Origin of the sequence: Bradyrhizobium amphicarpaeae, from assembly GCF_002266435.3 — a bacterium.
GTDB classification, from domain to species: Bacteria; Pseudomonadota; Alphaproteobacteria; order Rhizobiales; family Xanthobacteraceae; genus Bradyrhizobium; species Bradyrhizobium amphicarpaeae.
Genome location: NZ_CP029426.2, coordinates 1 through 115,343 on the forward strand (window position 1 = coordinate 1; position 115,343 = coordinate 115,343).

General features: G+C 65.1%; 99 protein-coding genes, 1 tRNA gene and 1 pseudogene (1 of these 101 running past the window's edge). 69 read left to right on the forward strand and 32 right to left on the reverse strand.

The window, feature by feature from the left end; all coding sequences use genetic code 11:
• From dnaA to CIT40_RS00065, 13 genes are all read left to right on the forward strand, one after another.
• The gene (dnaA, locus tag CIT40_RS00005; protein WP_094894413.1) at positions 1-1,410 is read left to right on the forward strand and encodes a chromosomal replication initiator protein DnaA; all 1,410 of its coding nucleotides are present in this window, start codon (positions 1-3) and stop codon (positions 1,408-1,410) included.
• Positions 1,411-1,516: 106 nt separating this feature from the next.
• Positions 1,517-1,663, forward strand: a complete 147-nt coding sequence (locus CIT40_RS00010) for a hypothetical protein (protein WP_155526005.1) — start codon at positions 1,517-1,519, stop codon at positions 1,661-1,663.
• Between the two features lie 4 nt (positions 1,664-1,667).
• Positions 1,668-2,786 carry a DNA polymerase III subunit beta gene (gene dnaN, locus CIT40_RS00015; RefSeq protein ID WP_094894411.1) on the forward strand — a complete coding sequence of 373 codons (1,119 nt, stop codon included), beginning with the start codon at positions 1,668-1,670 and terminating at the stop codon, positions 2,784-2,786.
• A gap of 120 nt (positions 2,787-2,906) precedes the next feature.
• Positions 2,907-3,272 (forward strand): endonuclease domain-containing protein, encoded by a 366-nt coding sequence (locus CIT40_RS00020; protein WP_094894668.1) that lies wholly within the window; start codon positions 2,907-2,909, stop codon positions 3,270-3,272.
• Positions 3,273-3,357: 85 nt separating this feature from the next.
• On the forward strand, positions 3,358-4,494 hold the full coding sequence (gene recF / locus CIT40_RS00025) for a DNA replication/repair protein RecF (protein ID WP_094894409.1): 1,137 nt from the start codon (positions 3,358-3,360) through the stop codon (positions 4,492-4,494).
• A gap of 117 nt (positions 4,495-4,611) precedes the next feature.
• Positions 4,612-5,355, forward strand: a complete 744-nt coding sequence (locus CIT40_RS00030; RefSeq protein WP_094894407.1) for a hypothetical protein — start codon at positions 4,612-4,614, stop codon at positions 5,353-5,355.
• A gap of 152 nt (positions 5,356-5,507) precedes the next feature.
• Positions 5,508-7,664, forward strand: a complete 2,157-nt coding sequence (locus CIT40_RS00035; protein WP_094894404.1) for a hypothetical protein — start codon at positions 5,508-5,510, stop codon at positions 7,662-7,664.
• A gap of 322 nt (positions 7,665-7,986) precedes the next feature.
• Complete coding sequence (gyrB, locus tag CIT40_RS00040) at positions 7,987-10,422, forward strand: DNA topoisomerase (ATP-hydrolyzing) subunit B (protein ID WP_094894401.1); 2,436 nt, start codon at positions 7,987-7,989, stop codon at positions 10,420-10,422.
• Positions 10,423-10,565: 143 nt separating this feature from the next.
• Entirely contained in the window at positions 10,566-11,033 is a 468-nt protein-coding gene (locus tag CIT40_RS00045; RefSeq protein WP_094894399.1) for a hypothetical protein, read from the forward strand.
• A gap of 133 nt (positions 11,034-11,166) precedes the next feature.
• A complete protein-coding gene (gene murA, locus CIT40_RS00050; protein WP_094894396.1) occupies positions 11,167-12,462 on the forward strand; it encodes a UDP-N-acetylglucosamine 1-carboxyvinyltransferase in 1,296 nt (431 codons plus the stop codon).
• 247 nt (positions 12,463-12,709) lie between these two features.
• Positions 12,710-14,104: an MATE family efflux transporter gene (locus tag CIT40_RS00055; RefSeq protein WP_094894393.1), complete on the forward strand. Its 1,395-nt coding sequence runs from the start codon at positions 12,710-12,712 to the stop codon at positions 14,102-14,104.
• Entirely contained in the window at positions 14,101-14,589 is a 489-nt protein-coding gene (locus CIT40_RS00060) for a DUF2867 domain-containing protein (RefSeq protein ID WP_094894390.1), read from the forward strand. The genes CIT40_RS00055 and CIT40_RS00060 overlap by 4 nt, the downstream gene beginning before the upstream one ends.
• Entirely contained in the window at positions 14,586-15,236 is a 651-nt protein-coding gene (locus tag CIT40_RS00065; RefSeq protein WP_094894387.1) for a 2-hydroxychromene-2-carboxylate isomerase, read from the forward strand. The genes CIT40_RS00060 and CIT40_RS00065 overlap by 4 nt, the downstream gene beginning before the upstream one ends.
• 1 nt (position 15,237) lies before the next feature.
• Here CIT40_RS00065 and CIT40_RS00070 read toward each other — a convergent pair whose 3' ends face one another.
• The gene (locus CIT40_RS00070) at positions 15,238-16,356 is read right to left on the reverse strand and encodes an FUSC family protein (protein WP_094894385.1); all 1,119 of its coding nucleotides are present in this window, start codon (positions 16,354-16,356) and stop codon (positions 15,238-15,240) included.
• A 117-nt stretch (positions 16,357-16,473) separates the two neighbouring features.
• Between CIT40_RS00070 and CIT40_RS00075 the strand changes: the two genes are divergently transcribed.
• Positions 16,474-17,841, forward strand: a complete 1,368-nt coding sequence (locus tag CIT40_RS00075; protein WP_094894383.1) for an MmgE/PrpD family protein — start codon at positions 16,474-16,476, stop codon at positions 17,839-17,841.
• A gap of 197 nt (positions 17,842-18,038) precedes the next feature.
• On the opposite strand, the gene CIT40_RS00080 is transcribed toward CIT40_RS00075, so the two are convergent.
• On the reverse strand, positions 18,039-19,469 hold the full coding sequence (locus CIT40_RS00080; RefSeq protein WP_094894380.1) for a serine hydrolase domain-containing protein: 1,431 nt from the start codon (positions 19,467-19,469) through the stop codon (positions 18,039-18,041).
• A 142-nt stretch (positions 19,470-19,611) separates the two neighbouring features.
• Entirely contained in the window at positions 19,612-20,673 is a 1,062-nt protein-coding gene (locus tag CIT40_RS00085) for a helix-turn-helix domain-containing protein (protein WP_094894379.1), read from the reverse strand.
• Positions 20,674-20,898: 225 nt separating this feature from the next.
• Here CIT40_RS00085 and CIT40_RS00090 point away from each other — a divergent pair, with 225 nt between their 5' ends.
• Together CIT40_RS00090 and CIT40_RS00095 are read left to right on the forward strand one after the other, a co-directional pair.
• Positions 20,899-21,816: a pirin family protein gene (locus CIT40_RS00090; protein WP_094894376.1), complete on the forward strand. Its 918-nt coding sequence runs from the start codon at positions 20,899-20,901 to the stop codon at positions 21,814-21,816.
• Between the two features lie 74 nt (positions 21,817-21,890).
• On the forward strand, positions 21,891-22,805 hold the full coding sequence (locus CIT40_RS00095) for a phosphoribosylaminoimidazolesuccinocarboxamide synthase (protein WP_094894374.1): 915 nt from the start codon (positions 21,891-21,893) through the stop codon (positions 22,803-22,805).
• Between the two features lie 32 nt (positions 22,806-22,837).
• Here CIT40_RS00095 and CIT40_RS00100 read toward each other — a convergent pair whose 3' ends face one another.
• From CIT40_RS00100 to CIT40_RS00110, 3 genes are all read right to left on the reverse strand, one after another.
• Positions 22,838-23,923, reverse strand: a complete 1,086-nt coding sequence (locus tag CIT40_RS00100) for an SbmA/BacA-like family transporter (RefSeq protein WP_094894371.1) — start codon at positions 23,921-23,923, stop codon at positions 22,838-22,840.
• 107 nt (positions 23,924-24,030) lie between these two features.
• A complete protein-coding gene (locus tag CIT40_RS00105) occupies positions 24,031-25,524 on the reverse strand; it encodes an NAD-dependent succinate-semialdehyde dehydrogenase (RefSeq protein WP_094894368.1) in 1,494 nt (497 codons plus the stop codon).
• Between the two features lie 119 nt (positions 25,525-25,643).
• The gene (locus tag CIT40_RS00110; RefSeq protein WP_094894365.1) at positions 25,644-25,964 is read right to left on the reverse strand and encodes a hypothetical protein; all 321 of its coding nucleotides are present in this window, start codon (positions 25,962-25,964) and stop codon (positions 25,644-25,646) included.
• A 342-nt stretch (positions 25,965-26,306) separates the two neighbouring features.
• On the opposite strand from CIT40_RS00110, the gene CIT40_RS00115 reads away from it, so the two are divergent.
• Both CIT40_RS00115 and CIT40_RS00120 read left to right on the forward strand, forming a co-directional pair.
• Positions 26,307-27,500, forward strand: coding sequence for a serine hydrolase domain-containing protein (locus tag CIT40_RS00115; protein WP_094894363.1), 1,194 nt, complete (start codon positions 26,307-26,309; stop codon positions 27,498-27,500).
• Positions 27,501-27,612: 112 nt separating this feature from the next.
• Positions 27,613-29,307 (forward strand): AMP-binding protein, encoded by a 1,695-nt coding sequence (locus CIT40_RS00120; protein ID WP_094894361.1) that lies wholly within the window; start codon positions 27,613-27,615, stop codon positions 29,305-29,307.
• 154 nt (positions 29,308-29,461) lie between these two features.
• Here CIT40_RS00120 and CIT40_RS00125 read toward each other — a convergent pair whose 3' ends face one another.
• Complete coding sequence (locus CIT40_RS00125) at positions 29,462-30,463, reverse strand: adenosine kinase (RefSeq protein ID WP_094894358.1); 1,002 nt, start codon at positions 30,461-30,463, stop codon at positions 29,462-29,464.
• Positions 30,464-30,588: 125 nt separating this feature from the next.
• Between CIT40_RS00125 and murJ the strand changes: the two genes are divergently transcribed.
• The 4 genes from murJ (at position 30,589) to CIT40_RS00145 (ending at position 34,587) form a co-directional block, all read left to right on the forward strand.
• Positions 30,589-32,121, forward strand: a complete 1,533-nt coding sequence (gene murJ, locus CIT40_RS00130; RefSeq protein ID WP_094894356.1) for a murein biosynthesis integral membrane protein MurJ — start codon at positions 30,589-30,591, stop codon at positions 32,119-32,121.
• 92 nt (positions 32,122-32,213) lie between these two features.
• Positions 32,214-33,266 carry a tryptophan--tRNA ligase gene (trpS, locus tag CIT40_RS00135; RefSeq protein ID WP_094894354.1) on the forward strand — a complete coding sequence of 351 codons (1,053 nt, stop codon included), beginning with the start codon at positions 32,214-32,216 and terminating at the stop codon, positions 33,264-33,266.
• Between the two features lie 92 nt (positions 33,267-33,358).
• Positions 33,359-33,853 (forward strand): universal stress protein, encoded by a 495-nt coding sequence (locus tag CIT40_RS00140; RefSeq protein WP_162307791.1) that lies wholly within the window; start codon positions 33,359-33,361, stop codon positions 33,851-33,853.
• Between the two features lie 164 nt (positions 33,854-34,017).
• Positions 34,018-34,587: a NifU family protein gene (locus CIT40_RS00145; RefSeq protein WP_094894348.1), complete on the forward strand. Its 570-nt coding sequence runs from the start codon at positions 34,018-34,020 to the stop codon at positions 34,585-34,587.
• A 108-nt stretch (positions 34,588-34,695) separates the two neighbouring features.
• Here CIT40_RS00145 and CIT40_RS00150 read toward each other — a convergent pair whose 3' ends face one another.
• Positions 34,696-36,381: a methyl-accepting chemotaxis protein gene (locus CIT40_RS00150; RefSeq protein WP_167443385.1), complete on the reverse strand. Its 1,686-nt coding sequence runs from the start codon at positions 36,379-36,381 to the stop codon at positions 34,696-34,698.
• Positions 36,382-36,688: 307 nt separating this feature from the next.
• On the opposite strand from CIT40_RS00150, the gene tsaB reads away from it, so the two are divergent.
• The 12 genes from tsaB (at position 36,689) to CIT40_RS00210 (ending at position 47,526) form a co-directional block, all read left to right on the forward strand.
• Complete coding sequence (tsaB, locus tag CIT40_RS00155) at positions 36,689-37,384, forward strand: tRNA (adenosine(37)-N6)-threonylcarbamoyltransferase complex dimerization subunit type 1 TsaB (protein ID WP_094894344.1); 696 nt, start codon at positions 36,689-36,691, stop codon at positions 37,382-37,384.
• Positions 37,381-37,866: a ribosomal protein S18-alanine N-acetyltransferase gene (rimI, locus tag CIT40_RS00160; protein ID WP_094894341.1), complete on the forward strand. Its 486-nt coding sequence runs from the start codon at positions 37,381-37,383 to the stop codon at positions 37,864-37,866. Before tsaB ends, rimI begins: the two co-directional genes overlap by 4 nt.
• A gap of 38 nt (positions 37,867-37,904) precedes the next feature.
• Positions 37,905-38,360: a Fur family transcriptional regulator gene (locus CIT40_RS00165; protein ID WP_094894339.1), complete on the forward strand. Its 456-nt coding sequence runs from the start codon at positions 37,905-37,907 to the stop codon at positions 38,358-38,360.
• 4 nt (positions 38,361-38,364) lie between these two features.
• On the forward strand, positions 38,365-39,045 hold the full coding sequence (locus CIT40_RS00170) for an HAD family hydrolase (protein ID WP_094894336.1): 681 nt from the start codon (positions 38,365-38,367) through the stop codon (positions 39,043-39,045).
• Between the two features lie 135 nt (positions 39,046-39,180).
• The gene (gene miaB, locus CIT40_RS00175) at positions 39,181-40,575 is read left to right on the forward strand and encodes a tRNA (N6-isopentenyl adenosine(37)-C2)-methylthiotransferase MiaB (protein WP_094894333.1); all 1,395 of its coding nucleotides are present in this window, start codon (positions 39,181-39,183) and stop codon (positions 40,573-40,575) included.
• 64 nt (positions 40,576-40,639) lie between these two features.
• Entirely contained in the window at positions 40,640-41,638 is a 999-nt protein-coding gene (locus CIT40_RS00180; protein WP_094894665.1) for a PhoH family protein, read from the forward strand.
• A 61-nt stretch (positions 41,639-41,699) separates the two neighbouring features.
• Positions 41,700-42,209: an rRNA maturation RNase YbeY gene (ybeY, locus tag CIT40_RS00185; RefSeq protein ID WP_094894330.1), complete on the forward strand. Its 510-nt coding sequence runs from the start codon at positions 41,700-41,702 to the stop codon at positions 42,207-42,209.
• 1 nt (position 42,210) lies between these two features.
• A complete protein-coding gene (locus CIT40_RS00190; RefSeq protein WP_162307793.1) occupies positions 42,211-43,329 on the forward strand; it encodes a hemolysin family protein in 1,119 nt (372 codons plus the stop codon).
• Complete coding sequence (lnt, locus tag CIT40_RS00195; protein WP_094894326.1) at positions 43,326-44,939, forward strand: apolipoprotein N-acyltransferase; 1,614 nt, start codon at positions 43,326-43,328, stop codon at positions 44,937-44,939. Before CIT40_RS00190 ends, lnt begins: the two co-directional genes overlap by 4 nt.
• Before the next feature lie 222 nt (positions 44,940-45,161).
• Positions 45,162-45,575, forward strand: a complete 414-nt coding sequence (locus CIT40_RS00200; RefSeq protein WP_094894323.1) for a helix-turn-helix domain-containing protein — start codon at positions 45,162-45,164, stop codon at positions 45,573-45,575.
• A gap of 86 nt (positions 45,576-45,661) precedes the next feature.
• Positions 45,662-46,819: a M20 family metallopeptidase gene (locus CIT40_RS00205; protein WP_094894321.1), complete on the forward strand. Its 1,158-nt coding sequence runs from the start codon at positions 45,662-45,664 to the stop codon at positions 46,817-46,819.
• The gene (locus tag CIT40_RS00210; protein ID WP_094894319.1) at positions 46,816-47,526 is read left to right on the forward strand and encodes a tRNA (guanine(46)-N(7))-methyltransferase TrmB; all 711 of its coding nucleotides are present in this window, start codon (positions 46,816-46,818) and stop codon (positions 47,524-47,526) included. The genes CIT40_RS00205 and CIT40_RS00210 overlap by 4 nt, the downstream gene beginning before the upstream one ends.
• On the opposite strand, the gene CIT40_RS00215 is transcribed toward CIT40_RS00210, so the two are convergent.
• The gene (locus CIT40_RS00215; RefSeq protein WP_094894317.1) at positions 47,523-48,605 is read right to left on the reverse strand and encodes a DUF2336 domain-containing protein; all 1,083 of its coding nucleotides are present in this window, start codon (positions 48,603-48,605) and stop codon (positions 47,523-47,525) included. The genes CIT40_RS00210 and CIT40_RS00215 overlap by 4 nt on opposite strands.
• Before the next feature lie 373 nt (positions 48,606-48,978).
• Between CIT40_RS00215 and rimP the strand changes: the two genes are divergently transcribed.
• The 9 genes from rimP to CIT40_RS00260 all read left to right on the forward strand — a co-directional run bounded on the left by rimP (position 48,979) and on the right by CIT40_RS00260 (position 60,302).
• Complete coding sequence (gene rimP, locus CIT40_RS00220; RefSeq protein WP_094894315.1) at positions 48,979-49,734, forward strand: ribosome maturation factor RimP; 756 nt, start codon at positions 48,979-48,981, stop codon at positions 49,732-49,734.
• A gap of 2 nt (positions 49,735-49,736) precedes the next feature.
• Positions 49,737-51,347 carry a transcription termination factor NusA gene (gene nusA / locus CIT40_RS00225; RefSeq protein WP_094894313.1) on the forward strand — a complete coding sequence of 537 codons (1,611 nt, stop codon included), beginning with the start codon at positions 49,737-49,739 and terminating at the stop codon, positions 51,345-51,347.
• A gap of 23 nt (positions 51,348-51,370) precedes the next feature.
• Positions 51,371-52,054, forward strand: coding sequence for an RNA-binding protein (locus tag CIT40_RS00230; protein ID WP_094894311.1), 684 nt, complete (start codon positions 51,371-51,373; stop codon positions 52,052-52,054).
• Between the two features lie 69 nt (positions 52,055-52,123).
• A complete protein-coding gene (gene infB / locus CIT40_RS00235) occupies positions 52,124-54,832 on the forward strand; it encodes a translation initiation factor IF-2 (protein ID WP_094894309.1) in 2,709 nt (902 codons plus the stop codon).
• A 155-nt stretch (positions 54,833-54,987) separates the two neighbouring features.
• Positions 54,988-55,422, forward strand: a complete 435-nt coding sequence (gene rbfA, locus CIT40_RS00240) for a 30S ribosome-binding factor RbfA (protein ID WP_094894307.1) — start codon at positions 54,988-54,990, stop codon at positions 55,420-55,422.
• Entirely contained in the window at positions 55,419-56,555 is a 1,137-nt protein-coding gene (gene truB, locus CIT40_RS00245) for a tRNA pseudouridine(55) synthase TruB (protein ID WP_162307794.1), read from the forward strand. Before rbfA ends, truB begins: the two co-directional genes overlap by 4 nt.
• A gap of 2 nt (positions 56,556-56,557) precedes the next feature.
• Complete coding sequence (gene rpsO, locus CIT40_RS00250) at positions 56,558-56,827, forward strand: 30S ribosomal protein S15 (RefSeq protein WP_094894305.1); 270 nt, start codon at positions 56,558-56,560, stop codon at positions 56,825-56,827.
• Between the two features lie 379 nt (positions 56,828-57,206).
• Positions 57,207-59,363 (forward strand): polyribonucleotide nucleotidyltransferase, encoded by a 2,157-nt coding sequence (pnp, locus tag CIT40_RS00255; protein ID WP_094894303.1) that lies wholly within the window; start codon positions 57,207-57,209, stop codon positions 59,361-59,363.
• 207 nt (positions 59,364-59,570) lie between these two features.
• Complete coding sequence (locus tag CIT40_RS00260) at positions 59,571-60,302, forward strand: superoxide dismutase (RefSeq protein WP_094894301.1); 732 nt, start codon at positions 59,571-59,573, stop codon at positions 60,300-60,302.
• A gap of 71 nt (positions 60,303-60,373) precedes the next feature.
• Here CIT40_RS00260 and katG read toward each other — a convergent pair whose 3' ends face one another.
• Entirely contained in the window at positions 60,374-62,542 is a 2,169-nt protein-coding gene (katG, locus tag CIT40_RS00265) for a catalase/peroxidase HPI (protein WP_094894299.1), read from the reverse strand.
• Positions 62,543-62,655: 113 nt separating this feature from the next.
• Between katG and CIT40_RS00270 the strand changes: the two genes are divergently transcribed.
• The 3 genes from CIT40_RS00270 to CIT40_RS00280 all read left to right on the forward strand — a co-directional run bounded on the left by CIT40_RS00270 (position 62,656) and on the right by CIT40_RS00280 (position 65,100).
• Positions 62,656-63,582 (forward strand): hydrogen peroxide-inducible genes activator, encoded by a 927-nt coding sequence (locus CIT40_RS00270; protein WP_094894297.1) that lies wholly within the window; start codon positions 62,656-62,658, stop codon positions 63,580-63,582.
• Positions 63,583-63,589: 7 nt separating this feature from the next.
• Positions 63,590-64,054, forward strand: coding sequence for a GNAT family N-acetyltransferase (locus CIT40_RS00275; RefSeq protein ID WP_094894295.1), 465 nt, complete (start codon positions 63,590-63,592; stop codon positions 64,052-64,054).
• Positions 64,055-64,308: 254 nt separating this feature from the next.
• A complete protein-coding gene (locus CIT40_RS00280; protein ID WP_094894292.1) occupies positions 64,309-65,100 on the forward strand; it encodes a hypothetical protein in 792 nt (263 codons plus the stop codon).
• A gap of 99 nt (positions 65,101-65,199) precedes the next feature.
• On the opposite strand, the gene fabI is transcribed toward CIT40_RS00280, so the two are convergent.
• From fabI to fabA, 3 genes are all read right to left on the reverse strand, one after another.
• Positions 65,200-66,000: an enoyl-ACP reductase FabI gene (gene fabI / locus CIT40_RS00285; protein ID WP_094894286.1), complete on the reverse strand. Its 801-nt coding sequence runs from the start codon at positions 65,998-66,000 to the stop codon at positions 65,200-65,202.
• A 138-nt stretch (positions 66,001-66,138) separates the two neighbouring features.
• Positions 66,139-67,362, reverse strand: a complete 1,224-nt coding sequence (fabB, locus tag CIT40_RS00290) for a beta-ketoacyl-ACP synthase I (protein WP_094894284.1) — start codon at positions 67,360-67,362, stop codon at positions 66,139-66,141.
• Positions 67,363-67,415: 53 nt separating this feature from the next.
• Positions 67,416-67,937, reverse strand: coding sequence for a bifunctional 3-hydroxydecanoyl-ACP dehydratase/trans-2-decenoyl-ACP isomerase (gene fabA, locus CIT40_RS00295; RefSeq protein ID WP_094894282.1), 522 nt, complete (start codon positions 67,935-67,937; stop codon positions 67,416-67,418).
• A gap of 353 nt (positions 67,938-68,290) precedes the next feature.
• On the opposite strand from fabA, the gene irrA reads away from it, so the two are divergent.
• Positions 68,291-68,782 carry an iron response transcriptional regulator IrrA gene (irrA, locus tag CIT40_RS00300; protein WP_094894280.1) on the forward strand — a complete coding sequence of 164 codons (492 nt, stop codon included), beginning with the start codon at positions 68,291-68,293 and terminating at the stop codon, positions 68,780-68,782.
• A 144-nt stretch (positions 68,783-68,926) separates the two neighbouring features.
• Here irrA and CIT40_RS00305 read toward each other — a convergent pair whose 3' ends face one another.
• The gene (locus CIT40_RS00305; RefSeq protein WP_094894274.1) at positions 68,927-69,457 is read right to left on the reverse strand and encodes an SH3 domain-containing protein; all 531 of its coding nucleotides are present in this window, start codon (positions 69,455-69,457) and stop codon (positions 68,927-68,929) included.
• A gap of 337 nt (positions 69,458-69,794) precedes the next feature.
• Between CIT40_RS00305 and CIT40_RS00310 the strand changes: the two genes are divergently transcribed.
• Positions 69,795-70,796: a 2-hydroxyacid dehydrogenase gene (locus CIT40_RS00310; protein WP_094894271.1), complete on the forward strand. Its 1,002-nt coding sequence runs from the start codon at positions 69,795-69,797 to the stop codon at positions 70,794-70,796.
• Between the two features lie 3 nt (positions 70,797-70,799).
• Here CIT40_RS00310 and CIT40_RS00315 read toward each other — a convergent pair whose 3' ends face one another.
• Positions 70,800-71,711, reverse strand: a complete 912-nt coding sequence (locus CIT40_RS00315; protein WP_094894268.1) for a LysR family transcriptional regulator — start codon at positions 71,709-71,711, stop codon at positions 70,800-70,802.
• Between the two features lie 120 nt (positions 71,712-71,831).
• Here CIT40_RS00315 and CIT40_RS00320 point away from each other — a divergent pair, with 120 nt between their 5' ends.
• Complete coding sequence (locus CIT40_RS00320; protein ID WP_094894265.1) at positions 71,832-72,851, forward strand: aldo/keto reductase; 1,020 nt, start codon at positions 71,832-71,834, stop codon at positions 72,849-72,851.
• A gap of 9 nt (positions 72,852-72,860) precedes the next feature.
• On the opposite strand, the gene CIT40_RS00325 is transcribed toward CIT40_RS00320, so the two are convergent.
• A complete protein-coding gene (locus CIT40_RS00325) occupies positions 72,861-73,664 on the reverse strand; it encodes a HesA/MoeB/ThiF family protein (protein WP_094894262.1) in 804 nt (267 codons plus the stop codon).
• Between the two features lie 229 nt (positions 73,665-73,893).
• On the opposite strand from CIT40_RS00325, the gene CIT40_RS00330 reads away from it, so the two are divergent.
• Positions 73,894-75,252, forward strand: coding sequence for a peptidoglycan-binding protein (locus CIT40_RS00330; RefSeq protein ID WP_094894260.1), 1,359 nt, complete (start codon positions 73,894-73,896; stop codon positions 75,250-75,252).
• Between the two features lie 145 nt (positions 75,253-75,397).
• Here CIT40_RS00330 and ggt read toward each other — a convergent pair.
• Positions 75,398-77,078 (reverse strand): annotated as a pseudogene (ggt, locus tag CIT40_RS00335) (gamma-glutamyltransferase).
• Between the two features lie 241 nt (positions 77,079-77,319).
• Here ggt and CIT40_RS00340 point away from each other — a divergent pair.
• Together CIT40_RS00340 and CIT40_RS00345 are read left to right on the forward strand one after the other, a co-directional pair.
• Complete coding sequence (locus tag CIT40_RS00340; RefSeq protein WP_094894257.1) at positions 77,320-78,063, forward strand: ParA family protein; 744 nt, start codon at positions 77,320-77,322, stop codon at positions 78,061-78,063.
• Positions 78,064-78,475: 412 nt separating this feature from the next.
• A complete protein-coding gene (locus tag CIT40_RS00345; protein WP_094894254.1) occupies positions 78,476-80,392 on the forward strand; it encodes a DUF7380 domain-containing protein in 1,917 nt (638 codons plus the stop codon).
• A 67-nt stretch (positions 80,393-80,459) separates the two neighbouring features.
• Here the strand turns inward: CIT40_RS00345 and CIT40_RS00350 are convergent, their stop codons facing one another.
• On the reverse strand, positions 80,460-81,062 hold the full coding sequence (locus CIT40_RS00350) for a GNAT family N-acetyltransferase (protein ID WP_094894251.1): 603 nt from the start codon (positions 81,060-81,062) through the stop codon (positions 80,460-80,462).
• Between the two features lie 6 nt (positions 81,063-81,068).
• Positions 81,069-81,968 carry a bifunctional DNA-formamidopyrimidine glycosylase/DNA-(apurinic or apyrimidinic site) lyase gene (gene mutM / locus CIT40_RS00355; protein ID WP_094894248.1) on the reverse strand — a complete coding sequence of 300 codons (900 nt, stop codon included), beginning with the start codon at positions 81,966-81,968 and terminating at the stop codon, positions 81,069-81,071.
• 81 nt (positions 81,969-82,049) lie between these two features.
• On the opposite strand from mutM, the gene ubiE reads away from it, so the two are divergent.
• The 12 genes from ubiE (at position 82,050) to CIT40_RS00415 (ending at position 100,239) form a co-directional block, all read left to right on the forward strand.
• Positions 82,050-82,811 carry a bifunctional demethylmenaquinone methyltransferase/2-methoxy-6-polyprenyl-1,4-benzoquinol methylase UbiE gene (ubiE, locus tag CIT40_RS00360; protein ID WP_094894245.1) on the forward strand — a complete coding sequence of 254 codons (762 nt, stop codon included), beginning with the start codon at positions 82,050-82,052 and terminating at the stop codon, positions 82,809-82,811.
• On the forward strand, positions 82,808-84,382 hold the full coding sequence (gene ubiB, locus CIT40_RS00365; RefSeq protein WP_094894243.1) for a 2-polyprenylphenol 6-hydroxylase: 1,575 nt from the start codon (positions 82,808-82,810) through the stop codon (positions 84,380-84,382). The genes ubiE and ubiB overlap by 4 nt, the downstream gene beginning before the upstream one ends.
• 57 nt (positions 84,383-84,439) lie before the next feature.
• Positions 84,440-85,879 carry a bifunctional phosphopantothenoylcysteine decarboxylase/phosphopantothenate--cysteine ligase CoaBC gene (gene coaBC / locus CIT40_RS00370; protein WP_094894240.1) on the forward strand — a complete coding sequence of 480 codons (1,440 nt, stop codon included), beginning with the start codon at positions 84,440-84,442 and terminating at the stop codon, positions 85,877-85,879.
• Complete coding sequence (gene dut / locus CIT40_RS00375) at positions 85,876-86,334, forward strand: dUTP diphosphatase (RefSeq protein ID WP_094894237.1); 459 nt, start codon at positions 85,876-85,878, stop codon at positions 86,332-86,334. Before coaBC ends, dut begins: the two co-directional genes overlap by 4 nt.
• A 190-nt stretch (positions 86,335-86,524) precedes the next feature.
• Entirely contained in the window at positions 86,525-89,029 is a 2,505-nt protein-coding gene (locus tag CIT40_RS00380; protein WP_094894234.1) for a PAS domain-containing sensor histidine kinase, read from the forward strand.
• Positions 89,026-90,546, forward strand: coding sequence for a tRNA (adenosine(37)-N6)-threonylcarbamoyltransferase complex ATPase subunit type 1 TsaE (gene tsaE / locus CIT40_RS00385; protein WP_094894232.1), 1,521 nt, complete (start codon positions 89,026-89,028; stop codon positions 90,544-90,546). The genes CIT40_RS00380 and tsaE overlap by 4 nt, the downstream gene beginning before the upstream one ends.
• Before the next feature lie 99 nt (positions 90,547-90,645).
• Positions 90,646-90,963, forward strand: coding sequence for a PilZ domain-containing protein (locus CIT40_RS00390; RefSeq protein ID WP_091962288.1), 318 nt, complete (start codon positions 90,646-90,648; stop codon positions 90,961-90,963).
• Positions 90,964-91,080: 117 nt separating this feature from the next.
• Entirely contained in the window at positions 91,081-91,803 is a 723-nt protein-coding gene (locus CIT40_RS00395; protein WP_094894229.1) for a nucleotidyltransferase family protein, read from the forward strand.
• Positions 91,804-92,049: 246 nt separating this feature from the next.
• On the forward strand, positions 92,050-95,196 hold the full coding sequence (gene addB, locus CIT40_RS00400; protein WP_094894227.1) for a double-strand break repair protein AddB: 3,147 nt from the start codon (positions 92,050-92,052) through the stop codon (positions 95,194-95,196).
• Complete coding sequence (addA, locus tag CIT40_RS00405) at positions 95,190-98,699, forward strand: double-strand break repair helicase AddA (protein ID WP_162307795.1); 3,510 nt, start codon at positions 95,190-95,192, stop codon at positions 98,697-98,699. Before addB ends, addA begins: the two co-directional genes overlap by 7 nt.
• Positions 98,700-98,766: 67 nt before the next feature.
• Positions 98,767-99,087, forward strand: a complete 321-nt coding sequence (trxA, locus tag CIT40_RS00410; protein WP_007598398.1) for a thioredoxin — start codon at positions 98,767-98,769, stop codon at positions 99,085-99,087.
• Between the two features lie 144 nt (positions 99,088-99,231).
• Positions 99,232-100,239, forward strand: a complete 1,008-nt coding sequence (locus CIT40_RS00415; protein WP_094894221.1) for an ATP-dependent DNA ligase — start codon at positions 99,232-99,234, stop codon at positions 100,237-100,239.
• A gap of 57 nt (positions 100,240-100,296) precedes the next feature.
• On the opposite strand, the gene CIT40_RS00420 is transcribed toward CIT40_RS00415, so the two are convergent.
• The 12 genes from CIT40_RS00420 to aroA all read right to left on the reverse strand — a co-directional run bounded on the left by CIT40_RS00420 (position 100,297) and on the right by aroA (position 112,453).
• Positions 100,297-101,037, reverse strand: coding sequence for a metallophosphoesterase family protein (locus CIT40_RS00420; RefSeq protein ID WP_094894219.1), 741 nt, complete (start codon positions 101,035-101,037; stop codon positions 100,297-100,299).
• Positions 101,038-101,141: 104 nt separating this feature from the next.
• Positions 101,142-102,485 (reverse strand): bifunctional folylpolyglutamate synthase/dihydrofolate synthase, encoded by a 1,344-nt coding sequence (locus CIT40_RS00425; RefSeq protein ID WP_094894216.1) that lies wholly within the window; start codon positions 102,483-102,485, stop codon positions 101,142-101,144.
• A complete protein-coding gene (gene accD / locus CIT40_RS00430; protein WP_094894214.1) occupies positions 102,482-103,423 on the reverse strand; it encodes an acetyl-CoA carboxylase, carboxyltransferase subunit beta in 942 nt (313 codons plus the stop codon). Before accD ends, CIT40_RS00425 begins: the two co-directional genes overlap by 4 nt.
• A gap of 113 nt (positions 103,424-103,536) precedes the next feature.
• Positions 103,537-104,370 (reverse strand): tryptophan synthase subunit alpha, encoded by an 834-nt coding sequence (gene trpA / locus CIT40_RS00435; RefSeq protein WP_094894212.1) that lies wholly within the window; start codon positions 104,368-104,370, stop codon positions 103,537-103,539.
• On the reverse strand, positions 104,367-105,584 hold the full coding sequence (trpB, locus tag CIT40_RS00440; protein ID WP_094894210.1) for a tryptophan synthase subunit beta: 1,218 nt from the start codon (positions 105,582-105,584) through the stop codon (positions 104,367-104,369). The genes trpA and trpB overlap by 4 nt, the downstream gene beginning before the upstream one ends.
• Positions 105,581-106,240: a phosphoribosylanthranilate isomerase gene (locus CIT40_RS00445; protein ID WP_094894208.1), complete on the reverse strand. Its 660-nt coding sequence runs from the start codon at positions 106,238-106,240 to the stop codon at positions 105,581-105,583. The genes trpB and CIT40_RS00445 overlap by 4 nt, the downstream gene beginning before the upstream one ends.
• 64 nt (positions 106,241-106,304) lie before the next feature.
• Positions 106,305-106,697 carry a lipopolysaccharide assembly protein LapA domain-containing protein gene (locus tag CIT40_RS00450; RefSeq protein WP_094894205.1) on the reverse strand — a complete coding sequence of 131 codons (393 nt, stop codon included), beginning with the start codon at positions 106,695-106,697 and terminating at the stop codon, positions 106,305-106,307.
• Between the two features lie 75 nt (positions 106,698-106,772).
• Complete coding sequence (locus tag CIT40_RS00455) at positions 106,773-107,078, reverse strand: integration host factor subunit beta (protein WP_007598410.1); 306 nt, start codon at positions 107,076-107,078, stop codon at positions 106,773-106,775.
• A gap of 171 nt (positions 107,079-107,249) precedes the next feature.
• Positions 107,250-108,230, reverse strand: a complete 981-nt coding sequence (gene sppA / locus CIT40_RS00460) for a signal peptide peptidase SppA (protein ID WP_094894202.1) — start codon at positions 108,228-108,230, stop codon at positions 107,250-107,252.
• Between the two features lie 275 nt (positions 108,231-108,505).
• Positions 108,506-110,212, reverse strand: a complete 1,707-nt coding sequence (gene rpsA, locus CIT40_RS00465; protein WP_162307796.1) for a 30S ribosomal protein S1 — start codon at positions 110,210-110,212, stop codon at positions 108,506-108,508.
• Between the two features lie 268 nt (positions 110,213-110,480).
• A complete protein-coding gene (cmk, locus tag CIT40_RS00470) occupies positions 110,481-111,119 on the reverse strand; it encodes a (d)CMP kinase (RefSeq protein ID WP_028139472.1) in 639 nt (212 codons plus the stop codon).
• A complete protein-coding gene (gene aroA / locus CIT40_RS00475) occupies positions 111,116-112,453 on the reverse strand; it encodes a 3-phosphoshikimate 1-carboxyvinyltransferase (RefSeq protein ID WP_094894659.1) in 1,338 nt (445 codons plus the stop codon). Before aroA ends, cmk begins: the two co-directional genes overlap by 4 nt.
• Positions 112,454-112,613: 160 nt before the next feature.
• On the opposite strand from aroA, the gene CIT40_RS00480 reads away from it, so the two are divergent.
• From CIT40_RS00480 to CIT40_RS00490, 3 genes are all read left to right on the forward strand, one after another.
• A complete protein-coding gene (locus tag CIT40_RS00480) occupies positions 112,614-113,021 on the forward strand; it encodes a TIGR02300 family protein (RefSeq protein ID WP_094894197.1) in 408 nt (135 codons plus the stop codon).
• A gap of 91 nt (positions 113,022-113,112) precedes the next feature.
• Positions 113,113-113,188 (forward strand) — tRNA-Ala (locus CIT40_RS00485).
• A gap of 160 nt (positions 113,189-113,348) precedes the next feature.
• Positions 113,349-113,585, forward strand: coding sequence for a GIY-YIG nuclease family protein (locus CIT40_RS00490; RefSeq protein ID WP_094894195.1), 237 nt, complete (start codon positions 113,349-113,351; stop codon positions 113,583-113,585).
• 8 nt (positions 113,586-113,593) lie between these two features.
• On the opposite strand, the gene CIT40_RS00495 is transcribed toward CIT40_RS00490, so the two are convergent.
• Entirely contained in the window at positions 113,594-114,052 is a 459-nt protein-coding gene (locus CIT40_RS00495) for a MarR family winged helix-turn-helix transcriptional regulator (RefSeq protein WP_094894192.1), read from the reverse strand.
• Between the two features lie 155 nt (positions 114,053-114,207).
• Between CIT40_RS00495 and CIT40_RS00500 the strand changes: the two genes are divergently transcribed.
• Positions 114,208-114,633, forward strand: a complete 426-nt coding sequence (locus CIT40_RS00500) for an organic hydroperoxide resistance protein (protein ID WP_018323436.1) — start codon at positions 114,208-114,210, stop codon at positions 114,631-114,633.
• Between the two features lie 170 nt (positions 114,634-114,803).
• Positions 114,804-115,343, forward strand: the beginning of a protein-coding gene (locus tag CIT40_RS00505) for a CaiB/BaiF CoA transferase family protein (RefSeq protein ID WP_094894190.1). 681 nt of this gene lie beyond the right edge of the window; the window shows 540 of its 1,221 coding nt (coding positions 1-540); the start codon lies at positions 114,804-114,806; its stop codon lies beyond the right edge, outside the window.

Consider the following 115,343-nt stretch of genomic DNA (forward strand, 5'->3'; position numbering starts at 1 on the left):
ATGACAATGGAACAGGATCGCTGGTCACGCGTGAAGAGCCGGCTGCGCTCGAACGTTGGCGAAGACGTCTACACGAGCTGGTTTGCGCGCATGGATCTGGAAGGCGTGCAGGAGGAGAGCGTGCGGCTCTCGGTACCGACCCGGTTCCTGAAGAGCTGGATTCAGGCGCATTATGCCGAACGCGTGCTGTCGTGCTGGCAGGCCGAAATGCCCGAAGTGCATCGCATCGACCTCACGGTGCGTTCGGCCGTGCGCCCGGTGGTGCAGCCGAAGGAAGCCCCCGCGCCGGTCGAGACGCGACGCGCGCCCGCGCCGGAGCTGCGTTCGACCGCGACCGCGCCGGTCTCGGCCAATCACGATGCGCTCGGCGGCTCGCCGCTCGATCCGCGCCTGACTTTCGCAAGCTTCGTCGTCGGCCGCTCCAACACGCTGGCGCATGCGGCTGCACGTCAGGTCGCGGAAGGTCGCCGCGGCGATCCCGTGATGTTCAATCCGCTCTACATCCATGCCGGCGTCGGGCTCGGCAAGACACATCTGCTGCAGGCGGTGACCTGGGCCGGCAATTCCGGCAACGAGCGCAAGGTGCTGTACCTGACGGCCGAAAAATTCATGTACGGCTTCGTCGCCGCGCTGAAGACGCAGACGGCGCTGGCCTTCAAGGAAGCGCTGCGCGGCATCGACGTGCTGGTGATCGACGATCTGCAGTTCCTGCAGGGCAAGTCGACCCAGGCCGAGTTCTGTCACACGCTGAACGCGCTGATCGATGCCGGCCGCCAGGTCGTGATCGCGGCCGACCGGCCGCCGTCCGATCTCGAAAGCCTCGACGACCGCGTCCGCTCGCGGCTCGCCGGCGGCCTCGTGGTCGAGATGGGCTCGCTCGGCGAAGAGCTGCGCCACGGCATCCTCAAATCGCGTGTCGCCGCGGCCCGCGCTCATCATGCGACCTTCGAGGTGCCGGAGGAAGTGCTGCTTTATCTGGCGCGCACCATCACCCATAACGGCCGCGACCTCGAAGGCGCGATCAACCGCCTGCTGGCGCACTCGAAGCTCAACAACCGGCCGGTGACGCTGGAGATGGCGGAGCACGAGGTGCGCGACCTGGTCCGGCCGCAGGAGCCGAAGCGGATCAAGATCGAGGACATCCAGCGCGTGGTGGCGCGGCAGTATAATGTCAGCCGCTCCGACCTGCTCTCCTCCCGCCGCACCGCCAATGTGGTGCGCCCGCGCCAAGTGGCGATGTATCTCGCCAAGACGCTGACCCTGCGCTCGCTCCCCGAGATCGGCCGCCGCTTCGGCGGGCGCGACCACACCACGGTGCTGCACGCCGTGCGCAAGATCGAGGCCCTGGTCTCCAAGGACACTGCGCTGTCCGAGGAAGTGGAGTCGCTGAAGCGCCAGCTTCAGGAATAAACGCCTAAGCTCCCGCCATTCTCCCGCCACCCAGGCCACGCCCGGGTGGCGGCCTGCGTTTTGGGCGGTAAATCGTGGGGAACTGCCCCGCAATCCCTTGAAACGGATGGCTTTCCGCGCCACCTTGCGCGACCCTGACGGCTTTGGTCATATCGGCTGGATGATCGGGCTTTCCGGGGTCTTCGGTGCCGTGGCGCGCGTCCCGCCGCCCGGCTTTTCCAACGCTGTGTTTTCTTTGGGATCGGGCGAGTAGTGCAATGAAGGTTACGGTCGAACGCGCGCAACTCCTGAAGTCGCTGGGCCATGTCCATCGCGTGGTCGAGCGCCGCAATACGATTCCGATCCTCGGCAACGTGCTGGTCCGGGCCGAGAACGCCAAATTGTCGCTGAAGGCGACCGACCTCGACCTCGAGGTGACGGAGACGCTGCCGGCGGAAACCGCGACCGCGGGTTCCACCACCGTGCCGGCGCACATGTTCTACGACATCGTGCGCAAGCTGCCTGACGGCTCGCAGATCGTGCTCGAGGCCGACGGCGACCGCGCCGTGCTGGCGATCCGCGCCGGCCGCTCGCGCTTCACGCTGCAGACCCTGCCGGAGAATGATTTCCCAGACCTGGCCGCCGGCGACATGTCGCATTCGTTCTCGCTCGCCGCCAAGGACGTCAAGCGGCTGATCGACCGCACCCAGTTCGCGATCTCCACCGAGGAGACCCGCTATTACCTCAACGGCATCTATCTGCACGCCGCCGGCACGCCCCAGGCCGCGACCTTGCGCGGCGTCGCCACCGACGGCCACCGCCTCGCCCAGCTCGATCTGGTGCAGCCCAAGGGCGCCGAAGGCATGCCCGGCGTGATCGTGCCGCGCAAGACCGTCGGCGAGGTGCAGCGCCTGATCGAGGATGCCGACGCCGAGATGACGATCGAGTTGTCGCAGGCAAAAATCCGTTTCACCATCGGCAACGTCGTGCTGACCTCGAAACTGATCGACGGCACCTTCCCCGACTACGGCCGCGTCATCCCGCAGGGCAACGACAAGGAGCTCGTCGTCGACAAGAAGGACTTCGAGAACGCGGTCGACCGCGTTTCCACCATTTCCAGCGAACGCGGCCGCGCCGTAAAACTGTCGCTGTCGCCGGGCAAGCTGGTGCTGTCGGTCACCAATCCGGATTCCGGCAGCGCGACCGAAGAGCTGGAGGTCGAGTACGCCTCCGACGCCCTCGATATCGGCTTCAACTCGCGCTATCTGCTCGACATCGCCTCCCAGATCGAAGGCGACGTCGCCACACTCCGGCTCGCCGATCCCGGCTCCCCGACCCTGGTGCAAGACCGCGACGACAAGAGCGCACTGTATGTGCTGATGCCGATGCGGGTGTGAGTGTGAGGCAGCGGCTTCTTCTTCTCTCGACGAAATCGCGATGCACGTTGTTGCGTCCTCTCCCCTTGTGGGAGAGGACAGCTCCGCCGGCGGAAACAAACTCAATCAGGTGAGGGGTTGGTGCCGCAGGATCCGTCCCATCGGCCCGTCCCCAGACCTCTCCGCCAATTTGCGAAGAATATGCGCCGCGAACCGACGGACGCCGAAGCCGCAATGTGGCGCCTGCTGAGAGACCGCCGTCTGTCCACATTCAAATTTCGGCGGCAGGTTCCGTTCAGGAATTACATTCTCGACTTTGTCTGCTTCGAGAAGCGCCTTGTGATCGAGATCGATGGGAGCCAGCACGCAGAATCACAACGCGATGTCGCTCGTGACGCCGCCCTCTCCGCTGAAGGCTTTTCCATCGCGCGCTATTGGAACAATGAGGTGCTACAGCAGCCCACTTCTGTGTTGGAAGACGTCCTTGCAAAGCTTGCCGGGCGGTAAGATACCCCTCACCCGTCGCCTCACTTCGTGAGGCGCCACCCTCCCCCACAAGGGGGGAGGGCTCAGAGCGTGCCGCAGCCCAAACATGACCCCCTCCCGCATTCATCGCCTGACGCTGACGCATTTTCGCAATTATCGGGCGGCGGGGCTCGAGACGGCGGCCGACATGGTGGCGCTGGTCGGGCCGAACGGGGCGGGCAAGACCAATTGCATCGAGGCGATCTCGTTCCTGTCGCCGGGACGCGGCCTGCGGCGCGCCACGCTGGAAGACATCGCCGACAACCAGGGCGACGGCTCCTGGGCGGTGTCGGCGCAGGTCGAGGGCGCGCTGGGGTTGGCGACGCTCGGCACCGGCATCGATGCGCCACGGCCCGATGCCGCCGTGAGCCGGCGCTGCCGCATCGACCGCGAGCCGGTGGGTTCGGCGGCCGCCTTCGGCGACCATATCCGCATGGTATGGCTGACGCCGGCGATGGACGGGCTATTCATGGGCGCAGGCTCGGAGCGGCGGCGCTTCTTCGATCGCCTGGTGCTGGCGATCGACAGCGAGCATTCCAGCCGCATCAACGCGCTGGAACGCTCACTGCGCTCACGCAACCGCCTGCTCGAAACCCGCAATTACGACGACCATTGGTGCGACGCGATCGAGCGCGAGACCGCCGAGCTTGCGGTCGCGGTCGCGGCAACGCGCGGCCAGACCGCAGCGCGCCTCACCGGCATGCTGAATGCGCGCGCGCAGGCCTCCGCCTTTCCCTCGGCGCAGATCGCGCTCGACGGCTGGATGGAGAACGCGCTGCTGACGGAGACGGCGACGTCGGTCGAGGACCGCTACCGCCAGATATTGCGCGACAACCGTCCGCGCGATGCCATCGCCGGCCGCACCACCGACGGCCCGCACCTCACCGATCTCCAGGTGATCTATGCGCCGAAAAGCATGCCCGCGCGTGATGCGTCCACGGGCGAGCAGAAGGCGCTGCTGATCGGGCTGGTGCTGGCGCATGCGAGCCTGGTCGCCGAGATGACCGGCATCGTGCCACTGTTGCTGCTCGACGAGGTCGTCGCCCATCTCGATCCCAGCAGGCGCGCCGCGTTGTTCGACGAGTTGCGCAAGCTTGGCGCGCAAGTGTGGCTGACCGGCGCGGATCCGGCCGCCTTCACCGAGATCGGCGCTGGAGGCGAAGTCTTCGACGTCGAGAGCGGACAGGTCTCGTCCCGACGCTAGGCCTTCGGGTTGAACCCGCCCTGTTCCATCAGCGACTAGCTGTCTGAAGCGGCGCCGACGGTGCCGCCGTTGTGCAATCGCGCAGGATTTCCCACGCGCGATGCTTGGAGCGTAGGCATGACGACGGTAAGGCATGGAACGAGAGCGCCTGCGCGATGGCAACTTCTTGCGTGCGGCCTCGCCCTGTTTGCGAGCTGCCTGCTCGCGGCAAGCGCCGGGGCCTGGGTATCGAATTTGTCGCCGCTGTTTTCGACCGCGCTCGCGCCGGATCCCGATGCGCAGCTGCCCGCGCCGGCCCGCTACCTCTATCGAGGAATCCACACCACCGTGATGCCCGGCGTCGAAGCCCCGCTCCGCACCCGGCTCGAAACCACCGTGCCCGCAGAGCTCGGCGACGTCCTCCGCTTCTATCGCAAGGAGCTTGGAAAGCTCGGCTGGCAGGAACAGCCCGATGGCGCGGTGATCGCAACCGATCACGTCCAGCTCGCCTTCACCTCGCCGCTGAGGCCGGCCGCACTGCAGCTCACCCGCAACGACAGCAGCACCTCGGTCCATCTCGTGCAGAAGAACGCCGATGCGGCGACCCGGGCCAATATCACACCCGAACCCGGCCAGGCGAAACTGGTGTTCAGCAATATCAGCGGGAGGGAAGCGGCGCTCACGATCAACGCACGAACGGTCGAGCGCGCCGCCGGCACCAATGCGGTATCGCTGGATCTGGCGCCCGGCAAGTATTCCTACGAACTGACCGTATCCAACCATTCAGCGGCCACGAACGTCCTCAACCTTGCCGCCGGCGATACCTGGGAGCTCACGATCGGGCGCGACGGCGACGCCTGGCCACCGCTCCAGCTGTATTGAGCAGCTACATGGCGCAGCCATATCGAGGCTTGCGCGATCTTTGAACCTCACGGGTTCCAGCCGCGACTTCTCGTCAGAGGCCGCGCCGATGGTGCCGCAGCCTGCAATCGCGCGCGAGCCGATGCGCACGCCATGCCCCTGGAGAAGTGACGATGTCGAGGATGACGCGCGGGACTCAGGTCCCGGCACGCTGGCGGCTGCTTGCATGCGGCCTGTTCCTGATGGCGAGCTGCGGGGTCGCGGCGGCCGCCGACCCGGGTATCGTCGACGTCCACGCGTTGCCGCAGCTCGAAGGCGCGGTGGAGGACACCTCGCGCCCCGATCCCTATCGCGTCGAATATCGCGTGCCGACGCCGCAAGCCGTGACGTCGCAGGCGGCGCGAAAGCTCCTGAACACCGAGGGCTGGGTGTCCTATGTGCTGCCGCTGGAAGAGAAGAGCGCCACGTTGAAATTCAAGAAGGGACGGCAGGGCCTGTCCGTTCACTTCACGCAAGCGCTCGGCCGGCCCGATCAATCCATGGTGTATTACAAGACCGACCGAATCTATTCGAACGTGCCATTTCCCGACGGCGCGAGCGACCTCGTGTTCGACGGCACGAGGCCCTATCTCGGCTGCATTGCACCCGGCGCGCTCGATGCGACCTCCGAGTTCTACACCAGCCGGATGGAAGCGATCGGCTGGCGCAAGCTCACGGCGGAAACGGCCGCGCGCTGGACCAATGCCGGCCTCGACGAGACCGTTCAGAATGGCGTGCGCGCGTTCTACGACCATCCCGAAGGCGACACGACGCAGTTCTACAAGCAGAAACCGGTCATGCTGACGTTGACGCGACGCGACGACGGCCGCACCAATGTCGAGATCCGGATCGCACCCTTCGCGCTGCCCGCCGATCTCAATGCGGACAGCGACGTCGCCGGCCTGCCGCGGCCGAACCCGACCAAGTGGACCAGAGGCCTCGGCAGCGCAAGCTCCAACAAACGCGAAATGAGCGTCGCCGCAATGGCCGAGCTGCCCGCGGTGCTCGCCTTCTATCATCGCGAACTCGCCGCGCGCGGCTGGCAGGACGATGGCAGCGCGCCGCTCGCCCCTGGCGACGACGTCGCCATCAAGATCTCCAACGCCGAGGAAACCGGCGTGCTGCGGCTCGGCCGCAAATATGATTTCACCATGGTCAGCCTGACCGCGCAGGTGAAGGAATCCGCGCTCGCCGCCCGCGCCAAGGCGAAGAAGGAAGCCGACGAGAAATTCCTGGGAGATGCGTTAGGTGCGGCCAGGCAGCTCATCGCCGCCGACGAAGCGAGACGCAAGGTGCAGGCGGCCACGCTGTCCGATGCACCGCTCAATGCGCTCGCCGGCAGCAGCACGCCGGTGCCGCTGCCCGAGACCGCCGAGGGCGTGAAATTCGAGGGCGACGACGGCCATCTCGAATTCTCCTCCACCTCGAGCGTCAAGGCGCTCACCGCGTTCTATCGCGCGTCACTCAAGCCCGCCGGCTGGAAGGAGCAGCCCTCCGTCATCAACCAGCCCAACATGGCGGTGATGGAATTCGCCAAGGGCGGCAAGTCGATCTCGATGACCGTGATGCAGATGGGACCGAAGGTGAATGTCCGCGCCGACGGATCGGGGCTGGTGATGGCCGCAGCGAAGCCGACGGCCGCCGCGGAGGTGCAGGCCAAATCCTCCGAGCCGCTCAAGCCCGATCCTGAATCCCAGCTCCCCGTGCCGACGCAGCGGTCGTCGACCTCGCTCGCCACCACCAAGATGCCGGGGAGCGAGACGCCGTTCCGCCGCGAGCTGGCAGCCAGCATCCCGGCCCCGCTCGGCGATGTCCTGGCCTTCTACCGGACTGAGCTTTCCAGGCTCGGCTGGCAGGAAAAAACCGGCGGCGCGACCGTGTCGGCCGAACGCGCACAGATCGACTTCACCTCGCCGCAAGGCCCGGCCGTGCTCAAGCTCGGCCGCGCCAAGGGCGAGACCACGGTCAGTCTGGCGCAGAAAAATCCGGATGCCGCTGCCAAGGCCGACATCATGCCGAAGCCCGGCCAGGCCAGGCTGATGCTCGGCAATATCGGGGCGAAGGAGGCCTCGCTGACGATCAACAAGCAGACGGTGAAGATCGCGGCCGGCGCCGGCGGTCCGCAATCGCCGAAAGGCCCGATGCTCGACCTTCCGCCGGGTACATATCAGTACGCCCTGCGCATGCCCGGGCGCCCGGCCCACACCGAGACCCTCACCGTCGCCGCAGGTGACGCCTGGGGCCTCATGGTGGGGCCGAGCGGCGACGTGCTGCCGCTGCAGATGTATTGAGGCTGCCGCGCTCATGGTCTCTCTGCTTCGTCAATGGCCATGACGAAGCCATGCGCATGCCTCGAAAGGCGCCTCGGAACACCTTTCCCTGAGCCCGCAAAAACCACGCCGTTCAACGCCGAAACACGCCCTCGAATCGGGCTTTTTGCAGCCCCCTAAATTGGTCGTCAGACGCCTTGAAAACCGGCCAAAAAACCCCATCTAGTCAAAGGGTTGCCGGAAGATACTTTGCGCTAGGCGCAAGCCCTCTTTCGTGGCACAAATAGCTCGCAAATCAGCGCCTTTTGCGCCGCTGATTCGGGCGACATCTCGAAGGCCTCTCATGACAGAACCTGCTCGGCAGCCCGCTGCCGAAAACGAGCTCTCCAATCCGAGCGATTACGGTGCGGAATCGATCCGCGTGCTCAAGGGTCTCGATGCCGTCCGCAAGCGCCCGGGCATGTATATCGGCGACACCGACGACGGCTCGGGCCTGCACCACATGGTCTACGAAGTCGTCGACAACGCGATCGACGAGGCGCTGGCGGGCCACGCCACGCGTGTCGATGTCGTGCTCAACGCCGACAATTCCGTCACCGTGCGTGACGACGGCCGCGGCATTCCCGTCGACATCCACAAGGGCGAAGGCATCTCCGCGGCCGAGGTCATCATGACCCAGCTCCACGCCGGCGGAAAGTTCGACCAGAACTCCTACAAGGTCTCCGGCGGCCTGCATGGCGTCGGCGTCTCCGTCGTCAACGCGCTGTCGAGCAAGCTCGGCTTGCGGATCTGGCGCGACAACAAGGAGCACTACATCGAATTCGCCCATGGCGATGCGGTCGCACCGCTCAAGGTCGTCGGAGATGCGCCGGGCCGACGCGGCACCGAGGTGACGTTCCAGGCTTCGACCGAGACTTTCAAGAACATCGAATATGATTTCGCCACGCTCGAGCACCGGCTGCGCGAGCTCGCCTTCCTCAACTCCGGCGTCAACATCGCGCTCTCCGACATGCGACACGCAGTCGAGAAGCGCGAGGAGATGCACTATTCCGGCGGCGTCGAGGAGTTCGTCAAATATCTCGACCGCAACAAGAAGGCGATCGTGCCGGCGCCGATCATGGTGCGGGCGGAAGCCAACGGCATTGGCGTCGAGGCCGCGCTGTGGTGGAACGACAGCTACCACGAGAACGTGCTGTGCTTCACCAACAACATCCCGCAGCGCGACGGCGGCACCCATCTGGCCGGTTTCCGCGGTGCGCTGACGCGCCAGGTCAACGGCTATGCCGATGCCCATGCCAAGAGGGAAAAGATCGCGCTGACCGGCGACGACTGCCGCGAAGGCCTCACCGCCGTGCTGTCGGTAAAGGTGCCCGATCCAAAATTCTCGTCGCAGACAAAGGACAAGCTGGTGTCCTCGGAAGTGCGTCCCGTGGTCGAGAACGTCCTCAACGAGGCGCTCCAGGCCTGGTTCGAGGAGCATCCCGGCGAAGCCAAGATGATCGTCGGCAAGGTGATCCAGGCCGCCGCCGCGCGTGAAGCCGCGCGCAAGGCGCGCGAGTTGACGCGCAAGAGCCCGCTCTCGGTCTCCTCGCTGCCCGGCAAGCTCGCCGACTGCCAGGAAAAGGATCCGGAAAAGTCCGAGCTGTTCATCGTCGAGGGCGACTCGGCAGGCGGCAGCGCCAAGCAGGGCCGCAACCGCGAATTCCAGGCCGTCTTGCCGCTCCGCGGCAAGATCCTGAACGTCGAGCGCGTCCGTCCCGACAAGATGCTGGGAAGCGAGCAGATCGGCACGCTGATCACCGCGCTCGGCACCGGCATCAGCGACGAGTTCTCGATCGAGAAGCTGCGCTATCACAAGATCATCGTGATGACGGACGCCGACGTCGACGGCGCCCATATCCGCACGCTGCTGCTGACTTTCTTCTACCGGCAGATGCCCGCCATCATCGACGGCGGCTATCTCTATATCGCCCAGCCGCCGCTCTATAAGGTCAACCGCGGCAAATCCGAACAGTACCTCAAGGACGAGAGGGCGCTGGAGGATTATCTGATCGATACCGGGCTGGACGATTGCGTCTACATTCCGGGTTCCGGCGGCGATCGCACCGGCCGCGACCTGCGTTCGCTGATCGACGATGCCCGCGCCGTCCGCGGCATCCTCCGCAGCTTGCACACCCGCTACAATCGCAAGGTGATCGAGCAGGCCGCCATCACGGGCGTGCTGAACAAGGCGATCTACGGCGACCCGGAGAAAGCCGCCGCGGCCGCGCAATACATCGCCGCCCGCCTCGACACGCTCGCCGACGAGGTCGAACGCGGCTGGGTCGGCCAATACGTCGAAGGCCAGGGTTTCCAGTTCGAGCGCACCGTGCGCGGCGTCAAGGAAGCCGCTGTGATCGACGATGCCTTCCTGGGCTCGGCCGAGGCACGCAAGCTCGACGAATACACCGTGAAGCTCCAGGACGTTTATGCTCGCCCCGGCAAGCTGCGGCGCAAGGACGTCGAGCACATGGTCTACGGCCCGGTCGACCTGTTCGAAGCGGTCACCGACGCCGGCCGCAAGGGCGTCACGCTGCAGCGCTACAAAGGTCTGGGTGAGATGAACCCGGAGCAGCTCTGGGAAACGACACTGGACGTCAATGCGCGCTCGCTGCTGCAGGTGAAGGTCAAGGAGGTCGACGAGGCCGACGACATCTTCACCAAGCTGATGGGCGACGTGGTCGAGCCGCGCCGCGACTTCATCCAGGAACACTCGCTCAGCGCGACGATCGATATTTGAGGGCGTTGGCATCGGATGGTCGTCATGCCCGGGACAAGCCCGGCCATGACGACGTGGGTGTACGTCGGCTGAACCTCACCACCCGTCATCGCGACGAAACGGCATGACCCCCGAGGCCAATTCCGGCCGGGAAGCCTCGTGCCATGACCGCCTCTGCAGCAACCAGTTCCGCTCTCCCCTCCCGCCGGCTCGGCATCATCGGCAGCATCGTCGGCGTGCTGGCGCTGATCGCGGCCGTGTTGCCGCATTGGGTCGTGCCGGTGCTGTATCCGCCACCGCCGGCGGACAAAGTGATTGTCGACACCGGCCATCGCTTGAAGGATCGCCTGATCGCGCGCGTCAAGGGCGTCGAGTACCAGGCCCCGCCGCGGGAGAAGTCGACGGGAAGCCAATTGAGCGAGGCGTCCTCGATCGCGGCGATCGCGCTTGGCCTGCTTGCCATCCTGCTCTCGGTCCTCGCCCTCGTGTTTCGCGAAGAGAGGCTCCTGGCGGGTGTCGCGGCCGCGCTCGGGGCCGGCGCCATTGCCGTCGAAATCTCCTTCCTGGCCATGGGCGTGCTGATGCTGATCGTGATCCTTTATGTGGTGGCGAATATCATCGGTCTGTTCTAAACGCCGGTCCGAAAAGGGGCTTTTTCGGCCGCTGAGTGGCCTTCCGCCGCAACAAGTGCGGAATTGCTCCCCTGCGCGATTCTCTGTAGTTTCCGCCCGAAACAGCCCACCCATCAGGACAGCGAGACTCCATTTGGCGCCCATCCAGTACATCGTCGAGGGCGGTCACCGGCTCTCGGGCTCGATCGAGCCGTCCGGCAACAAGAACTCCGCGCTGCCGATCATCGCCGCGGCGCTGCTCACCGAGCATCCGGTGACGCTGGAGAACGTGCCGCGCATTCGCGACACCGAGACGCTTGTCGAGCTGATCCGCTCGGTCGGCGCGTCCGCGGAATGGACCGCGCGCAATACGCTGCACATCCATGCCAAGAGCATCCGCGCCGCCGATCTCGACCCCGAGCTGTGCGTGCGCATCCGCGCCTCGATCCTGCTCGCGGGCCCCCTGCTCGCGCGCTGCGGCGAAGTGATGCTGCCGCCGCCCGGCGGCGACGTCATCGGCCGGCGCAGGCTCGACACACATGTGCTGGCACTGGAGCAGCTCGGCGCCAAGGTCACCGCGACCGACCGGCTGGAGTTTCGCGCGGCCCGGCTTGCCGGCGCCGACGTGTTCCTGGACGAGCCGAGCGTCACCGCGACGGAGAACGCGCTGGTGGCGGCGGTCGCCGCCGACGGCGTCACCTATCTGCGCAACGCGGCCTCCGAGCCGCATGTGCAGGATCTCGCCAATTTCCTGGTCGCGCTCGGTGCGAAGATCGAGGGCATCGGCACCAACACCATGATCATCCATGGTCCTGCGACGCTGGGCGGAACGACCTACCGGATCCAGCCTGACCATATCGAGGTCGGCTCGCTGATCGGGCTTGCCGCCGTGACGCGCTCGCCCTTGCGCATCACCCGCGCCGGCGTCGAGCATCTGCGCTCGATCCGCATGGGATTCGAGCGGCTCGGCATCGTCTGCCGCGTCGAGGGCGACGACCTGATCGTGCCGTCGAACCAGACGCTGAAGATCCAGGACGATTTCGGCGGCCACGTGCCGAAGCTGGAAGACCAGCCCTGGCCGGCCTTCCCGGCCGATTTGATGTCGATCGCGATCGTCACCGCCACGCAATGCGAGGGCGTGATCCTGATGTTCGAGAAGATGTTCGAATCCAGGATGTTCTTCGTCGACAAGCTGATCGCGATGGGCGCGCGCATCGTGCTGTGCGACCCGCACCGCGCGATCATCGCAGGTCCGAGCCGCCTGCATGGCGCGACCATGACCTCGCCCGACATCCGCGCCGGCATGGCCATGCTGCTGGCCGCCGTGTGCGCGCAGGGCACTTCCACCATCAACAATGCCGACCAGATCGAGCGCGGCTACGAGCGAATCGAGGAACGGCTGAACGCGCTGGGCGCGAAGATCAAGCGCGTGCCGGAGCGCAAGGGCTGAGGCGGTTTCTGCCCTGTGGCAGAAGGTGATGCGAAGCGCCCAGTCTCGTAGGGTGGGCAAAGCGAAGCGTGCCCACGCTTCTGTAGCAATATTGGAGAGATGGTGGGCACGGCGCAAATGCGCCTTTGCCCACTCTACCAGACCTTTCCTTCTTCCCCTGTAGGAGAAGGTGGCGCGAAGCGCCGGATGAGGGGCGAGGGAAACACGGGCCATGTTTTTGGCACCTCCCCGTGCTAAGCACCCCGCCATGCTCGACACCTCGCAACATCAATCGCAGCCGCAAGCCGGCGTGCCGCAGAACCATCTCGCCGAAGAATTCGTCGAGACGCTGCGGCTGGCTGTGCCGATGATGCTGACCCAGCTCGGGCAGATCGCGATGATCACGACCGATCTCGCGCTGATCGGACGGCTCGGCGAGGATTCGGTGGCCGCGGCGGCGCTGGCGCATACGGTCTATTTCGTCAGTTTCACATTCGGGCTCGGGCTGATGTCGGCGGTGTCGCCGCTAGCCGCGCAGGCGTTCGGCGCCGGCGACGTCAGGCGTGTCCGAGGCTCCTTGCGCGTGGGATTATGGGCCGCGTTGCTGATTTCACTGCCGATGATGGCCTCGCCGCTCTATGGCAAGCAGATCCTGATCGCGCTCGGTCAGGCGCCGCAGATGGCGGAGCTGGCGCAGCATTATCTGAACGGTCTCGCCTGGGGCATTGCACCGGCGCTCGGCTTCATCGCACTGCGCAGCATGATGAGCGCCGTGAACCGTCCGCAGCCGCCGCTGTGGATCACAGTGGCTGCGATCCCGGTCAATGCCGTTCTCGTCTACGTCCTGATCCACGGCCTGTTCGGCCTGCCCGAGTTCGGTCTGTTCGGCGCCGGACTTGCGACCACGATCGTCAATCTCGGGACCTTCGTCGCAACGATGGCCATCGCAGCGTGGCGGAAGCCGTTTGTGGACTACCGCCCGCTCGCCCATCTCTGGCGGATCGACTGGGCCCTGATGAGGCAATTGATCGCGGTCGGCGCGCCGATCTCGTTCTCGCTGCTGCTGGAATATGGCCTGTTCTCGTCCGCGGCGCTGTTGATGGGACTGATCTCGACCACGGCGATCGCCGCGCACCAGATTGCGCTGCAAATGACCGCCGTGTTGTTCATGGTGCCGCTCGGGATCGGCATGGCGGCGACGGTGCGGGTCGGTCACGCCTACGGACGTGGCGATTCCGCCGCAGTGAAGCGCGCAGGGCTGGCCGCTGTCGGGCTAGGCGTCACGCTGGTCACGGCCCTGACCATTGGCATCGTGCTCGGCCGCTATGAGCTGGGACGATTGTTTTTCGGCCGTGGTGAAGCCAGCGCACCGACGGTGGCGCTGACCGCAACGCTGCTGCTGGTCGGCAGCACCTTCTTCATCGCCGATGGCCTGCAGACCATCATGGGCGGCGCGCTGCGCGGCATCAACGACACCAGGATGACGCTGCTGTTCGCCGCGATCGGCTATTGGGGAATCGCCTTTCCCACCGGCTGGCTGCTGGCATTCCACACCGGGCTCGGCGCGGTCGGCATCTGGGTCGGATTCTCGGTGGGGACCTTCGTCTATGCCGGATTGTTGATCTTGCGCTTCCAAATGCTGACGCGCAGATTGGCTGGATGAGTACGAAAGTCCGCGAAGTCACTCCCGAGGTTCGAGCCGACATGCTGCTGTCCGGCGCGCAGTTCATCGACGCGTTTCGCGTGGATGTCGGCGCGAGCGCGATCAACGCCCGTGAGGCCTGCTCCAGAATGGTGCTGGACGGGCCCCGGTGGATCGATGCGCTGCTGCGCTTGCGCAACATCCTGGTGACGCCCTTCGGGTTGAAGACGTCAGGCGAAGGCGCTCCGGCGCCGCATGGTGTGATCGGACTGTTTCCTGTCATCGACGAAACGCCGGAGCGGCTGGTGGCGGGGTTCGACGACTCTCATCTCGATTTCCGTATCGTGGTCGACGTTGCCGGCGCTGCCGCAAACCGGCAGGTGACCTCGACCACGCTGGTGCGGACGCATAATCTCCTCGGCCGAACCTACCTCAGGCTCATCATGCCCTTTCACAAGCTGGTCGTTCGCAGCATGATGGGGCGCATCACGGAGCCGGCCCGATGACGATGAAAGTCGATCTCTTCTACTCTTTCCGCAGTCCCTACAGCTACCTCGCGCTGCCCAAGACGCGCGAGCTGGTCACGGATTACGATCTCGACGTCAATTTGCGGCCGGTCTATCCGCTGGCGGTGCGCGTGCCTGGCTTTTTCAAGAAGGCCAATCCGCAATTCGCGCGCTATGTCGTGCGCGATTCTACCCGCGTGGCGGAATACCAGAACATTCCGTTCCGCTTTCCGCGGCCCGATCCGATCGTGCAGGACATGACCACGCTCGAGGTCGCGGCCGAACAGCCCTACATCCATCGCCTGACGCGGCTCGCGGCCATGGCACAGCTCGAGGGCCGCTCGCTCCAGTTCACGTCTGCGATTGCGCCCGTGCTGTGGGACGGCTCGGTGGCGGGCTGGAACGAAGGCGATCACCTCGCGCGCGCCGCCGAGAGCGCGGGGTTCGATCTCGCCGCGATGGATGCAGCGATCAGCACGGATCCGGATCGCTACGAGCAGGTGATCGCGGAGAACGAGAAGGACCACGCCGCCTCAGGCCATTGGGGCGTGCCGACCTTCGTGTTCGAGAGCGAGCCGTTCTTCGGCCAGGACCGCATCGACCTCCTGCTCTGGCGCATGCAGGGCAAGGGGCTGGCGAAGCGGTAGCTTACTCCGCCACACGCACAGATTTGCCCGCCGCTGCCTCCGACCATTCGCCGACGACGCGGTCGAGGTCGCAGAGATTCTGGTGCATCTGCTCCAGCGAGAAGCCGAGCGCGAAGAAACGTTCGGCGGTGTCGCCGGCATGGCCCCGGATCAGGCCGTCCTGGCGCACGGCGGCGACCGCCTCTGCATAGTGCTGAAGCGCGACGTGGACAGGATGGATCGGCGGCGCGCCGGCGCCCTCGCGCAACGCCGCCGCGGCCGACCGCAGGAAGCGCGCGATCACGGTCGAGACTTCCGTCAGCGGCGCTGCAAGCCGGGTCTGCACCTCGATCGGCAGCGGCACCACGGTGGCGCGGCCGATCATCACGACGTCATGACGCAGCCGCAGAACCGTTCGCAGCAGCGGACCGGTGTCGGGCCCGCTCGACAGCCGCGCGGCGCGCTCGCGCTCGGCTTCCGCGCCGATCGCATTGAGCCCGACCATCGCCGTGCCGATGCCGTCCTGGATCCAGTGCAGCGCGTCGTTGTCGCGGCCGCGAGTGAGGCCCGCGAGCAGCTCGGTGAAGGCGTCCGCAATCAGCTCGAGCAGGATCGCCGCACTGGCACGGATCTGCCGTACCGCGCGTGACGGCAGCACCAGGAACGAGACCAGCAATCCCGTGACGGCGCCGACCCCGACCTCGCTGACGCGGTCGATCGCCGAAGTCATGGGATCGGCATGATGCATGGTCGGAAGCACCAGCACGATCACGGCGGTCACCGTTGCAGAGCTCAGATTCGGATAGATCGCTGCGACAAAGGCAAGCGGGGCGACGGCCAGCACCAGCAAGCCCAGAAGGCCCAGCTCGCCGGAATAGGGGATCAAGATCGCGATGGCGCCGCCATAGATCGCGCCGCCGATGGTGCCGAGCATGTAGTCGCGGCTCGCCTTCAGCGAGCGTCCGACGCTCATCTGGGTCACGATGATGGAGGTGAGGACCGCCCAGAGCGGCAACAGCAGGTGCAGCGCGGTAGCAACCGCGTAGGCAGCGGTGGCCGCCACCGTGACCCGGACCGCCAGCCCCATCTGCGTCCGACGCGACCAGACCCGGTCGAACAGCTGCGTTGCGAGTGCCTTCATCGAATGTCCCGGTCCCCTGTCGAGCCAGGCAAAAGCATGGCTGATGCCCGCGGTCGCAAGGCCGCTTGAAAGGCCAAATCAGCCCGCCTAACTTGCGCGCCAAAACGAGGAAACACGATGGCCCACGAAACCGCAACGCTCGCTGCCTACGTCTTCAACCTGAAATACCAGGATATTCCCGCGGAGGTGCTCGATCGCGCAAAAGTGCTGACGCTGGATTTCCTCGGCAGCGCGATCCGGGCCCGCAGCGAGGCGGAATCGACCCCATCGATCCTGAAGATGCTGGAGGCGCTCGCGCTCGACACCAAGGGCTATTCCACCGTGTTCGGCGACACCAACACCTGGACCCCGGCGGTCGCGGCGCTGCTCAACGGCGCGCTCGGCCATTCCCTCGACTTCGACGACACCCACGCCGATTCCTCGCTGCATCCGAGCGCACCGGTGGTTCCTGCCGCCTTCGCCGTCGGCGAGATGGTCGGCGCGTCGGGCCGCGACGTGCTGACCGCGATCGTGGCGGGCTATGAGGTCTGCTGCCGGCTCGGCAATGCGCTCGATCCGACCTCGCATTATGCGCGCGGCTTCCACCCGACCGCGACCGCGGGCACCTATGGCGCGGCGGCTGCGGCCGGAAAACTGTTCGGCCTCTCCGAGCAGCAGATCATCGCGGCCTTCGGCGTCTCCGGCAGCCAGGCCGCAGGCTCGCTGCAATTCCTGGTCAACGGCGCCTGGAACAAGCGCTACCAGGTCGGCGCAGCCGCGATGAACGGCGTGATCGCCGCGACGCTCGCGCGCAACGATTTCGTCGGCTCGGCCGAATCGGTCGAAGGCAAGCACGGCCTGCTCGCCGGCTATACCGACGATCCGCATCCCGACAAGGCGGTCGCCGGACTCGGCAACATTTATGAGACCATGAAGATCGGCGTGAAGCCGTATCCGAGCTGCCGCTACACCCATGCCGCAATCGACGCGCTGATCGCGATGCGACGCGAGCACAATCTGACGCCAGACCAGGTCAAGCGCGTCGAGATCGGACTGCATCGCAACGGCATCACGCTGACCGGCGATGCCGCGACCAAGCGGCACCCGAGCTCGATCGTCGGCGGCCAGTTCTCGATGTTCTTCACCGGCGCGCTCGCGCTCGACCAGGGATCGTTCGGCTGGGACGACTATAGCCGCCTTGGCGATGCCGCGATCGACGCGCTCGCCGACAAGTTCGACGTGGTGCAGGACGACCGCTTGGAGGTCGGCCGCACGCACCCCTTTGGCGCGCGGGTCAGCATCACCACCGAGGACGGCGTGCATGAGCGGCTCTATGCCGATCCCTCCGGCGAGCCGAATTCGTTCCCGGACGCGCAAGCGATGCAGCAGAAGTTCCTGACGCTGGCCCGGCCGGTGCTGAATGCGCGGGCGGAAAAGTTTGCGGATGCGATCATGACGCTCGAGCGGTTCGATCGCGTGGCGCAGGCGACGGAGCTGGGACGGTAGCAGCGAGACAGCTGCGCTCTCTTCCCCTCGCCCCTTGTGGGAGAGGGTGGCTCGCCGCGGTAGCGGCGAGACGGGTGAGGGGTATATCTCCGCGAGCACTTTCACGCAGTTGAATTCCACAGAAGCAACCCCTCATCCGGCGCTTCGCGCCACCTTCTCCCACAAGGGGAGAAGGGAAGAAGAGCGCTCCACTCCTCTCAATCCGCCCCCGCCATCTTTCCCTTCTCGCGCGTTGCCGCCACCACGTCGCGCACGAGATCGAACACGCCGTCGACTTGCGGCGGCCAGTTCGGCGAGCGTCCCATCCGCACGATCACCAGCTTCTCCGAGGGGATGACGATGGTGTATTGCCCGATCGTGCCCTTGGCGAAGAAGGCATCGCGCGGCCAGCCGTGCTCGATGCGAAAATTTGCGCCAAAGCTGTCGCCCTGATTGGTCCAGAAGCCGGCACCGATACCGACCCACGCATTCGGCGTGGCCGTCGCGGAATAGTTCACCCAGCCCTCCGGCAGGATGCGTTTGCCGCCGGCGACGCCGTCATTGAGATACAGCTGGCCGAAACGCGCCCAGTCGCGCGCGGACGCGAGCATCTCGCTCGACCCTTCGATCGTGCCCGAGCCATCGAGCTCGAGCGTGACATGGCGCATGCCGAGCGGGACAAACAGTTCGCGGCGCGCGAAGCGCAGCGCGTCTGCGGGACTGCCGCCCGCAGCAACGCGGATCAGACGCGAGAGGATGAGGGTGTTGCCGTCATGATAGTTCCACGCCGTGCCGGGCGCGGTCTTGAGCGGGATGCTCGCGGCATAGGCGGCCATGTCAGCCTCCACGAACTTCATGCGGTTGACCGGCTCGAAGGCCGAGCCAAGCGAGGCCTCTAACGAACTGCCAAGCGCAAGGCCCGCAGTGTGCCGCAACAACTGATCGACGGTGATGGCATGACGCGGATCATCCGGATTTGCCCAAGCCGCGACGGGCGCGGGCCCGTCGAGCTTCAATTTCCCCTCGCGCACCAGCACGCCTGTCAACGCCGAAATCACCGACTTCGTCATGGAGAAGCCGAGCAGCTGTGTCTCCGGTCCGATGCCGTCGGCGTAGCGCTCGGCGATGACGCGGCCGGCCTTCATCACGACGATGGCGCGGGTGCGGCGGTGAGGCGGCTGTGCGGGTTCGGTGAAGGCGCGGTCGAGCGCGGCGGCCAGTTCCTCGGTTTGCGGCGACACGATCGCAGGACCGGCGATCTCGGGCAGCAATGCCGGCGGCCTGTCGTCGGCGGGCGGCACCGCCACGTCGGCGAGTGCAGCGCCATGGTCGAGCGTGCAGCCGAGACCTTCGCGATAGACGGCATGGCTGCGGCCAATGCCGAACAGCGTTACCGTGACGTCCTTGCGTACGCGGTCGACCCGGTAGTCCATCGCCCAGGTGATCAGACCGGTCCCGGGCATGGCGTCGGTGGTCTCGGCAAAGTTGGGTTGTGGATCCAAGCCCGAGACGAATGTCTCGGAGCACAGGATGCCGGCCACGAAGCCGGTCGCGACCCTGGGCACGTCGCGGGCCCGGGCGGCACCGAGCGCAAGGCCGGCGCAGACGATGGTGGTGGTGAGGAGGACGATCTTGCGGCGGCGGGTCACGGGCTTTCTCCGGCTGGGAACGTGGCAGGAGGAAGCGGCACGCGGACGGTGGATGCTCGCCGGATTTGGAAATTGGCCTGCCTGAAACCGCAGCGCGCTCGCCGATTCCGAAATATTGCTGTGATTACAGTGATTTAAAAATCTAGACCGCGTTCACTTTCAGCCGCCGGTACTCCGTCGGCGTCACGCCGGTCACTGCCTTGAAGGCGCGGTTGAACGGCCCCAGTGACTGGAAGCCCGCGTCCATTGCGATGGTGATGACGGGGACCTCGGCCTGGGCGGGATCGGCCAGCGCGGCCTTGGCCTCCTCGATGCGGTGGTTGTTCAGGAACACATTGAAGTTGCGGTAGCCGAGCCGCTGGTTGATCAACCGGCGCAGTCGATATTCCGGGATTTTCAGCCGGCCAGCGAGCACCCCGATGGTGATGTTCTCGTGGCGATAGATCCGCTCGTCCGCCATCAGGCGCATCAGGGCGTCGATAAGCTTTTGGTCGGCGGCATCCTCGGTCGCAGGCTGACTGAAAACAACCGATGGTTCGGGCTCCACCGTGGCCGGAAACAGGTCCGCTCCGTCCACGCGCATCATGGCATAGACGATCGCTGCAACAGTACAGGTGAGCGCGCCGGCATTGACGGTTTCGGCGACAGCGCCGACGTGGTAGCCGGCGGCGGCGATCTGGAGCACAGCGTTCAGCCCGCCATAGAGCGCGACGGCGCAGACGACGAAGACACGAGCGCTGCGGCGGCGCTCGACCAGGTCGGCCGGCCAGGAGGCGATCATCTGCCCGACCGCGAGCGCGATGAAACCGAGCACGATCAGATTGACCACCGTCACCGAGAACCGCACATGGCCGCTGGGCGCAATCCAGACGCAGCCTGCGAAGCTGAAGGCCACCACCAGCGCCCAGATGCATCCGTGCCACCAGCGGAGGCGAAATTCGTCGTCGAACAGGGAGCGTGTGAACAGCCAGAACACCACGATGTCGCCAGTCGACAGCGCGATCAGCGGCGCGTGCAGGAGCGGGATCGGCGACGTCACGTCCACCGAATAGCTCGCCGCATGCGCGGCCGAACCGAGGGCAAAGGCGGTGGCGAGACGGGCCGCCAGCACGTTGCGGAAATCGGAGACCAGCGACGCAGCCAGCATCAGCAGCAGCGCCACGCTGGCGGCGCGGAAGGCGAGCTCTGTTGCCGCAAGGGTCATCGGGTGATGCGATCGGTCGCGGTTGACATCAACCGAACATCCTTCGTCAGGCGGCGCATTTCAAGATGGATCATATCAGAGAAACCATCACCCGCTCCTGTTTCCGGATTTGGTCTCGCCGATATCGCGCGATGACGGCAAATAGACCGTCGCGGCGTTGCGGCGGCGGCGCGACGGAGGCCGTCAAATCGTGTTAGGATCGCCGCAAGAGAGAAGGAATTCACCATGAGCTGGCAACCCTCCAACGATCCCGTGCTCGGCGATCCCATGTCCTGCGATGCGCTCGATCTCGTCATCGTGCCGCGCACGCGCGATCTCGGCGACGGGTTCGCGGTGCGGCGCGCGCTGCCGCACGGCAAGCGGCAGATGGTCGGGCCTTTCATTTTCTTCGACCATTTCGGACCGGTCCAATTCGTCTCCGGCAAGGGCATGGACGTGCGGCCGCATCCGCATATCGGGCTTGCCACCGTCACCTATCTGTTCGACGGCGCGATCATGCATCGTGACAGCGAGGGCAACGTCCAGGAAATCCAGCCCGGCGCGATGAATTTGATGACGGCCGGGCGCGGCATCGCGCATTCCGAGCGCACGCCCGATGTGCAGCGCGCCTCGGGCCAGAAGATGCTTGGCCTGCAAAGCTGGATCGCACTGCCGGCCGGATCGGAGGAGATCGCGCCGTCATTCCAACATTACGGCTCGGGCGATCTGCCTGTTATCTCCGAGCGCGACTTCACCGCGAAGGTGATCGCAGGCTCGTCGTTCGGCGTCACCTCGCCGGTGAAAATGGTCTCGCCCTGGTTCTATACCGAAGTGACCGCCGCCGCCGGCGCGAGCGTGCCTCTCGACCCCGATCATGAGGAGCGCGCGATCTATATCGTCGATGGCGAGGTCGAGATCGCAAACGAGCGTTACGAGGCGCCGCGGCTGCTGATCTTCCGTCCGGGCGACCGCATCACCGTGAAGGCCTTGAAGCCCACCCGGATGATGTTTCTCGGCGGCGATGCGCTGGAAGGTCCGCGCCACGTCTGGTGGAATTTCGTCTCCTCCAGCAAGGAGCGGATCGAGCAGGCCAAGCAGGACTGGAAAACCGGCCGTTTCGCCGCAGTTCCGCAGGAACATGAGTTCATTCCGCTGCCGGAATAGGCTAATCCGGCGTCCGGCCATGCTCTCAGGCGCGGCCGGATGTCCCGATCGCCTTGTCTTTGAAAGCCTTGCCAATGACCGCCATGCTCTCCAGCGACCTGCCCCTGACCAAGCTCGGGCGCGGCAAGGTGCGCGATATCTACGCCGTCGACGACGACCGCCTGCTGCTCGTCACCACCGACCGCATCAGCGCCTTCGACGTCGTGATGGGTGAGACCATCCCGATGAAGGGCGCGGTGCTGACGCAGATCAGCGCGTTCTGGTTCAACGAGCTCGAGGGTGTGGTGCCGCACCACATGATCAGCGCCGACACCGATGAGATCATCGCGGCCGTGCCGGCGTTGCAGCCGCACCGCGCCGAGCTTCTCGGCCGCTCCATGCTCTGCAAGCGCACCACCGTATTCCCGATCGAATGCGTGATCCGCGGCTATCTCTCCGGCTCGGCCTGGAAGGAATATGCCGCCAGCGGCACGCTGGCGGGCGAGAAGCTGAAGGCGGGCCTCGTCGAGAGCGAAAAGCTCGAGCCCTCGATCTTCAGCCCGGCGACCAAGGCCGAGACCGGTCATGACGAGAACATCACCATCGCGAAGATGCGTGAGGTCGTAGGCGACGAGGTCGCCTATACGCTCGAGAGCATGACGCGCGCGATCTACACGCTCGGCGAGGAGCTCGCCCGCGAGCAGGGCATCATCATCGCCGACACCAAGTTCGAGTTCGGCCGCGACAAGGACGGCCGCATCATCCTGATCGACGAGGTGATGACGCCGGATTCCTCGCGCTTCTGGGCAGTCGATGCCTACAAGCCCGGCCAACCGCAGGCGAGCTTCGACAAGCAGCCGTTGCGCGACTATCTCGACGTCGAGCGCCGCGCCGGCCGCTGGAACGGCGACGCCCCACCGCCTCCGCTGCCGGCGAGCGTGGTCGATGCGACCAGCAAGAGATATCTCGAAGCGTATCGGCGGGTGACAGGGGCGGAGCTGAAGATCTAGCAGACAGCGTTTCGAACCGGCGATGGCCGGCGTCAGGCGCTGGGCGCGCGGTCGGCATCCAGGGCCAGCAGAAGCTCGGCAACCCGGTTGGCGGAGGCCGTCCATTCCGCAAGCTTGGCATAATTGTCCGTGAACCAGTTGAATGCGGTCTGGACAACGACGAACGCTGCCGACGCCTGAACCACCTCGCCGAGCGTTATGGTGTCGTCGAGATATTTGGGCAGGCAGAGCAGCAGGCCGACCACCGGCGTCACCAGAAGTCCTGTGTAAGTCACCAGCGTCATCCGCATCAACTGCCAGCAATAGATCCGCCAGATGGCAATCACGGCCTTCAAGGCGGCGCCGACGGCGTGACGGTCGCTGATGCCGGGCCCCTGCTCCAACTTGCCTTCGCGGGTCTCGCGCACATGGGTTCCGATCGCCCGCAGCTCGGCTTCCATGCGCTTGTTTTCCTCGATGACCCGGGTCAGCCGGCCGGCTGTCAGCCAGATGCCGATCGCCAGCAGCGCGGAATATGCGATCACCGCGAGGACGAGATAGCCGGGAATCGCAAAGCTGATGCCGTCGAACTCGACCGCCAAGCTGCCGCCGACCGACCACAGCACGCCGACGAAGGTTCCGATCGTGAGCACCGATTGAAGCAGACCGGTGACCAGATCGATCGGGAAGTCCGTTGCCACCTTGGCATCTTCAGCAATGCGATATTCCGGCGCCTCGTGATGTCCCTCGATGGAGCTGCGTCCGGGAGGCGGATCATCCGTCAGCCAGTCAGCATAGAGGTGGTTGCTCAGCCACTCGCGCCAGGACCGCTGCAGGGTCATGCGCGCCCACACGGAAAACACGGTCAAGGCGATGCTTGCCGCCGCCAGCGGCAGAAATCGAAGCGCCTGGAACAACAGCTCCGCCTGATCCTTCCGGCCGACGGCGTTGAAGAAATCCCGATTCCAGAAGTTCAGACCATATTGCGTCAGGAGCTGGAGGACGACGTTGACGATCAACGCGATCACCAGGAGCCAGGCCGTCCAGGCGGAGGGTCCGCGCCAGTATCCCGAGGCGCTCTGCCAGAAGCGGCCGAGAAGCTGCTTCTCACCCGGAAAGAAAGAACTCCTCGTCAGCATCAGCTGAGCCGCAAATCCTGGGCGCGCACCATCCCTATGATGCCGCGCGCCCCAAATTAGGCGGTCTCGCCTGAGGCCTCTTGACCTGCGTCAAGCGACGCTGGCGGCTACACTCCCGCCATCATCACGTATTTGATCTCGACATATTCTTCCATGCCGTGATGCGAGCCTTCGCGCCCCAGGCCACTCTCCTTGACGCCGCCAAAGGGCGCGACTTCGGTGGTGATCAGGCCGGTGTTGACGCCGACCATGCCTGATTCCAGCGCCTCGGCGACGCGCCAGACCCGGCCGAGATCGCGGGAGTAGAAGTAGGACGCAAGGCCAAACGGCGAGGCGTTGCACATTGCGACCACGTCGGCTTCGTCCTTGAAGCGGATCACCGGCGCCAGCGGACCGAAGGTTTCTTCCTGCGCCACCAGCGAGTCCGACTTGACGTCGGCCAGCACGGTCGGTTCGAAGAACGAGCGCCCGAGCTCGCTGCGTTTGCCGCCGGTCACCACCTTGGCACCGCGCTTGACGGCATCGGCGATGTGGCGCTCGACCTTGTCGACCGCCTTCATGTTGATCAGCGGGCCCTGCGTGACGCCGGATTCCGTGCCGTCGCCGATCTTCATCGCGGCAACCTTCTTCGACAGCTTCTGCACGAACTCGTCGTAGATCTTGTCCTGGGCGTAGAGGCGGTTGGCACAGACGCAAGTCTGGCCCATGTTGCGATATTTCGAGACGATGGCGCCCTCGACCGCGGCGTCGATATCGGCGTCGTCGAACACCACGAAGGGCGCGTTGCCGCCGAGCTCGAGACCGAGCCGCTTCACGCCGACGGAGGCTTGCTGGTAGAGGATCTTGCCGACTGCGGTCGAGCCGGTGAAGCCGACGAAACGCACCGCCGGATGCTCGCACAGCACCTTGCCGATCGGCGGCGCGTCACCGGTGACGATGTTGAGCACGCCCTTGGGAATGCCGGCCTTCTCGGCGAGTACGGCCAGCGCCAGCGCGGAGAGCGGCGTCTCGTTGGCGGGCTTGAGCACCACGGTGCAGCCGGCGGCGAGCGCCGGCGAGACCTTGCGCGTGATCATCGAGTTGGGGAAATTCCACGGCGTGATCGCGCCGCAGACGCCGATCGGCTGCTTGATCGCGAGCAGCCGGGCGTCGGGCCGCTGCGTCGGAATGGTCTCTCCGTAGACGCGGCGGGCTTCCTCGGCGAAGAACTCGATATAGGCCGCGCCGATGTCGACCTCGCCGAGCGCCTCGGAGAGCGGCTTGCCCTGCTCGGAGGTGAGGATCAGCGCGAGATCCTCGCGGTTGGCGATGATCAGTTCGAACCATTTGCGCAGGATGTTGGAACGCTGCTTGGCGGTGTGCTTGGCCCAGCCAGGAAAGGCGCGCTGCGCAGCCTCGACCGCCTTGGTCGTGTCGTCCGCACCAAGCTGCGGCACTTTTGCGAGCTCGACGCCGGTCGCGGGATTGTTTACCGCGAACACCGGCGTACCGACCCAGGCGCCGTCGATATAGCAGGCCTCCTTCAGCAGCGCCGGGTCTTTCAACCGGTCGCGCAGGGTGGCGGTGGCTTGCGTGGCGCGTGCGGCAGCGGGCGGGGTCATGGCGTTACTCCTCGAACGATCATTTTGGGGCGATCGGATCGGCCGGAATATAGGGACAAGCGGCACGCAATGCACCGTCCCACAACGCACATCTGATGGGAGTTAAACCGGCAGCCGCCTTAGGCCGCGCCGCTCATATAGGTCTCGCGGCGGCCGATCATGCGCTCTGCCGCGGCCTTGGCGTCGGCCTTCGACGAGGTTGCGCAGGTCCGGTATTCGAGATCGGGAACGTCGGACGGGTTGCGGCGGCCGAACCAGTTTTTCGAGCCGACCGGCAGCAGCGCCAGGGATTGCGCCAGATTGTCGACGGCACCGAACGAATAGAGCGCGCCGGTCCCGGCGATGCGCACCTCGTAGATCCCGGGCGAAATCGGCGCCTCCAGGTTCTCGCCCCGTCCGGGACGGGGATAGCGCTTCCATTCGCTCCAGGTCGAAATCATCTGAGGTCCCCTCACGGCCGCTTCGGACCGCCAAATTTGCATCAAGTCTTAACGTCGGCCGATTGGGCCGAATGCTGAACGCCGCAACGCACAAAATGTTTCAAGTGCTTCAAACACGGGAAACATATCGCCAGCGCCCATCCAAGGTCACGGCGGGTAGCGGCCATCCACCGCAGATTGTGACGGAGTGTTGCCGTTCGGCCCGCCTGTCGTCCTGCGCGGGGCATGGACCGTCAAGTCACGACATCGCGACCGAAGCGGGCATCTGGACGCGCTTGCCCCCAGGTACGGGCCGGAGGACAATCCATCACTGCCAACAATAATCAACCTTGAGGAAACGCCATGCAAAGCAAAGCTCAGATCGACGAGATTCTGCGCCAGAAAAGCGACGCCAAGGAGATTCCGGGTGTCGTCGCGATCGCCGCCAGCGGCAACGACGTGCTTTATCAGGGCGCGTTCGGCAAGCGCGACCTGTCCAAGCCCGACGCGATGACGGCCGACAGCGTGTTCTGGATCGCCTCGATGACGAAGGCGGTGACATCGGCGGGCGCGATGCAGCTGGTCGAGCAGGGCAAGCTGTCGCTGGATGCGCCGATCGGCGAGGTGCTGCCCGATCTCGCCAATCCGCAAGTGCTCGAGGGCTTCGATGCCAAAGGCGAGGCGAAGCTGCGGCCGGCCAAGCGGCCGATCACGCTGCGCCAGCTCATGACCCACACCGCCGGCTTCTGCTACAATATGTGGAACGGCGATCTCGCGGTCTATCTCGACAAGAACGGCATTCCCCCGATCACCACCTGCCAGAACGCGGCGCTGAAGACGCCTGTGATGACCGACCCCGGCACGCGCTGGGAATACGGCACCAATATCGACTTCGTCGGCAAGGCCGTGGAAGCCGTCAGCGGCAAGCGGCTCGACGCCTATTTGCGCGACAATCTGTTCAACCCGCTCGGCATGAGCGACACGGCGTTCAAGATCACCGACAGCATGCGCAAACGCCTCGTCGGCATGCATGCGCGCGGCGAGGACGGCCAGCTCGCATCGATTCCGTTCGAGCTCGAGCAAGAGCCGGAATTCCACATGGGCGGCGGCGGCCTCTATTCGACCGCGGCCGACTACATCAAGTTCACCCAGATGATCCTGAACAAGGGCCGCGGCAACGGCAACCAGGTGCTGAAGGCCGAGACCGTCGCGACGATGGGACAGAACCACATCGGCGATCTCGCCATGGGCAAGATGACGACGGCCGCGCCGATGTACACCAACGACGTCGATCTCTATCCGGAGCAGGTCAAGAAATGGGGCCTCAGCTTCATGATCAACACAGCCAAGACAGCCGAAGGTCGCAGCGCCGGCAGCCTCGCCTGGGCGGGCCTTGCCAACACCTACTACTGGATCGACCCGGCCCGCGACGTCACCGGCGTCATCCTGATGCAGCTGCTGCCCTTCGCCGACGGCAAATGCCTGGAAGCATTCGCGGGCTTCGAGCGCGGGGTCTATGCCGGGCTCGATGCAGGGAGCGGGCAGAAGGCGGCGTGAGGTAGAGCCGATCTCTCCACGCGTCATGGCCGGGCTAGTCCCGCCTGCGCGGCCAAAGCCGCTTCGGCGCGGCGAAAGGCCCGGCCATCATACTTGACGAAAGGATTTCAAATTGACGGATAAAGCGGACAGCTACGTTTGCGGCATCTCGGACACACCGCTGCTCGGCGACACCATCGGTCGCAGCCTCGACCAGGCGGTGCGGCGCTGGGGGAGCCGCGAGGCGCTGGTCTCGCCCAGCCACGGCGTCAGATGGACCTGGAAAGAATTCGCCGGGCAGGTCGACGCGCTCGCCGCCGGCTTTCTCGCGCTCGGCCTCGAACGCGGGGAGCGGATCGGCATCTGGTCGCTGAACCGGCCGGAATGGACGCTGACGCAGTTCGCCGCCGCCAAGGCCGGCCTGATCCTGGTGACGATCAATCCGGCCTACCGGCTCAGCGAGCTGGAATTCGCGCTGAAAAAGGTCGGCTGCGCCGCGATCGTCACCGCCACCGCGTTCAAGACCAGCAACTACATGGAGATGCTCAACACGCTGCTGCCGGAGCTGGCGCGTGCCAAACCCGGACAGTTGCAGGCGGCGCGACTGCCGGCCTTGCGGATGGTGATCCAGATCGGCGGCCCGGCGGCCTCAGGCACGATCCCCTTCGAGGAGGTCGCGCGCATGGGCAGAGCGGAGCATCGCGAGCAACTTGCCGCGCTCGGTGCTGCGCTTCAGTTCGACGACCCCGTCAACATCCAGTTCACCAGCGGCACCACGGGATCGCCGAAGGGCGTGACGCTGACCCACCACAACATCCTCAACAACGGCTATTTCACGGGACGCGCGATGCGGCTGACCGAGCAGGATCGCATCTGCATTCCGGTGCCGCTCTATCATTGCTTCGGGATGGTGATGGGCAACCTCGCTTCCGTTACGCTCGGCACCACCATGGTCTACCCCGGCGAGGGCTTCGATCCGCTGGCGACGCTGCGCGCGGTCGAGCAGGAGAAATGCACCGCGCTGTATGGCGTGCCGACCATGTTCATCGCGGAGCTCGATCACCCCGAATTCAAGAACTTCAATTTGAAATCACTCCGCACCGGCATCATGGCGGGCGCGCCCTGCCCGATCGAGGTGATGAAGCGCGTCAACACCGAGATGAACATGCACGAGGTCACCATCGCCTATGGCATGACCGAGACCAGCCCGGTGAGCTTCCAGAGCGCGACCGACGATCCGCTCGAGCGGCGCGTCTCCACGGTCGGCCGCATCCACCCGCATGTCGAGGTGAAGGTGGTCGATCTCGAAGGCAAAATCGTGAAGCGCGGCGAGCGCGGGGAGCTCTGCACCCGCGGCTACAGCGTCATGCTGGGCTATTGGGAGGAGAAGGAAAAGACCTCAGACGTGCTCGACGCCAATGGCTGGATGCACACCGGCGACCTCGCCACCATCGATGCATCAGGCTATTGCAACATCGTCGGCCGCATCAAGGACCTGGTGATCCGCGGCGGCGAGAACCTTTATCCGCGCGAGATCGAGGAATTCCTGTACCGTCACCCCAAGGTCCAGGACGTGCAGATTTTTGGCGTCGCCGACAGCCGCTACGGCGAGGAGCTCTGTGCCTGGATCCGCGTCAGGCCGGGCGAAACGCTGACGGCCGAGGAGGTCCGCGCCTTCTGCGACGGCCAGATCGCGCACAACAAGATTCCGCGCTACGTCGAATTCGTCGACGAGTTTCCGATGACGGTGACGGGCAAGATCCAGAAATTCGTGATGCGCGATGCCGTGGAGCAACGGCTGGGGCTGACGGCGGCGAAGACGGCGTGAGGAGCTGAAGCTCTCACCAAACGACGGTCGTCATCCCCCGCGAAGGCGGGGGATCCAGTACGCCGCAGCTTCTCCGTATCCCACGACAGTCTCTGGAATACTGGATCGCCCGATCGAGTCGGGCGATGACAGCGGAGAATGAGGCTGTCGCGCCTTAAACCGTCAGCCCGCGCTGGCCGGCCAGCTCCTTCAGCGACACCAGCGGCCTCGCGCCGATGTGCTGGATGACTTCGGCAGCCGCGAGCGCACCGAGCTCACCGCACTGCTTGTAGGCGAGATTGCGCGACAGGCCGTACAAAAAGCCTGCTGCGAACAGATCGCCGGCCCCGGTGGTGTCGACCACCTTGTCGACCGGGAACGCAGGCGCTGCGACGGCGTCTTCAGACGAGACCACCATGCAGCCCTTCTCACTGCGGGTGACCACGCCGAGATTGACGTCGTTGCGCAGCTGCTTCAGCGCGGTGTCGAAGTCCGAGGTCATGTAGAGCGAATGCAGCTCGGACTCGTTGGCGAACACGATGTCGACGGTGCCGTTGCGCATCAAGGAGAGAAACTCGTCGCGATAGCGGTCGACGCAGAAGGAATCCGACAGCGTCAGCGCCACCTTGCGCCTGGCGTCATGGGCGATCTTGGCCGCCTTGACGAAGGCATCCTTGGCGTTCTTGGGGTCCCAGAGATAACCCTCGAGATAGACGATGCCGGCCGCGGCGATCTCGGCCGGGTCGATGTCGGCGGGCGACAGGTCCTGCGCCGCGCCGAGATAGGTGTTCATGGTGCGCTCGCCGTCATCCGTGACCAGGATGTAGGAGCAGCCGGTGGCGGGGCCATCCGTCGCGGCGGGCGTGTTGAAGGCGACGCCGGCGGCGCGGATATCGTGGACGTAGAGCTTGCCGATCTGGTCGTCCTTGACCTTGCCGACATAGGCGGCGCGGGCCCCCAGGCTGCCGATGCCGACGATGGTGTTGGCAGCCGAGCCGCCCGAGACTTCAGTGGCCGGCCCCATGTCCTTGTAGATGGCGGCCGCCCGCGCCTCGTCGATCAGGGACATGCTGCCCTTGGCCATGCCGTGCTTGGCCAGAAAGGCCTCGTCGGTCCTGACCAGCACGTCGAACAGCGCGTTGCCGATGCCGAGAACGTCATATTTCACGTCAGCCATTCACCTTGATCCTGTTTGGCGGATTGCGAACCCTGCGAAAATCCGCTTCCTGTCGGCCTGAAATCTGGCTCGCGGCCTATCACGACCGGGCCTGCGCGGGCAAGCAACGGTATGATAAAGAGCCGATGATCCGCTCCTTCCTGACCGTCTCGACGGGAACGCTGGCCTCGCGGCTGCTGGGTTTTGCCCGCGATTCCCTGATTGCCGCCCTGCTCGGCACGGGCGCCGTGGCGGACGCGTTTCTGGCGGCGTTTCAGCTCGTCAACGTGGTGCGCCGGCTGCTCAGCGAGGGGGCACTGAACGCGGCGCTGGTCCCGGCCTGGCTGCGCGTCCGGGACCGCGACGGCGCGGCGGCTGCGGCGGCATTCGCGGGACGCGTGCTCGGCACCGTCAGCGCGGCGCTGATCGCGATCTCGCTCGGCATTGCCCTGTTGATGCCGCTGATCATGACGGTGATCGCGCCCGGCTTTGTTGGCAGCACAACGCTCGATCTCGCCGTCGCGAACGCGCGGCTGATGCTGCCTTATCTCGCCTTCGCCGGCCCCGTCACGGTGCTGATGGGCCTGCTGAATGCGCAGGGACGCTTTGCGCTCACGGCATTCTCGCCGCTGCTGTTCAACATCGCGCTGATCGCCGCGATCGCCTTGCTGCTGGTCTGGCACGCTGACGCCGGCTTCGCCGCCTGGCTGCTGGCCGCCACGGTCGGCGTCGCCGGCCTGCTGCAACTCCTGATGCTGCTGTCGCAGCGCAGCGCGCGCCTTGCGACGCCGCTGCGCATCAGTTTCGACAAGGAGATGCGCGGCTTCTTCGCCAAGGCGATCCCCGGCATGATCGCAAGCTCGGGCCCGCAATGGCTGATGGTGGCCGGCGCGATCATCGCATCGGCGACGCCGTCCGCGGTGTCCTGGCTGTATTTCGCCAACCGCCTGATCGAGCTGCCGCTAGGCATCGTCGGCGTCGCCATGGGCACCGTGCTGGTGCCGGAGCTGACACGCGCCGTCGCCAGTTCCGACAGGGAGGCGGTGGCGCATGCGCAATCGCGCGCGCTTGAGCTTGCGACCGGGCTGGCGCTCCCTGCCACGCTCGGCCTGATCGTGCTGGCCGAACCGATCGTGCGGCTGTTGTTCGAGCATGGCGCGTTTGGTGCCGGGGACAGCGCGGCGACCGCGCATGCGCTGATGTGGCTGGCGCTGGGCCTGCCCGCGCACGTGCTGATCAAGGCGCTGTCGCCGGCCTTCTATGCCCGCGGCGACACGATGACGCCGCTGCTGGCGACGGCCAAGGGCTTTGTGGTCGCGGTCGGCCTTGCCGTGCTGCTCGGCCATTTCTTCGGCGCCAGCGGGATTGCGGCGAGCATCGCGGCCGGCGCCTGGAGCAGCGCGCTCTCGCTGCTCCGCAAGGGCACGTCCGCGTTCGGCTTCTCCGTCGACGCCGCCGCCCGCAAGCGGCTGCCGCGGATCGTGCTCGCCGCCGCGGTCATGGGCGCCCTGCTCTGGCTGACCACAGGCCTCGTGCCCGCCGAGGCGCACGGCTTCATCAAATTCATCGCGCTCGGCCTGCAGATCGCGGCCGGGATCGCCGTTTACGGCCTGCTGCTGCAAATCCTCGGCGCCGCTTCCTGGCGCGAGGCGGCAGCCGCCTTGAAGCGGGCCGCCTAGCCGGTCTGCGGCGCGCAGATCCATCGAATTGCCCTTGACGGGGCAGCGCCGCTGTTGGAAACGACGGCCGAATACCTATGGGAAGGCTTACCATGCCATTCGTTGAACGGGTCTTTTCGGGCGTCCAGCCGACGGGCAATCTGCATCTCGGCAATTACCTCGGCGCGATCGTCAACTTCGTGAAGATGCAGGAAACCCACAGCTGCATCTATTGCGTCGTCGACATGCACGCGATCACGCAGGGCATCGACGTCTGGGGCGGCCCGGCCGAGCTCACGCGCAACACCCGCGAGGTCACCGCGGCGTTCATCGCGGCCGGCATCGATCCCAACAAGCACATCGTGTTCAACCAGAGCCAGGTCTCGGGCCATGCCGAGCTCGCCTGGATCTTCAACTGCGTCGCGCGCATGGGCTGGCTCGGCCGCATGACCCAGTTCAAGGAGAAGGCCGGCAAGGACCGTGAGAACGCCTCCGTCGGCCTGTTCGACTATCCCGTGCTGATGGCCGCCGACATCCTGCTCTACCGCGCCACTCACGTGCCGGTCGGCGAGGACCAGAAGCAGCATCTCGAGCTCTCGCGCGACATCGCGCAGAAGTTCAACAACGATTTCGGCGACTCCATTCGCACCCAGGGCGCCAATGACGGCCTGTTCTTCCCGCTGCCGGAACCCCTGATCACGGGCCCGGCGACGCGCGTGATGAGCCTGCGCGACGGCACCAAGAAGATGTCGAAGTCCGATGCGTCGGACAATTCGCGCATCAATCTGACCGACGATGCCGACACCATCGCGCAGAAGATCCGCAAGGCGAAGACCGATCCGGAGCCGCTGCCGTCGGAGGAGAAGGGGCTGGACTCCCGCCCCGAAGCCGACAATCTCGTCGGCATCTTCGCCGCGCTCTCCGGCCGCGCCAAGGCGGACGTGCTGCGCGAATTCGGCGGCGGCCAGTTCTCCAGCTTCAAGAACGCGCTGGCGGAGCTGTGCGTCACCAAGCTTGCTCCGATCGCCGGCGAGATGAAGCGCCTTGTCGCCGACCCCGGCCATATCGACGCCATCCTCAACGACGGCGCCGACCGGGCCCGGGCGATCGCCGACGAGACCATGAAGCTCTCCAAGGATATCGTCGGCTTCATCCGCAGGCGCTAGAGACGGTCGGCGCCAGCGCGCCGGCCGCATCTCCCCTCCCCAACTCTGCGGGAGTGTGGCAGCATGCCGGCCATGCACATGCCGGGACATGCATGACCAGCAAGCGACTTTGCTTCGAGCCGGGTCACAAGCCCAAATGCCTCGTCGTCGTCGACGACACCGCCGAATGGGATCGCGCGGTCTATTATGCCAGTCGCTGGGCGATCCGCGCCGGCGGCGGCGTAGTGATGCTGCGCATCATCGAGCCTGAACAGCAGACCCAGGAATGGCTCGGAGTCGCCGACATCATGCGCGCCGAAGCGCAGGAAGCAGCGGAGGCCGCGCTCGACCGCGCCGCCGGCCGCGCCAATGGCATCGCCGCGATCACACCGGAGCGGGTGATCCGCGAGGGCGCGCCGATGGAACAGCTGCTCGCCGTGATCGACGAGGACCCCGAGATCGCCATGCTGGTGCTCGCCGCCAATCCCGGTGCGGAAGGGCCGGGGCCATTGGTCTCATTGCTGGCGCATGCGCTGGGGACGTTCCCGATTCCCGTGACGATCATTTCCGGCGCGCTGAGCGACCAAAGCGTGGATTCGCTGTCGTAGCTCGGTTTCGCCTGCCCCTGCCCTGGAGCGGCGGGTATGAGCCCCTAACCTGCTGATACAACAACGGAACGGCCATCTCGCCCCTTGATCGTGCGTTCCCCGTCGCCATCTGCTAGGGAATAGGCTACGCGCCGGCCTTGAACCGGCGACGTCTGGAGAAAACCATGTTCATTCAAACCGAAGCCACCCCCAATCCCGCCACGCTGAAGTTCATTCCCGGCCGCGCCGTGGTCGACGGCAGCCCGATGGAGTTTGCGAGCCGCGAATCGGCTGCGCAGTCGCCGCTCGCCGAAAAACTGTTCGAGGTGCCCGGCGTCACCGGCGTGTTCTACGGATCGGACTTCATCACCGTCACCAAGGCGAACGGTGAATGGCAGCAGCTCAAGCCCGCGATTCTCGGCGCCATTATGGAGCACTACATGTCCGGCGCGCCGCTGCTCGCCGATGGCGCAGCCCAGAGCGCTGCCGATCTCGACGACGAGGACGAGTTCTTCGACGAGTCCGACGCCGAGACGGTCGACATGATCAAGGACCTGATCGAGACCCGCGTGCGGCCGGCGGTCGCCAATGACGGCGGCGACATCACCTTCCGCGGCTTCAAGGACGGCATTGTCTATCTCAACATGAAGGGCTCGTGCGCCGGTTGCCCGTCGTCGACAGCGACCCTCCAGCACGGCATCCAGAATTTGCTGAAGCACTTCGTGCCCGACGTGGTTGAAGTGCGACCGATGTAAGCACCGCATCCTGGACGGAGTACGGTGGGCGAAGCGTGCCCGCCTTCTCTGCCGTAAGATAAAGGTGGTGGGCACGGCGCAAGAGCGCCCTTGCCCACCATATCTCTCCTACGCCGCCTGACCGATGCTCGCGGCTTCTTCCGCCGCCTTGCGCATGCTCGCCGACATCTCGCTGGTGACCGTGCTCTGCTCCTCGACAGCGGCGGCTGTTGACGCCACATATTCGCTGACGCCCTCGATCGCGCCCCTGATCGCCCCCAACGCAGCGACCACGTCGACCGAGATGCCGTTCAGATTGCCGATCTCCTGCTCGATCCGGTCGGCTGCCTGCTTGGCCTGATTGGCGAGGTTCTTCACTTCCGATGCCACCACCGCAAAGCCCCGACCGGCCTCGCCTGCACGCGCGGATTCGATAGTCGCATTCAGCGCCAGCAAATTGATCTGACCGGTGATGTTGCCGATGAGCTGCACGATCATGCTCATCGACTCCGCCGCCTGCGTCAGCCGCTGCGCCTGCTGGTCCGCTGCCTCGACCCGCCCCACCGCGGTCGATGCCGTCTCGCGCGAGCGGGTCATCGCCTCCGCGATCTCGCGCACCGAGGCGTTCAACTCCTCGGCGCCGGCGGCGACCGATTCCATCATGTCGCGCACCTTCTCGCTGCGCTTGCGCGCGATCACCTGGGCGGTGGTGTCGGAGGCGTATTTCACGACCTTGAACGGTTTCCCGTTGAGGTCACGGATCGGATTGTAGGAGGCCTGGATGAAGACCTGCCGGCCGCCCTTGCCGACGCGCTGATATTCGCCGGACTGGAATTCACCTGCGTTCAGCCTCGCCCAGAACGCACGATAGGCTTCGCTGTCGCGCTCATCGGCGCCCACGAACATGCCGTGATGCTTGCCGACGATCTCGGACAACGTGTAGCCGAGCGCACCGAGGAAGTTCTCGTTGGCGGTCAAAATCTTGCCATCCATGTCGAACTCGATCACGGCCTGCGACTTGCCGATCGCCTCGATCTGCCCGGCGAAATTCGCGTTTGACAGCTTTTGCGCGCTGATGTCGGTGGCGAACTTCACCACCTTGAACGGCTTGCCGGCGTCATCAAGGATCGGATTGTAGGAGGCGAGAATCCAGACCTCCTTTCCGTCCTTGCCGAAACGCTTGTACTCGGCTGATTGGAATTCGCTGCGGGCAAGGTTCGCCCAGAACGCGCGATAGGCCGCGCTGTCGCGCTCGCTCGCCCCGACGAACATGCTGTGATGCCGGCCCTGGATCTCGTCGAGCGAATAGCCCATCACACTCAGGAAATTCTCGTTGGCGGTGATGATGGTGCCGTCGAGGTTGAACTCGATCACCGCCTGGGCGCGGCCGATCGCGGAGATCTTTCCGGCATCCTCCAGGCTGCGGATCTTGCGCGCGGTGATGTCGGTCGCGAACTTGACCACTTTTACCGGCTTGCCGGCCTCGTTGATGATCGGATTGTAGGACGCCTGGATCCAGATCTCGCGGCCGCCCTTGCCGAGCCGCTTGTATTCGGCGGCCTGATATTCGCCGCGACCAAGCCGCGCCCAGAAATCGCGATAGGCGGCGCTGCCCCGTTCCTCCGGCATCACGAACACGCTGTGGTGCTTGCCGGCGATCTCGTCGAGCCGGTAGCCCATCACGTCCAGGAAATTCTGGTTGGCCGTGATGATGGTGCCGTCGAGATTGAATTCGATCACCGCCTGTGACTTGCCGAGTGCGATGACTTGAGCCAAAGCCTCCCTAGCCGAAGAACCGCTTCGCCAAAAAGACATAAATGAACCTTTCCAAATGACTGCAACGGGGCCGGCTTGATCTGCCGAAGCATCCCGTCCGAGTCGCCATTGACCCGTCTCTCCCACCCATCGATGGTGTCATTGGTTTGCTAACGATTGCTTAAAATGACAATATTTCAAATACTTAGCTATCCCTCAGGTTGCAAATCAGCGCATCTGCCCAAGAAAGGCTGCGCGAAATTCCAGCGATTTCGCGCCCACGTAGAATTACGGGGCTGATCGTGCGCCTGTCGAGAAACCAAACTTGGACTGGTTCGACCGCGGCCCGACCGATTAAGCTCATTCCATGCTGATCCTCGCCATCGATACTGCCCTCGACGCCTGCTCCGTCGCCGTGCTCGACACCGACGCCGGCGCGCTCCTCGCGCAGGAGCAGCTTCTCATGAAGCGCGGCCACGCCGAGGCGCTGATGCCGATGATCGCGCGCGTCATGCAATCGGCCAATCTCGCCTTCACCGCGCTCGACCGCATCGCGGTCACCGTCGGCCCCGGAAGCTTCACCGGTCTGCGCGTCGGCATTTCGGCGGCGCGCGGCCTGGCGCTCGCGGCCGAGCGGCCGGCGATCGGCCTCACCACCTTGTCGGCCTATGCCGCCGCCATCGTCGGCCAGGGCAAATCGGCGCCGGTGATCTCCGCGATCGACGCGCGGCACGACCATGTCTATTTCCAGATCGTCGCCGGCGACGGCAGCCAGCTGGTTCGGCCGAGCGTCGCGTCCATCGACGAAGCGATCGCGGCCTCGCAATTCGGCGCGCCGCATCTTGTCGGCAATGCCGCAAACATCCTCGCCGAGCGCTGGCCGAAGGATGTCCCGCAGCCGGTCGCAGTCGACGCGCAGCCCGCGCCCGATATCGGCTGGGTCGCATGGCTCGGCGCGGCGGCCGATCCCGCGACGAATCCGGCGCGGCCGTTCTATCTGAAAGCGCCCGACGCCAAGCCGGCGGCACAGCCGCCGTTTGCAGCACAAGCCGCGACCCCATGATGAGATGGTTGTCGGAATGGTGGCGCGGCGGCACCGCCGCCGTCGAGCCTGCATCCGTGCGTGACGCCGCGCGGCTGGCGCAGCTGCACGGCGCCTCCTTCGCGCGCGGCTGGGGCGAGGGCGAATTCGAGGGCATGGTCAGCGAGCGCAACACGCTGGTGCATCGGTTGCGCCAGGGACGCAGGACCGTCGGATTCGCGGTATCGCGGATCGGCGCGGATGAAGCGGAAATCCTCTCGATCGCGGTGGACGAGGCCTATCGCGGCCGCGGCCTCTCCCGCACGCTGCTGATGACCCATCTCGGCCATCTCGCAGGGCGCGGCGTGCGCACGATATTTCTCGAGGTCGAGGAAAACAACCAGCCGGCCCGGCGGCTCTACGAGGGGGCCGGATTCGTGGTGGTCGGGCGCCGCGAACGCTACTATAAGCAGCCCGACGGGGAACATTTGAACGCCCTTCTGATGCGGCGTGACTTGTCGTAACATTGGTGGCAGAAAGCGCCCCGCCAGGCAGACAAACTATGACCGCACTGAAACCTTCTTCCGCATCCAAGGCGTCCGGCATCGAGGCGCGCTGTGCCGCCACCGGCATGCGCATGACCGAGCAGCGCCGTGTCATCGCCCGCGTGCTCGCGGAGGCGGTCGATCATCCCGATGTCGAGGAATTGTACCGGCGTTGTGTCGCGGTCGACGACAAGATCTCGATCTCGACAGTCTATCGCACCGTCAAGCTGTTCGAGGATGCCGGCATCATCGAGCGCCATGATTTCCGCGAGGGCCGCGCGCGCTACGAGCAGATGCGCGACAGCCATCACGACCACCTCATCAACCTGCGCGACGGCAAGGTGATCGAGTTCACCTCTGAAGAGATCGAGAAGCTGCAGGCGGAAATCGCCCGCAAGCTCGGCTACAAGCTGGTCGACCACCGGCTCGAGCTCTATTGCGTCCCGCTCGACGACGACAAGCCGACGTCCTGATTTAGTGCCCGTCGACCTCATCATCTTCGACTGCGACGGCGTGCTCGTGGACAGCGAGGTCATCTCCTGCCGCGCCCATGCGGATGTCCTGACGCGGCACGGTTATCCGATCACATCCGAGCAAGTGCTGGTCCGCTTCCTCGGCGTATCCGAGAGGGACGCGCGGCTGATGGTCGAACAGGAGATCGGTCGCAGCCTCCCGGGTGATCTGGAGCAGCAGATCAGCGCGGCCACGCTGCAATTCTACGCCAGCGATCTGCAGCCGATCACCCATGTGGCTGCGGCGATCGGCGCAATCGATCTGCCCAAATGCGTCGCGTCGAGCGGCTCGCCGGAGAAGATCACGCACGGCCTGACCTGCGCCGGGCTCTACGACCTGCTCGCTCCGCACATCTTTTCAGCGAGCCAGGTCGCACGCGGCAAGCCCGCGCCCGATCTGTTCCTGTTTGCCGCGACCCAGATGAAAGTCGCGCCGGAACGGTGCCTTGTGATCGAAGACAGCGTCCCCGGGGTGACCGGTGCGCACGCCGCCGGGATGACCGTGCTGGGCTTTCACGGCGGCAGTCACTGCCCGCCGGGGCACGCCGAAAGGCTGCGCGCCGCCGGCGCCGGATCGACGTTCGACGACATGCGGCAGTTGCCGGAGTTGGTCCGGCGGGTCGCTTTGGACACTTTGGCGGGCTGAATCCGACGCCAAACCTCGCGATTCCGCACTTGGCGGCTGCTTGGCGCCCCGAACGAGCCTCCCGCCCCCATTGGCTGGATTTTCGTTCCTCCAACCTATATCTGAGGGCCGTCCTCCACCACAATTCCGGGTTCCATGACGCCGCCGCGCAAGCTGCACATCAAATCATATGGCTGCCAGATGAACGTCTACGATGCCCAGCGCATGGTGGATACACTGGCTCCGGAAGGATTCGTGGAGACGGCAAACGCCGAGGACGCCGACCTCGTCATCCTCAACACCTGCCATATCCGCGAGAAGGCCTCCGAAAAGGTCTATTCCGAGCTCGGACGGCTGCGCGTCGCCAAGGACGAGGCCGCCCGCGCAGGGCGGGCGATGCAGATCGCGGTCGCGGGCTGCGTCGCGCAGGCCGAAGGTGGGGAGATCACGCGCCGCGCGCCTGTGGTCGACATCGTTGTCGGCCCGCAGAGCTATCATCACCTTCCTGAGCTTTTGAAGCGTGCGCGCGACGAAGGCCGCGCGATCGAGACCGAGTTTCCGGCCCAGGACAAATTCGGCTTTCTCGCCCAACCCAAGCCCGACGCGATCCGCGCGCGCGGCATTTCCGCTTTCGTCACAGTGCAGGAAGGTTGCGACAAGTTCTGCACCTTCTGCGTCGTGCCCTATACGCGCGGCGCCGAAGTCTCGCGCCCCGTGGCGAAGATCGTCGACGACGTGAAGCGGCTGGCCGACAACGGCGTCCGCGAGCTCACGCTGATCGGGCAGAACGTCAACGCCTATCACGGCGACGGACCGGACGGAAAAACCTGGCCGCTCGGCCGGCTGCTCGAGCATCTGGCGGCAATTCCCGGCATCGCGCGGCTGCGCTACTCGACCAGCCACCCCCGCGACGTCGACGACAGTCTGATTGCCGCCCATCGCGATCTCGGTGCCCTGATGCCGTTCGTGCACCTGCCGGTGCAGTCGGGCTCGGACCGGATTCTGGCGGCCATGAACCGGAAACATACCGCCGATGATTATCTCGATGTCATCGACCGTTTCCGGTCCGCGCGCCAAGACATTGCTTTTTCATCAGATTTCATCGTCGGCTTCCCCGGCGAGAGCGAGCAAGATTTTCTCGCCACCCTCGCGCTTGTCACGCAAATCGGCTACGCTGCGGCTTATTCGTTCAAATACTCCGCCCGGCCGGGAACGCCGGCCGCGGACATGCAGGAGACGGTGTCCCCCGCCGAGATGGACCAGCGATTGGAGCGGCTCCAGGAACTGATCGACAGCCAGCAATCGGCCTTCAACAAGGCCGCGATTGGCTCAACGGTCGACGTACTGTTCGAACGTCCGGCGCGCAAGCACGGCCAGATCGTCGGCCGCACCGCGTTCCTTCAGCCCGCCCATGTGATGGCCCCGCCCGACATCATCGGTCAGATCCTGCCGGTCAGGATCGACAGCCTCGAACGCTACAGCTTCCTCGGCGAGCTCGTGACCCCGCACGGCGCGCGCGAGCCCGTTTTATCGCAAGCCACTGGAGCCTGAACCCTTGCCCAAAAGCGCATCGGATTCGTCTTCGCTCGCTCCCAGCCGCAAATTCGACCGCGACATGCAGGTTCCGCCCGAGACCCAGGTCGTCATCGACTTCGACGACAACCGCGCCGCTTCCGCGCTGGTCGGCCCCTATGGCCAGCATCTGGCGCAGATCGAGCGGCGGCTCGGCGTCGTCGTCGATTCCAAAGGCAACCACATCACGATCGGCGGCACGCGCGACGGCTGCGATGCCGCGCGCCGCGTGCTGGAAACGCTCTACGCCCAGGCCGTGAAGGGGCAGGATCTCGACCAGGGCGAGGTCGAGGGCGCGATCCGCGCCGTGATCGCGCAAGGCTCGCTGTTCGAATTCGACGCCAAATCGGCCAAATCGGCGGCCTTCGACAGCATCAATCTGCGCAAGCGCCCGGTGCGCGCACGCACCGCCGCGCAGGATTCCTACATCCGCGCGCTGAAGCGTCACGAGCTGGTGTTCGGCATCGGCCCGGCCGGTACCGGCAAGACCTGGCTCGCGGTCGCGCATGCCGCGCAACTGTTCGAGCGCAAGGAGGTCGACAAGATCATCCTGTCGCGTCCGGCGGTGGAGGCCGGCGAGCGGCTCGGCTTCTTGCCCGGCGATCTCCGCGAGAAGGTCGATCCTTATCTGCGCCCGATCTACGACGCGCTCTACGACCTCATGGATGCGCGCATCGTCGAGCGCGCGCTCCAGACCGGCGAGATCGAGATCGCGCCGCTCGCTTTCATGCGCGGCCGTACCCTCACCAACGCCGCCATCATCCTTGACGAAGCGCAGAACACCACGTCGATGCAGATGAAGATGTTCCTGACGCGCCTCGGCGAGAACAGCCGCATGATCGTGACCGGCGACCCCTCGCAGATCGATCTGCCGAACGGCCAGACTTCGGGCCTGGCCGAAGCGACCCGCCTCCTGGGCGGTGTCGAGGGCATTGCCCAGGTTCATTTCAAAGCCGAGGACGTGATCCGCCACGAACTCGTGGCACGGATCGTCGCCGCCTACGAAGGCTCGCCGCAGCGGCCGGCCGCCGGCAAATCCTGACGAGGTAACAGCCGGACCCAGAGGGCGCGGACACGGCGCCTCATCGTTCCGAACAAAGACAATGTCGCAACCGAATCTTCCCATGACCGAGGTCCTCGTCGTCGCCGATTGCTGGCAACGCGAACCCGATTCCGAAGCCGTGATCCAGCGCGCGGTTGCCGCCGCGGCTGAAAGTGTCGACGAAGACGTTGCCGACGCCGAAGTGGCGGTGATGCTGACCGATGATGCCGGCATCCGCACCCTCAACAGCAATTGGCGCGGCATCGACAAGCCGACCAACGTGCTGTCGTTTCCAGCGCTCCAGCCGGAGAGCGAGTGGAAACCGGGCGATGCTCCGCGCATGCTCGGCGACATCGCGATCGCCTACGAGACCATGCGGCGCGAGGCGGACGAGGAACAAAAGCCGTTCGACCACCATCTGAGCCATCTCGCCGTGCACGGCTTCCTGCACCTGATCGGCTACGACCACGAGAACGACGGCGACGCCGAGGAGATGGAAGCACTGGAGACGCAGATCCTGGCTCACCTCGGAATTCCCGATCCCTATGCAGACCGCGCAGGGACGCACTGAGATGCCGGACTCCGACCCGATCCACGACAACCCGCGCCATTCGGCCAATTTGCCGGTCGTGGTGACCCAGGGCGAGGTGATGCGCCCGACCGCCGATGGCTGGCTGCTGCGTGCCATTCGCACGCTGTTCGGCTGGAAGGCGGGATCGGTGCGCGACGACCTCCAGGTCGTGCTCGATGCGACGACGCCCGACGACACCGGCTTCTCGGCGGTCGAGCGCACCATGCTGCGCAACATCCTTGGCCTGCACGAGCGCCGCATCGCCGACGTCATGGTGCATCGCGCCGACGTCGTCGCGGTCAAACGCGACATCCCGCTCGGCGAGCTGATGGACCGCTTCGAGGGCGCCGGCCATTCGCGCCTCGTGGTCTTCAACGAGACGCTCGACGATCCCGTCGGCATCGTCCACATCCGCGACCTGCTCGCTTTCATGACCTCGCGTGCCCGCGTCTCGGAAGCGACCAAGACCAAGCGCAAGAAGCCGCTGCCGGCCGGGCTCGACCTCCGCGCCGTCGATCTTGCGATGCCGCTCGAGGATGCGCGCATCATTCGCAAGTTGCTCTACGTGCCGCCGTCGATGCGGGCGATCGACCTGCTGGCGCAGATGCAGGCCACGCGCATCCACCTGGCGCTGGTGGTCGACGAATATGGCGGCAGCGACGGGCTGGTCTCGCTCGAGGACATTGTCGAGCAGATCGTCGGCGAGATCGACGACGAACACGACAGCGACGAGCCGCCCTCGATCGTGCGCCTGCCCGACAATGCCTTCATCGCCGACGCCCGCGCCAGCCTCGACGACGTTCGCACGGTGATCGGCGAGGATTTCGTCACCGGCGAGGCCGGCGAGGAAGTGGAGACGCTCGGCGGCTATCTCGTCAGCTTCGTCGGGCGCCTGCCGGTGCGCGGCGAGGTGATCTCGGGTCCCGGCAATTACGAGATCGAGGTGCTCGATGCGGATCCGCGACGCGTCAAGCGGCTGCGCATCTCCACGCGGAAGGAGCGCCCCGCGCCGCGCACTCAGCGCGAGACCCGGCGCCGCGAGGCTGCGCCGGACAGCGCTCAATCGCCGGCCAATGACACGCCCACCCCGCCGCCGAGCGACGGGACCGGCCAGCAGTGAGCCCGTTCCAGCGACTTCGGCAAATTGCGCTTGCCATCATCCTCGCCTGGGGATGGAAGCGCGCAATCATCGCCATGGCGTGCGGAGCGCTGTCGGTGCTGGCGCTGGCGCCGTTCAACCTGTTCCCGGTGCTGTTCATCACCTTCCCGGTGCTGGTCTGGCTGATCGACGGCGCCGGCGCCGGACGCTATGGCGGCGTCCCCGCCGCAGCGCTGACCGGCTACTGGTTCGGGCTCGGCTATTTCGTCCCCGGCCTCTACTGGATCGGCTACGCCTTCTTCGTCGATGCGGACGTGTTCGCCTGGCTGACACCGTTCGCCGTGCTCGGCCTGCCGGCTTATCTGTCGATCTTCACCGCGATGGGCTTTGCGCTTGCCCGCCTGCTCTGGACCAAGAATGCCACACGCGTGCTCGCGCTCGCCGCGAGCCTCACGGTCAGCGAATGGCTGCGCGGCCACGCGCTGACCGGGTTTCCCTGGAACGCGTTCGGCTACGCGTTGTCCGAGCCGTTGCCGCTGGCGCAGACCGCCTCGCTGGTCGGTCTGTGGGGGATGACGTTCCTGACGGTTGCGATCTTCGCCAGCCCCGCGACGCTGATCGACCGCACGCCCGATCGCCGCCTGGCGTGGCGCGTGCCGGCGGCGGCAATTGCGCTCCTGCTTGTCATGAGCATTTTCGGCGCGATCCGCCTGTCGCTGCATCCAACCACGATGGTCTCAGGCGCCAAGCTGCGCCTGATGCAACCGAACCTGCAGCAGGACGCCAAATTCAACTACGCCGCCAAATCGGAGGTGATGAAAAAATACCTGGCGCTGTCGGACCGCGCCTCCGGCCCGCAATCGACGGGCGTGCGCGATGCCACCATCCTGATCTGGCCGGAATCCGCCTTTCCGTTCTTCCTGACCCGCGAAGCCGACGCGATGGCGCAAATCGCCGATCTTCTGCCTCAGGGCACGGTGCTGATCACGGGTTCGGTCCGCGCGCCCGACCTGCCGCGCGGCACGCCGATCACGCGTGCCTATAATTCGATCTATGTCATCGATCACGACGGCAGCGTGCTCGCAGTGTACGACAAGTTGCATTTGGTGCCGTTCGGAGAATTTCTTCCCTACCAGGCGTTGATGGAGAAGCTCGGTTTCGAGCAACTGACGCGCATGCGCGGCGGCTTCATTCCCGGCACGGTGCGGCACGCGCTGCAGGTGCCCGGTGCGCCGCCCGCGCTGCCGCTGATCTGTTACGAGGCAATCTTTCCCGGCGAAGTGGCTGGACGCAACGAACGTCCGGGCTGGATCGTGAACCTCACCAATGACGGCTGGTTCGGCATTTCGACCGGTCCCTATCAGCATCTGGAGCAGTCGCGGATGCGCGCCGTCGAACTCGGATTGCCGCTCGTCCGCTCCGCCAATACGGGTGTCTCTGCGGTGATCGATCCCGTGGGCCGCACCGTCGCCAGCCTCGGTCTCGGAATCGAAGGCATTTTGGATGCAAGTCTGCCTGCCGCGATCTCACCGACCGTCTATGCGCGGGTGGGCGATGTACCGGCCGCCATGCTCGTCGCGCTGGCCGTGTTTCTGGCCGTCCGCCGACGCGCCGGCGAGCGAAAGGCCTGATCGCGCCGTCGCCGTGGAGGCGGCCGGAAGCTTTTGACAACCGTAGTCCCACAGTTGACAGACTGCACGCGGGCTCCTCATTCTGCACCGGCTGCAAAAGACAGTGGTGCATTGCTAAATTTCTCCGCAATGTTTTCCAATAACAGGGTTTGATTTGACGTTGCTTGCACCTGAGGCATTCCAGTTGATTGCGCTGAGGGTGGTGTTTGGAGGGCTGAGGAAATGTCGAAAGCGCCCAACCCTGTTGACAAATATGTCGGCAGTCGCGTGCGTATGCGCCGCATCATGTTGGGCATGAGCCAGGAAAAGCTCGGTGAAGCTTTGGGCCTGACTTTCCAGCAAGTTCAGAAATACGAGAAGGGCACCAACCGGGTCGGCGCAAGCCGCATCCAGCAGATCGCCGAGATTCTCCAGGTGCCGGTGTCGTTCCTGTTCGAGGGCGGCCCGAGCGGCGTGGCGGGCCCGGATGGCTTCAGCGAAGGCGCCTCGCCCTCCTATGTGTCGGACTTTCTCGCGACCTCCGAGGGGCTTGCCTTGACCAAGGCATTCACGCGAATCACCGATTCGAAGATGCGCCGCTCGATCGTCGATCTCGTCGAGCAGATCGCGGCCCGCGAAGGCCCCGACAAGCGCTGACGCACGATCTCAATGGCGATTTGAGACCGCGTCAAATCTGGCCTATGTCGTCATTTCCGGCCGCGCTTTGATGCGTGTCCACTCCGATGATGCGATTCAAGGGCACAGATGCGCGCATGACCAGCTCCAATTGGTTCGATTCCCAAACTATTCTCGATGGCATCCGCCGCTGGGTGGCGATCGAGACGCCGACGGAAGCGCCTGAACAGGTCAACAGGCTGATGTCCGTGGTCGCGGAGCAATACCGCGATCTGCCCGTCACGCTCGAGCGCGTCGCCGGTGTCGAAGGCTGCGGCGACCATCTCATCGCGCGCACGAATTGGGGGCAGGACCGGCCGGGCATCCTGGTGCTGAGCCACCTCGATACCGTTCATCCCATGGGATTCATCGAGCGCCTGCCGTTCAAGGTCGAGGGTGACGTCGCGTTCGGTCCCGGCATCTACGACATGAAGGGCGGCGCCTACATCGCCCATCACGCGTTTCGCGCATTGTGTGCCACGGTGGATCGCTCGCCGCTCGGCATCACGCATCTGTTCACCTCCGACGAGGAGATCGGCAGCCCCACCTCTCGCACACTCATCGAGGCGGAAGGGCGCAAGGCTAAATACGTGCTGGTGACGGAGCCGGCGCGCGACGGCGGCAAGATCGTCACCGGACGCAAAGGCGTCGGGCGCTTCAAGGTATCAATCAAGGGCGTGCCCGCGCATGCCGGCTCACGGCCGGAAGACGGACGCAGCGCCGTGCGCGAGCTCGGCAACGTCATCCTGGCTCTGGAAGGGATGAACGACCTCGCGCGCGGCGTCACCGTCAATGTCGGCGTGGTGCGTGGCGGCACACGCCCCAACGTCACCCCCGAAGAAGCCTATGCCGAAGTCGATCTGCGCGTGCTCAGCCTCAGGGACGCAGAGGAGTTCGTCGGCAAGATCCTTGGGCTGACGTCGAAGACCGACGGCGTCACCGTCACCGTCACCGGTGGACTCAATCGTCCGCCCTACGAGAAGAGCAACGCAGGCGCCTCGCTCTACGAGCACGCGAAGACGCTCGCCGGCGAGATCGGCTTCGAGCTGGTCGACACCCACACCGGCGGCGGCTCGGACGGCAATTTCACTGCGGCCCATACCGCGACGCTCGACGGTCTCGGCGTCGACGGCAAGGGCGCGCACACCCATTATGAGCAACTCTACATCTCGTCGCTCGCGCCGCGCGCGCGGCTGCTCCATCGCCTGTACCAGACGCTGCGATGAGCGAGCGCAAATCGGACCCCGATCGCGACGACAGCGAGCGCGCGTTCTTCGGGCGCCGCAAGGGTCACAAGCTCAGGCAGCACCAGGTCGAGCTGATTGGTCATCTGCTGCCGCATCTGGCGCTCGACATCGACGGCGAGACGCCGGCGGATGCAAGCGAGATCTTCGACGCCGCCACTGAAGATGTGCGGCTCGAGATCGGCTTCGGCGGCGGCGAGCATCTCGCGGCCGAGGCCCGGAGCTTCGCCACGACAGGCTTCATCGGCTGCGAGCCCTATGTCAACGGCATGGCAAAGATCCTCGCGCAGATCGAAGTCGCCAACATCGGCAACATCCGCCTGTTTGCAGGCGATGCGGCCGAACTGCTGGCCTGGCTGCCCAAGGCATCGCTGTCGCGGATCGACCTGATCCATCCGGATCCCTGGCCGAAGCGGCGGCACTGGAAACGGCGCTTCGTCCAGGACAGGACGATCGCGGCGATGGCGCGCGTGCTGAAGCCGAACGGCGAATTCCGCTTCGTCTGCGACATCGACGATTACTGCGCCTGGACGCTGTCGCATCTTGCGCATTCGCAGGACTTCGTCTGGCTTGCCGAGCGCGCCGACGATTTCAGGCAGCCATGGCCGGGCTACACCATGACGCGCTACGGCCGGAAGGCCGCGCGCGAAGGACGCAAGGCGGCTTACCTGCGGTTCAAACGGCTCTAGATCGTCTGCCGGTTGCGCCAGAAAGTCACGACGCGCTCGGCGGTCGCCGGCATCAGGCGCGTGAAGTTCACGCGCGCGGCCTCGATGTCGGCATCGGCCGGCGTGCGGTGCGGGCCGTACCAGAGCAGGATGAGCGCGCGCACCGTGGGCCAGCCGAGATTCAGCACGCGGCCGAGGATGAGGATCGGATCGTAGCGATCGCCCGAGATCAGGCGGTCGAGGACCGAGAGGCGAACGCCGGCCATCGCCGAAAGCGAGGCGATCGATTCCTCGTATTTGTTTGCCTTGGCGAAGCCGAGCAGCGCGCTCTCGCCGAGATGGCCGTCGCGATGCAACGCCAGCACCGTGCGCTGGGCCGCGGAGAAATCGCGCCGCGGTCCCGGCGGCCGCGCGGCCTCCTCGATGGCCACCATCGCCCGCTTGATCTCGACCTGGCGCGCGGGATTGACCACGCTGGAGAGCCGACGGCGGATGACGTCGAGCGTACCGTCCAGAAGCTGTTTCAGGTTCTCGCCCGAGAGATCATTGCGCTGGCCGACCTTGAGCGTCAGCACGCCGTCGTGCGCCGCACGCTTGATCAGCTCGGAATAGCTGCCGGGTGAGAACGCTGCGCCGGCATTGCCCGCGGCGCGGCGCACCACGTTGCGATCGCCGCGCTCGACCAGCACGTCGGTGATGACGGGAGACAGAGCGGGGCGCTCCGTCATCGCCAGCAAATGCCCCTGACCTTTCAACCGCGCAATCTCGACCAGCGCGGCGTCGTCGAGCACCGGGGAGCGGCGCAGGACCGGACCCGCGACCGCGATTTCGTTTTCGCGCGCAAGCTGATTCACCAGATGCGGCGGCGCATTGTTCAGGTGCGAGAAGCGCTCGGCCAGGTCGGCGCGCGAGGCAAGCTCCGCATGCGGCACGAGGTCGATCAGGAGATTGTCGAAGAGATCGATGAGTTCGGGACGGAGATTGGCGGCATCCTGGAAGAACAATTCGGAGATGGCGCGCGCGATATCGCCGCGTCGCCGCGGATCGCCGCGTTTGACGATATCGTCCAGTCCGGGAATGAGCGACGTGGCAACGGTCATGTAAGCGTAACTCGAACAGGGCACGCCGCGGGCGCGCCCTTGGTCCAAGCCGCCCCACAATCAGGGAATTTAGCCCTCCGAGGTGAAGGAAGCGTTAGGCCCGGGACGCCGCGAATCGGGCGCAAAAAGCCTCGTTTGACCAGCGATGGGCCTTGTCCGGAGAGACGGAAAGCGCTATATCAGCGCCAATTCATCTTCTCATACGATCCGCGTAGTGAGAGTGGGCCCGAAAGGACCCGCTCTTTTTTATTACCCGAACGCGGCTTGGCGGAAGATGCGGCCCGACGCGCTGTCGGGAAGTTCCGAAGCGGGCTTTGAAATCTTAACCAAGCTTTAACCCAAGCCTTATCCAACGAGCGCCTTGACCCCTGATATGACTGAACCGAGCACTGGTTCCACGGATGCCGAGTTGCTGGCCGAGCCGAGGCTCGTGGTCGAGCCGGGCGTGGCGGCACGTGTGTCTGCGGTCGCAGGTCCGGTGCTCGAGGGCATGGGCTACCGGCTGGTGCGGATCCGCATCTCCGGCGAGGCCGGCTGCACCGTGCAGGTCATGGCCGAGCGGCCTGACGGCTCGATGCAGCTTGAGGATTGCGAGGCGATCTCGCGGGCGTTGTCGCCCGTGCTCGACGTTGCCGATCCCATCGATCGCGCCTATCGGCTGGAAGTTTCCTCGCCGGGGATCGACCGGCCGCTGGTGCGCCGTTCCGATTTCGAGCGCTATTCCGGCCATCTCGTCAAGATCGACATGGCCGTCGCCCATGAGGGACGCAAGCGGTTCCGCGGCATGCTCGGAGCCGTCGAGGGCGACCGGGTGCACCTGCGTCGCGACGACGCCAAGGCGAGCGACAATCCCGACGTTCTCCTGACGATGGAAGATATCGGCGAGGCCCGGCTGGTGCTGACCGACGATCTGATTGCGGAATCCATGCGCCGCGGCAAGGCCGAGGAGCGCCAGATGCGCCGCGATCTCGGGCTCGAGCCGCCGGCGGCACCGCACGCGGAAATCAGCGCGAAGATCACCAAGAACACCAGGCCGCAAAAGAAGCCGGCCCCGACCAACACGAAGAAACATCGCCTTGCTGCCGAACGCGCGCGGCGTGGCGAGATAGAGCCTGACGAAGGAGACTAGCCATGGCAGTCAGCGCCAATCGACTTGAGTTGCTCCAGATCGCCGATGCCGTTGCGCGCGAGAAATCGATCGACCGCGGCATCGTCATCGCGGCGATGGAGGATGCCATCGCCAAGGCGGCGCGGGCACGTTACGGCAGCGAAACCGACGTTCACGCCGAGATCGACCCGAAGAAGGGCGAGCTGCGGCTGTCGCGCCACATGCTGGTGGTCGAGAAGGTCGAGAACCATTCCAACCAGATCTCGCTGGTGGATGCGCAGCGCGCCAATCCCGGCGCCCAGGTCGGCGACACCATCGCCGACACCCTGCCGCCGCTGGAATATGGCCGCATCGCCGCGCAGTCCGCCAAGCAGGTCATCGTGCAGAAGGTGCGCGAGGCCGAGCGCGACCGGCAATATCAGGAATTCAAGGACCGCATCGGTGACATCGTCAACGGCGTCGTCAAGCGCGTCGAATATGGCAGCGTGATCGTCGATCTCGGCCGTGGCGAAGCCATCATCCGCCGGGACGAGATGCTGCCGCGCGAAGTGTTCCGCAACGGCGACCGCGTCCGCGCCTACATCTTCGACGTCCGCCGCGAGACCCGTGGCCCGCAGATCTTCCTCTCCCGCACCCACCCGCAATTCATGGCGAAGCTGTTCGCGCAGGAAGTGCCGGAGATCTATGACGGCATCGTCGAGATCAAGGCGGTTGCCCGCGATCCAGGCTCGCGCGCGAAAATTGGCGTGATTTCCCGGGATTCTTCGGTCGATCCGGTCGGCGCCTGCGTCGGTATGCGCGGCTCGCGCGTGCAGGCCGTGGTGAACGAATTGCAGGGCGAGAAGATCGACATCATCCCGTGGTCGCCCGACATCGCGACCTTCGTGGTCAACGCGCTGGCGCCGGCCGAAGTGTCCAAGGTGGTCATCGACGAAGACCGCGAGCGCATCGAAGTCGTGGTGCCCGACACCAACAACCAGCTCTCGCTGGCGATCGGCCGCCGCGGCCAGAACGTGCGTCTGGCCTCGCAGCTGACCGGTTGGGACATCGATATCCTGACCGAGCAGGAGGAATCGGAGCGCCGCCAGGCCGACTTCGAGAACTCCACCCGCGTCTTCATGGAATCGCTCAACGTCGACGAAGTGGTCGGCCAGTTGCTGGCGTCCGAAGGCTTCACCTCGGTCGAGGAACTCGCCATGGTGGACCTCAAGGAACTCGCCGGCATCGAGGGCTTCGACGAGGAGACCGCGCAGGAACTCCAGAACCGTGCCCGCGAATATCTCGAGCAGCAGGAAGCGGAGATCGAGGCCCGCCGCAAGGAGCTCGGTGTCGAGGACGCCGTCAAGGACGTGCCCGGCGTCACCTCCAAGATGCTGGTCAAGTTCGGCGAGAACGACATCAAGACGGTCGAAGATCTTGCCGGCTGCGCCACCGACGATCTGGTCGGCTGGACCGAGCGCAAGGAAGGCGGCGAGCAGACCAAGTTCCCGGGCGCGCTCGACGGTATCGACATTTCCCGTGACGATGCCGAGACGATGATCATGCAAGCCCGCGTCAAGGCCGGCTGGATCACCGAGGCCGATCTCGCCAAACCTGCCGAAGAGGCTGAGGCGGCTGAAGATCAGCCGGCTTAAGGGCAAAGGAGAATGTCGCCCGGATGCTCGCAGACACTGACCACGATCTCGATAATGGACCGCGGACCGAAAGGTCCGCGACCATGCGGATGTGCGCGGTCAGCCGCGAGGTCCGGCCGATCGACGAGCTGATCCGCTTCGTCATTTCGCCGCAAGGCGACGTCGTTCCGGATCTCAAGCGCAAGCTGCCCGGACGCGGCATGTGGCTCACCGCCTCGCGCGGGGTGGTTGCGGAAGCCGTCCGGCGTCACCATTTTGGCAAGGCCTTCAAGCGCGAGTTGCGCATCCCTCAGACGCTTCCTGCCGATATCGAGGCGCTCCTGGTTCGGAGCGTGACGGAAGCCCTTGGGATCGCCGCCAAGGCCGGCCAGGTCGTGGCCGGCTTCGGCAAGGTCGAGAGCGCCCTTCGGGAAGGCACGGCCGAGGTCCTGATCCACGCCAGCGACGGGGCCGCGGACGGAATCCGCAAATTGGACATGCTGGCGCGTCAAAATGCCGGAAATCGCGGCGCCAAGCCGCAGATTACCGTCGTCACGGCGCTGAAATCGTTAGAATTGGATTTGGCACTGACCCGGTCAAATGTGATACATGCTGCCCTGCTCGCGGGCCCGGCGAGCAAGTCATTCCTGTCACGTAGCCAGATGCTGGTCCGATACCGGATGGCGGACGCTGACAAGACTGCCGAAAAGCCCGGCCAGGATTTCTGAGAGATACGACGACCCGATTGGACGGTGCGGCAACGCACAACACTGATAAATCAGGATTAGGACTGCTGAATGGTTGATACCAAGACCCCTGACGACAAAAAGCTGAGCGTTCCGAGCAAGACGCTATCGCTCAAGCCGCGCGTCGAAACGGGCACTGTCCGCCAGAGCTTCAGCCACGGCCGCAGCAAGCAGGTCGTGGTCGAGAAGCGCGGCAAGCGCCGCGTCGACGGCAGTGCCGAACCGCAGGCTCCCACGGTTGTCGCGAGGCCGGCGCCGGCCGCGCCAACGCCGACGCCCGCTCCGTCGCGCCCGGCTCCGCCGCGCAACGCCGGATCCGGCGTGGTGCTGCGCACGCTGACCGAGGACGAACGTTCCGCCCGCGCCAGCGCGCTGGCCGATGCCAAGGTGCGCGAAGTCGAAGAGCGCCGCCAGGCCGAGGAAGAGGCCCAGCGCCGCGCTGTTCGCGAAGCCGCTGAACGCATCGAGCGCGAAGCGGCCGAATCCCGCCGCAAGGCCGAGGAAGAGCGTCACCGTCACGAGGACGAAGCCAAGCGCAAGGCGGAGACCGAGGCCAAGAAGCGTTTCGGCGAAGGCGAGCAGCCGGCATCCGCGCCGCGCCCCGCAGCCGCCGCCCCTGCCGCTGCGGCGCCGCGCCCCGGCGCCCCCGCAGCGCGCCCCGGCACCACCACGGCACGCCCGGGAACGTCGACCGCGCGTCCCGGAACGACCACGGCGAGACCGACAGGTGGCCCGTTGGGCCGCGCGCCCGCGGTTGCTGCCGGCCCGGACGAGGACGATGGTCCGCGCCAGATCCGCCGCGGTCCCGGCGGCGCCGCGCGTCCCGTGGTCGCCCCGAAGCCCACCCACAAGCCCGGCCCGCAGAAGGAGCGCGGCCGCCTGACGGTCGTCACCGCATTCAATGCCGACGACGTGCGCGAGCGCTCGATCGCATCGTTCCGCCGCCGCACCCAGCGCCTGAAGGGCCATGCCGCGAACGAGCCGAAGGAAAAGCTGATCCGCGAAGTGGTCATTCCGGAAGCGATCACGATCCAGGAACTCGCCAACCGCATGTCCGAGCGCGCGGTGGAAATCATCCGCATGCTGATGAAGCAGGGGGCGATCCACAAGATCACCGACGTGATCGACGCCGACACCGCGCAGCTGATCGCCGAAGAGCTCGGCCACACCGTCAAGCGCGTTGCCGCGTCCGACGTCGAAGAAGGCCTGTTCGACGCCACCGACGATTCGACCGACACCGAGACGCGTTCGCCTGTGGTGACCGTGATGGGCCACGTCGACCATGGCAAGACCTCGCTGCTCGACGCGCTCCGTCATGCCAACGTGGTCTCCGGCGAAGCCGGCGGCATCACCCAGCATATCGGCGCCTATCAGGTGCTGTCGCCTGAAAGCGGCAAGAAGATCACCTTCATCGACACGCCCGGCCACGCCGCGTTCACCGCGATGCGCGCCCGCGGCGCCAAGGTCACCGACATCGTCGTGCTGGTGGTCGCGGCCGATGACGGCGTCATGCCGCAGACGGTCGAAGCCATCAACCACGCCAAGGCGGCGCGGGTGCCGATCATCGTTGCCATCAACAAGATCGACAAGCCCGACGCCAAGCCCGAGCGCGTTCGCACCGAGCTGCTCCAGCACGAGGTGCAGGTCGAATCGTTCGGCGGCGATGTCGTCGACGTCGAAGTGTCCGCCAAGAACAAGACCAATCTCGACAAGCTGCTCGAGATGATCGCGCTCCAGGCCGATATCCTCGACCTCAAGACCAATTCGGAACGGCCGGCCGAGGGCACCGTGATCGAAGCGAAGCTCGATCGCGGCCGCGGTCCGGTCGCGACCGTGCTGGTCCAGCGCGGCACGCTGCGGGTCGGCGACATCATCGTCGCCGGCGCCGAGATGGGCCGCGTCCGCGCGCTGATCTCGGATCAGGGCGAGACCGTCCAGGAAGCAGGTCCGTCGGTGCCGGTCGAAGTGCTCGGCTTCAACGGTCCGCCGGAAGCCGGCGATCGTCTCGCCGTGGTCGAGAACGAAGCCCGCGCCCGCCAGGTCACGAGCTACCGTGCCCACCAGAAGCGCGAGAACGCGGCTGCCTCGATCTCCGGCATGCGCGGCTCGCTCGAGCAGATGATGTCGCAATTGAAGACCGCGGGCCGCAAGGAATTCCCGCTGATCATCAAGGCCGACGTGCAGGGCTCGCTGGAAGCGATCCTCGGCTCGCTGGAGAAGCTCGGCACCGACGAAGTCGCCGCCCGCATCCTGCATGCCGGCGTCGGCGGCATCTCGGAATCCGACGTGACGCTGGCCGAAGGCTTCAACGCCGCGATCATCGGCTTCTCGGTGCGAGCCAACAAGGAGGCCGCTGCGGCCGCCAAGCGCAACGGCATCGAGATCCGCTACTACAACATCATCTACGACCTCGTGGACGACGTGAAGAAGGCGATGAGCGGCCTGCTCGCGCCGACCTTGCGCGAAACCATGCTCGGCAATGCCTCCATCCTGGAGATCTTCAACATCTCCAAGGTCGGCAAGGTCGCCGGCTGCCGCGTCACCGACGGCACCGTGGAACGCGGCGCCAATGTGCGCCTGATCCGCGACAACGTCGTCGTGCACGAAGGCAAGCTGTCGACGCTGAAGCGCTTCAAGGACGAAGTGAAGGAAGTCCAGTCCGGTCAGGAATGCGGCATGGCCTTCGAGAACTACCACGACATGCGTGCCGGTGACGTAATCGAGTGTTACCGCGTAGAGACGATCCAGCGCTCCCTGTAAGTCCAAATCTTACCGAAGCGTCCGGATCTTTTTGAGCTGAAAATTGCGGGAGTGCGATGGCCGGATCTTTCCGGCCATCCACCCCTCTTCGTTTCAACAGGACAAATGACAATGCCCGTGTCCCAAACACGGGCATGACGAGGTGATTTTCGAGAATGCCACGCCATCATCAGAAGAAGAGTTCCGCACCCGGCGGAGGTTCGCAACGCCAGTTGCGCGTCGGCGAGCAGGTTCGCCACGCGATGGCCGAGATTCTGGCGCAAGGCAACGTGCATGATGACGACCTCGAAGGTCACATCATCACCGTGCCGGAGGTGCGGATGTCGCCCGACCTGAAGCTCGCAACAGTTTACGTTATGCCGCTCGGTGGCCGTGACACCGAGGTCGTCATCGCTGCGCTCGAGCGCAACAAGAAGTTCCTGCGCGGCGAGGTCGCGCATCGCGTTAACTTGAAATTTGCACCTGATCTTCGTTTCCGCGTCGACGAACGATTCGACGAAGCGGAACGGATCGAGAAGCTTTTGCGAACACCTGCGGTGCAAAAAGATCTGGAACAGGATCCGGACACGGATCGGGAAGAAGAACGATGACGATGGACCCGGCTCACGACACGATCAGCGGCGAACAGGCCGATCAGCGCGACGTGCAGAAAAATAATTTTGCGGACGATAATTTTGCGGGCTCGGGCGGCGGTTCGCAGCCGCACCAGGAGCCGCGCCGCGTCAACAACGATCCGCGCGCCAACACCAGGCAGAAGGGCAACCAGGTCCGCCGCGACCGGCGCGACGTCCATGGCTGGGTCGTGCTCGACAAGCCGATCGGGATGACATCGACGCAAGCCGTGGCCGTGCTCAAGCGCCTGTTCAATGCCAAGCGCGCCGGACACGCCGGAACGCTGGATCCGCTCGCCTCCGGGGGCCTGCCGATCGCGCTCGGGGAAGCCACCAAGACCGTTCCCTTCGTCATGGACGGCCGCAAGCGCTACCAGTTCACGGTGTGCTGGGGTGAGGAGCGCGACACCGACGACATCGAGGGCCGGGTCACCGCGACCTCCGACCAGCGCCCGACCCGCGAGGCCATCCTGGCCCTGTTGCCCCGCTTCACCGGGGTAATCGAGCAGATTCCGCCGCGTTATTCCGCGATCAAGGTCCAGGGCGAGCGCGCCTATGATCTCGCCCGCGACGGCGAAATCGTGGAACTGGCGGCCCGTCCGGTCGAGATTCACCATTTAACCCTTGTGGATCAACCGGATAACGACCACGCCGTGTTCGAGGCCGAATGCGGCAAGGGCACCTATGTCCGGGCACTGGCCCGCGATATGGGCCGGATTCTCGGCACTTTCGGCCATATCTGCGCGCTCAGGCGGACCCTGGTCGGCCCATTTGGCGAAAACGACATGATTCCACTGGATCAGCTGGAGGCTTTGTGCGATAGAGCCGCGTCCGGCGAGGGTAGCCTCGCGGACGCGCTTATGCCCGTTGAGACCGCGCTGGACGACATCCCGGCACTGGCCGTCACTCGGGCTGATGCGGCAAGGCTCCATCGGGGCCAAGCCGTTTTATTGCGCGGACGGGATGCGCCCATTAGTAGCGGCACAGTCTATGTCACGGTGGCAGGCCGCCTTTTGGCGCTTGCCGAAGTCGGCAATGGCGAAATCATCCCCAAGCGTGTGTTCAACCTGACCGGCTTGACTGCCTCAACCGGTCGCAACGAGAGAAATTGACGATGTCGATTGCCGCAGAACGCAAAGCGGAAGTCATCAAGACGAATGCCAACAAGGCCGGCGACACCGGCTCGCCGGAGGTTCAGGTCGCGATCCTGTCGGAACGCATCAACAACCTCACCAACCATTTCAAGACGCACGTGAAGGACAACCATTCGCGTCGCGGCCTCTTGAAGCTGGTCTCGACCCGCCGCTCGCTGCTCGACTATCTCAAGAAGCGGGACGAGTCGCGTTACAAGGCGCTGCTCGAGAAGCACAACATTCGTCGTTAAGAGTTCTTGCGCGCGCCAGTGGCGCGCGTTTTCGTACGTGGTTTCGAACGAAAGCGCTTATTTCAAGCTTTTTGATCGAAGTTGCGCGCACGTCGGATGCAAGCCGTTGACGGCCAGCATCCGGGCACGAAGAGCGAAGATCGCAATGCGCGTGTTCGCATTCGTGCCGACTGACAGTCCAGCAGCAATCCGGCGGCTGGGCACAACGGGCAAGGCGCCCGTATGACCCGAAAGGATGGACGCCATCCGAAATCCAAAAACCATGGCAGGATCGCAGGACGCTGATCGCCCGCTTCGATCAACGTCCCGCAATCTTGCGCATGGTTTTTGTTTTTCGAGAGCCGTCCCTTCTTTCGAGAACCCATGAAAGAAGACCTCTATGTTCAATAAGCATTCAGTCGAGATCGACTGGGGCGGACGCCCTCTCAAGCTCGAAACCGGCAAGATCGCCCGCCAGGCCGATGGCGCCGTCGTCGCCACCTATGGCGAGACCGTGGTTCTTGCCACCGTCGTCGCCGCGAAGTCGCCGCGCGAAGGTGTCGACTTCCTGCCGCTGACCGTCGACTACCAGGAAAAGACCTACGCCGCGGGCCGCATTCCCGGCGGCTATTTCAAGCGCGAGGGCCGTCCGACCGAGAAGGAGACGCTGGTCTCCCGCCTGATCGACCGTCCGATCCGTCCGCTGTTCGTCGACGGCTGGCGCAACGAGACCCAGGTGATCGTCACCGTGCTCTCGCACGACATGGAAAACGACCCTGACATCGTCGCGCTGGTGGCCTCGTCGGCGGCGCTGACCCTGTCGGGCGCGCCGTTTAAGGGCCCGATTGGAGCTGCCCGCGTCGGCTTCGCCAATGACGAGTTCATCCTCAACCCGACGCTCGACGAGATGGTCGACACCCAGCTCGACCTCGTCGTCGCCGGCACTGCCGACGCAGTGCTGATGGTGGAATCGGAAGCCAAGGAGCTGAACGAAGACATCATGCTCGGCGCCGTGATGTTCGGCCATCGCCACTTCCAGCCGGTCATCAACGCGATCATCGAGCTCGCCGAGAAGGCCGCCAAGGAGCCGCGCGAAGTCACCACCATCGACAATTCGGCGCTCGAAAAGGAAATGCTCGGCCTCGTCGAGCAGGAACTGCGCGCCGCCTACGCCATTCCGGTCAAGCAGGATCGCTACGCCGCGGTCGGCAAGGTCAAGGAAAAGGTGATCGCCCATTACTTCCCCGAAGGGCAGGAGCCGAAATACGACAAGCTGCGCATCTCCGGCGTGTTCAAGGAGCTTGAGGCGAAGATCGTTCGCTGGAACATCCTGGACACCGGCAAGCGCATCGACGGCCGCGATTCCAAGACCGTGCGCAACATCGTCGCCGAAGTCGGCGTGCTGCCCCGCGCCCACGGCTCGGCGCTGTTCACCCGCGGCGAGACCCAGGCGATGGTCGTGACCACGCTCGGCACCGGCGAAGACGAGCAGTACATCGACGCGCTGTCGGGAACGTACAAAGAGACGTTCCTGCTGCACTACAATTTCCCTCCCTACTCGGTCGGTGAGACCGGTCGCCTCGGCGGCACCAAGCGCCGCGAGATCGGCCACGGCAAGCTGGCCTGGCGCGCAATCCACCCGGTGCTGCCGCCGCATCACGAGTTCCCCTACACCACGCGCGTGGTGTCGGAGATCACCGAGTCGAACGGCTCGTCCTCGATGGCTTCGGTCTGCGGCGCCTCGCTCGCGCTGATGGATGCCGGCGTGCCGTTGAAGCGGCCGACCGCTGGTATCGCGATGGGCCTGATCCTCGAAGACAAGCGCTTCGCGGTTCTCTCGGACATCCTTGGTGACGAGGATCATCTCGGCGACATGGACTTCAAGGTCGCCGGCACCGAGCAGGGCATCACCTCGCTCCAGATGGACATCAAGATCGAGGGCATCACCGAAGAGATCATGAAGGTGGCGCTCGCCCAGGCCAAGGATGGTCGCATCCACATCCTCGGCGAGATGGCCAAGGCGCTGACCAACGCCCGCGCTGAGCTCGGCGAATACGCGCCGCGCATCGAGACCTTCAAGATCGCCACCGACAAGATCCGCGAAGTGATCGGCACCGGCGGCAAGGTGATCCGCGAGATCGTCGAGAAGACCGGCGCCAAGGTCAACATCGAGGACGACGGCACCGTGAAGGTCGCCTCCTCCGACGGCGAGGCGATGAAGGCCGCGATCAAGTGGATCAAGTCGATCGCCTCCGATCCGGAAGTCGGCCAGATCTATGACGGCACCGTCGTCAAGGTGATGGAGTTCGGCGCCTTCGTGAACTTCTTCGGCTCCAAGGACGGTCTCGTCCACATCAGCCAGCTCGCTTCGGCGCGCGTGCAGAAGACCTCCGACGTCGTCAAGGAAGGCGACAAGGTCAAGGTCAAGCTGCTCGGCTTCGATGATCGCGGCAAGACCCGCCTGTCGATGAAGGTGGTCGACCAGACCACCGGCGAAGACCTCGAGGGCAAGGTCGGCGAGGGCGAAAAAGCTCCGCGCGAAGCCGCCGGCGAGTAAGTCTCGCGACATCACCAGAAACACCAAGGGCGGCCGAGAGGCCGCCCTTTTTTGTTGCCGTCCGCGGCCGGCCTCATCGGAATGGCAATGCGCGATTCCGCCGCAGCGTCACAATGACTGGGATCGAACCGTCGATGGCTGCTGCTGCGTACCTGTCCGGACCGCCGCGTGCTCTATCGGCGGATTGCCCCCAGACAGGAGAACCAGATGTCATCCCTATCCCGGCGCCGTCTCATGCTCGCTGCAACGGGCCTCGCCGCCTCTGTTGCCGCTCCACGCCTCGTGTTCGCACAAGCCGCCACCGCGCCCGCAGGTCCGTTCAAGCTCGATCCGCTGGCTTATCCGGCAAACGCGCTGGAACCGCACATTGATGCCAGGACGATGGAAATCCATCACGATCGTCATCACCAGGCGTTCATCACCAACCTCAACAATTTCGCCAAGGACAATCCGCAGATCGCGGAAAAGCCGGTCGGCGACGTGCTCGGCAACCTCGGCGCCGTGCCGGAAGCGATCCGCACCGGCGTCCGCAACAGCATGGGCGGCCACGCCAACCACACCATGTTCTGGCAGATCATGGGACCGAACGGCGGGAAGCCGGAAGGCGCCGTGCTCGCTGCGATCGAGAGCGACCTCGGCGGCATGGAGAAATTCCAGACCGATTTCAACGCGGCCGGCGGACGCGTGTTCGGCTCGGGCTGGGTGTTCGTGACCGTCAGCAAGGATGGCAAGCTCGCGATCGAGACGCGTCCCAATCAGGACAATCCGATGATGGACGGCAAGCGCGCGCTGCTCGGCAACGATGTCTGGGAGCACGCCTACTACTTGAACTACCAGAACCGTCGCGCCGATTACCTCAAGGCCTGGTGGAGCACGGTGAACTGGAAGGTCGTGGGCGAGCGCTACGCCGCGGCCAAGGCGGGTACACTCGGGGTGTGACGACAATCCAGAACCACGAAAAAAAGGGCGGCCTCTCGGCCGCCCTTTGGCTTGTCACTTGCTGATGGGGATCACTTGCGCACGATGTCGTAGCGATCGAGGTTCATCACCTTGGTCCAGGCCTCGGCGAAGTCCTTGACGAACTGCTCCTTGGCGTCCGAGGTGGCATAGACCTCGGCATAGGCGCGGAGCTGCGAGTGCGCCCCGAAGATCAGGTCGACGCGCGTGCCGGTCCACTTGACCGCATTGGTCTTGCGGTCGCGGGCCTCGTAGGTGCCGTCAGCCGCCTGAGACCATTGCGTGCTCATGTCGAGCAGGTTGACGAAGAAGTCGTTGCTGAGCGTTCCCACTTTCGAGGTGAGGACGCCGTGCTTCGAACCGTTCGCATTGGCACCGAGCACGCGCAGGCCGCCGAGAAGCACCGTCATCTCCGGACCGGTGAGCCGGAGCAGTTGCGCGCGATCGACCAGGGCTTCTTCCTGCTGCATGAACTGATGCCGCTTGCCGATGAAGTTGCGGAAACCATCGGCGCGCGGCTCCAGCGGAGCAAAGGAGGCAGCGTCAGTCTGTTCCTGCGAGGCATCCATCCGCCCCGGGGTGAAACCGACCTTGACGTCGACGCCGGCATCCTTCGCGGCCTTCTCGACCGCGGCGGTGCCGCCGAGCACGATCAGGTCGGCCAGCGAAACCTTCTTCGCGCCGGATGATGCGTTGAAGTCTTTCTGGATCGCTTCGAGCTTGCCGAGGACCTTCGAGAGCTGGGCCGGCTCGTTCACCTCCCAATCCTTCTGCGGGGCAAGACGGATGCGCGCACCGTTGGCGCCGCCGCGCTTGTCCGAACCGCGGAACGTCGAGGCCGACGCCCAGGCCGTCGAGACCAGTTCGGACACCGAGAGACCGGAGGCCAGGATCTTGGTCTTCAGCGCGGCGATGTCCTGATCGCTGGCCAGTTCGTGGTTCACGGCCGGGATCGGATCCTGCCAGATCAGCGTCTCCTTCGGCACCAGCGGGCCGAGATAACGCTGGATCGGGCCCATGTCGCGGTGGGTGAGCTTGAACCAGGCGCGGGCAAACGCGTCCGCGAACTGATCGGGATTCTCCAGGAAGCGCCGCGAGATCTTCTCATAGGCCGGATCGAAGCGCAGCGAGAGGTCGGTGGTCAGCATCGTCGGCCGGTGCTTCTTCGACTTGTCGAAGGCATCGGGAATGATCGCGTCGGCGTTCTTCGCCGTCCACTGTTGCGCACCGCCCGGGCTCTTCGTCAGCTCCCATTCGAAGTTGAACAGGTTCTCGAAGAAGTTGTTGCTCCACTTGGTCGGGGTCGTCGTCCAGGTCACTTCGAGGCCGCTGGTGATGGAATCACCCGCCAGGCCCGACGCGTGCTTGCTCTTCCAGCCGAGGCCTTGATCCTCGAGCGCGCCCGCTTCCGGCTCCGGTCCGACCAGCGACGGATCACCCGCGCCATGGGTCTTGCCGAAAGAGTGGCCACCGGCGATCAGCGCGACGGTCTCCTCGTCGTTCATCGCCATGCGGGCGAAGGTCTCGCGAATGTCCTTGGCCGCGGCGACCGGATCCGGCTTGCCGTTCGGACCTTCCGGATTGACGTAGATGAGGCCCATCTGCACTGCGCCGAGCGGTTCGGCAAGTTCGCGTTCGCCGCTGTAGCGCTCATCGCCCAGCCAGGTGCCTTCCGGACCCCAATAGAGCTCTTCCGGCTCCCAGACATCGACGCGGCCCCCGGCGAAGCCGAAGGTCTTGAAGCCCATCGATTCCAGCGCGACGTTGCCGGCGAGAACCATCAGGTCGGCCCAGGAGAGCTTGCGGCCGTATTTCTGCTTGATCGGCCAGAGCAGACGGCGCGCCTTGTCGAGATTGGCGTTGTCGGGCCAGCTGTTGAGCGGCGCGAAACGCTGCTGACCGGCGCCGGCGCCACCGCGACCGTCGGTGGTGCGATAGGTGCCCGCACTGTGCCAGGCCATGCGGATCATGAGGCCGCCGTAGTGACCGAAATCGGCGGGCCACCATTCCTGCGAATCCGTCATCAGCGCGGTCAGGTCCTTGATGACCGCATTGAGGTCGAGCGACTTGAATTCCTTGGCGTAGTCGAAGTCCTTGCCCATCGGGTCGGACTTGTCGGAATTCTTGTGCAGCGTCTCGATGCTGAGCTGGGTTGGCCACCAATCACGGTTTGCCGGCACGCGTTTTCCACCCGAAAACGGGCACTTTGAAGTGTCGTCCATGAATACCTCCTCTGGTGGCGCGAACTCGCGCCTTTGACCAGGTAGAACCACTCTAGGCTTCCCATTCCATCAGGGGAAGTTGACTTTAGTGATCGCTGCGATAGGATTTTCTGATGGCCAACGTCACGATGCGCCAGCTCCGGTATTTCGATGCGCTGGCGCGCCACGGCCATTTCGGCCGAGCGGCGGAGGCGAGTTCGATCTCGCAGCCGGCCCTGTCGATGCAAATCAAGGAACTGGAGGACGCGCTCGGCGGCCTGCTGCTGGAGCGCAGCGCCCGGCAGGTGGCCCTGACCCGGTTTGGCGAAGAGCTCGCGCCGCGCGTCCGCGACATCCTGCGCTCGGTCGACGAACTCGGCGATTTCGCTCGCGCCTCGCAGGACCGCTTCGCCGGCCGGCTGCGGATCGGGATGATCCCGACGATCGCGCCCTATCTGCTGCCCAAGATCACCAAAAATCTCACCCGCATGCATCCGGAGCTCGACATCCGTGTGCGCGAGACGATGACGCCGCGGCTGATCCAGGAACTTGTGGACGGCCGGCTCGACACCGCCATCGTGGCGCTGCCGGTGTCCGAACCCTCTCTCACCGAGGTCGCGCTGTTCGACGAGAAATTCCTGCTGGTCCGGCCGGGCTCCGATGAAGGCACACCGGTGCCGTCGCGCGAGATGATGCGCGAGATGCGGCTGTTGCTGCTTGAAGAAGGACATTGCTTCCGCGATCAGGCGCTGTCGTTCTGCAACATGCAATCGGCGCCGCCGCGCGAGATGCTGGATGCGAACTCGCTGTCGACGCTGGTCCAGATGGTCAGCGCCGGGATCGGCGTGACCCTGATTCCGGAGATGGCGGTACCGGTGGAGACGCGGTCGGCCTCGGTTTCGCTGGCGCGCTTTCGCGACCCCGAGCCTTCGCGCACCATCGGCATGGTCTGGCGCAAGACCAGCCCGCTGGCGCGCCAGCTTCTGCAGATTTCCGAAGTGGTGTGCCTGTCGGCCGGCAAGGTGCGTGCCCGCCCATCCGTGCGCAGCCAGCGGGCTTGAGCCGCCGATGTCAGATCCGATCATCCGCCCCGCCCGTCCCGACGAATATGACGAGGTCGGCCGCGTCTGGATGGAGAGCTGGGTCTCGACCGGCCTTGGCGAGGCGAGCGATTTCCTGTTGGCGAACCTGCGTGCGCGCGTCCGGCGCGAGATCGAGGACGGCTGGAGCCTGTTCGTCGCCGACGACGACGGCACGATCGCCGCGATGCTGGCGCTGCATCTGCCAAGACTCTATCTCGACATGCTGTTCGTCGCACCCGCCTATCAGAGCCAATCGCTCGGGCGGAAATTGCTCGCCTTCACGCGCACGCAGATGCCCGACGAGATGTATCTGCGTTGCGTGCGCGAGAATGAGAAAGCCTGGCGCTGGTACGAGCGCGAAGGGTTTGTGTTCGAGAAGGAAGAGATCGAGCCGTCCAACGGGTTCACGATGAAGTACTATCGGTGGCTGCGGCAACGGCCTGCCGGATAGGCGGAGGTCGTCGGGTGCAGCTTGCGGTTGTCACAATCTCAACCTAATGTACCGTGTCCGACATCCTCCTGCCCATGATCTCCCGGATTCCATGGTTCGAATTGCTGTCTCGCTGATCGCGCTACTGTCCATTTTGAGTCCGGCAGCCGCACAAACCACTCCCGCAACCACCGCCACGCGCGACTTCCTGACGAAGCGACTGGACAAGATCCTGCCCCCGCATTTCGCGCAGTGAGGCGCGTTGGCGTACGACGATGAAATTGCTTGCTGCCGCATTGGTATCATACGCGCTGCTGTCGCCAACGGGCGGGCAGATGCAACCGGCGCCAAAGCCGGACATGGTCAAGCCCGCGGTCAGGAAACCGGCAGGCGTCAAGCCAAGCGGGCCGGTTGAGAGCGGCCCGTGCCAGATCGGCGTCATTCCGATCGCCGGCGACCTTTTCATGGTCGAGAAGTTCGGTCCTCTCAAGTTCCTCGATCGCTATGTACGGACATCGGTCGCTGCATGGGCACTTGACGAGCTCGTGGTGTCGCGAGTTCGCGCGGCGGCTCCCGGCATTTCGGTGCAGAGAATCCCCTATACACCGCAAGAACTCGCAGCAGGCCGTCGCCCCCCGAGCTTCTTCGGCGGCTACGACGAGAATCTTCTGGCATTCACGCGGCGCCTGGCAGCTCGCGTTCGGTGCGATCGTTATGTCGTCGTGCACCGACACGGCGGCAGCCAGCGCGAATTCGGCATCGGTATCTCGCAGTACCCTCTCGATGGGCCCGTGCACCTGTTCGCCATGATGTACGTCAGGGTCTATGACGGCGCGACCTTTGCGTTGATCAGCAAGGCTCCGGCCTTGATGACCGATGACACGTTTACGGAGCGCCTGATGCACAACCCGCTTGGGGGCCCATCAATGCAGGTCGATCGCGCGATGTTTCCCGAGAAACCTGCGAACGCCGTCAACAATCCGGTGCTGCGCGATGGCGTACGCATGATGTTGACGAAGAGCCTCGACAAGACGCTGCCGGGCCTGCTGCAACGTCGGCCGCGTTGAGCAAGACATCGCTCGCCGGACGGCTCGTGCCCACCACCTCTGTCGCGATCGTTGAAATGATCGGCACGTCGCTCACGCGACTCTGCCCTCTACGAAGTTCTACTCCGACGCCTTCAAATCATCCGGCCGCGGCATCAGGACGGTGTTGTAGCCGGAATCGACATAGTGGATCTCGCCGGTCACGCCGCCGGAGAGATCCGACAGCAGATACAGCGCCGAGCCGCCGAGCTCGTCGAGCGTGACGCCGCGGCGAAGCGGCGAATGCTTTTGCATGAAGGCGAACATCGCGCGCGCCTCGCCAATGCCGGAGCCGGCAAGCGTGCGGATGGGGCCTGCGGAGATCGCGTTGACGCGGATGCCACGCGGTCCGAAATCGGAAGCGAGATAGCGCACCGAAGCTTCAAGCGCCGCCTTGGCCACGCCCATCACGTTGTAATTCGGCATCGACCGCTCCGAGGCGCCGAAGGTCAGCGTGATCATACTGCCGCCCTCCGTCATCAGCTCGGCGGCGCGCTTTGCCACTTCCGTGAACGAGAAACAGGAGATCACCATGGTGCGCGAAAAATTCTCGCGGCTGGTGTCGGCGTAGCGGCCCTTCAGTTCGTTCTTGTCGGCAAAGCCGATGGCATGGATGACGAAGTCGAGCTTGCCCCATTTTTCGCGCAGCACGTCGAAGGTCGCATCGACGCTGGCGATGTCCTCGACGTCGCAGGGCAGAACCAGCTCCACACCGAGAGAGTCGGCCAGTGGCTTGACGCGCTTGCCCAGGGCTTCGCCCTGGAAGGTGAAGGCGAGCTCGGCGCCGTGCGCATGCAGCGTCTTCGCCATGCCCCAGGCGATCGAATGATCATTGGCGATGCCCATGATCAGACCGCGCTTGCCTTTCATCAGTCCATCCATTGCCTGATGGCTCCCGTTATTCCGGCGTCATCGCCCGCGCAGGCGGGCGATCCAGTATTCCAGACGATCGTGTTAAATCGAGAAGCCACGGCATACTGGATGCCCCGCCTCCGCGGGGCATGACAGTGTACCAAACACTCACACATCCATCCGGCTGAACACCAGCGTGGCGTTGGTGCCGCCGAAGCCGAAGGAGTTCGACAGCACGGTGCCGATCTTGACGTTATCGATGCGCTTGCGCACGATCGGCATGTCGGCGAACGCGGGATCGAGCTCCTGGATGTGGGCGCTCTCGCAGATGAAGCCGTTGTTCATCATCAGCAGCGAGTAGATCGCTTCCTGCACGCCGGTGGCGCCCAGCGAGTGGCCGGTCAGCGCCTTGGTCGCCGAGATCGGCGGGCACTTCTCGCCACTTCCGAACACGCGGCGGAGCGCGTCGATCTCCGGAGGATCGCCGGCCGGCGTCGAGGTCGCGTGCGGATTGATGTAGTCGACCTTGGTTCTCACCGTGGACATCGCCATGCGCATGCAGCGCTCGGCGCCTTCGCCTGAGGGTGCAACCATGTCGTAGCCGTCCGAGGTCGCGCCGTAGCCGACGATCTCACCATAAATGCGCGCGCCGCGCGCCTTGGCATGCTCGAGCTCTTCCAGCACCAGCACGCCGGCACCGCCCGCAATCACGAAGCCGTCGCGGTTGACGTCGTAGGGACGCGAGGCGGTGGCTGGCGTGTCGTTGTACTTCGAGGACATCGCGCCCATGGCGTCGAACAGCACCGAGAGCGACCAGTCCAGTTCCTCGCAGCCGCCGGCGAAGATGATGTCCTGCTTGCCGATCTGGATCGTCTCATAGGCGTTGCCGACGCAATGGTTCGACGTCGCACAGGCCGAGGAGATCGAATAGTTCACACCCTTGATCTTGAACCAGGTCGCAAGCGTCGCGGAAGCCGTGGACGACATCGCCTTCGGCACTGCGAAAGGTCCGACGCGCTTCGGTCCCTTGGTGCGGGTGATGTCGGCGGATTCGACGATGGTGCGGGCGGAAGGGCCGCCGGAACCCATGATGATGCCGGTGCGGATGTTGGAGACTTCCTCTGGGCTCAGGCCGGAGTCCTGAATCGCCTGCTCCATCGCGACGTGATTCCACGCCGCGCCCTGACCGAGGAAACGCATCGCGCGGCGATCGACCACCGTCGAAGGGTCGAGCGACGGCGCGCCCTGCACCTGCGAACGAAAGCCGAGCTCGGCATATTTCTCAGCCCGCGAAATGCCCGACTTCGCCTCGTGAAGGCTCGCAAGCACCTCCTGGGTGTTGTTTCCGATCGACGAGACGATGCCCATCCCGGTGACCACAACCCGCCTCATGACAGCCTCGCCTTAATCGTTGTCTTCTTGCTCGTTGTCTTGGTGATGTGCGCTCAGCCCAGGTCCGTGCCCTGCTTGAACAGGCCGACCTTCAAGTCCTTGGCGCGATAGATAATCTGGTCATCGACCGAAAGCCATCCATCGGCGATGCCAAGCACGAGCTTTGAACGCATCACGCGCTTGATATCGACGTTGTACACAACCTTGCGAGCCTCGGGCAGCACCTGACCGCTGAACTTCAATTCGTTCAAGCCAAGCGCGCGGCCGCGACCTTCGCCCCCGGTCCAGCCCAGAAAAAAGCCGACCATTTGCCACAGCGCGTCGAGACCGAGGCAGCCGGGCATGACCGGATCGTTCTTGAAGTGGCAGCCGAAGAACCAGAGGTCGGGCTTGACGTCGAGCTCGGCGCGCACCAGCCCCTTGCCGAACTCGCCGCCATTGTCGTTGATGTCGGTGATGCGGTCGAACATCAGCATCGGCGGCAACGGCAGCTGGGCATTGCCCGGACCGAACATCTCGCCGCGGCCACAGGCCAGCAGATCTTCGTATTCGTAACCGTTGCGCCTGTTCAGCATGCACGAGCCTCTGTTTGAATTCCGATTGAGCGGCGCTTCTTGGCGAAAATCGGCCCCGTCTCGGTCGGAGAGCAGCGCCAATTGCCACTGTCAGGCGCTGCGCCCGCTTGCCCCGGATGGACTGCGGACCAGGCCTCGATGCCCGGCTGCGCCAAAATCGGCTAAGCGGAACCGCGCGCTCTCTAACACAGGCCATTTCGGGTGGCAAAGCAGATACATGAAGGTAAAATGACGTGATCCCGGGCCGGTTCCAGGCCTGATTAGAACCTCTCTAGTTGCGAGGAACTTGCATCTGCATCTTTCTGTTCTTATATTGCGGAGAGATATTGTTCACGCGTGCCCGAAATCTGGAAATGAACGAGAATACCGCGCCCCATCACGACGACGACGTCCATGCCGCGGCCCTCTTGTCCGGCCGCCAGCCGGCTTTGACCGGCTGCCCCTGGCACGACGTCAACGAAATGCTCCAGTCCGCGGGGCTCCGTCCGACGCGCCAACGCATGGCGCTCGGCTGGCTGTTGTTCGGCAAAGGTGCTCGCCACCTCACGGCCGAAATGCTGTACGAGGAAGCGACGCTGGCCAAGGTCCCGGTGTCGCTGGCGACCGTCTACAACACGCTGAACCAGCTCACCGATGCCGGCCTGCTGCGGCAGGTCAGTGTCGACGGCACCAAGACCTATTTCGATACCAACGTCACCACCCACCACCACTACTACCTCGAGAACAGCCATGAGCTGGTCGACATCGAGGATCCGCATCTGGCGCTGTCCAAGATGCCGGAGGTGCCGGAGGGTTACGAGATCGCGCGCATCGACATGGTCGTGCGCCTGCGCAAGAAGCGCTGAGACCGATCCAAAACAGCTGATCTGATCGTCATGGCCGGGCTTGTCCCGGCCATTCACGTTTTGAGGTGAGAAGTACGTGGATGCCCGGGACAAGCCCGGGCATGACGGCGGAGGCTGTTGTAGCTGTCCCTTCTGCCTACAGCGTCAATTCACCTGCTCGTCCGAATAGACGCCCCAGAGGCGCTCCTGCTGGATCCAGCCGTCGAAGCCGTTGCCGGTGATGCGGCACCAGTTTGCAGCGCATTTCTTCACCTGCGTGACGACGCCGGCCTGGAGTTTTGCTGCAACGGCGCTGTCGGGATCGGCGCGATCGTAGATCGGGGCGAGTTCGTCCTTGTGCTTCATGGTGACGACCGCGGTGCGGCGGCCCGACAGCAGCGAGTGATAGACCCAGCCCTCGGCGCCTTCGGAATCGCGTACCCGGCGCCAATTCTCGAACTCGGCGGTGATTTCCACCGGCAGGCCCGAACGGGTGTAGACCCAGGCCACGTCATTGTCCTTGGTCGGGCCGGCACGGACGTTCACGTGATCCGATTTGAGGCTGACATAGCGCGGCACCGGCAGACCGCTGGCGGTCTGGGGCGTGGCGTCCTTGGCCGAATGCGAGGGGCCGACCGAAGCGCTCAACCAGGTGCAAACGAGCGCCATCACCGAACAAAAACGCCCCAACGCCATCAACCCGTCTCCTGTCGAAGACCGGCCAGAGCCCGGTCCTCACCCCAAATTCCAAAACCTGCCGCGTCCCCCTGACCCGCCCCACGCGGGTGTTCCCCAAGCCGGCTCCTTCAAGCCTTAACCCGTGGTTCTTGTCTTGGCCCGGCCTTCTGCTAGAGAGGACGGGCATCTGAACAACCAGTTTGCCCCGATTTTCCGGCCGGAAATATCGGGAGAGCTTGAAGGAAACGCCGGGGACGGACACGGCAAGGGCAGTGTCGAACAACCGGGTTAATGAGACCTCAACGACCGGCCTTTGGCGACAGAGGCGGCTTGCGACGCCTCATGAGAGCAGGACATGTCGGTGAAGAAAAAGCCCCTCGTCGTGGTGACGCGCAAGCTGCCGGATTCGATCGAGACGCGGATGCGCGAATTGTTCGACGCGCGGATCAATCTCGAGGACACGCCGATGTCCGCCGACCAGATCGCTGAAGCCGCACGCACCGCCGACGTGCTGGTTCCGACCGTCACCGACCATATCAGCGCCGACATCGTCAACCAGCCCGACTGCAAGCTGCGGCTGATCGCCAATTTCGGCAACGGCGTCGACAATATCGACGTCGAGGCCGCGCATGCCCGCGGCATCACCGTCACCAATACGCCAAAGGTCCTGACCGAGGACACCGCCGACATGACCATGGCGCTGATCCTCGCGGTACCCAGGCGGATGATCGAAGGCGCCTCGATCCTGACCGAAGGAAAGCCGTGGGCCGGCTGGTCGCCGACCTGGATGCTCGGTCACCGCATCGGCGGCAAGCGGCTCGGCATCATCGGCATGGGCCGCATCGGCCAGGCGGTGGCGCGCCGTGCCCGCGCCTTCGGCCTGCAGATCCACTATCACAACCGCCGTCCCGTGGCGCCTGTCATCGCCGAAGAGTTGGGCGCGACCTATTGGGAAAGCCTCGACCAGATGCTGGCGCGGATGGACATCATCTCGGTGAACTGTCCGCACACGCCGGCGACCTATCATCTGCTCTCGGCGCGGCGGCTGAAGCTGATCCGGAAAGACGCCTACATCGTCAACACCGCGCGCGGCGAGGTGACCGACGAGGACACGCTGATCAAGCTGATCGAAGGCGGCGAAATTGCCGGCGCCGGCCTCGACGTCTACGAGCACGAGCCCGCGGTCAACCCGAAGCTGGTGCGGCTCGCCAAGGCCGGCAAGGTGACGCTGATGCCGCATATGGGCTCGGCCACGATCGAAGGCCGCGTCGAGATGGGCGAGAAGGTGATCATCAACATCCGCACCTTCCTCGACGCCCACAAGCCGCCGGATCGCGTGCTCCCGAGCATGCTCTGAGGTCTATTTCCCGCGCGTCTCGCGCTTGCGCCAGCCAGCGACGAAATCGATGAAGGCGCGCAGCGCGGGCGGCGTCTGGCGCCGGCTCGGGTAGTACAGGAATGGGCCCGGAAACGGCTCGCACCAATCTTCCATCAGGCTGACCAGCGCGCCGGACTTCAGGGCTTCGTCGACATAACCGTCGATCGTTGCCCAGATGCCCGCGCCGGCGAGCGCGGCCTGCATCGCAAGGTTCATGTTGGTCGAGATCAGCTTGGCCGGCGGATCGACCTTCACGATCTGGCCGGCCTTCTCAAACTCCCAATCATGCATCACGCCGCTCGAATAGCGGGCGCGGATGCAATCATGATCGAGCAGATCCTTCGGATGCTTCGGCTCGCCGCGGCGCGCGACATAATCGGGCGAGGCGACGACGACATAGTGCTGCGGACCGCTCAGCGGGATCGCCACCATGTCCTGCGCGAGATGCTCGCCATAGCGCACGCCGGCATCGTACCCGCCACTCACGATGTCGACGAAGCCGCTCTCGGACACGACGTCGAGATCGACCTGCGGATGGGCGGCGAGAAACGGCCCGACCATCGGCGCCAGCACGAGATCGACGGCCGGGGGCGGCGCATTGATGCGCAGGCGGCCGGAGGCGACCTCGCGCAGGCCCCGCACCTCCGCCAGGGCATCGCCGACATCGCGTAGCGCAGGTGCCACCCGCGACAGCAGCAGTTCGCCCGCCTCGGTCAAGGCGACGCTGCGGGTGGTCCGGTTCATCAGGCGGACACCGAGGCGCTCCTCGAGGTCCCGCAGGCGCTGGCTAAGGCTCGACACCGAAACGCGAATTTCGACCGCCGCACGCCGGAAATTCCGGGTGCGGGCGACCGCCACGAAGACGTCGAGATCGCGCAGATCAGGCTCAGTCATTGTTCGACAGGATGAACAAGCCATTCGGCATTGTCCAGCTTATCGGGGCAATGGAGCGGGCGCATATCCCTCCTCGTCACGCGGCGGCATCAGCCTGCCGCCTTTTCGAGGAGAGCGATCATGGAACAGCACAAACTCGGTTCAAACGGCCCCAGCGTCTCTGCCCTGGGTCTTGGCTGCATGGCCATGTCGGACGCCTACGGCCCCGCCGATCGCGGCGAGAGCATCGCTACGGTCCACGCCGCGCTCGATGCCGGCATCACACTGATCGACACCGGCGATTTCTACGCGATGGGCCACAATGAAATGCTGATCCGCGATGCGCTGAAGGATGTGGCGCGCGACAGAGTGCAGATCAGCGTCAAGTTCGGCGCGCTGCGCGGCCCCGCCGGTGAATTCACCGGCATGGATTGCCGCCCGGCCGCGACCCGGAATTTCCTCGCCTATTCGCTGCAGCGGCTCGGCACCGACTATATCGACATCTATCGCCCGGCGCGGCTCGACCCCAACGTTCCCATCGAAGAGACCATCGGCGGCCTCGCCGATCTCGTGAAGGCCGGCTACATCAGGCATATCGGCCTGTCCGAGGTCGGATCCGACACCATCCGCCGCGCGCATGCCGTGCATCCGATCGTCGATCTCCAGATCGAATATTCGCTGATCGAGCGCGGCATCGAACGCGACATCCTCAAGACCTGCCGCGAGCTCGGCATTGGCATCACCGCCTATGGCGTCCTGGCGCGCGGTCTGATCAGCGGCCATTGGTCGAAGGATTCGGGCAGGGCCGGCAAGGACTACCGGCTGATGACACCGCGCTTCCAGGGCGCAAATCTCGACGCCAATCTCGCGCTGGTGGAGTCGCTACGTGCCATCGCCGGCGAAATCGGCGCAACGCCCGCGCAAGTCGCGATCGCCTGGGTGGCGGCGCAGGGCCAAGAGCGCGGTCAAGAGATCGTGCCTCTGGTCGGCGCCAAGACCCGCACCCGTCTCATCGAAGCGCTTGGCGCGACCAGGGTCACGCTGACACCGGCACATCTTGCGGCGCTGGCCAAGGCGTTTCCGCCGGATGTCGCTTCGGGCACGCGCTATGCCGCCGAACAGATGGCCCATCTCGACAGTGAGAAGCCGGCCGCGGCGTAACGCAGCAAGTCAAGTGCGATGGGCGCTGAGGTCGGCGACCACGGGCCCGTCGCCATTGAGCGGATTGGCCGGATCGCGCGCATAGCGCAGCGTCTCGAAGCGCATCGCGCGCGCATCGATCATCAGGAGGCGGCCGACGAGGCCGTCGCCGAAGCCGACGATCTCGCGGATCGCCTCCAGCGCCATCATCGAGCCGAGCACTCCGGCGAGCGCACCCATGACGCCGGCTTCCGCGCAGGCCGGCACCGTGCCGGGCGGCGGCGCCTCGGGAAACAGGCAGCGATAGGTCGGGTTGAATTCGCCCTGCTCGTTGGTCTCATGCGCGCGGATGGTGGTGAGCGAGCCGTCGAAGGTGCCGAGCGCCGCCGTGATCAGCGGCCGCTTCGCGAAGAAGCAGGCGTCCGAGACCAAATAGCGCGTCGCGAAATTATCGGAGCCGTCGAGCACGAGGTCGTAATCGCCGATCAGGTCGAGCGCATTGTCCGCATTCAGCCAAGTGGCGTGGCCGACGAAACGGACATGCGGATTGAGCGCGGCGATCCGCTCTGCCGCGCTCTCGACCTTGTGGCGGCCGATATCGGGCGTGGTGTGGATGACCTGGCGCTGCAGGTTGGACAGCGACACCACGTCGTCATCGACCACGCCGAGCGTGCCGATACCGGCGGCGGCAAGATACATCAGCGCCGGCGCGCCGAGCCCGCCGGCGCCGACCACCAGCACGGAGGCCCGCTTCAGCGCGGCCTGGCCGGGACCGCCGACGTCGCGCAGCACGATATGGCGGGCATAGCGTTCGAGTTCGTCCGGGCTCAGCATCGTCCTTCGTTCCTCTCGACCTCATGGCGAGGAGCGCGGTACGCGCGTCCCGAACCACGCAGGCCCCGATATCGCCTGTGTCCATCCTTCGAGACGCGGCCTTCGGGCCGCTCCTTAGGATGAGGATCGCGGTGTGTGGCCACTTAGCCTCCTGAACCACCGCAACATTGTTTGCGACCAACGAGATGTGCTTGAATGACGTTGCGTTCAATGGCTGGCTGGATTTGTCATGAGATCGATGCTTGCGGCAACACTGATGTTTGCGTCTGCCACAGGCGCGAACGCCCAGATGACGACGCCGCAGACCCCCGGCACCAAGCCGAAGCCGGTCCAGACCGTGCCGATCCGGCCACCCGCAATGCAGACGCCGTCGGCGACGGCGGATGCGATGGCGCAGGCGGAGCGGCTGTCGCTGCAATCCGACCTCGCCTGGGTCGGCCAGTATAACGGCGCAATCACCGGCGACGTCAGTGAGCGCATGGTCAACGCCATCAAGGAATATCAGAAGGCCAAGGGCGGCAAGCCGACCGGCGTGCTGAATCCGCAGGAGCGCGCCGCGCTGGCCGAAACAGCGCGAAAAAAGCAGGAGAGCGTCGGCTGGAAGGTCGTGACCGAGATGACCAGTGGCGCCCGACTTGGGATTCCCTCAAAACTGGTGCCGCAGCAGGCGACCGACGCCAACGGCTCGAAATGGACCTCCCCGACCGGAACGGTGCAGATACAGCTCAGCCGCCGCAAGGAGGCGAATCCGACCTCGGCAAAACTCGCGGAACTGGAGAAGGAGCCGTCCGGGCGCAAGGTCGATTACACCGTGGTGAAGCCCGATTTCTTCGTGTTGTCGGGACTTCAGGGCCTGAAGAAATTCTACGTCCGCGGCACCTTCAAGGGAGACGAGGTCCGCACCATGACGATCCTCTACGACCAGGCGACCGAGAATACGGTCGAGCCGGTCGTGATCGCGATGTCGAGCGCGTTCAACGCGTTTCCGTCCGGCCCCCAAGCCGGGCCGCCGCCGCGCAAGACCGTCGAGTATGGCACCGGCCTCGTCGTCAGCGACGACGGCGCGATCGTCACCGACCGGCTCGTCACCGACAGCTGTCTCGCCATCACGATTGCCGGCTATGGCAGCGCCGATCGCATCGCCGAGGATAAGGAGCGCGGTCTTGCACTGCTGCATATCTACGGCGCGCGCGGCCTGAAGCCGTTCAGCCTTGCGGGCGGCGGGACAAAGACGAGCGTGGATATCGTCGGCATCGCCGATCCGCAAAGCCAGGCCGGCGCTGCCGGCGTGTCGGTCGCCAAGGCGGCACTGGCGCCGGTCCCGAACAGCGATTCCATGCTGTCCCCAGCGCCGGCGGTCGGATTGTCCGGTGGTCCGGCGATCGATGGCGACGGCAAGTTCGCCGGCATTGCGCTGTTGAAGCCGGCGATGGTGGCGGGTCCTGCGACATCGGTGCCGGTCTCGCAGGCCGTGATGGTGTCCGCAGATGCTGTGCGCGATTTCCTGAAGGGGAATGGCGTCACCGCGAACGGCAGCTCGGCGGATACGAAAGCCGCCGTCGTCCGCGTGATCTGCGTGCGAAAATAACTCTCGTGTCCCGGACGCGCTGCAACGCGCCAGCGTTGCTGCGCAGAGCCGGGACCCATGCCCCTGCAAATTCAGTGCGCGAAATTTCTGGGTCCCGGCTCTGCGCAGCGTCACTGCGTGCCGCAGCGCGTCCGGGGCATGAGACTTAAGCGAGCCTGAACCTGATCCCGCTCTTCGCGAGGCCGCCCGAAATCCCGACCGGCGTGCCGTCGGCGCGCCAGCATGCGGCGCCGGTCATGGTGCCGTCGTCGTGGAAAGCAATGCCGTTCATGCCGCCGGCAACGGTCGCGACAGGCTGAACCTTGTGGCCGAGCGCTGCGAGCTGCGCGCGCACGCTCTCCGGCACCGCCTGCTCGATCTCGAGCGCATTGCCCTCGGTCCAGACCCTCGGCGCCTCGACGGCTTCCTGCAGGCTCATACCGTGGTCGATCAGATTGACCAGCGCCTGCATCGCGCTCGGGAAGATGCGCTTGCCTCCGGGCAAGCCGAGCGCAAAGCGCAGCTTGCCGCCATTCAGCGCCATCATCGGCGACATCGAGGTGGTCACACGCTTGCCCGGGGCCAGCGAAAGCGCGTGGCCCGGACGCGGATCGAACAAATTCATGTAGTTGTTGGCGATGGTCCCCAGGCCCGGGATCATGATCTTGGCGCCGAACAGATTGTTGATGGTCTGGGTGGTCGCGACCACGTTGCCGAAGCTATCGGCCGCCGTCATATGCGTGGTGTGTGCGCTTTCGAGTTGGGACACGCCGGCGCCGAAGGCCTGCGCGCGTGCGGGGTCGATGGCGCGCCGACGCTCCTCGGCATACGCTTTCGAGGTCAGCTTCTCCACGGGCACGCCGACATAATCAGGATCGCCGCTGGCCGCGGCACGATCGGCGAAGGCGATCTTCAGGACCTCGGCGAGGTAATGAATCGTCTCGGATGTGCCGAAGCCGAGGCCGCCGATGTCGTAGCCCTCGAGAATGTTGAGCATCTGGGCGATGTGCACGCCGGACGCCGCGGGTGGTGGCGGGCCTAAAATGGTCCAGCCGCGATAGTCGGCGCGGATCGGCTGCCGCTCCACCGTCTTATAGGCCGTGAGATCGTTGCGGCGGATGAAGCCGCCGGCCTTCTCCATGTAGTCGACCAGGATGTCGCCGAGCGGTCCCTCGTAGAGCGCCTGCTCGCCGTGATCGGCGATGTGACGCAGCGTCTCGGCATATTCCGATTGCACCACGCGCTCGCCGACCTTCAGCGGTTCACCGCCCGGCAGGAATATCGCCGCGATGGGCTTGTCCTTGCGCATTTCATCGGCGCTCTCGCTGATGCACTCGTGGAGATATGGCGTTGCCGCGTAGCCGCGGGCAGCGTGCTTGATCGCGGGTTGCATCACATCGGCGAGGCTCATGGTGCCGAACCTTTGCAGCGTCTCGCACCAGGCTTTCAGCGAGCCCGGCACCGCGACGGCCTTCGACCCGTTGAGATTCTCGTTGCCGACGGTGTCGAACACGTCGGGGCGCCGAGCCAGGCTTCGAGGTGTAGGTGGTGTCGCGCACGGAAGCAGGTACGGTGCTCTGGCCATCGATGAAGCGATGGCTGCCGTCGGCCAGCCGGATATGCGCCATGCCGCCGCCGATGATGCCGACCATCATCGGTTCGACCACAGTCAGCGTGAACAGGGTAGCGATCGCGGCGTCGATGGCGTTGCCGCCGGCGGCCAACATCTCGGCGCCGGCACTGGAGGCCAGCGGGTGATTGCTGACCACCATGCCGCGGCTCGAGACCGCCGGCATCTTCTGGCAGTCAAAAGTCGTCGCCGTCCGGTCGCGCCAGTTTCCGCTCATGCCGTTCGTCCCTCTATTCACGGCGGCGAGCACACCACACGCACGATTACGGGTCCAGTAATGGTACGGATTAGCTGGCATTCCCGATTCTGCCATCATTGTTGGCGTTGATTCGGACATCCGCGGTCCCCTTTGGATCGGGCAGGGCACGTCCTGAGCGAGAAGAGCTCAGCATCGAGAGCGATGCACGTTCGCGTGGCGTTATCCCGAGACCCAGGCACTCCAAAGGATTGATCTTCAAATGCACACGATCGTACTGGCCACCCAAAAGGGTGGCAGCGGCAAGAGCACGCTCGCCATCGGCCTCGCGCTCGCTGCCAAGCAGGCCGGCTTCACCGTCCGCCTGATCGAGACCGACCCGCAGGGCACCCTGTCCAACTGGCTGCGCCGTCGCAACAACGACGACGTCGTCGTCGAGCCGATCTATCATGCCGCCGACATCGAGCCGCGCCTGAAGATGCTGGCTGACAGCGGCCTGCAGCTTGCGATCGTCGACACCGCCGCCGGCCTCAGCGCCGCGACCACCGCTGCGATTCGACATTCCGATCTCTGCCTGATCCCGGCCCGCCCCAGCGTTGCCGACATCGAAGCGACGGTCTCGACGCTCAGCGTCGCGCGGGCCTGGAAGCGGCCCTACAGCTTCGTGCTCAACCAGACGCCGATCCGCGGCCAGCGCATCGACAACGCCGCCAACAGCCTCGGCGAGGAAGCCGCGCTCGATCTGGCCGACGTGCTCGCACGCCCGCTGATCGTGATGCGCAACGACCACCAGGACTCGCTCGCGAGCGGCCTCGCGGTGAGCGAATTCGCGCCGAACGGCAAGTCGGCGGACGAGATCCGCGGCCTCTGGCGCTGGATCGAAACCCGGCTCGAGCTCGAAGCCACCACCAATGTGCTGATTGACCAGGTCATCTCGGCCGCGGACAGCATGCTCCATATCGCCGCCGAGCAGGCGGCGGACGAGACCACGACACTGACGTCCTGAGCGGGGCAATCGCTCGGGCGGCAGTCGGCCCTTCACCATCCGGAAGGGCCCCAGCGACGAAGCAATCCGGCCACCAGCCCGGCCGGATTGCTTCGCTTCGCGTTTTTCGAAAACAACCCCATGCACAGTAGAACCGCCGCGGGCGAAAGCAGCCAGGCGGCGGCGCGTAGATCATTGAATGATCGAGCGAAACGGCTGTGCGACGGCTTGGACGAATCAAATCTGGCTGAATGCCGGGATGCTGCGACGTCTAAATAGGAAATAGTCGGACGGGATCTTTCCGGAATAAGTCCTGCCACCGATTGAAATCATCCGACGCGTAAGCATATGAGAGAGCAACCCTTGGTGTTGCCGACCAACGCAATCGCGCAGCCTTGGCAGACTCTTATTGTGCAAACGTCCAGGAGACCAATTGAGCGACGAAAGACCAACGGCCGACGAAAACCTAGGTGAAGCCGCTCCACCGCCCCCTCCATGGGCCAGGGCCACAATAGATGACGTCTCGCAGGTCGATTTCGAAGAGCTAGTTCGGCAATCCGATAGCGCCGATGCGGCCGAACTGGGCGATCTCTACCGCAGTGGCCTTCCCGATACGAAACCCGAACTTGAGACGCCGGCTTTTCGCGTCCACTCAATGCTCGCCGCAATCATGGGGATGCAGTTCAAGGCTAACGAACCGAACGATCCTTTCGCTGCAATGGTGGTATGGGCAGATGGTCGACGGTCGGCGATACCGACCGACTTTCGAGGAGCGATCGACGCCCTCGCAATATTAGCCGAGCGAGCCCAGCACCCTGTGTTGCAGAGTCGGCTCGCAGACCTCTGCTGGCTGCTCGATCGGAAACGGGGACGCCTCGGAGTGAACGCCGCAACCGCCTACGTGGAAGTAGTTTCTAGGGTCGATGCCGGAACGCTCAAATTTCGGTTCGACGAGAATGAAACCGGCGCCCTGCGGCATGAGGCGCGCGATCTGCTTAAGCGAGCGTTGTTCATCGGCCGCAGCACCGGAATGGACAAGAAAGGCCCCTCGGACGCGCAAAGGCTCGCCGTGGCGTTGCGGAAACGAGCGATCGAGAAGCAGCAGACAACCCCAGCCCTGATGTTCGGGCGTCTCGACCTTCACTTTGGGATCTCGGATGCGCTCCAGGTGGGTAAAGATATCGAGGGCATGATCGCCGGCCTCACCGCCGGCGTGGACGATCACAGGCTGGTCGAGTTGTGGCGGCTTTCCGCAAGGGCCTACCATCGGGCTAAGCTTGACGACGACACGAACCGTTGCCGGACGGCCGCAGCCGAGCTGCTCGTCGCAATGGCGAAGCGTCAGCCCTCGGCCATGTTAGCAGCACATACGATGACCGAGGCTATCCGCGAACTACACGGCGTGCCGGGCAGCAAGGACCGACGGAGAGAGCTGAGACATCTTTTGGTCGACATCCAGGCTGGCATTGCCGACGAAATGTCGCCGTTCGCAATCCCGATGAACCTCGAGCAGATCGCGAGAGAGGTCGAGCAGAGGATGCAGCAGCCGACTTTGCTCGACAAACTCTTTACGTTCGCGGCCCTCAGTCATTCTCCGGATCCGGACCAACTCATCGCCGAGGCAGAAAGATCTATCCGGGAACACCCATTGTCGTCGTTATTCGGCGCCACTCATCATGACCGCGAAGGTAAGGTCATCTACCGTAGCGAAGGGGCCGATTTCGGCGATACACAGGATGATTCGACACTCCGCCAACAGATCGCGCGCGACGAAGGAATACGTCGTCACATCACGGCTTCGGCGGAGATCGAAGTAGCGAGGCAATCCATCGTCTCGAATCACTACATGTCTGAGGAAATCTTCGCCGCATTGTTGGAAATCAGCGCTTTCGTACCGCAGGGTCTCGTCATGACCTACAGCCATGGCTTGACATGCTTCTTCCGGGCAGACTTCATCAGCGCCCTTTATATTTTGACGCCGTTGTTGGAAGCCTCGCTTCGGCACGTACTCAAAGCGCATGGTCATGACGTGACCAAATTGGATGATGCCACGAAGATCCAAGAAGACCGCACGATATCCGCGCTATTTGAGCAGATGCGACCGGAGTTGGATTCGATCTTCGGCCGCCCCATCACGACGGACCTAGAGAATGTCTTCCTTAAGAAGCCTGGACCCTATATCCGTCACTCCATCGCTCACGGACTGCTTCACGACGGAGAACCATATTCGGACGATGCGCTGTATGCATGTTGGCTGATCTTCCAACTCTGCATGATTCCGCTATTTAAGCATCGGGAACATATCCGCCTGCCCTTCGATACTCGTTCCGAGACCATCGAGCGGGAATGACCGGCGCCGGATAAACACGCGAAATCCGTCTACTTTCTAACCTATCGGAACGCCTCTTATCACCAGCCTAGCGAACGCCTTCGAGCAGGCCAAATCCCCCTACCAGCCCCAGGCGCTGCCGACCTGCCGTGCAGCCAAGCTCCCGTCGCACGATCCATTTCTCGGACTTCGACTGCCCGCCGTGATGGGCGAGCTCGATGAATCCGACGAACTCCGCACCGGTCTTCTGCTTGACCCGGCGCGAGGCTTCGTTGGTCGCTGCGTTGCAGACATAGAAATGATCGAGGCCCAACGTGAGGAAGACGAAATCGTTCACCGCGGCGATGGCTTCCGTCATCAATCCCCGCCGCCAGTAAGGCTCGGCGAGCCAGAAGCCGCGATTGCATTTCAGGCCTTCGGTACGTGGCCGCAGATGAATGTTGCGGATCGCTTCACCGTCGCCCTCCTTAAGCACCAGAACCCAGAGATGGATGTCGTCGCCGGCTGAGATCTTGTCGAGCTGCGTCCTGACGAACGTATCCGCGCCGTCAGCCGGATACGGCCAGGGCACGACGGTGGAGAGATGCCGGATGATGTTCCAATTGTCGAAATGGCGCTGGATGGCCGGCACGTCTGACAGCGCCAGTGGACGCAGGATCAGCCGTTCGGTTTCAAGCTGCGGCGTCGGCATGGATTTCTACTTCTGACATTTCGGACACCAGAACGTCGATCGGCCGTTCTGCGTAAACCGCTTGACGGTGCCACCGCACCCCGGCGTCTTGCAGGTCTCGCCTTCTCGGTCGTAGACCTTGAACGAATGCTGGAAATAGCCGAGCTCGCCTGAGGTCTGGCGATGGTCGCGCAAGGACGAGCCGCCGGCCTTGATAGCGTCGTTCAGCACGGTGTGGATCGCACTCACCAGCCGCTTCGCATGATCGGTCGGTTCGCCCCCGCCAACACCCTTGCGACCCTTGGTCGCGAGCGTCGCCGCGATCCGGCGCGGCGACAGATGCGAGCGATGCAGGGCTTCGCAGACATAGATGTTGCCGAGCCCCGCGACCACGCGCTGGTCGAGCAGCGCGGCCTTCAGGCTGGTGGTCTTGCCTTCGCAGGACCGCGCCAGCATCGCGGCATCGAATTCGTTGCCGAGCGGCTCGGGGCCGAGGTCACGCAACAGCGGCTCATCTTCGAGCGCGTTGCGCGCGATCACTTTCATGTAACCGAAGCGCCGCGGGTCGTTGAACACGATGTCGGCGCCGGAGGACATCCGAAACAGCACGTGGTCGTGCGTGGAATCCTTACCCCTCGGATAGTGAAACTCGCCGGGCGCGGCCTCGTTGTCCGGCTTGATGACGCGGAACGAGCCCGACATGCCCAGATGCATCAGGAGCACGTCGCCGGAGGCGAGATCGGCCATGAGATATTTTGCACGGCGGCCGAGCCCGGTGACGACCTGCCCCTGCAGCCGGGCTACGAAATCCGGCTGGAACGGAAAGCGAAGGTCCGTCCGGCGGGCCTCCGCGACCAGGATTTTCGCACCCTCCATCACGGGCTGAAGGCCGCGGCGAACGGTCTCGACTTCGGGCAATTCAGGCATGGTCAGGCATTCACCTTATGAGGGCGGTGTGATAGCGCCATTGCGGCGGGCGCGCTATGGTTCGCCCAGTGGAGTAGAGTAATGGATCGGCCGGGCGAAACCACGCATTTTGGCTTCAGGGATGTTCCCCTAGGGGACAAGCAGACGCTGGTGAACGATGTGTTTCACAGCGTGGCATCGCGCTATGATTTGATGAACGATTTGATGTCCGGCGGCCTGCACCGGGTCTGGAAGGACATCATGATCACGGCGCTCGACCCGCCGAGGGGCGACCGGCCGTTCGCGCTGCTCGACGTGGCCGGCGGCACCGGCGACATTTCGTTCCGCGCCGCCAAGGCCGCGGGTGCTGGCTTCCATGCCACCGTCTGCGACATCAACACCGACATGCTGGCCGTGGGCCGCGAGCGCGCCACCAAACGCCATCTTGAAACCCAAGTCGATTTTGTCGAAGGCAATGCCGAAGCGCTCGCCTTCGCCGACCGCAGTTTTGACGCATATACGATCGCTTTCGGCATTCGCAACGTGCCCCGGATCGATCTCGCGCTGCGCGAGGCCCATCGCGTGCTCAAGCCCGGCAGCCGCTTCCTGTGCCTGGAATTCTCCACCGTCGAGATGCCCGGACTCGACCGGATCTACGACCTGTTCTCGTTCAAGGTGATCCCACCGCTCGGCCGCATGATCACGGGCGATGCCGAGTCCTACCAATATCTCGTCGAGTCCATCCGCAAGTTTCCGAAACCCAACGCCTTCGCCGACATGATTCGCGAGGCGGGCTTTGCCCGCGTCAGCTGGCAGACATTGTCCGGCGGCATCGTCGCACTGCATTCGGGCTGGCGTTTGTGATCTCTGCCTTCACCCACATTTCGCGCCTGATCCGCGCCGCGTTCGTGTTTGCCCGCGAGGGCGTGTTCGGTTCGGTCGATCCGAGCCTGGTGCCGCCGCCGGGACAGCTCGCGCTGAAGCTGGCGCGTCTGGTCGAGCGGCGTGGCGTCAAGCACGGCCCGCGGATCGCGCGCGCGCTGACGCGGATGGGCCCAGCCTATCTCAAGCTCGGACAATTCCTGGCCACGCGCCCCGACGTCGTCGGCGTCATCATGGCGCGCGACCTCGAAAGTCTCCAGGACCGCCTGCCGCCGTTTCCGCAGCATGAAGCGGAAGCCACGATCGCGACCTCACTGGAGCGGCCGCTGAAGGACGTGTTCGTCAGCTTCGGCCCCCCCGTCGCAGCCGCCTCGATCGCGCAGGTGCATCGCGGCGAAGTCCTGCACGACGGCATCCGCACGTCGGTCGCGGTCAAGGTGCTCAGGCCCAACGTGGCCGCGCGCTTCCGCCGCGATCTCTCCGACTTCTTCTTCGTCGCGCACAAGGCCGAAACCTATTCGGCGGAAGCGCGGCGGCTGCGCCTCATCGAGGTCATCAACACCATGTCGCGCTCGGTCGCCATGGAGATGGATCTGCGGCTGGAAGCCGCGGCGCTGTCCGAGATGGCGGAGAACACGCGCGACGATCCCGATTTCCGCGTGCCCGATGTCGACTGGGACCGCACCACGCACAACGTGCTGACGATGGAGTGGATCGACGGCATCGCGCTGAACGATCACAAGCGTCTGGCGGAATCACAGGTCGACCTGCCCGATCTCGGCCGCAAGGTGATCCAGAGCTTTCTGCGGCACGCGCTGCGCGACGGTTTCTTCCACGCCGACATGCATCCGGGCAATCTGTTCCTGGATGACGCGGGACGACTCGTCGCGGTCGATTTCGGCATCATGGGCCGGCTCGGCATGAAGGAGCGGCGCTTCCTCGCCGAGATCCTGCTCGGCTTCATCACCCGCGACTATCGCCGCGTCGCGGAAGTGCACTTCGAGGCGGGCTACGTGCCCGCGCATCACTCGGTGGAGAATTTCGCGCAAGCTATCCGTGCCATCGGCGAGCCGATCCACAACCGCACGGCGGAAGAGATCTCGATGGCGCGGCTCCTGACGCTGCTGCTCGAGGTCACCGGCCTGTTCGACATGACGACGCGCCCGGAGCTGATCCTGCTGCAGAAGACCATGGTGGTGGTCGAGGGCGTGGCGCGCGGCTTCGATCCCAAGCTCGACATCTGGAAGATCGCCGACCCCGTGGTGCGTGAATGGATCGAGCGCAATCTCGGACCGATCGGCCGGGTGCAGGGCGCGCTCGCCGGGACCGGAGACATCGCGCGCGTGCTGATGCGTCTGCCGGAGATCGCCGAACGGTCTGTGAAGGTGCTTGAGCAACTCGAGACCATGACCCGAGAGGGTATCAGGCTGTCGCCCGAGAGCATCGCCGCGATGGGCCGCAGCGAGGGCCGCAAGAATCGCTGGCGCACGGTCGCGCTCTGGATCATCGCCGCTACCTTCATCGGGATCCTGATCGCCGTCCGGAATCTATGATTGCATTGCAATCACACGATTGATAGCATCGCTATCATTTCGTGCCGGAGGGGCGCCATGGCAAGCCTGACCATCCGCAAGCTCGACGAGGGCGTCAAAACCTATCTCCGCCTGCGCTCGGCCCGGAACCGCAGGTCGGTCGAGGAAGAGGTCCGGGTCATCCTCGGGGAGCTGATCGAGGGCCGCGAGGAGCCGCTGACGCCGTTTGCGGCACCGCCTGCGTCATCCTCCGTCCCCACTCTCCAGCGCACCGGCGCCGTCCCCGAGGCCACCGTCACCCTGATCATCGGCGGCGGCATCGCGGCCTATAAATCGCTCGACCTGATTCGAAGGCTGAAGGAGCGCCGCGTCGAGGTCCGCTGCGTCCTGACCAAGGCGGCCCAGCAATTCGTCACGCCGCTGGCGGTGAGCGCGCTGTCGCATGAGCGTGTCTATACCGACCTGTTCGACCCCCAGAGCGAGTTCGATGCCGGCCATATCAGGCTCGCCCGAGACTGCGACCTGATCGTGGTGGCGCCCGCGACTGCCGATCTGATGGCGAAGATGGCGAACGGCCACGCCGACGATCTCGCCAGCGCGATCCTGCTCGCGACCAACCGCAAGGTGCTGCTGGCACCGGCAATGAACCCGCTGATGTGGGGCAATGCGGCGACGCGGCGCAACGTCGGGCAGCTGCAGCGCGACGGCGTGGTGCTGATCGGACCCAATTCCGGCGAGATGGCGGAAGCGGGCGAGGCCGGAACCGGCCGCATGTCGGAAGCCATCGAGATCGCCGCGGCCGCGGAGCGTCTGCTGCGGCCGCCGACGCCGCGCCCACTCGCCGGCAAGCGCGTGCTAATCACCGCAGGCCCCACCCACGAGCCGATCGATCCAGTGCGCTATATTGCCAACCGCTCCTCGGGCAAGCAGGGCTTTGCCATTGCCGCCGCCGCACAAGCCGCCGGTGCCGAGGTGATCCTGGTGAGCGGTCCGGTCGACCTCAGCGATCCCCAGGGCGTGACAGTGAAACATGTGGAATCGGCGCGCCAGATGCTGGAGCAGGTGAAGGCCTCGCTCCCCGCCGACATCGCGATCTTCGCCGCCGCCGTCGCCGACTGGCGTGTTGCCAATGAAGGCGAGCAGAAGCTGAAGAAGAGTTCGGCCGGCATGCCGCGGCTTCAGCTGGTCGAGAACCCCGACATCCTCGCCACCATCTCGAAGCTGACCGACCAGCGCCCGCCGCTGGTGATCGGCTTTGCCGCCGAGACCGAGCACCTGATCGACAACGCCAAGTCAAAACTTGCCCGCAAGGGCTGCGACTGGATCGTCGCCAACGACGTCTCGCCCGCCACCGGCGTGATGGGCGGCGACCGCAACACCGTGCACCTCATAACTCGGAAGGACGGCGAGATCGCAGTTGATTCCTGGCCGGTGATGACCAAGGAACAGGTCGCCATCGAACTGGTCGCGCATGTCGCACGGAGCGTGACCGACAAATCCCTGGAGCCAGCATCGTGAGCACTGAGGTCACCGTCGAACTGCAGCAACTGGCCCATGCGGAAGGCCTGCAGCTGCCGGCCTATCAGACTAGCGAAGCCGCCGGCCTCGATCTGATGGCCGCGGTGCCTGAGGGCGAGCCGATGACGCTCGCCCCCGGTCAATATGCGCTGGTGCCGACCGGCCTTGCGATCGCGCTGCCGCCCGGACACGAGGCCCAGGTGCGGCCGCGCTCGGGGCTTGCCGCCAAGCACGGCGTCACCGTGCTGAACGCGCCGGGCACGATCGACGCGGATTATCGCGGCGAGATCAAGGTGATCCTGATCAATCACGGCCAGGCCGCCTTCGTGATCAAGCGCGGCGAGCGCATCGCCCAGATGGTGATCGCGCCCGTCGTGCAGGCCGCGCTGGTTCCGGTGGCCACATTGTCGGCGACCGACCGCGGCGCCGGCGGCTTCGGCTCGACCGGCCGCTAACGCAAGGCACTTTCAGCCGAATCACCCGAAGAACTATGTGAGCGGGAACCCCTCGCTCGGCATTTTTTTGAGGCCGCCTTTGCGTTCACGATCTGGACTCTTACAGGCGGAGTCACGGTGAGGGTATTGTCGTTTGATTCGCGCGCGACGGGGGTCGTCGCGCGTAAATTCGTGCGGTCTTGGGGCAACTATGTCAGGCGTGATCGTGTCGATGCGTCGGACGCTGCTGTCGTGCACGTCGCTCGTGCGCAACGGCCTGTTGGGAGGCGCTCTTGCAGCGCTGCTGCCGGCTGCGCCGGCCGAGGCGGCCGACCTCATCGACACCCTCTCCATCATGCTGGATTTCAACCGGCAGGAACTCGCGGTGCTCGCCACCGCGCTGGCCTTGCTCGGCTTCTCGGTGATGGCCGCGATCCTTCTGATGCGCACGCGCGTGCGCACGGCGAAGAACGAGGCGCGGCTGCGTGCCCGAATCGGGGAACTCCAGCTCCAGGCCGACCGCTTCGGCGCGCTGCTGTTCGCCGAGCCGCAGATCCTGATCTCCTGGCCCGCCGGCGACAATCGCGCGCAAATCTCCGGCGACGTCTCGATGGTGCTGCCGCGCGACTCCTCGCCGCAACGCGTGCTCGCCTTCGGAACCTGGCTGCCGCCGGAACCCGCGCTCCAGATGGATCATGCCGTCGACGCGCTGCGTGACCGCGGCGACGGGTTCCAGCTGACACTCACGACCGCGCATGGCCACACGCTCGAGGCCATCGGCCGCGCCATCGGCGGCCAAGCCATTGTCCGGATTCGCGAACTCTCGGGGCTCCGCCGCGATCTGGCCGAGACCAATCTGCGTTACAACGCGCTCTCCGACGAGACCGAGATGCTGCGCGGCTTCGCCGCCAACGCACCCTGGCCGATCTGGGCCAAGGGCGAGAACGGCGCACTGACCTACGCCAACCCGGCCTATGTCCGTGCCACCGAGGCGAACAACGTCACCGATGCGCAGGAGCGCAAGCTGGAGCTGCTCGACAGCGCCGACCGCACCGCGATGGAGCGGGGACTGAAGGACGCTGCCAATTTCAATGCGCGGCTGCCGATCGTGATCAGCGGCGAGCGCCGAATCTACGACGTGCGCGCGGTCAATGTCGGCAGCGGCAGCGTCGGCGTCGCCATCGACGCCAGCGAGGCTGATGCGCTCAGCTCGGCGCTGGTGCGGATGGCGGAGGCGCATCGCCGCACGCTCGACCAGCTCTCCTCGGGCGTTGCCGTGTTCGACGGCCAGCGCCGGCTCGCCTTCTACAACGATTCCTACCGCCGGCTGTGGGACCTCGACCGCACCTTCCTCGACGCCAACCCCGATGATTCCAGCGTGCTGGATAAGCTCCGTGCTGCGCGAAAACTGCCGGAGCAGCCCGACTTCCGCGCCTGGAAGTCCAAGCTGCACGAGGCCTATCGCGCCGTCGAGACCACCAAGGACACCTGGTACCTGCCCGACGGCCGCGCGCTGTCGGTCGTCACCACGCCGAACCCGGAGGGCGGCGTCACCTATCTGTTCGACGATGTCACCGAGAGCCTCGAGCTTGCCCGCCGCTTCGACGGCATGATCCGGGTCCAGCGCGAGACGCTGGACAGTCTCGCCGAGGGAGTCGCGGTGTTCGGCAGCAACGGCAAGGCGCAACTGTTCAATCCGGCCTTCGTCCGGATGTGGAAGCTGTCCGCCGATGCCATGCGCGACGAGCCGCACATCCAGACGGTGGAAGGCTGGTGCCATCAGCTGTTCGACGACCCCGCGGTCTGGCGCCAGATCCGCGAGGCCGTCACCTCGATCGAGAGCCGCGCCGACGTGCCGCTGAAGCTGGAGCGCAAGGACGGCAGCGTGCTCGACGGCATGATCCGGCCGCTGCATGACGGCGCCACCATGCTGACGTTCCAGGACATCACCGACACCGAGAACGTCGAGCGCGCGCTGCGCGAGCGCAACGAGGCGCTGGAGGCGGCCGACCAGATGAAGGTGGATTTCGTCCACCACGTCTCCTACGAGCTGCGCTCGCCGCTCACCACCATCATCGGCTTCGCGCATTTCCTCAGCGACCCCTCAACCGGGCCGCTGACGCCGAAACAGGCCGAATATCTCGATTACGTCACCAAATCGACCAACGCGCTGCTGGCGCTGACCAACAACATCCTCGATCTCGCCACCATCGACGCCGGCGCCATGAAGCTGGAACTGGGCCCGGTCGACGTCAGCAAGACCATCGAGCTCGCGGCCGAAGGCATCCAGGACCGGCTCGCCACCGACCGCATCCGCCTCAAGGTCGAGATCGCGCCTGACGTCGGCAGCTTCGTCGGCGACGAGAAGCGCGTGGTGCAGGTGCTCTATAACCTCCTCGCCAACGCCGTCGGGTTTTCTCCACAGGATTCCGCCGTCGGCATCAGCGCACGGCGCACCGAGCGCAGCGTGGTCTTCACCGTGACAGATTCCGGGCCTGGAATACCTGCCGACATGAAGGACAAGGTGTTCAACTGGTTCGAAAGCCGCTCGCAGGGTTCGCGTCACCGCGGCGCCGGGCTCGGCCTGTCGCTGGTGCGCTCCTTCGTCGAGCTGCATGGCGGCAACGTGCGGGTGGATTCGATCGTCGGCCGGGGCACGGTCGTGATCTGTGACTTCCCGACCGACCAGGCGGCGCATCGCGACGCCGCCGAATGAGCGCGCCCACCACATTCTCCGTCGCGCTTCACAACGAGACGGCCACCGCGCAATTGATGGCCGACCTTGCGCTGCTGGTCGGCCCCGGCGATGTCATCACGCTCACCGGCGATCTCGGCGCCGGCAAGACCGCGGCCGCCCGCGCGCTCATCCGCTACCTCGCCAGCGACGAGACGCTGGAAGTGCCGAGCCCGACCTTCACGCTGGTGCAGGGCTACGAGCTGCCGCCCTTCCCGGTAATGCACGCCGATCTCTACCGCGTCGAGGACGAGAGCGAGCTCGAGGAGATCGGGCTGTCACCGCTGCCCGATGCAACGCTCGTCCTGATCGAATGGCCGGAGCGTGCGCCGTCGGCGATGCCGCAGGATCGCATCGACATTTCGCTGACGCATCGCCCCGCACTGGGCTCGAACGCGCGCGCCGCCGACATCACCGGTTACGGCAAGAGCGCCGCCACCGTCGCGCGGCTGCAGGCGCTGCGCGAATTCCTCGATGTATCCGGCTATCTCGAATCGACCCGGCGGCGCATGGCCGGCGATGCCTCGACCCGATCCTATGCGCGGCTGCGGCGCGACGAGGAGATCGTCATCCTCATGAACTTTCCGCAGCGCCCGGATGGTGCCGCGACATACAACGGGAAATCCTACAGCGCCGCGGTGCATCTCGCCGAGAACGTCAAACCGTTCGTCGCGATCGACGAAGGCTTGCGTGCGCAAGGGATATCCGCGCCGATCATCCACCATTCCGACCTCGACCACGGCTTCCTGATCACCGAGGATTTCGGCAGCGAAGGCGTGGTCGAAGGCGACCCGCCGCGCCCGATCGCCGAGCGCTACGAGGCCGCGGCCGATGTGCTGGCGACGCTCCACGGCAAGACGCTGCCAGAAACGCTGCCGCTGGCGGATCAGACCTACGCCATTCCTGTCTTCGATACCGAGGCGCTGCTGATCGAGATCGGGTTGATGCCGGAATGGTACCTGCCCGATCGCAACGCGCCGCTGAGCGAGACGGCGCGCTCGGAATTTTTCGCGATGTGGCGGGAGCTGCTGAAGAAGCCGCAGGCCGCGCCGAGGACGTGGATCATCCGCGACTATCACTCGCCCAATCTGATCTGGCTTGGGGATCGCGCCGGCATCGCGCGCGTCGGTGTGATCGATTTCCAGGACACCGTGCTCGGTCCGCAATCCTACGACGTGGTGTCGCTGCTCCAGGATGCCCGCATCGACGTGCCCGAGACCATCGAGCTGACGCTGCTGTCGCGCTACATCAAGGCGCGGCGCGCTGCCGATGCCGGCTTCGATCCGGCGGGATTCGCCGAGCTCTACGCCATCATGTCGGCACAACGGAACACCCGCCTGCTCGGTACCTTCGCCCGCCTCAACCGCCGCGACGGTAAGCCGCATTATCTGCGTCACCAGCCGCGGATCTGGACCTATCTCCAGCGTTCGCTGGCGCATCCCGCGCTGAGCTCCTTGCGCGACTGGTATCTCGCCAACGTCCCACCGCCCAAGATCTAGTCGAGGCCTGATTCGGGGTTCCGATTTACCAGCTGTTAGCCAAGACGCCGGTATTCTGGCGGCGATGCAGCCGGATAAATACGGGGCTGGAGCGGGCAGATGGCGGTAAAGACGGACCAGCGCGGCAATAGCCGGGTTGTCTTCGAGCGCGGGATCTCGGCCCAGATGATGGGCATCGACGGCACCTGGCGGCGCGACTGCACCATGGAGGACGTCTCCGAGACCGGCGCCAAGCTGACCATCGACGGCTCGGTGGAGGGCCTCCATTTGAAAGAGTTCTTTCTGCTGCTGTCGTCCACGGGCCTCGCGTACCGGCGCTGCGAGTTGGCCTGGGTCAATGGCGACCAGATCGGCGTCAATTTCCTGAAAGTCGGCGACAAGAAGAAAAAGGCGCGTTCCACAGCCGTCGGGGCGTGACGGCAACACCCGTCGCACAACCGTCACGGCAGGTGGTTAAGGCGATTGAGATGCGGTGCGGCTGATCGAACCTCGTGTTAAGATTGCTGCGAACGCGAAAGGTCTGGAAAGCGAAGGATGTCCGTCAAACCGACCAAAGCCATGGTGCTCGCCGCGGGGTTTGGCCTGCGCATGCGTCCCCTGACGGACAAGATGCCGAAGCCGATGGTGCCGGTGGCCGGCCAGCCGCTGCTCGACCACGTGCTCGACAAGCTCGGCCAGGCCGGCGTGACCGAAGCCGTGGTCAACGTGCATTACCTGCCGGATCAGATCATCGATCACGTCGCAACGCGCGAGCTTCCGCGCGTGACGATTTCAGACGAGCGCGACCAGGTGCTCGGCACCGGCGGCGGCGTGGTCAAGGCGCTGCCGCTGCTCGGCGATGCACCGTTCTACCACGTCAATTCCGACACGCTCTGGATCGACGGCGTGCGCTCCAATCTGACGCGGCTCGCTGAAAACTTCGACCCCGCGCGCATGGACATCCTGCTCCTGATGGCGCCGACCGCGACCAGCATCGGCTATAGCGGCCGCGGCGATTACGGCATGCTTCCCGACGGCGCCCTGCGCAAGCGCAAGGAAAAGGAAGTCGTTCCGTTCGTCTATGCCGGCGCTGCGATCCTGTCGCCGTCGATCTTCGAAGGCGCGCCGCAGGGTGAGTTCTCGCTGACCAAGATGTTCGACCGCGCGGGCGAGCAGGAGCGGCTGTTCGGCCTCCGCCTCGACGGCGTCTGGATGCATGTCGGCACGCCCGACGCCGTGCACGCCGCGGAAGAGGCGTTTCTGGAGAGCGTGGCGTAAGGGTGCTCTCGTGTCCCGGACGCGGTGCGGCGCGAAGTGCCGCTCCGCAGAGCCGGGACCCAGCAAGCTCACAGTTTGACCAAGCAACCTGGGCCCCGGCTCAGCAGCGCATCACTGCGTGCTGCGCAGCGTCCGGGGCACGAGAGCTGTGAGACCGTCGAACAGCGGGGACTATCTCCCCGCCACCCATATCCATTTGAGTCCGCCTCCCTATATTGGCGCCTGATCCTTCGAATCAGGCAGCCCATGCGCGTCTTCAGCGTCCCCCTCTCAGTTCCATTCCTGCGCACGATCGTCGCGAGCCTGCTCGAGGGACGGCTGGTCGAGGGATTCGAGGCCCGCAAGGAACCGGCGCGGCTGGCGGATGCCACGCTATACCTGCCAACCCGTCGCGCGATGCGTGTGGTCCGCGAGATCTTCCTCGACGAGATGAAGGCGGACGCGGTGGTGCTGCCGCGCATCGTCGCGCTCGGCGACATCGATGAGGATGAGCTCGCTTTCGCCGATGAAGGCGAGCAGTTCTCCGGCGCGACGCCGCTCGACATTCCGCCGCGGCTTGGCGAACTCGAACGACGGCTGACGCTGGCACAACTGGTCGCGGCCTGGGCCAAGGGGCCGGTGCTGTCGCCGCTGGTGGTCGGCGGGCCTGCTTCGACGCTGGCTCTCGCCGGCGACCTCGCGCGCCTGATCGACGACATGGTGACGCGAGGCGTCGACTGGGGCGCGCTCGACGGTCTCGTGCCTGACATGCTCGACCGCTACTGGCAACACTCGCTCGAATTCCTGCGCATCGCGCGCATCGCCTGGCCCGGTCATCTCGCCGAGATCAACCGGATCGAGCCGGCAGCGCGGCGCGATCTCCTGATCGCAGCGGAAGCCAAACGGCTGACCGCACATCCGACCGGTCCCGTGATCGCGGCGGGTTCGACCGGCTCGATGCCGGCGACCGCGAAATTCCTGCACGCAGTCGCATCGCTGCCCCATGGCGCCGTGGTGCTGCCGGGCCTCGACACCGATCTCGACGACGACGCCTGGCGCAGCATCGGCGGCGTGCGCGATTCGCTCGGCAAGTTCGCGGAGCATCCGGCCTCGAACCATCCGCAATACGCCATGCACGCGCTGCTGGATCGTTTCGGCATCAAACGCAGTGACGTCGAGATCCTCCAGCCGCCGGCAGGAGGCGGCCGCGATCTGCTCGCGTCCGAATCGATGCGGCCGTCCGCCACGACGGAGATCTGGCACGACCGGCTGAAGCAGCCGGATGTCGCCGCAAGGATAGCCGGCGGCATGAAGAACCTTGCCGTCGTCGAAGCTCCCAATCCTGAAATGGAAGCGCTTGCCATTGCCATTGCGATGCGCGAGGCGCGGCATCTCGACAAATCCGCAGCGCTGGTGACGCCCGACCGCGCGCTGGCGCGGCGCGTGATGGCCGCACTCACGCGCTGGGATCTGGCGTTCGACGATTCCGGCGGCGACGTGCTGATGGAAACCTCCGCCGGCGTCTTTGCACGTCTCGCAGCGGAAGCCGCCACCAAGGGACTGGAGCCGCCGACGCTGCTGGCGATGCTGAAGCATCCGCTGTGCCGGCTCGGCCGGCTGCCCGGCGCATGGAGGGCGGCGATCGAAGACCTCGAGCTTGCAGTCCTGCGCGGCACACGCCCGCCTGCCGGCACGGCTGGCCTCTTGCGCGAATTCAACCGTTTTCGTGAGGAGCTGGCAAAGCTGTGGCGCAGCGAGACTTCCGCGCTCCACAAGGCCGAGCCCCGTGCGCGTCTCAAGGCCGAGGATCTCGATCGCATCCAGGCACTGATCGATGTCTTGCAAAAGGCGCTGGCGCCGATCGAGAGCCTCGTATCGCCAAAGCCATTCGACTTCGCCGAGCTCGCGCACCGGCATCGCGAGATCATGATCGAGCTGTCACGCGACGAGCAGGGCTTTCCGCTGGCCTTCGAGGAACGCGAAGGCCTCGCGCTCGCCGGTGCCTTCGACGATCTCTTGCGCGGCGGCACGACCAGCGGCTTGATGGTGACGCTGCCTGATTATCCCGACGTCTTCCAGACCGCGTTCAGCGACCGCGCGGTACGACGGCGCGACAAACCTGGTGCGCGGCTGCAGATCTACGGCCCGCTGGAGTCGCGGCTGATGCAGGCCGACCGCATCATCATCGGCGGACTGATCGAAGGCGTCTGGCCGCCGGCGCCGCGCATCGATCCCTGGCTGAGCCGGCCGATGCGGCACGAGCTCGGCCTCGATCTTCCGGAGCGCCGCATCGGCCTTTCCGCGCACGACTTCGCCCAGTTGCTCGGCGGCGGCGAGGTGATCCTCACCCATTCCGCCAAGGCCGGCGGCGCGCCGGCAGTGGCTTCGCGCTTCCTGCATCGGCTGGAGGCGGTTGCGGGCGATGATCATTGGAAGGCGGCCGTTCGCGCCGGCGAGAAATATGTGCAGTTCGCGGCCGCACTGGACCAACCGGCCGAGGTCAGGCCGGTCAAGCAGCCCGAGCCGAGGCCGCCGCGGGCGACGCGGCCGCTCAGGATGTCGGTCACCGCAATCGAGGACTGGCTGCGCGATCCCTACACGATCTACGCCAAGCACATCTTGCGGCTCGATGCGCTCGATCCCGTCGACATGCCGCTGTCGGCCGCCGACCGCGGCTCGGCGATCCACGAAGCGATCGGCGAGTTCACGAAAAATTATGCGACGCGCCTGCCCGACGATCCCGCCCGCGTGCTGCGCGCGATCGGCGAGAGGCACTTTGCGCCGCTGATGGAGCGGCCCGAGGCGCGCGCGTTGTGGTGGCCGCGCTTCCAGCGCATCGCGCGCTGGTTCGGCGAATGGGAGTCGGCGCGGCGCGATGCGCTCGGGGCCATTGTCGCGGAGACGCGCGGCGAGATTTCGATCAGGCTCGATCATGAGCGCAGCTTCCGCCTCTCCGCGCGCGCCGACCGCATCGAGCGGCGTCAAGGCGGCGGTTACGCCATCCTTGACTACAAGACCGGCCAGCCGCCGACCGGCAAGCAAGTCCGCATGGGCCTGTCGCCGCAGCTCACGCTGGAAGCCGCGATCCTGCGCGAGGGCGGCTTTCCCGACATCGACGCCGGCGCGTCCGTGAGCCAGCTCGTCTATGTGCGCCTGAGTGGCAACAATCCGCCGGGCGAGGAGCGCATCCTCGAGCTCAAGTACAAGCAGGGCGACGAGCCACAGCCGCCGGACACGGCCGCGGCCGAAGCAAGGGCCAAGCTGGAGGCGCTGATCCGCGCCTTCGACGACGAGAACCAGCCCTACACCTCGCTGAACCTGCCGATGTGGACCAACCGCTACGGCACCTATGACGATCTCGCCCGGATCAAGGAATGGTCCGCGGCCGGCGGCCTGGGGATCGAGGAATGGTGAAGCTGCCACGCCCCATTCCTGACGAGGTGCGCGCGCGGCAGGCGCGTGCGTCCGATCCGACTGCGTCGGCGTTCGTGTCCGCCAATGCCGGCTCGGGCAAGACGCACGTGCTGGTGCAGCGGGTGATCCGCCTGCTGCTATCGGGCGTGCCGCCGGAAAAGATCCTCTGCATCACCTTCACCAAGGCCGCCGCCGCCAACATGGCGGAGCGCGTGTTCACCACGCTCGGACATTGGGTCACACTGGATGATACCGGGCTCGACGCAGCCATCCGCGCGGTCGGCATCCCGCATCCCAGCGCGAAAATTCGTCGCGACGCGCGAAAACTGTTCGCCTGCGCGCTGGAGACGCCGGGTGGCCTGAAGGTGCAGACCATCCACGCGCTTTGCACGCGCCTGCTCCAGCAATTTCCGTTCGAGGCCAACGTTCCCGCGCGCTTCGCCGTGATTGACGAGCGCGACCAGACCGACATGATGGAGCGCGCCAATCTGAAGGTGCTGCTGGAGGCCGCGCGCGATCCGGACAGCGTCACCGGCCGCGCATTGCTGACCGCGATGGCGAGCGCCGCCGACGTCACCTTCAAGGAGGTCGTGCGCGAAGCCTGTCTCAACCGCGATCATTTCATGGCCTGGACGGATGAGGCCGGCAACGCCGACGCGGCTGCTGCGCAGATGGCGGCGGCGCTGGGTGTTGAGGCGAGCGACCGTATCGAGGACGTCGAGACGGAGATTCTCGAGGGCCCCTATCTGCCGCGCTCGCGCTGGGACGACATCGCCTTTGCACTGGAAGACGGCAGCAAGTCCGACAATGACCAGGCCGCGCGGCTTCGCGAAGCCAAGATGTTTTCCGGCGCGGCGCAGGTCGATACGTACCTCGGCGTCTTCCTCACCGATGAAAAGCTGCCGCGCAAGGCGGTTCTGACCAAGAAATTCGGCGATCACAACCCGTCCGTCGCCCGCCTGTTCGAAAACGAGGCGCAGCGCCTCGCTTGTTTGATCGAGAAGCGCCGCGCCGTGACCATGCGCGACCGCACCGCGGCGCTCTTGCACATCGCGACCGCCGCCGCCGCGAACTATCGCCGCGAGAAGCAGGAGCGCGGCCTGCTCGACTATGACGACCTCATCGACAAGACGCTGGCGATGCTGGACCGCGTCTCTTCAGGCTGGGTGCATTACAAGCTCGACCGCGGCGTCGATCACGTGCTGATCGACGAAGCGCAGGATACCAGCCCGCGGCAATGGGACATCGTCGCCCACATCATCTCGGAATTCACGGCCGGCGAAGGCGCGCGCGACGGGCTGAACCGCACCGTCTTCGCGGTCGGCGACGAGAAGCAGTCGATCTTCTCGTTCCAAGGCGCTGACCCGCACGAATTCGACAAACGCAAGCGAGAGCTGGATCGCAGATTCAGGGCTGCCGGGCTGAAGTTCGACCCCGTCGCCTTCACCTATTCGTTCCGTTCGGGTGCTGCGATCCTGCATTCGGTCGACCACGTCTTCCGCGATCCCACGATCTACAAGAGCATCCATTCGATCGATGTCGGCCATCCCTTGCACAACTCGCTCAGCGATGCCGGTCCAAGCGTCGTCGAGCTCTGGGATCTCGCGGAAGCCGACGATCGGCAGGACATCGAGGGCTGGCGCGCGCCGTTCGACGGCGTTGCGGTCACCAGCCCCGAGGTAAAGCTTGCCCGCCGTATCCAGGCCGAGATCAAGCGGCTGGTCGAGAGCGGCACGCTGACCGGGCATGAGGGCGAGCGCCGGCCGCTGCGCTATGGCGACGTGTTGATTCTGGTGCGCCGGCGCGGCAACGCCTTCGACGCGGTGATCCAGGCGCTGAAGCATGCTGGCGTTCCCGTCGCCGGCGCCGACCGGCTCAAGCTGACCGAACATATCGCGATCATCGACCTGATGAACCTCGCGGACGCGCTGCTTCTGCCGCAGGACGATCTCGCGCTGGCGGTGGCGCTGAAGAGCCCGCTGTTCGGCCTCGATGACGACGACCTGTTCCAGCTGGCCCATGACCGCAAGGGCTCGCTGCGCCGCGCACTCGGCGAGCATGCGGCCGGCAACGAGAAGTTCGCTTCCGTGCTGCGGCGGCTGGAGGCCTGCGAGACCCGCGCGCGCGAGGAGACGCCGTTCGCCTTCTACGCCTGGCTGCTCGGGGGCGACGGCGGGCGGGCGCGCATCCTGCGCCGGCTCGGCCATGAGGCCAACGACGCACTCGACGAATTCCTCGAACTCGCGCTCGGCTGTGAGCGCAAGGCACCGGCCTCGCTGCAAGGCTTCATGGCCTGGCTACGCTCGGCCGACACCGAGGTGAAGCGCGACATGGAAATCTCGCGCGACGAGGTGCGGGTGATGACCGTGCACGGCGCCAAAGGGCTGGAAGCGTCAGTCGTGTTCATGGTCGACACCACGTCGTCGCCCGCGGATTCGCAGCGGGTCCGGCTGATCCACGTTCCGCGCGGCAATGGCGGCGAGGTCGTGGTCTGGGCCGGCCGCAAGGCCGACGACCCCAAGCCCGTCGCCGACGCGCGCAAGGCCATGCTCGAGGAGACCGAGGACGAATATCGCCGTCTGCTCTACGTCGCGATGACACGTGCGGCCGACCGCCTGATCGTCGGCGGCTGCATGCCCGGCAACATGAAGACGGTCCGCAAGCTGAGCTGGTATGATTTGGTCGACACCGGGCTCAAAAGCTCGGGCCTGGACAAGCAGGTGATCGAGACGCCGCTCGGCAAGGTGACCCGATTTGCCCGGCCGGAGGATGTCGCCGCGCTGGGTATCCCGGCGGCGACTGTCGACCAGGCCGTCGCGCTGCCGGCCTGGCTGCGAACATCGGCGCCGAGCGAGACCGTTGACGACGATCTGGTGCGTCCGTCCGGCCAGTCGGCCGAGGATGGTCGCAGCGTGCGGACAGGCGAATCGGTGCAGTCGCGCGCCATCGCTCTGCAGCGCGGCACGCTGGTGCATCGTCTGCTGCAATCCTTGCCCGATATCGCCGCGGAACGCCGGCGCGAGGCGGCGTTCGGCTTCATGGCGCGCAACGCCGCGGACTGGCCGGAAGCCGACCGCGCCGCTTTGGCCGACAAGGTGCTGGCTTTGATCGCTGAACCGCGCTTTGCGCCGGTCTTTGCCACCGGCAGCCGGGCTGAGGTCGCCATCGCCGGCCGGCTGGAGCGGCCGGGCCGGACGCCGGCGCTGGTGTCGGGGCAAATCGACCGGCTGGTCGTCCGTCCGGATGAGGTTTTGATCGTTGATTTCAAGACCAACCAGGCTGCGCCCAAAAGCACCGCCGAGGCGCCCGCGGCCTATGTCCGGCAGCTTGCGCTGTACCGGGCGGTGCTGGCGCGGCTTTATCCCCAAAAGCCTGTCAGGGCCGTCCTGCTCTGGACCGAGACCCTTGAATATATGGAGATTTCGGCCCCCGCGCTGGACGCGGCGCTGGCATCCCTTCATCTCGCTGTGAGCGTCCTTGACCCGGCAAGAGGCCGTTCATAGGTTGACGGCATGATCCCGGGCGCGATTCCCATCCGCGCCGATTCTTTCAACCGAACGAGGTACTCAAATGGCCGTTGGCAAGGTTTCTGACACCGATTTCGAAGCCGAAGTGCTCAAGGCGAACGGTCCCGTCGTCGTCGATTTCTGGGCCGAGTGGTGCGGTCCCTGCCGCATGATCGCGCCCGCCCTCGACGAGATCGCCGGCGCGATGGGCGACAAGGTCAAGATCGTGAAGCTCAACGTCGACGAGAGCCCGAAGACCGCGTCGAAATACGGCGTGATGTCGATTCCCACCCTGATGATCTTCAAGGGCGGCGAGATGGCCTCCCGCCAGGTCGGCGCAGCGCCGAAGGCGAAGCTGCAGCAGTGGATCACCTCCGCGGTCTGATCGCCTCACGCGAGTTTATTTTCGACAACGGCCGGCGAAAGCCGGCCGTTCTGCGTTGTTGGGACGTGTCCAGCGTATGACGAGTCCCAGACCTTGCCTGCTCCTCCCGCAAAACGCGCGCGCAAATCGACATCTCTCGTTGCGATGGAGGCGCGGTCGGTCGACGAGATTCCGCGCGGCAAGGAATGGCAGTACGAGCCGAAATGGGACGGCTTTCGCTGCCTGCTGTCGCGCGACGGCAGCCGCATTGATCTGCGCTCAAAATCCGGCGAGGACCTCACGCGGTATTTCCCCGAGATCGTTGCGGCCGCGCTGACGCTGAAAGCCGATCGCTTCACGCTCGACGGCGAGATCGTCGTGCCGCTCGACAAGAGCTTTTCCTTCGACGCGTTGCTGCAACGGATTCATCCCGCCGCAAGCCGCGTGAAGAAGCTCTCGCAGGAAACGCCGGCGCTCTATCTCGTCTTCGATCTGCTTGCGACGGCAAAACAGAAGCAGCTTTCCGAGAGGCCAATCGGTGAACGGCGGCCGGCGCTGGAGGCTTTTGCAAAGGCCAATCTGAAGGGCAGCAGCTTCCGTCTCTCACCGGCAACGACGAGCTACGCCACCGCGAAAAAATGGCTGGCTCAGTCCGGTGGCGGCTCGGACGGCGTCATCGCCAAGCGGATCGACCTGCCCTATCAGGCCGGAAACCGCGACGGCATGCAGAAGATCAAGAAATTTCGCAGCGCCGATTGCGTGATCGGCGGCTTCCGTTATGCCACCAACAAGATCGCCGGCCGCAACGTGGTCGGCTCGCTGCTGCTCGGCCTCTACGACGATGGGGGCCTGCTGCACCATGTCGGATTCACCTCGGCTATCAAGGCGAACGAGAAGCCGGCGCTGACCGATCGGCTGGAGGCGCTGATCGGCGAGCCCGGCTTCACCGGCAACGCGCCGGGCGGACCGAGCCGCTGGTCGACCGAGCGTTCGGCCAAATGGTGCCCGCTCAAGCCGAAGCTGGTGATCGAGATCTGCTATGATCATTTCAGCGGCGAGCGTTTTCGCCACGGCACCTCGATCCTGCGCTGGCGCCCCGACAAGGCACCGCGACAATGCGGCTTCGATCAGCTGAAGCAGAAGGTGGCGGACCCGATGAAGCTGTTGAAGTGAGCAAAGTCGTAGCCCGGATGGAACGCAGCGCAATCCGGGCTACCAGGCGAAAGACGCCTAATCAATCCATCCCGTTGCCAGCGCATTCGCCAGCTCCGGCTGACCATTGCGCCGTGCCAGCGCTGCCATCGCCTCGTGATCATAGGCGACGTGGCGGAACGTCACCTGCCAAGCATCATCCGTGCGCTCGAGAATCGCATAGCGCGCGTGCGGCGTGCCGGCTTCGACGACATGCGGATAGGGATGCTTGTCGCGATAGCCGGGGCTGCCGACACTGCCGGGATTGAGGACTAGCCGGCCATCGCGAAGCCGCACGGCGCGGGCCAGATGGGTGTGGGCACAGAGGATCAGCGATTGGGTGATGCCTTGCGCGAATTGTTCGATCCGGTCGAGCGGCGACAGCGCCACCGTGCCGTCGGGATGCACGGTATCGAGCCAATAAACCTCGTCGTTCCCAGGCGTCGCGTGACACAGGAACACCTTGTCGCGATACACACGCGTCATCGGCTGCGCGCGCAGCCAGTCGAGCTGCACGGCATCGAGCGCTTCGTAGGCGGGACGATCCCACGAGCCCATTTTCTCCGGCGGGCGGTCGAGCAGATAGCGGTCGTGGTTGCCGAGCACGTGCACGGCATCGAGCTGCATCAGGATCTCGATGGTTCGCCGCGCATCGAGCGGGCCGCTCAGCATGTCGCCGAGATTGACGATGTCGGTTATATCAAGCGCGCGGATGTCTGCGAGCACCGCCTCCAGCGCGAGGTGGTTTCCGTGGATGTCGGCGATGGCGGCAAAGCGCATTGTTGACCTCGTAGCCCGGATGGAGCGCAGCGTAATCCGGGATCGTCGTCACCTGTGGCAAAATCCCGGATTGCGCTGCGCTCCATCCGGGCTACGCAACCTTCTCATGCAGGCGGCGTGCCGTTGAGACCCAGCACGTGACCGGCGAGATAGAGCGAGCCTGATATCAGGATGCGCGGCGGCACCTCGTAGGCGAGCTTCGCGAGGGCGCGCAGCGCGGCCTCCACGCCTGCGACGGTCTCGACGCGCATGCCGAGGCTGCGCGCGGCATCCGCGAGGCGATCGACCGGCATTGCGTTCTCGACGTCTGGGATCGGCACCGCGATGATGTGACGGGTGAGACCGGCGAAATTGGCGAGGAAACCTTTCGCGTCCTTGTTGGCCATCATACCTGCAATGACGACCAGCGGCCGTGACACCCGCTCTTCGAGGTCGCCGAGCGCAGCCGCCGCGACGCGGCCGCCTTCGGCATTGTGCCCGCCATCGAGCCAGATCTCCGAGCCCTGCGGTCCGAGAGCCAGCAGCTCGCCGGAGGTGATGCGCTGCATCCGCGCCGGCCATTCGGCACCGACGATGCCGGCTTCGAAGGCCCCCTGATTGATCTTGAACGTTGGAATCGCGCGCAGTGTCGCGATCGCAAGTCCGGCATTGTCGAACTGGTGGCGGCCGAACAGCCGCGGTGCCGTGAGATCCATCAGACCGCGGTCGTCGGAATAGACCAGGCGACCGTGCTCGACATTGACGTGCCAGCTCTCGTTCGCCGCAAACAGTGGCGCGCGCATGCGCCTGGCCTGCGCCTCGATCACCGCCATGGCTTCGCCCGCCTGCTCGGCACAGATCACGGGCACGCCGCGCTTGATGATCGCAGCCTTCTCGCCCGCAATCGACGTCAGGGTGTCCCCGAGAAAATCCATGTGGTCCATGCTGACGGGCGTGATCACGCAGGCCGCCGGCGTGTCGACCACATTGGTCGAATCGAGCCGGCCGCCAAGACCGACCTCAAGCAGAACGACGTCGGCCGGGTTCTGCGCGAAGAGATGGAAGGCGGCAGCCGTCTTCAGCTCGAACAATGTCGCGACTTCACCGGCATTGACGCGCTCGACCTCTTCCAGCGCGGCACGCAATTCGTCGTCGCTGACGAGCACGCCGCCGCCGGCGCGGCCGAGGCGGAAGCATTCGTTGATACGCACGAGATAGGGCGAGGTGTAGGCGTGCACGCGCAGGCCTGCGGCCTCCAGCGTCGCGCGCAGATAAGCGAGCGTCGAGCCCTTGCCGTTGGTACCGGCGATGTGGATCACCGGCGGCAGCTTGCGTTCGGGATGGCCGAGACCTTCGAGCAGGCGGTGCATCCGCTCCAGCCCGAGGTCGATGCGCTTCTGATGCAGAACCGACAGCCGCCCGATCAATTCGCCGAGCGGCGTCTTCGCACTGTCAGGGGACGCGTTCACGCGTGCGGCGCGGCCGGCGCCGTCTCGGCGGCCGAGACGATCTGCGCCGGGCTGACCACCGGCTGCACCGACTTCGACGCAGTCTCCTGCGCCGGTGACCTGGTCAGCAGGCGGCAGAGCCGCGCCAGCGTCGGGCGCAAATCGTGGCGGTGCACGACCATGTCGACCATGCCGTGGTCTTTCAGGTACTCGGCGCGCTGGAAACCTTCCGGCAGCTTCTCGCGGATGGTCTGCTCGATCACGCGGGCGCCGGCAAAACCGATCAGCGCGCCGGGCTCGGCGATCTGCACGTCACCGAGCATCGCATAGGACGCGGTGACGCCGCCGGTGGTCGGGTTTGTCAGCACGACGATGTAGGGCAGCTTTGCTTCGCGCAGCATCTGCACCGCCACCGTGGTGCGCGGCATCTGCATCAGCGACAGGATGCCTTCCTGCATGCGCGCGCCGCCTGACGCGGCGAATACGATGAACGGCGACTTCTTCTCGACGGCGAGCTCGAGCCCGCGGACGAGGGCCTCGCCCGCGGCCATGCCGAGCGAGCCGCCCATGAAATCGAAATCCTGCACGGCGATGACCACGGCGGAGCCTTCGAGCTTGCCGTAGCCGACCTTGACCGCATCGTTCAGGTTGGTGCGCGCGCGCGCATCCTTGATGCGGTCGACGTATTTCTTCTCGTCACGGAACTTGAGCGGATCGGGCGTGACCTCGGGCAGCGCGACGTCGTACCAGGTCTCGTTGTCGAAGATCGACTTCAGACGCGCCACCGCACCCATGCGCATGTGGTAGTTCGAGCCGGGGATGACGAACTGGTTGGCCTCGACGTCCTTGTAGAACACGAGCTGTCCGGAATCCGGGCATTTGATCCACAGATTCTCCGGCGTCTCCCGCCGCAGCATGTTGCGGATCTTCGGCCGGACCACGTTGGTAAGCCAGTTCATGGTTTGCTCCGATGTGCGATGCCGCCGCGCGGATCGCCTGAAGGGAATATATGGCGACCGGGCCCTCGCCCGGCAAGCCGCCGTGTCGCCCGCTGCAGCAGCGGAATTATGGCCTATTCCGCCGCCTGCTGGGCGCCCTTGACGCCTTGGGCCAGCGCCGCGGTCAATTCGGCCACCGCGTTAACGGTTTTGGCGGTCGCGCGTCCGTCCGCATCGAGACTGTTCTTGAGCGCATCGACCAATGCGGTGCCGACCACCGAACCGTTGGCTTTCTCCGCAATGGCGCGGGCCGCCTCCGGCGTGCGGATGCCGAAGCCGACGCAGACCGGCAGTTTTGTATGCCGCTTGATGCGCGCGACAGCTTCACCGACGGCATTCGCGTCCGCCGCCCCTGCACCGGTGATGCCGGCGATCGAGACGTAATAGACAAAGCCGGAGGTGTTCGCGAGCACTGCGGGCAGACGCTTGTCGTCGGTGGTCGGCGTCGCCAGCCGAATGAAGTTGAGGCCGGCCTTCATCGCGGGCAGGCAGAGCTCGTCGTCTTCCTCAGGCGGCAGATCGACGATGATGAGACCATCGACACCCGCGCTCTTGGCATCGACGAGGAACTTGTCGACGCCGTAGATGTAGATCGGATTGTAATATCCCATCAGCACGATCGGCGTCGCATTGTCGTCCTTGCGGAAGCCGCGCACCAGCTCCAGCGTCTTCTTCAGCGTCATCCCGGCCTTCAGCGCGCGCAGGCCTGCGGCCTGGATCGAGGGACCGTCGGCCATGGGATCGGTGAAGGGCATGCCGATCTCGATCACGTCGGCACCCGACTTCGGCAGCGCCTTGATGATCTCGAGCGACGTCGCGGGATCGGGATCGCCGGCCATCACGAAAGTGACGAAGGCCGCGCGGCCCGCCTTTTTCAGTTCGGCAAACCGGGTGTCGATACGCGTCACTTGCTCTTGCCCCTCAGGATGTCGCCGACCTGCGGGACGTCCTTGTCGCCGCGGCCGGAGAGGTTGACGACCATCAGGTGATCATTTGCGCGCTTCGGCGCAAGCTCCATCACCTTGGCGATGGCGTGCGCGGGCTCAAGGGCGGGGATGATGCCTTCGAGCTTCGACAGCAGCTGGAACGCAGCGAGCGCCTCATCATCGGTCGCGGAGAGATAGTTCACGCGGCCGACCTCGTGCAGCCAGGAATGCTCGGGGCCGATGCCGGGATAGTCGAGGCCGGCCGAGATCGAATGGGCGTCCTGGATCTGGCCGTCGGCATCCATCAGGAGATAGGTGCGGTTGCCATGCAGCACGCCGGGACGGCCACCCGCGATCGACGCCGCATGCAATTGCGTCAGGCCATGGCCGGCGGCTTCCACACCGAAAATTTCGACCGAGGGATCGTCGAGGAACGGGTGAAACAAGCCCATCGCGTTCGAGCCGCCGCCGATGCAGGCGACCAGCGAATCCGGCAGACGGCCCTCGATCTCCTGCATCTGCGCCTTGGTCTCGTTGCCAATGATCGACTGGAAGTCGCGCACCAGCGTCGGATAAGGATGCGGGCCTGCGACCGTGCCGATGCAGTAGAAGGTGTTGTGCACGTTGGTGACCCAGTCGCGCAGCGCCTCGTTCATGGCGTCCTTCAGCGTGCGCGTGCCCGACTGCACCGGCATCACCTTGGCGCCCAGCATCTCCATGCGGATCACGTTGGGCTGCTGACGCTCGACGTCGACGGCGCCCATGTAGACGATGCATTCGAGCCCGAAGCGCGCGCATAGCGTCGCGGTGGCGACGCCGTGCTGACCGGCACCGGTCTCGGCGATGATGCGCTTCTTGCCCATGCGCCGCGCCAGCATGATCTGGCCGAGCACGTTGTTCACCTTGTGCGAGCCGGTGTGGTTGAGCTCTTCGCGCTTCAAATAGATTTTTGCGCCGCCGAGGTGCTCGGTCAGGCGCTCGGCGAAATACAGCGGCGAGGGCCGGCCGACATAGTTCTTGAGATAGCCGTTCATCTCGATCTGGAAAGCCGGATCGGCCTTGGCGTCGGAGTAGGCTTTCTCCAGATCGAGGATCAGCGGCATCAGGGTTTCGGCGACGAAGCGGCCGCCGAAGATACCGAAATGGCCGCGATCATCGGGACCGCTGCGATAGGAATTGGGTTTGGCGACGTTCATCGAACACTCAACTCTTGGCTGGCGCGCGCGGCGCGAATGAAGGATTTGATCATCTCCGGGTCCTTCACGCCGGGAGCGCTCTCGACACCGGAGGAGACATCGACGCCGCCGGCGCGAGTGACGCGCATGGCTTCGGCGACGTTCCCCGCATGCAGACCGCCCGAAACCATATACGGCAGCTTGAGTTCGAGGTTTCCAAGCAGGTGCCAGTCGAAGGGCGTACCGAGGCCGCCGGGCCGCGTCGCGTCTTTCGGTGCTCGCGCGTCGAACAGGATGCGGTCGGCGACCGCCGCGTAGCCGGGCAGCACGGCAAGATCCGCAGCGACCTCGACCGGGACCACCTTCATCACGGGGCGGCCGAACCGCTGCTTGATGTCGCGCAGCCGCGCCGCGCTCTCCTTGCCGTGCAGCTGGAAAATGTCCGGCGACAGCGCATCCATGATGTTGTCGAGCGTCGCATCGTCGGCATCGACGGTGAGCGCCACCTTGAGCGCGCGCCCCTTCACCTGGCGGCCGAGGTCGCGGCCGAGCTCCAGGGACAGGTGCCGCGGCGAAGGCGGGAAGAACACGAACCCCACCATATCCGCACCCGCCTCGAGCGCCGCTTGAAGCGTCTCGCGCGTAGACAGGCCGCAGATTTTGACGAGCAGGGACATGGTCTCAAAGCAAATGGAGGCCGCAACGTGCGGCCGGAAAACGGGGCTTTCGGTCGGGCCGCTTCTACAACGTCGCGCGCTGCTTGTCTCGCCCGATGGGCCCGTAAAGCCCGACCCCGGAGGGAACGGGAAGGCGCTGCGAGCCGGGCTTTGCTGCGGCCGCCTGGGCCCGCAAATCGGCCAGTTCGACCCTGGCAGCCCGTGAATCCGCCTCGTGGCGGCGCGCCGCGCGCCGCCAGTGCCGCTGACCGAACCAGACGGCACAGCCGCCGGCAAAAACGCCGAGGGCGGCGACCAGGATCAGGAGCAGGAACAGCGGCAGCGTCACCGACAATGACGGATCGTTCGCGATGAAGGGATCGAACGAGACCGTGACGAAGTGCCGGTTGGCAACGGCGAAGGTCACCAGGATCAGGCCCAGCGGAATCACGATCAGCGCAGTCAGTAACTTTCGCATCGCGATCGCTCGTCTTGAATCAAGCTTGCGGCCGCATCATGCGGCTATCAGGTTAAACCCGGACGGCGACATCCTTTAGTCGGGCGCGCCGGGATCCGGATGGTCGCGGTTCAGCCGCTCGCGCATTTCCTTGCCGGTCTTGAAGAACGGAACGCTCTTCTGATCGACAGGCACATGGGCGCCGGTACGTGGATTGCGCCCGGCGCGTGCAGGGCGATGCTTGACCGAGAAGGCACCGAAGCCGCGCAACTCGACGCGGTCACCGCGCGCGAGGGCCGCTACGATCTCTTCGAGAATCGCATTCACAATGTTCTCGACATCCCGCTGGTACAGATGCGGGTTGTGCTCGGCGATACGCTGAACAAGTTCGGATTTGATCATCGAGAGATAGGACCCGGAAGCGTGCGGATGACCATTTCCGTGAAAATACCTTGATCTGTCAAGACGCTAAATCAGGATTGAGTATCGTGAAAATGCGTGACAAATGCCGAAAAAGCGGGCTGACCCGATGCCCGTCAGGCGGGAAAATCCTCAGGCGCTCGCCCAGCCCCGTCAATTTGACGCGGCCGGGTGCCACAGCGCCAGCATTCCGTCCATTCCAAACCGATCGACCGCCTGCGCGACCCCGGTTTGCCCGATTTGATGCGCAATCGAGCCAAAACCGAGCGCTTCCAGCGCAATGGCAGCCGCCGTCTTGAGGAACGGCAGATCACCGAAGCGCGGCTCGAGCTTGTAGTCGCGTACCGGAAGACCCTTCTTGACGCTCTTCTGCTCGACCAGCCAGGTCACCGCCGTCTTCTCGTCGCCGATCTGATCGATCAGCTTGAGATCGATCGCCTGGCGTCCCGTGAAGACGCGGCCATCAGCCACTTTCTCGAGCTGCGTGTCATCCATGCCACGCCGTTCCTTCACCAATCCCTTGAACCAGGCATAGGAATCCTTCACCAGCGCATCAAGGGCAGCCCGCGCTTCGGGACTGGTCGGCTCAAAACCGTTGGGCGCAGCCTTCAGCGGCGACGACTTCACCTCCTCGACCTTGACGCCGATGGTCTTCAGGAGCTCGCTGACGTTGGGATATTGGAACAGCACGCCGATCGACCCGACCAGCGAGCTCTGCTGGGCAATGATGTGGTCGCTGGCAATCGCCGTGATGTAGCCCCCGGAGGCAGCCAGGCCCTCGACCACCACGACCAGCGGCTTCTTCGCCTTGAGCCGGACGAGCGAATCGTAGAGCTGCTCGGAGCCGGCGGTGGTGCCGCCCGGCGAGTTGATGTGAACGATAACAGCCGCAGCCTGCGAATTCTCCAGCCGCTCCAGCGCCTGCGTGCGATCGGAATCGCTGCGGATCAGGCCTTCGATATGGACCCGCGCGATCGAGCCGGCGGATGCGAAGGTGCCGCGCGCGCCGGGTGTCGCGATCAGCGCAACGCCCGCAATCGCCGCGATCGCGATCAGCGCGGCCATCACGCGCCAGAACGTCAGCTTGCGGCGGATCCTGCGGCGATCGACGATGATGTCCGAATCGAGCGACATCCAGATATCTCCAAATGAAAGGCCAAGCGCGTTGTGCCCTCACAGCGTGACCAACGGCTTATCTGGATACATCAATTGCGGCGCAATTTGAAGAAAACAAGGCCTGCGGGCTGACCCAGAGCAACTGCGTAGGAGCGCAAGCGTAATCGGGGCCCGTCACAGCGCCGAAACACCCTCCCGGATTGCGCTTCGCTCCATCCGGGCAACGGGCACCAAGCCACAACAAAAAAGCCCCGGCTCGCGCCGGGGCTTCGATGCAGCGAAATGCGTTTCGCTTACTTGCTGTCGCGGTTCTTGAGCGCGGTGCCCAGGATGTCGCCGAGCGTCGCTCCCGAATCGGAGGAGCCGTACTGCGCGATGGCTTCCTTCTCTTCGGCGACTTCGAGCGCCTTGATCGACACCTGGACCTTGCGGGCCTTCTTGTCGAACTGGATCACGCGGGCATCGACCTTCTCGCCGACGGCAAAGCGTTCGGCGCGCTGGTCGTTGCGATCACGGGCAAGCTCCGAGCGCTTGACGAAGGTGGTGAAGTCGGTCCCGGTGATCTTCACCTCGATACCGCTTTCCTTCACTTCGAGCACTTCGCAGGTCACGACCGCGCCCTTCTTGACATCGCCCGGCTCGGCGAAGGGATCGCCTTCGAGCTGCTTGATGCCGAGCGAGATGCGCTCCTTCTCGACGTCCACATCGAGCACCACGGCCTTGACCATGTCGCCCTTCTTGTAGTTGTCGATCACCTGCTCGCCCGGAAGCTTCCAGTCGAGGTCGGAGAGATGGACCATGCCGTCGACGTCGCCCTCGAGACCCAGGAACAGGCCGAACTCGGTCTTGTTCTTGACCTCGCCCTCGACCGTCGAACCGGTCGGGTGACCTTCGACGAAGACCTCCCAGGGGTTGCGCATGGTCTGCTTGAGGCCGAGCGAGATGCGGCGCTTGACGGAATCGACTTCCAGCACCTGCACTTCGACTTCCTGCGAGGTCGAAACGATCTTGCCGGGGTGCATGTTCTTCTTGGTCCACGACATCTCGGAGACGTGGATCAGGCCTTCGATGCCCGGCTCGAGCTCGACGAACGCACCGTAGTCGGTGATGTTGGTGACGCGGCCGGTGAAGCGGGCACCCAGCGGGTACTTGGCTTCGATGCCCTGCCACGGATCGTCCAGCAGCTGCTTCATGCCCAGCGAGATGCGGTGCGTCTCGTGGTTGATCTTGATGATCTTGACCTTCACGGTCTGGCCGATCGAGAGCACCTCGGTCGGGTGGTTGACGCGGCGCCACGCGATGTCGGTGACGTGCAGCAGGCCGTCGATGCCGCCGAGATCAACGAACGCACCGTAATCGGTGATGTTCTTGACCACGCCGTCGATGACCTGACCCTCTTCGAGGTTCTGCACCAGCTCCTGACGCTGCTCGGCGCGGGTCTCTTCGAGAACCGTGCGGCGGGACACGACGATGTTGCCGCGGCGGCGGTCCATCTTGAGGATCTGGAACGGCTGCGAGTTGTTCATCAGCGGCGCAACGTCGCGGATCGGACGGATGTCGACCTGCGAGCGCGGCAGGAAGGCCACGGCACCGTCGAGGTCGACGGTGAAGCCGCCCTTGACCTGGTTGAAGATGACGCCGTTGACCTTCTCGTTGTTCTGGAACGCCTTCTCTAGCTTGCCCCAGCTCTCTTCGCGGCGCGCCTTGTCGCGCGACAGCACGGCTTCGCCGAGCGCGTTCTCGATCCGATCGAGGAACACTTCGACCTCGTCGCCGACCTTCAGTTCGCTGTCACGGCCGGGGCCGGAAAATTCGCGCAGGGCGACGCGGCCCTCGGTCTTCAGGCCGACGTCGATGACGGCCATGTCCTTTTCAATTGCAACCACCTTGCCCTTGATGACGGAGCTTTCCTGCAGGTTGCCGCCTGCGAAGGACTCGTCGAGCATCGCAGCGAAATCGTCGCGCGACGGGCTATAGGTATCAGCGGAAGTCGAAGCCATTTGTTCTCCAATTGCGGATGTCGTGCCGGCCGTTGGGTTCATGGGCGCATCGCACACGCAGTGTCGGAAGGTCCGCAAAACCTTCGAACGACCGCTCGTTGCGCCGCCCCTGAGAGGCGAAACAACGGAAGCGGGCCGGCTGAGGCCCGCGCGTTCGATACGTGGAAATCTTATGTCCGGAGCCTGGATCGCGCCGGTCCCGAACAGGGGACCGAGGTATCGACCTCAAAGAGCGGGAGCGGGCACTTCCTCCAATGACGGCGGCGGCTTAACCCCGCGACCGGCCCGCTCGGACGGCCTCGATAATGTCGATGGCGGCCCGGACGCCGCCTTCTATATCCAGTTGGGAGTTATCTAGCAAGTAAGCATCCGCGGCCGGTTTCAGGGGGGCAATCGGCCGGTTCTTGTCGCGTTCGTCGCGCTGGATGATGTCGGCGAGCACGGCGGCCTCGTCGGCCTCCTCGCCCCTTGCCTTGGCCTCCATGGTCCGGCGGCGCGCCCGGACTTTTGGATCGGCCACGACGAAGATCTTCACGTCCGCATGCGGGCAGATCACGGTTCCAATGTCCCGGCCGTCCAGCACGGCACCGGGCGGATCGGCGGCGAATTGCCTCTGAAAGTTGACCAGGGCCTCGCGGACCCTCGGGATCGCCGAGACGATCGAGGCGCCCTCGCCGGCCTTCTGGGTCTTCAGGGCTGGATTGCCGAACTTCTCGGGATCGAGTTCCAGCGCCGCGGCGACCGCAGCCTCCTCGTCGCGGAGATCGTGACCGGACTGCATCAGGGCATAAGCCACCGCGCGGTAGATCACGCCGGTATCGAGATGACGATAGCCGTAATGGTGCGCGAGACGCTTGCCGAGCGTCCCCTTGCCCGAGGCCGCGGGCCCGTCGATGGCGATGATCATGAAAACTCGGCCCCCAGCGAACGCATCATCGGAATGAAATCCGGGAAACTGGTGGCGATGAAGGCGGTGTCGTCGACGGTCACCGCCTGATCGGAGGCGCAGCCCATCACCAGTGCGGACATCGCGATGCGATGGTCCATGTGGGTGGCGACAGTGCCGCCGCCGGGGACGTGACCGCGGCCTTCGACGATCAGATCGTCGCCGGAGACCTCGACCTTGACGCCGTTGACGCGCAGCATGGCGGCGGTGGCCTCCAGGCGATCCGATTCCTTGACGCGCAGCTCCTGCAGGCCGCGCATGATCGTCGTGCCCTCGGCGAAGGCGGCTGCCACCGCCAGCACCAGATATTCATCGATCATCGAGGGCGCGCGCTCCGGCGGCACCACGACGCCGCGCAGCTTCGAGGCGCGTACACGCAAGCGCGCCATCGGCTCGCCGGCGTCGCCGCGGACTTCGCTCTCCTCGATCGATGCGCCCATTTCGCGCAGCGTGATGAACAGGCCGGTGCGCAGCGGATTGGTCATGACGTCGGACAGGACGACGTCGGAGCCCTCGACGATCAGCGCTGCGACCACCGGGAAAGCCGCCGAGGAGGGATCGGCGGGCACAACGACGGTGGCGCCATGCAGCTCCGGCTGGCCGACCAGGGTGATCTTGCGGCCATGCGTGCCCTCGCGCGTGGAGGTGATATCGGCGCCAAAATGCTTGAGCATCAGCTCGGTGTGGTCGCGGCTGGCCTCGCTCTCGATCACGGTTGTGGTGCCGGGCGCAGCGAGACCCGCCAGCAGCACCGCCGATTTGATTTGGGCCGAGGCGACCGGGGTCTGGTAGGTGATCGGCAGCGGATCGCGCGCGCCCTGAAGGGTCAGGGGCAGGCGGCCGCCCTCCCCGCCGGAGACGACCTTCGCGCCCATCTTTTCCAGGGGATCGAGAATCCGGCGCATCGGCCGGCTGCGCAGCGAGGCATCGCCGTCGAAAACCGCCGAGATCGGGCAGCCGGCGACGGCGCCCATCACCAGCCGGCAGCCGGTGCCGGAGTTCCCGAAATCCAGCGGAGCCTTGGGCTGGGCGAAGCCCGCGACGCCCGCGCCCTGCACCTTCCAGGCAAAATCGCCGGTCCGCTCCACGGTGGCGCCCAGCGCCTGCATCGATTTGGCGGTGTTGAGGACGTCCTCGCCCTCCAGCAGGCCCGAAATCCTGGTCTCGCCGACCGCGAGCGCGCCCAGAATGAGGGCACGGTGGGAAATCGACTTGTCCCCGGGCACCCGTACTTTCCCGGTCAGGGGCCCGCTGGCGCGAGCCTGGAGCGGCCTCGTTTGGTCGGAATTGGTCACGATCGTGTCCTTGGATGCGCCTTCAAGGGGGCTCGGCGCAGGTACCACATGGTCAGCACCCCGTCACGGGCATGTCGTTCTCCCGTAATGCGCTATTGACAGCGGCCCGCCAACTAGCCAAGTGAAACACCGCTTTTCAGACATTCCCAGGATTCCTGCCGTGGCCAAGTCAGAACTCGGAACCAAACGTATTTGCCCGACCACGGGCAAGAAGTTCTACGACCTCAACAAGAATCCGGTGATCTCGCCCTATACCGGCGAAGTCGTGCCGATCGCGCCCGTCGCGCCCGCGCGCGTGCCTCGCGGTGCCGAAGCCCGGCACGCGGCGACGGCGGATGCCACGCCGGAGCCGGCAGAGGTCGAAGAGGTCTCGCTCGAGGAGGCCGACGCCGAGGAGAACACCGGCAAGGTCAAGGCCGCCGTGCCCGAATCCGAGGACGATATCGAGGTCGACGAGACCATTGATGACGACGATGACGATGATTCGACCTTCATTGCCGACGAAGAAGAGGGCGATGAGGACGTGACCGACATCATTGGTGATGTCGGAGGTGATGAAGAGACTTGAGATCGGCCCTGATCTGTGAAAAAGGGTGCACCGCGCGAGTCACCAGGGCTCGCCGGTGCGGGTGATCCACCAGGATCCCCACAAGGACTAAGGGGCCATAGCTCAGCTGGGAGAGCGCTTGCATGGCATGCAAGAGGTCGGCGGTTCGATCCCGCCTGGCTCCACCAGCCTTCGCTCGCTTCGCGAGCTTCGGCTCGGCAAGCCAGCGTCGCTCCATCGTAGCGAAGCTTGCGAAGGCTGCCGCGGCGTAGCCCGAAGGGCGAAGCCGGGCTTCACCGAATAAAACGAGTATGTAAGCTCCACTCTTGGCAACCGGGTGGGGGTACAGTGAAATACGTCTACATCCTTGAGAGCTTCGATTCCCTCCATTTTTATATCGGGATCACCGACGACCTCCGCGCCCGGCTGGCGAAGCACAACGCCGGCGAGGTGCCCCACACCTCGAAATACCGGCCCTGGCGTCTCAAGACTTACGTTGCGTTCAGCGATGAGAAGCAAGCCGTAGCGTTTGAGAAATATCTGAAATCAGCGTCCGGCCGCGCCTTCGCCAAGAAACGCCTCTAAGCCGCCCCCTACTCCCCGATCACCGCATTCAACCGATCCCTCAACGCGACGATCTCGTCCTTCATCGCGACCAGCTCCGACACCGAACATTCCGATGCCGCCAGAATCGACTGCGGCACGGCGCGCGCTTTCTCCTTCAGCGCTTGCCCCTGGGCCGTCAGCGCGATCAGCACCTGACGCTCGTCCTCGCTCGATCGGGTCCGCTTGACGAGATGGGCGGCCTCCAAGCGCTTGAGCAGCGGCGTCAGCGTGCCCGAATCCAGGAACAGCCGCTCGCCGATGTCCTTGACCGGCACGTCGTCGCGCTCCCACAGCACCAGCATGACCAGATATTGCGGATAGGTCAGGCCGAGCCGGTCCAGCAGCGGCTTGTAGACGCGGTTGAAGGCGTGCGCGGCCGAATAGATCGCGAAGCAGATCTGGTTGTCGAGCCGCTGCGGGTCCAGTGCCGAGTGTTTGCGAGGCATAGCGAATCTCACGAGGGTCTCCCCATTCTGGGACCGGCCGGCGGCATATTCAATTGCGGACAATTAAATGTGAGGCATGCAAATATCAATTGCGCACAATCTAATTGCTTGCGATACAGGGCGCACCCCAACCGCAAGACCCTGAGGAGACGAAGATGTCCGTAAACGTCCTCTACAAGACCAGCGCCAAGGCCACCGGCGGCCGCGACGGCCATGCCGCGACCCTCGACGGCGCGCTCGACGTCAAGCTCACCACGCCGAAGGAGCTCGGCGGCGGCGGTGGCGCCGGCAACAATCCCGAGCAGCTGTTCGCGGCCGGCTATGCCGCCTGCTTCATCGGCGCGATGAAGTTCGTATCGTCGCAGGGCGGGCCGAAGGTTCCGGCTGACGCCTCCGTGACCTCGACCGTCGGCATCGGCCCGCGCTCCGAGGGCGGCTTCGGTCTCGACATCGATCTCGCCGTCTCGCTGCCGGGCCTGGCCCGCGCGGAAGCCGAGGCGCTGGTGGAGAAGGCACACCAGGTCTGCCCGTACTCCAATGCCACGCGCGGCAATGTCGACGTTCGCCTGACGGTCGTCTGATCGAAAGTGCGGATTGGCTGGCCCGGGATCCCCCTCGGGCCGGCCGCTTCCATTTGCCATGCCGCGGCATGCGGTGTGCGCCTGCATGACCCCCTACGCTCGGCGCCATTGCCGGCATCGGCAAACCTCGCTAGGCCTGTGACCAAATCTCGACACAGGGAAGCGAAGGCATGAGTTCTGAAGCCGCCAGTTCTGAAGCCGCATTGGGCGCAATGAGCGGATTGCGCGTCATCGATCTCACGCGCGTGCTCGGCGGTCCCTACTGCACCCAGATCCTCGCCGACCATGGCGCCGACGTGATCAAGGTCGAGCCGCCCGCTGGCGACGAGGTGCGCGACTGGGGCCCTCCCTTCCACGAGGAGGACGCGGCCTATTTCATCGGCATCAACCGCAACAAGCGTTCGATCGGCCTCGACCTCGCCTCGGAGGGCGGCCGCATCGTCCTGCTCAAGATGCTGGAAACGGCCGACGTCCTGATCGAGAATTTCAAGCCGGGCACGCTGGAGAAATGGGGCATCGGCAACGATGTGCTCAGCAAGAAATTCCCGCGCCTCGTGCATTGCCGGATCTGCGGCTTCGGCGCCGACGGCCCGCGCGGCGGCAATCCCGGCTATGACGCCATCATCCAGGCCATGACCGGCATGATCGCCGCGACCGGCTCGCCCGAGAGCGGGCCGATGCGGATCGGCGTGCCGCTGGTCGACATCGGC

Bases quoted from the DNA above. Each gene is read 5' to 3' on its own strand.
- CIT40_RS00055 (WP_094894393.1), top strand. From the start codon at position 12,710: ATGCTCGACACCTCGCAACATCAATCGCAGCCGCAAGCCGGCGTGCCG.
- CIT40_RS00270 (WP_094894297.1), top strand. From the start codon at position 62,656: ATGGCCAACGTCACGATGCGCCAGCTCCGGTATTTCGATGCGCTGGCG.
- cmk (WP_028139472.1), bottom strand. From the start codon at position 111,119: ATGATCATCGCCATCGACGGGCCCGCGGCCTCGGGCAAGGGGACGCTC.
- tsaE (WP_094894232.1), top strand. From the start codon at position 89,026: ATGAGCGCGCCCACCACATTCTCCGTCGCGCTTCACAACGAGACGGCC.
- miaB (WP_094894333.1), top strand. From the start codon at position 39,181: ATGACGCCGCCGCGCAAGCTGCACATCAAATCATATGGCTGCCAGATG.
- sppA (WP_094894202.1), bottom strand. From the start codon at position 108,230: ATGTCGCTCGATTCGGACATCATCGTCGATCGCCGCAGGATCCGCCGC.
- CIT40_RS00180 (WP_094894665.1), top strand. From the start codon at position 40,640: ATGCAGGTTCCGCCCGAGACCCAGGTCGTCATCGACTTCGACGACAAC.
- CIT40_RS00125 (WP_094894358.1), bottom strand. From the start codon at position 30,463: ATGGCTGACGTGAAATATGACGTTCTCGGCATCGGCAACGCGCTGTTC.
- irrA (WP_094894280.1), top strand. From the start codon at position 68,291: ATGAACGAGAATACCGCGCCCCATCACGACGACGACGTCCATGCCGCG.
- CIT40_RS00060 (WP_094894390.1), top strand. From the start codon at position 14,101: ATGAGTACGAAAGTCCGCGAAGTCACTCCCGAGGTTCGAGCCGACATG.
- fabI (WP_094894286.1), bottom strand. From the start codon at position 66,000: ATGGATGGACTGATGAAAGGCAAGCGCGGTCTGATCATGGGCATCGCC.
- tsaB (WP_094894344.1), top strand. From the start codon at position 36,689: ATGCTGATCCTCGCCATCGATACTGCCCTCGACGCCTGCTCCGTCGCC.
- CIT40_RS00200 (WP_094894323.1), top strand. From the start codon at position 45,162: ATGTCGAAAGCGCCCAACCCTGTTGACAAATATGTCGGCAGTCGCGTG.
- CIT40_RS00305 (WP_094894274.1), bottom strand. From the start codon at position 69,457: ATGGCGTTGGGGCGTTTTTGTTCGGTGATGGCGCTCGTTTGCACCTGG.
- CIT40_RS00210 (WP_094894319.1), top strand. From the start codon at position 46,816: ATGAGCGAGCGCAAATCGGACCCCGATCGCGACGACAGCGAGCGCGCG.
- CIT40_RS00450 (WP_094894205.1), bottom strand. From the start codon at position 106,697: ATGCGAAAGTTACTGACTGCGCTGATCGTGATTCCGCTGGGCCTGATC.
- CIT40_RS00190 (WP_162307793.1), top strand. From the start codon at position 42,211: ATGCCGGACTCCGACCCGATCCACGACAACCCGCGCCATTCGGCCAAT.
- truB (WP_162307794.1), top strand. From the start codon at position 55,419: ATGACGATGGACCCGGCTCACGACACGATCAGCGGCGAACAGGCCGAT.
- CIT40_RS00070 (WP_094894385.1), bottom strand. From the start codon at position 16,356: ATGAAGGCACTCGCAACGCAGCTGTTCGACCGGGTCTGGTCGCGTCGG.
- CIT40_RS00100 (WP_094894371.1), bottom strand. From the start codon at position 23,923: ATGCTGACGAGGAGTTCTTTCTTTCCGGGTGAGAAGCAGCTTCTCGGC.
- CIT40_RS00215 (WP_094894317.1), bottom strand. From the start codon at position 48,605: ATGACCGTTGCCACGTCGCTCATTCCCGGACTGGACGATATCGTCAAA.
- CIT40_RS00380 (WP_094894234.1), top strand. From the start codon at position 86,525: ATGTCAGGCGTGATCGTGTCGATGCGTCGGACGCTGCTGTCGTGCACG.
- mutM (WP_094894248.1), bottom strand. From the start codon at position 81,968: ATGCCTGAATTGCCCGAAGTCGAGACCGTTCGCCGCGGCCTTCAGCCC.
- rimI (WP_094894341.1), top strand. From the start codon at position 37,381: ATGATGAGATGGTTGTCGGAATGGTGGCGCGGCGGCACCGCCGCCGTC.
- rpsA (WP_162307796.1), bottom strand. From the start codon at position 110,212: ATGGCTTCGACTTCCGCTGATACCTATAGCCCGTCGCGCGACGATTTC.
- CIT40_RS00205 (WP_094894321.1), top strand. From the start codon at position 45,662: ATGATGCGATTCAAGGGCACAGATGCGCGCATGACCAGCTCCAATTGG.
- ybeY (WP_094894330.1), top strand. From the start codon at position 41,700: ATGTCGCAACCGAATCTTCCCATGACCGAGGTCCTCGTCGTCGCCGAT.
- CIT40_RS00145 (WP_094894348.1), top strand. From the start codon at position 34,018: ATGTTCATTCAAACCGAAGCCACCCCCAATCCCGCCACGCTGAAGTTC.
- CIT40_RS00090 (WP_094894376.1), top strand. From the start codon at position 20,899: ATGAGCTGGCAACCCTCCAACGATCCCGTGCTCGGCGATCCCATGTCC.
- CIT40_RS00340 (WP_094894257.1), top strand. From the start codon at position 77,320: ATGCACACGATCGTACTGGCCACCCAAAAGGGTGGCAGCGGCAAGAGC.
- CIT40_RS00330 (WP_094894260.1), top strand. From the start codon at position 73,894: ATGAGATCGATGCTTGCGGCAACACTGATGTTTGCGTCTGCCACAGGC.
- CIT40_RS00085 (WP_094894379.1), bottom strand. From the start codon at position 20,673: ATGACCCTTGCGGCAACAGAGCTCGCCTTCCGCGCCGCCAGCGTGGCG.
- CIT40_RS00230 (WP_094894311.1), top strand. From the start codon at position 51,371: ATGCTCGCAGACACTGACCACGATCTCGATAATGGACCGCGGACCGAA.
- CIT40_RS00165 (WP_094894339.1), top strand. From the start codon at position 37,905: ATGACCGCACTGAAACCTTCTTCCGCATCCAAGGCGTCCGGCATCGAG.
- CIT40_RS00140 (WP_162307791.1), top strand. From the start codon at position 33,359: ATGACCAGCAAGCGACTTTGCTTCGAGCCGGGTCACAAGCCCAAATGC.
- fabB (WP_094894284.1), bottom strand. From the start codon at position 67,362: ATGAGGCGGGTTGTGGTCACCGGGATGGGCATCGTCTCGTCGATCGGA.
- coaBC (WP_094894240.1), top strand. From the start codon at position 84,440: ATGGCAAGCCTGACCATCCGCAAGCTCGACGAGGGCGTCAAAACCTAT.
- CIT40_RS00035 (WP_094894404.1), top strand. From the start codon at position 5,508: ATGTCGAGGATGACGCGCGGGACTCAGGTCCCGGCACGCTGGCGGCTG.
- fabA (WP_094894282.1), bottom strand. From the start codon at position 67,937: ATGCTGAACAGGCGCAACGGTTACGAATACGAAGATCTGCTGGCCTGT.
- rbfA (WP_094894307.1), top strand. From the start codon at position 54,988: ATGCCACGCCATCATCAGAAGAAGAGTTCCGCACCCGGCGGAGGTTCG.
- CIT40_RS00500 (WP_018323436.1), top strand. From the start codon at position 114,208: ATGTCCGTAAACGTCCTCTACAAGACCAGCGCCAAGGCCACCGGCGGC.
- CIT40_RS00110 (WP_094894365.1), bottom strand. From the start codon at position 25,964: ATGATTTCGACCTGGAGCGAATGGAAGCGCTATCCCCGTCCCGGACGG.
- CIT40_RS00315 (WP_094894268.1), bottom strand. From the start codon at position 71,711: ATGACTGAGCCTGATCTGCGCGATCTCGACGTCTTCGTGGCGGTCGCC.
- CIT40_RS00350 (WP_094894251.1), bottom strand. From the start codon at position 81,062: ATGCCGACGCCGCAGCTTGAAACCGAACGGCTGATCCTGCGTCCACTG.
- rimP (WP_094894315.1), top strand. From the start codon at position 48,979: ATGACTGAACCGAGCACTGGTTCCACGGATGCCGAGTTGCTGGCCGAG.
- CIT40_RS00455 (WP_007598410.1), bottom strand. From the start codon at position 107,078: ATGATCAAATCCGAACTTGTTCAGCGTATCGCCGAGCACAACCCGCAT.
- CIT40_RS00030 (WP_094894407.1), top strand. From the start codon at position 4,612: ATGACGACGGTAAGGCATGGAACGAGAGCGCCTGCGCGATGGCAACTT.
- CIT40_RS00260 (WP_094894301.1), top strand. From the start codon at position 59,571: ATGTCATCCCTATCCCGGCGCCGTCTCATGCTCGCTGCAACGGGCCTC.
- CIT40_RS00280 (WP_094894292.1), top strand. From the start codon at position 64,309: ATGAAATTGCTTGCTGCCGCATTGGTATCATACGCGCTGCTGTCGCCA.
- CIT40_RS00320 (WP_094894265.1), top strand. From the start codon at position 71,832: ATGGAACAGCACAAACTCGGTTCAAACGGCCCCAGCGTCTCTGCCCTG.
- CIT40_RS00395 (WP_094894229.1), top strand. From the start codon at position 91,081: ATGTCCGTCAAACCGACCAAAGCCATGGTGCTCGCCGCGGGGTTTGGC.
- trpB (WP_094894210.1), bottom strand. From the start codon at position 105,584: ATGAACGTCGCCAAACCCAATTCCTATCGCAGCGGTCCCGATGATCGC.
- CIT40_RS00420 (WP_094894219.1), bottom strand. From the start codon at position 101,037: ATGCGCTTTGCCGCCATCGCCGACATCCACGGAAACCACCTCGCGCTG.
- CIT40_RS00095 (WP_094894374.1), top strand. From the start codon at position 21,891: ATGACCGCCATGCTCTCCAGCGACCTGCCCCTGACCAAGCTCGGGCGC.
- dnaA (WP_094894413.1), top strand. From the start codon at position 1: ATGACAATGGAACAGGATCGCTGGTCACGCGTGAAGAGCCGGCTGCGC.
- CIT40_RS00310 (WP_094894271.1), top strand. From the start codon at position 69,795: ATGTCGGTGAAGAAAAAGCCCCTCGTCGTGGTGACGCGCAAGCTGCCG.
- CIT40_RS00045 (WP_094894399.1), top strand. From the start codon at position 10,566: ATGACCGCCTCTGCAGCAACCAGTTCCGCTCTCCCCTCCCGCCGGCTC.
- addA (WP_162307795.1), top strand. From the start codon at position 95,190: ATGGTGAAGCTGCCACGCCCCATTCCTGACGAGGTGCGCGCGCGGCAG.
- CIT40_RS00390 (WP_091962288.1), top strand. From the start codon at position 90,646: ATGGCGGTAAAGACGGACCAGCGCGGCAATAGCCGGGTTGTCTTCGAG.
- CIT40_RS00275 (WP_094894295.1), top strand. From the start codon at position 63,590: ATGTCAGATCCGATCATCCGCCCCGCCCGTCCCGACGAATATGACGAG.
- dnaN (WP_094894411.1), top strand. From the start codon at position 1,668: ATGAAGGTTACGGTCGAACGCGCGCAACTCCTGAAGTCGCTGGGCCAT.
- trxA (WP_007598398.1), top strand. From the start codon at position 98,767: ATGGCCGTTGGCAAGGTTTCTGACACCGATTTCGAAGCCGAAGTGCTC.
- murJ (WP_094894356.1), top strand. From the start codon at position 30,589: ATGATCCGCTCCTTCCTGACCGTCTCGACGGGAACGCTGGCCTCGCGG.
- CIT40_RS00075 (WP_094894383.1), top strand. From the start codon at position 16,474: ATGGCCCACGAAACCGCAACGCTCGCTGCCTACGTCTTCAACCTGAAA.
- katG (WP_094894299.1), bottom strand. From the start codon at position 62,542: ATGGACGACACTTCAAAGTGCCCGTTTTCGGGTGGAAAACGCGTGCCG.
- CIT40_RS00065 (WP_094894387.1), top strand. From the start codon at position 14,586: ATGACGATGAAAGTCGATCTCTTCTACTCTTTCCGCAGTCCCTACAGC.
- CIT40_RS00325 (WP_094894262.1), bottom strand. From the start codon at position 73,664: ATGCTGAGCCCGGACGAACTCGAACGCTATGCCCGCCATATCGTGCTG.
- pnp (WP_094894303.1), top strand. From the start codon at position 57,207: ATGTTCAATAAGCATTCAGTCGAGATCGACTGGGGCGGACGCCCTCTC.
- CIT40_RS00445 (WP_094894208.1), bottom strand. From the start codon at position 106,240: ATGTCCCTGCTCGTCAAAATCTGCGGCCTGTCTACGCGCGAGACGCTT.
- CIT40_RS00150 (WP_167443385.1), bottom strand. From the start codon at position 36,381: ATGTCTTTTTGGCGAAGCGGTTCTTCGGCTAGGGAGGCTTTGGCTCAA.
- CIT40_RS00115 (WP_094894363.1), top strand. From the start codon at position 26,307: ATGCAAAGCAAAGCTCAGATCGACGAGATTCTGCGCCAGAAAAGCGAC.
- CIT40_RS00495 (WP_094894192.1), bottom strand. From the start codon at position 114,052: ATGCCTCGCAAACACTCGGCACTGGACCCGCAGCGGCTCGACAACCAG.
- trpS (WP_094894354.1), top strand. From the start codon at position 32,214: ATGCCATTCGTTGAACGGGTCTTTTCGGGCGTCCAGCCGACGGGCAAT.
- CIT40_RS00010 (WP_155526005.1), top strand. From the start codon at position 1,517: ATGGCTTTCCGCGCCACCTTGCGCGACCCTGACGGCTTTGGTCATATC.
- CIT40_RS00105 (WP_094894368.1), bottom strand. From the start codon at position 25,524: ATGACCCCGCCCGCTGCCGCACGCGCCACGCAAGCCACCGCCACCCTG.
- nusA (WP_094894313.1), top strand. From the start codon at position 49,737: ATGGCAGTCAGCGCCAATCGACTTGAGTTGCTCCAGATCGCCGATGCC.
- addB (WP_094894227.1), top strand. From the start codon at position 92,050: ATGCGCGTCTTCAGCGTCCCCCTCTCAGTTCCATTCCTGCGCACGATC.
- rpsO (WP_094894305.1), top strand. From the start codon at position 56,558: ATGTCGATTGCCGCAGAACGCAAAGCGGAAGTCATCAAGACGAATGCC.
- gyrB (WP_094894401.1), top strand. From the start codon at position 7,987: ATGACAGAACCTGCTCGGCAGCCCGCTGCCGAAAACGAGCTCTCCAAT.
- infB (WP_094894309.1), top strand. From the start codon at position 52,124: ATGGTTGATACCAAGACCCCTGACGACAAAAAGCTGAGCGTTCCGAGC.
- CIT40_RS00415 (WP_094894221.1), top strand. From the start codon at position 99,232: ATGGAGGCGCGGTCGGTCGACGAGATTCCGCGCGGCAAGGAATGGCAG.
- accD (WP_094894214.1), bottom strand. From the start codon at position 103,423: ATGAACTGGCTTACCAACGTGGTCCGGCCGAAGATCCGCAACATGCTG.
- ubiE (WP_094894245.1), top strand. From the start codon at position 82,050: ATGGATCGGCCGGGCGAAACCACGCATTTTGGCTTCAGGGATGTTCCC.
- recF (WP_094894409.1), top strand. From the start codon at position 3,358: ATGACCCCCTCCCGCATTCATCGCCTGACGCTGACGCATTTTCGCAAT.